Source organism: Acetobacterium sp. K1/6 (genome assembly GCF_034438075.1).
Taxonomy (GTDB): Bacteria; Bacillota; Clostridia; order Eubacteriales; family Eubacteriaceae; genus Acetobacterium; species Acetobacterium carbinolicum.
The window spans coordinates 57,672-173,014 of record NZ_JAXQGA010000003.1; the positions used below are offsets into that span (position 1 = coordinate 57,672).

The window sequence follows — 115,343 nt, forward strand, 5'->3', positions numbered from 1 at the left end:
TGTAGCTGTTTTTTCCGGCGAGCTGTTAAGAGGACTGGAATTTCTGGATCGGAGTGGCGCGGATAAAAATACGGTGGTGGGTTTATATTGTGATTATGAGAATCAGTCGGCCGTTTTAAGTTTTACCAAAGAAATAAAAAAGCGCTATGGTGCCATTGTTTTTATCGGCGGGCCCCAGACGGTGGGTTTGGGTGAAGACTTTTTGCGCGCCAGCCAGGCCGATGCGATTATGCGGGGAGAAGGTGAGTATTCCCTTTACGAAGCGATCCACGCCATTCAAAATGAAGCAAGAGAACGATGGGAAAATATCTCCGGTATGTGTTCATTTCGGAATGATGGCAGCTATTATGATAATGACATTTATCCAGCCATTGAAAATTTAGACGAATTGCCAATCATCACCGGTACAATTAAATCTGCCCAGCATCAGGGCATTAATCATATGGCAGTCATGTCAGGACGAGGGTGTCCTTTCCACTGCTCTTTTTGTTATGAGGGGGGAAACAGCAAGAACGTCCGGCGCCGCAGTGTTGAAAATGTGATGAAAGAAATCCGCTGTCGGCTTAAACAAAACCCCAATGTGAAGTACATCTTTTTCGGCGATGATACCTTCACCCTGGACAAGGAACGGGTGCGGACTTTTTGTGACCAACTCAAAGAGTTGCGCAAAGAACACGATTTTGTCTGGTTCGCCGATGCCCACGTCAATATTGTCATCAAGTATCCGGAAATTGTAAAAATGATGGTGGATGCTGGTCTGGTGCGGATGCAGATCGGCATTGAGAGCTGTAACCAGCATATCATTGATATTTATAACAAAAAAATAAAGCGGGAAGGACTTTTTGACGTCATCGAGATCTGTCACGCCGCCGGATTGCCTCAATTGGTGGGGAACATCATCATCGGCGGGGCACTGGAAACCCGGGAAACCCTGGATTTTACCTTTGATACGGTTAATGAAATGATTAAAGCTGGTCGGGGGATGGTAGAAGTCGTCAGCACCTTTTATATGCCCTTCCCGGAAACCGCGATGTCAAAAGATCCCGCAGCCTTCGGGATTATTGTAAAGGATGAAAAAGCCCTTACATCGGTGGGTGATTTTCCGGTGATTGAAACTAAAACTCTGAGCATCGAAGAAATCTGTGCGGCTCGAAATGCGTTTTTCGAAGAAAATATCAGACTGATGCGAAAAATGCTAAACGATGGCGAAATTCCTGATGCGGTCATTTTACAAAGCTATGCGCTCAGTGAAAAATACGGTCTCAGTGGGATGTGGCAGGGACTGGCCTATTCCCGGTACCCCTATTTTGATGCCCAGTATAAAGCCCGCGTTCGTGGGGATAAGCTGACGAAAGATTATCCCGGAGAGACGGTGTTTGCGACGCACCCGCAACGGATCGCTCTGCTTTCTCTGACCCCCGAGCTGGCGGCAGAAATTCCGGCGTTAAACGGATTTGTTTATTCTCCCTTTGAATTTGAAGTTTTAAAATATAGCTCCGGAAAACTGGCGATGTTTGAGATGGCCAAAATACTTTTTCCGGAATACCAGAAGAGCTTTGAGAATTTTGACGCGTTTAAGTTGCATCTGCTAGATACTATCAAAAAACTCGAAGCTGTCGGTATGTGTGTATTGTCAGGTTCACTGAGTGCGAAAGTGGCAGATAAAGAATGGGAGAATCGGGGAGAAACAGTGAAAAAAACAGTTGAGGATGTTGTGAAAAATAAGTTTATGCTGTTTAAGTTATCAACCATTGGGATGGAAATTGCCGGCTTTAGCCGAAACGGTGCCTTTCTGGGTATCTATGGTCTGGCAAGCTATCTGGATTCGAAGGGTTATGACACCATTGTTTGTGAATGCCGACCAGATCAGGCGATCGATTATTTGAAACGATACCCCTTCAACGAAATTTGCGGTATTGGCTTTTCGGTAGACTTTGAAAATAAGCATGTGGTTAAAAAAGTCAGTGCGGCAATTACACAAATGCATAATATTCCAGTGCTGATTGGCGGACCCGAAGCCATTTCTCTGGATGAAGACGATCTGCGTCAGTCTCAAGCGGTAGCCATTGTCAGAGGCGAAGGTGAACTGGCAATGGTGGCGGTTCTCAATGCCTTAAAAGAAAACAGAAGCCTGGATGGGATTGCCGGAATCTGTTATCTCAACGAAAAAGGTGAGTATATCGATATGGGCGAAGGTCCAGTGGTAGAGAATCTGGATGAACTACCGTTTCCGGCCTATCATAAAAGCATTACTCCGATTGATTATGCCAGCCTTTATCTCATGAGCAGCCGGGGCTGCCCCTATCATTGTGTTTTCTGCCATGAAGGAGCCTTGAAGCGGCCAATGCGGCAGCGGAGTGTAGCAAACGTTATTGCCGAAATGAAACATTTTCTCCTTAAATACCCGGAGCTCAGTTATTTTAAATTCTGTGACGACACCCTGGTCACCGACCCTAAATGGCTGGATACCTTTTGCCGTGAGGCTAAAGCGCTTCAGGCCGTGAAACCCTTTCAGTTCTATTGTGAGGCTGATGTGGTGTCCTTAAGCAGGCGACCGGAAGTCCTTAAGTTGATGGTGGATGCCGGCCTTAACCGGCTTCAAATTGGTATTGAAACCGTGGATAAGGCGATGCTCAAGATTTATCGTAAAAATATTTCACCGGAAATGGTGGAAACTGTTGTTAAAGCGGCCTACGATGCCGGGGTGCAGCAGGTCTTCGGAGCGTTGTTAGTGGGTGGTCCCTTTGAAAATCGTGAGCACATTGAAAAAAACAAGGCCTTCGGCGCCAAACTGTTGCGATTGGGCCCGGGGATGATGGAAATTGCGCCCAGTATTGTGATGCCCTACCCGATGACCGATATTGGGCTGCACCCCGATAAATACGGGCTGACAATTTACGATAAACAGGGACTGGGCTGTATTTCTGATTACCCGATTATGGATAGCGAAACCATGGATCGTCGGGAGATCATGGCGGCCTATCAAGAATACCTTCAGAGCTTTGTCGATGAGATCAAGATCATGCTTAGCGATGGCGAACTGGGTCATGAGGATATTTTAAGGTGCTATCAAACATCGATGGCTTCAAATGGGCCCAAATATTGGATTAATATTATTTCTCATCATAAGCCGACCTTAACCGCTTATTACACGATGCTGGCCCGGGAATCCGCCAGCCGGGTTATCGATGTCGATCCGGCTGAGCTGCCGAATTGGCGACCTCAGCGAATGATTGAGATGTGGCGGGATGTCGATTTTTCCCAGGGCTATCCACTGTTATGGGGTGAGGCATTGTCACCCTTTGAATACGAAATTATGAAATACTGTACCGGCAAAAGTACCATCTTTAGCATTGCTGAGATCCTTTATGAGCGATTCGGAAAACCATTTAATGAGGGTGTGGATGAATTAATGGAGCGGATCATTGAAACTCTGAAAGTTTTTGATAAAAAATATTGGTTGCTTGTTGTTCCGTACTAGAAAATGGGTAATAAAATGAAAATACTACTTAGCAATGTGTCAAAAAAATACGAAACAAGCGCTCATGATTATTTGGGACTCTTTTATCTGGCCGGAGCGCTGGAAGAAGCTGGGTTTGAACCCCTTGTTTTTCATGGCAAACCGGAACACCTGCTGGAACAGGTAAAAAAGAACCAGCCGGATGCCGTGGGCTTTTCCTGTGATTTTGATAATGTTCAAATTATTGAGGATTTATCTAAAAAAATAAAAGCAATCGATAATATTCCCATTGTGGTTGGTGGCCCTCAAAGCATTGGTCTGGGGCAAAAGTTTTTAGAAGACAGTCAGACCGATTTTATCTTAAGAGGCGAGGGCGAAGTGTCATTGCCGCTGCTTCTTAAGGCTGTTTTAAAAGAAGAGGGGGACTTAAGTGCGATCAACGGATTGGCAATGATCAAAGACGGGATTTTCAGAGAAACCCCGCCGGAAATTATCTCCGATCTGGATGCCCTGCCGCTGCCGGCCTATCACGCCTCACTACATATTGATCACGCTTATGGCAAGTTGATTTTTACTGGTCGGGGCTGTCCTTATCAATGTGCCTATTGTGCGCCCAGTCCTGGCAAGCACAAGGTTCGGTTGCGCAGCATGCCGTTAGTGCTGGAAGAAATCAGACTAAACCTAAAAAACAATCCGGATTTAAATTATATTATTATCATGGACGATACCTTTACCCTCAATCGGGAGCGGATTGAAGCATTTTGTCAAGGGATGAAAGAAATTAGAAAAGACCGCGATCTGGTCTGGTATTGCGAATGTCATGTGGGCCGAATCAAAGACTGGATGGATATTCTGCCGACGATGATTGAGGCCGGGCTGATCCGCTTGCAGATTGGTATTGAGTCTGGTGATCAGAAGGTTGTTAACCAATACAACAAGCATGTACAGATTGATGACATCATTGAATTTGTGACTTACGCTGCCGACTGTGGACTGACCCAAATTGCTACTAACTTTATTGTCGGCGGTCCTGAGGAAGAAGAGGGGGCAACCGCGACGCTGATAAAAACCCTGATTAATCAGGCTCCCGGGGTTATTGATATTATTACTGGCTTTTTAAGAGCTTATCCCGGTACCCCGATCTTTGAGAATCCTGAAAAATTTAATTTACAACTGCATGATCAGTCAGGTCGCTTATCTGGCGATGACTATCCTTTTGTTACGCCATTGGGATATAGCCAGGATCAGGTGATGAAAAACCGTCAAGAACTCAATAAGGTCATTCGGCAAAGCATGCAACATAAAATCAAAAATCATGAATTAAAACAAAATGCGGTAATGAAACAGTTTAAAGCCGCCCTGAATTATGGTATTAGGAGCCGCTGGTTTGAGGAAATTTCTGCCAATCCAAGAGCCTATGAATATTATTATGTCTTGTATTTGAATGAAGGACAGGCTTTTGAGCCCGCTCTGGATTTCACCCGGGACTACCCACAGCGTACCTTTGAATTGTGGCGCACCATGACCTTTACCGAAGGTTTTCCCAAACTTGACGGTATGGCGCTTTCGCCGCTGGAATATGAGCTACTGCTGCGTTGTGCCGGAAAAAGAAGCCTGGCCGAGTTAGAAACTGAATTGTTTTTAAGGTTCGGTGGTCCCTATCAAAACCAGGCCGAATTCCATGAAAAATTAGTTGATATTTTATATCAATTTAATTTTAAATATTGGTTAACCCATTTTATGATTTAGCCAAAAAATTTAAGGAGGAAGAACATGAGTATTGATGGAGCAAGAGCGTTGGCCGCAAAAGTATTAACCGATGAGGCATTGGCAAAACAACTGGATGAAGCAAAAACTGGGGCAGAATTTGACGCAGTGGTTGCAAAATTAGGTTACAGCTGTACTGCTGATGAATTTCATGCTGCTTTTAAAGAAGCACAAGCCAAACAACCAATCACAGATGATCAATTGGATCAGGCTGCTGGCGGTTTAAGTATTGTTGGCGTGGATTATGCCTTTACAGCAACACAAACAGCGAGAGCTTAATAAGCGAAGAAGGGGTTCTGCCCCTTCGAAGGCTGTCGGTGCTAGGTTATTTTGACAGCCTTCGAAGGGGGAGAAAGAGACGATGGAACTATTATTGATTAAATCACATCGCTATGTCAGCGGTTATATTCCCGGCAGTAATCTGGGAATGAATATATTGATCCAACTCTTAAGACAAAAAGGCTATCAGGTTGAGATGTTTCAGGGTTATGCCAAAGAAGCATTGAATTATGTTGTCGATTTGATGAAACAAGAAGACATACCCAAAATCATCGGTTTCTACTGTGATTTTAACAATGTTCACTGGGTGAAAACATTTGCTCAGGAAGTAAAAAAACGCTATCCCGAGGTGATCCTGCTGGCCGGAGGGCCGCAAACCGCTGGGATGGATGCCAAATTTTTAAAAGAAACCGCCATTGCGGCGGCCTGTATCGGCGAGGGTGAAGAAACCATTCTGGAGTTGATGGATTATTTTATCAAAAACAAAGGTTCTCTCAATGAAATTCAAGGAATTATTTATCTCGATAAAACAGGAACCCTGGTGGAAACCGAACCACGAAAGCCTCCGGAAGAACTGGATGATATTCCCTGGCCGGATATTACGCTGACCAACGATTATAAGTATTATCAGTTGCTACCGATCTTGACTGGTCGGGGTTGTCCCTTTGGTTGTACCTTCTGTTATGAAGGGGCTAATGCCAAAAGGGTTCGGCGTCATTCGGTGCCATCCCTGATGACTGAAATCCGGGAGAATTTCAGGCGCGATCCGGCCATCAATTATATCAACTTTCTGGATGATACCTTTACGCTGGACCATAAGCGGGTTAACCAGATTTGTGAAGAAATAAAAGAGATCCGCAAAGACTATGATTTTGTCTGGTTTGCCAGTGCTCACATCTCAACGATTGATAAGCATCGGGAGATGGCAAAAAATATGGCGGTGGCAGGGCTAAAAAAAATATTCTTTGGTTTGGAATCCGGCAGTGATAGGGTTTTAAAGAGTTACAATAAAAAAATAAACAAAAAAATGGTGGTGGATGTCATTGACCATTGTGTTGAATCGGGGATTCATGGCATTTCTGGCAACATTATTATTGGCGGTCCCCACGAAACGGCGGGAACCATTAAAGAATCTGAAGATTTGATTATGGAATTGCTTTACCGGGCTCCGGGACAGTTTGAAACGGCTTATTTTTCATTTCTGCCCTATCCCAAGACGCCCATTACGCTTAATCCGAAGAAATTTGGGATGGAAATCTATGAGGAACTGATTGATTGTTGCAATGAGGATATTCCCCTTTCCCGCACCAAAGAACTGGATTTTACGGATCTGATCAATATTCGCTTGCAGGCCAACAAACGACTCCAGAATGAAATGCGCAAAATCTATTTTGATGGAAAAATCCCCGAAGCGGTGATTCTGGATTCCTACCGACTGGGTCGACAATACGGGGTTTTTACCCGTTGGAATGACTATGTCTATAAAAATATTCCGATTGATGATGCGTATTGGAAAATGCGCGCCTCGGATGAGTATGTTTTGAGTGTTGAGTTGGGAAAAAATAATGAAGCGGCGATTGTCCACCGAACCTTTGAACTGTGGCTTTACACCGATGTCAGTGGTAAAAAACCACAGATATTTGATCAGGAACTGGATGAAATTGACGATACCCTGCTAAAATTATGCAATGGCAAGCTGTCAAAAAAAGAAGTTCTGCAACAGGGGAAAATGAAACTCGATCCGCAGGGAAAAAATGCCAATTTCTATCGCCAGGCACAGCAAGCCCTTGATAAATTGGAGGGGAATAAGTGGATTTTATACCGGAAGCCTTAAACAAGAAGCCCGAAGTTCTGCTAATCTACACGCAACGGATGATCCGCGGACGGACCTTTGAAATGATTGAAAATCTGGGCATTCTAACGCTGGCGGCTCAACTCAATGCCAATGGCTTTGAGGCAAAGGCTTATACGGGCATTACCACCGATGCGGTGAAAACCATTAAAAATATGAAAGACCGCCTGTTTGCGGTCTGTTTTTGTTTGCGAGGCATGTTGCCGAGCTAATGGTCTGAAAGAAGACCTGTCACCTGGCTAATTGGGAAGACAAGCTGTAAGCAAGGGCGTTTCCGGCGACGGAAGGGTCTGAAGGAAGCTGATGGCGGTTGTTGGAACGGAACGCAAGTGAACCAGTGTTGGTATATATGATGGATAACCTTTCAAAAAGTGGGAACGTCCGAAAATTAGCTGAGTCATATATATTTGGATGGTCGTTTTAACAGCAAGCGGAGTAACTTAACCTCGGAAGTACTGTATCTGAAGCTGTAGGTTTGTTCACAAGGGAAACCAAGGGACAAAAGGAAGGTGCAGTATGCAGATGAAGCCATAGTAGTGATGAACATCACGCCAATGAAAGCCAGTAATGGACTGGAGGAGAAAACGTGAAGGATGCTGTTTTTATAACGGTGACGGATCGGGGTCAAAAGTCCCGATCTGATGCGAAGGGCGGAAGAAATCTCAAAGATTACTTTGAAACATGGGAAGTAAGAGCGAAGGTGTTAAACGAAGGCTGAAAGGCCGGAAGGTCCGAAAGAATTGGCATAAAATACCATGCGAGTCCTTTTGACGACACAGATTTGAAGTAATTCGTGGAATAAAGATAAGATTGCCAGAGTGCTAGAAACGTCAAAGGAAACGAATGAAGAACAGATAGCTTAAACGGAGAGTGCCGGAAAAGTAAAGCAGGAATGGAGGTGGAACATGAAGAAATGGTACAGCCTGATCGATAAGATCTATCGAAAAGAAAATTTGGAGCTGGCCTTCAGAAAGGTCAAACGGAACCATGGAGCTCCCGGAATTGATGGAGAAACGGTTTTGGACTTTAATGAAGCACTGGAAACGAATATTGAGTTTCTTCATGAGAAGCTGAAAACCAACACCTATGAACCAGACCCGGTCAGACGGGTAGAAATTGAAAAGCCGGATGGCGGCATACGATTGTTGGGGGTACCGACCGTCAAAGACAGGGTCGTCCAACAAGCCATTGTGAATATCATTGAACCAATCTATGAACCAACCTTCCATCCATCCAGTTATGGATACCGCCCCAACCATTCCCCACAGCAAGCTGTTGCCAAGGCCGAACGCTTTATGAATCGGTACGAACTGACAGAAGTTGTGGATATGGATCTGAGCAAATGCTTTGACACCCTTGATCATGAGATTTTAATGCGGGCGGTGGCCGAACGCATCAGTGACGGAAAAGTTTTAGGGTTGCTCAGGAAGTTTCTGAAATCCGGGGTGATGCAGAGCGACCGATTCATCGAAACAGAAATCGGCAGTTGCCAGGGAGGCGTCATTTCACCGTTGCTCAGCAACATCTACCTCAATCAGTTTGACCAGAAAATGAAGGGCAAAGGCCTGCGGATCGTTCGATACGCAGATGATATCCTCATCTTTGCAAAAGACAAACAGACAGCCGGCAATTACAAAGCCTACGCAACTAAAGTTCTGGAAGAAGAATTGAAACTGAAGGTAAATGAGACGAAAACCAGGCTGACCAGTGTGAGAGAAGGCGTGACATTCCTGGGGTTCGTGATTTATGCGAAATATCTGGTGATCAATCCCAAACGGATCAAACGTTTTAAGGGCAAAATCAGAAACATAACCAGAAGAAATGCCGGAAGGCCACTTGAAAAAGTGATTAAAGAGCTTAATCCAGTGCTCCGGGGATGGTTGAATTATTATCGGATCGCCAACATAAAATCATTGATTACAGAGATGATGTCATGGATTCGGCGCAGGTTGCGAATGATAAAGATGAAGCAATGGAAAACATATAAAGCCATGCATAAGGAAATGAGAAAACAGGGGATCAAAGGTAGTGGTGAAAAGATGGCGGTGACGAAATGGAAGAATTCAAATGTCCATATCATCCACATGCTACTCCCGAATCAGTACTTTGAAGACTTGGGACTCATCGATTTAGGTCAATATAAAGTTGGATTACTGTCGAATTATTATTAATTCGATGAGAGATTTCAGGAGCCGTGTACGGCAAACGTAAGCACGGTTCTGTGAGAGCAAAGAAATCCGGACTAATTATCCGGATTTCTAGCTACTCGATACTGTGATTTTGATAATCAGTCAGCGGTGGCTGCCATCATCAGCTATTTAAAAAAACATTATCATTTTTACGTTGTGTTAGGAGGCCCTCAAACCCTCCATATGACTGAAAAGGATCTGGGCAGCTTTCAAGCCGACGGTATTTTAAAAGGAGAAGGCGAAGAAACCCTCTTAACCTGGTTAAATGCAAAAATCAGGGGCGAAGCGGTCCTTGTTCCCGGAGAAATCCAGCCAGCTCAGAATGCTGATTACATCTATCTGGAAGACTTTTCAAAGTATGCCTTGCCCCGAAATGAAGATGTGCTTGATTATCATGAACGTCCACTGTTGTCAGTAATTACGGCCAGAGGCTGTCCCTATCGTTGTGCTTTCTGCTTTGAGGGGGGAAATTCTAAAAATTTGAGAATGCGAACAGCGAAAGATGTGCTGGATGAAATAGAAGCCCGCTTAAAAAGAAGTCAACGACCCCGGTACCTGTTTTTTTGCGATGATACCTTTACCACCAATCCGGTCAGGCTGCGGAAAATCTTATCTGGAGTAAAACGGCTAAGGGAAAAATATGATTTTGTCTGGTTTTGTGAAGGTCATCCCGGATTTCTGGTGAAACATCTGGAATTCATTAGAGAAATGATTGACAGCGGCATGGTGCGAATGCAAATCGGCATGGAGTCCGGGGTCGACGATGTGCTCAAAGCTTATGGTAAACAGGCCAGCCCCGAGGACATCAAAAAAGTGGTTGAGATCTGCTATGCTGCCGGATTACCGCAACTAACCGGGAATTACATTATCGGCGGGGCCTTTGAAACAGCCGAAACATTGGCTACAACCACTAGAAAAGCGTTAGAATTACTGGATCTGGCCCCCGGAATGCTGGACTTATCGACAACGTTTATTATGCCCTTGCCCGGTACCCAGATTTATAATCAACCTGAAAAATTTGGGATCGTTCTGGAAGACCGGGAATGCCTTACCAACCTGGAGGATTTTCCGGTTAATCATACCAAAGAATTATCGCTGCCGGAAGTCTGCATGGGTCGCTCCCGATTTATTACCGCAGTTTCTAATAAAATGAAAGAACAATATGAACACGGTCTGATTACCAAAGAACGGATTCAAGCCGATTTCAAGCTGGCTTTTAACTATGGGATTGCCGCGGGATATCTTAAATTTATTTATGGTAAAAATAATCTGATGGTGGAGTATTATAAAAAACTGATCGACTATCAGGGTCTTCTTAAAGAATGGCATGAACTCAGTGAGCAAGAAAAAAACACCTGGGTCATCCAGAGGATTCCTGATTTTTCGCTGTTTGATATCAATACGCTAAGTCAGTTAGAAATCGATATTCTGGCCGGCGCGGGTAGCGATACGATTGGAGAAACAGCAGAAAAACTGAGTTTATCCGCTGAGAAGATCGGCGTGTTGCTAAAAGGCCTGAGTGACCGGTATTTTGTTTTGTTCTCGCCATTTATTTAGTCTGTGGTGAGCTAAAACCGACCGCACTGTCGATAAGTACGGGAAAGCTCAGAGCATTTTATTGCCTCAATTATAAAATCAAAGGAGTGGGACATGAAAAAAAATTGGATAATATTATCCACCCTGGGCGTTCTGGTTATTGGCGGGTTGCTTTGTTTTGGCTGTACCAGCACGGTCAAAGAAACCGGTAAGTTATCAGTGGATGTGGTTTATCCGTTCTCCCAGGAATACAGTGCCTCCTTCAAAAATGGCATTGAACTGGCCGCCAGGGAAATCAATGATCAGGGCGGAATCCTTAACCAACCGATCGAAATCAACTACAATGATGACGGCAACAACACCAATACGGCGGTCGAAGTGGCTACCCGGATTGCCGAAAAAGCAGGTTTTCCAATTGTTATCGGACATCGAAGCACCGATGATGTGCTAAAGGTCGGGAATATCTATAAGCAGAATAACAAGCTGCTTTTTGCGCCCATTATTGCCAGTTCAAAATTGAATCGCCCTGAAAATGAAGGCGCCTATCTCTGCGCGCCATCGGATGACGCCATGGCCGATGAAATGGTAAGAAGTATGGCCACCCAGGGAATCCAAAGAATCGCGGTTGTTCATAGCGCCGGCAATACCTATGGCAAAGATTTTATTCAAAAAGTTGAAGAACATGGTGCTGAAGTGGGCATTGAAATTGTCGATGCGGTTTCTTATCTGCCCAATCTTGATTATTTTCGTTATTATCTAAAAAAATGGGACAGTTTGGGGGTCCAGGCGATTGTTACCGCCTGTGTCGGAAATGACATTACGGTGCTTTATGAGTATCTGGAAAAAACCGGTAACACCCGGCCAATTTTTGCCAGCTATGACATTGAGATTCAGCCCTATATTATTCCTACGAACATGAAAAATCTGACCCAGGTTACCAGTTATTTTAACAATACCGCCGCGGCTGGCCCGGAATCGGCATTTATTAAGGCTTATCAGAAAGCTTATGGGAAGAACCCGGATGTGCCAGCCGCCCAAGCCTATATGTCGCTGCATCTGGCCGCAGATGCGGCGAGTGCGGCCCAGAGTCTGGAAGTAGAAACGATAATAAAAGTGCTGGGAGAAAACAGTTTTGAGACGGTCTATGGCAGTTTAGACTTTGATAAACGGTTGATTGATGGGATTCCGGTATTTCAAAAGATTTATATCAATGATCAATTGGTGCCCAGGGAAAATTTGACGGGGGGAGGACAAAGCGGTGAGTAAATCCATTTTTCAGAACAAAGAGGATAAAAACACCAAAAAAAGTGAACACGCCGCTTTGATGACCGTTATCGGTCCGGGGAACCTGCTGATTCTACTGGGAATTATCATTTTTTTAGTCTGCGTGGTTATTTATTCGATGACTGTTCCGATTAATATCACCACCACCCTCGACGCCGTTGTATCTTATGGTGAGGGAACGGCCCAAGTAGTGGTTGAAAATGAAGGGATTCTGACCCAGCTGAGTGTTTCCGATGGCGATTATGTGAAAAGAGGAGATTTGCTGGGGGTTGTGACTGTCGAGAACACAGCAGCTCAGATCACGAGTGGAGCAGTGCTGACAGAGGAAGAAAAGAGCAGATTTAAGCGACAAACGATGATTGTAGCGATGGAAAGCGGGATGATAGCGGGACTAAATTTTGGAGATGGGGCATTTTTACCGAAAAACTCGACCCTGTGTCAAATTGTCAAACGGGAAAATGAAGACACCACCGTGGTGGTGCTGGCTTATTCCAGCTATGAAGACGCCATTAATGTTAAGCAAGGCGATCCGGTCTTTGTTGCGGTTGAATCGGCATCCACCGATGACTATGGCTATTTAAGAGGGATTGTACGAAGTGTTAAGCGAAGCGGTTTGACTCAGGATCAAGAAAATCCGCTGGAAATGCAAATTATTATTGATCCCAAGGTGGATGATCAGGGAAATTATATCTGGACCAAAAAAAACAACGGTTTTAGTGGTGAAATCACGACGGGAACCTCTGCCAGTGCAATCATTTTTACGGATCGCTTATATCTCATTGATATGATTATCTCCTAGAAAGGCGGCCAGACGCATGACGAAATCAGAAGCAGAGAAAAGTCGGGATGAGAAAGAAAAACGGCCTAAAATAGCCAGGGTACCCGTGGTTTTGCAAATGGAAGCGGTCGAATGCGGGGTCGCCTCGCTCTCGATGATTTTGGCCTATTATGGGCGCTATGAAACCCTCGAGACGCTTCGGATTGATTGCGGAGTATCCCGCGACGGGGTAAAGGCCGGAAATATTGCCAGGACTGCCCGACTTTATGGTCTTAATTCCCAGGGTTTTGTCTGTACGGTGGATAAGTTAAAAGAAATGCAAATGCCAGTGATTATTCACTGGGATTTTAGTCACTTTGTTGTTCTGGAAGGGTTTAAGAACGACAAGGTTTATTTGTGCGACCCGGCTTCAGGAAAACGGGTAATCACTCCAGAAGAACTGGGACAGATGTTTACTGGGGTAGTGATTGAGTCCCGGCCGGGACCGGAATTTAAAAAGGCCGGAGAAAAGCCCGATGTCTGGAAGGCACTGTTTAAACGCCTTTCTCAAACCGGTATTTCACCCTTGCTTTATGCCCTGGTGTTGGGGGTATTGTTAGTTATTCCCGGTCTGATTATTGCCAATTATGCAAAAATATTTGTCGATTATTACCTCGATAATACCGAAAAATTTGATATCCTGATTTTTATTTTTATCCTCTTAAACACGGTGGTGCTCCAGGCCATTCTCAACTGGTTAAAGGAGAACGCGCTGGTGCGGATGGAGAACTATATCGCCATTGACAGTGCGGGTACTTATCTTCGTCACGTCCTCCGCTTGCCGGTAGAGTTTTTTAATCAGCGCCAATCCGGGGATATCAATAGCCGGATGCAAAGCATCAATACCGTGGCAACGGCGTTATCAAGCAATCTGGCTCGTATTCTGGTCAATCTGGTTACTGCATTTTTGTATTTAATCCTGCTTTTTCAGTACAATGTTGTGTTAACCTTAATCGGCATTGTGATCACCGGGATCAATATTTTCTTGCTGCAATATACAGCTAAAAAGAATGCCGATAACAACCGGGTGTTACTCCAGTATCAGGGCAAATCGATTGGCTGGATCATGGTTAATCTAAAATCGATCGAAACCATAAAATCGATTGGAGAAGAAGATAACTTCTTTACCCGCATCGCCGGACTCAGTGCCGAAACCCTGGCGGTGGAGCAGCGTATGGGTCGGATGGAAGCCGTGATCTCCGTTTTACCCACCCTGATGACTTCGATTTTAACAGCCCTGATCTTTACCATCGGTAGCGAGTACGTGTTAATGGGAGCGATGACCATTGGTACTTTTGTGGCCTTTAACACGCTGATGACGGGCTTTACTCAGCCAATGAGCGAGCTGGTCAGTACCAGTGCCGCCTTGCAGGGGATGATCGCCGATATTGCGCGCTTGGATGATGTGGAAAAATATCCCGAAGATATCGCCCTGGAATCAGAAAAGCTTTCACTCGATGGCTTTGATTGTGATCAATTAGAAGGTGAGATTGAGATCCGGGATTTAACCTTTGGCTATAACCGACTCTCAGATCCGATTATAGAGGGCTTGAACCTGAAACTTCGGGCTGGCGGTTCGATTGCCCTGGTCGGTTCATCGGGAAGCGGTAAATCGACGATTGCTAAAATGATTACCACCCTTTATCAGCCCTGGAGCGGCGAAATACGCATTGATGGTATTGATATTAAAGCGATTCCAGCCGAACTACGGGTCAATACGATGAGCTCAGTGGATCAGGAAATTGTGATGTATTCAGCCTCGGTGCTGGATAACATTACCATGTGGGATGAAACCATTGCCGTTGAGGATGTGATAAAGGCCACCAAAGACGCCTGTATTTATGAGGATATTCTGGCGCTGCCCAATGCCTTTGACCACATCTTAAGCGAAGGCGGAAAAAACTTAAGTGGGGGCCAACGGCAGCGACTGGAAATCGCCCGGGCCTTATGCAAAAATCCCCGGATTCTGGTCATGGATGAGGCCACCAGTGCCTTAGATACCGCCACCGAAGCAGAAGTCAGTGAAAATATCAAAAAGCGCGGCATCAGTACCATTCTGGTAGCCCATCGGTTATCGACGATTCGGGATTGCGATGAGATTATCGTGCTAAGCGGTGGGGTTGTCAAAGAGCGGGGAACCCATGAAGAATTGATGGTTTTAGGCGGCGAGTACGCAAGTTTGATCAGAACTGAGGGATAAAAGATGGCAAAAAAATTAGAAGAAATCAGACAGATCAACAAAAAGTATGATAACAGTGCCAAAAAAGCATTTGATCGTGTTTTGACCCCTAAAAAGGCGGCGACTACCCTGGATGATAGTCCCTTGATTGCAGCGGTAAGCAAGGTCGCCGAAGCGATGGGCATCGCCGTAAAAATCCCACCGCTCCGGAAGCTAAGTGGCGGGGATCCGTTTAAGTTGATTGCTGATGAGTCCGGTTTTCGTTTTCGCCTGGTGGAGTTAAAAGCGGATTGGTATAAAAACGACAATGGCCCGATGCTGGCCTTTACCGCAGCAGGAGAGCCGGTCGCTCTGATCCCCCAATCCCCTAACCGCTATCGGTGTTGGAGCGTTGATAAAAAGCCACAAGAAGTGGATGCCGAGTCGGAATTTCCCCGAGCCTACGTCTTTTATCCGCCCTTACCCAAGGAACCCGTTTCTTTTTTTGACATGGTAAAATTGGGCATAAAACTGTTCTCACGGCGAGATCTAATCTGGACCCTGGTGTTGGCGGTGGTGACCGCGCTGTTATCGCTGCTACCGGCAATGGCAATGCAGGAGACCTTTAACGTTTGGATTCCCCAAAACCAGTCAGTGACGATTTGGGTGGTGGGGTTTATCCTGGTGGCAGTCGCCATCAGCCGCGGTTTGTTTACGATGGTTCAAAACATCAGTGTCCTTCGAATCCAAGGTAAGTTATCGATTTTGCAGAATTCACTGTTGGACAAACTCTTATCGCTGCCGGCGTCCTTTTTTAAACAGTATTCATCCGGAGCTCTGGCGATGCGGGCCACCGGCTTTGCGATGATTCAAAAAATCCTTTCAGTTAATGTGATTACCATGATCATTACCAGCTCGTTTTCGATTATCAATGGATTATATATCTTTACGATTAGTCCGACCATTGGTTTGCTTGCGATGGGGTTAACTGCCATCAGTGTAGCAATCACCCTGGTCATCGGAAAAATGCAAATGAAATGCCAGCGGGCTTCTCTGGAGATGTCCAATGATATTTCAGGAATGGTGTTTGAGTTGATCACCTCGGTTTCCCGGTTACGGGTGGCTGGGGCGGAAAGCCGGTCTTACTTGAAATGGGTGAGGGCGTATGCCAAACAGCGCAAGGTGGAGTATAAAAGAGGGCAGCTGATGGCACTACTTAGGCTTACAACGATTGCCTTACCAACCCTTTCGATGTGCGTGATTTATTACTACGTGAGTGTGAACGGCATTTCTTCGGGGGGGTTTGTGGCCATCAATTCGGCCTTTATGATTTTTATATCCTCCCTGCTGGGATTGGTTCAAACCTTGATTTCGATCAATAGTGTAGTACCACAATATGAAAATACCAAGCCGATCATTAATGGCGTTCCGGAAGTGGACAGCTTTAAAACCACGCCGGGAATAATTCAGGGTGATATCGAAATAAATCATCTGTACTTTTCTTATTATGAGGGCGGCGCAACGATTCTTGATAATATTTGTTTCAACATCAAACATGGCGAATACGTGGCCATTGTTGGGGCCTCCGGTAGTGGCAAATCAACGCTGTTACGTTTGCTGCTGGGGTTTGAAAAACCGACGAGCGGCAGTATTTACTGCGGCGGATTTGATCTGGAAAGTGTTGATATTCGAGAAATCAGAAAGCAAATGGGGGTGGTGCTCCAGGACAGCCAGCTAATCCCCGGGGATATCTTATCGAATATTGCCGGCTCAAAAAAGGAATTAACCGAAGATGATGTTTGGGAATTGCTTAAAAAAGTAGGCATGGATGAAGAAATCCGGCAAATGCCCATGGGTCTTAAAACGATGGTGGCCGAAGGAGCGGGAACCCTATCAGGGGGACAGCGGCAGAAGTTGCTGATCGCCAGAGCCATTGCAGCCAGTCCGGCGATTATCTTTTTTGACGAAGCCACCAGCGCCCTGGATAACCGATCCCAGCAGATTGTCTCAGCAAGCATGAAAAATCTCGATGCCACGCGGATTGTTATTGCTCATCGGCTTAGTACGATTATGAATTGCGACCGGATTCTGGTTCTGGAAAAAGGCAATATCGTCGAAGAAGGCACCTATAATGAACTGATGAAAAAAGAAGCGTATTTTTATAAATATGCCAAAAGACAACTGGTCTGATAAACGCAACAAAAAAACCAGAAGAATTCGGCCGATCAGCCGGTGAGATTCTTCTGGTCTTCTTCAAGTTAGGAAATGCATTAGATTTAGTATTTTTAGTACTTAATAAAGCTGGTTCCGGGAACGCCGCAGATGACGCATTTATCGGGAACTGCTTTTTCAATATTGCCGCACAGTGGACAGAGGTAGTAAAAGACTTCTTCGGTTTGATCCAAATTTTCAAGGGCTTCCTGATACAGTCGGGCATGAACAGCTTCTGCTTTCATAGCAAAGGTAAAGGTCTTGATCGCCTCTTTATTTCCTTCAGCTTCGGCTTCTTTTAAAAAGTCAGGATACATCTCGGTATACTCATGGGTTTCTCCGGCGACGGCATCTTTAAGGTTTTCTGCCGTTGTATGAATCTTTCCGGCAACTTCAAAATGCTTCAGGGCATGCAAGGTTTCGGCATCAGATGCGGCTTTAAATAATTTAGCAGCATTGATATTTCCATCTGCTTCCGCTTTCTTTGCATAAGCTGTGTACTTTCTATTTGCCTGAGATTCTCCGGCAAAGGCCTCCATAAGATTGTTTAATGTTTTTGACATTTGTTTTCCTCCATATTAATTTTTAAATTAGGCAGTTTGAGTAGTCAAGGGTCAGAAAAGGAATCGTTCCAGCCTTGATAATCAAACGTCATTTTTGAGTAATGATTTCTAAACAGTAATCATTATAAATAAGATACCATAGATAAATTGAGATGTCAATAAAATTTAAAAAATGTATAAATAAAAAACCGAAGCAATCGCTTCGGCTTTTATTATTTTTGATCGCAGTCGTCGATGGTGATTTCTTCATAAATCATCTGCATTTCCTCATCAAGTCGGGTAATCGACTCGGCACAGTATTTAAGCCGTTCCCGGAGACCTTCAGACATATCGCTATGCGCTTTATATTTGAGGTGATGCTCAAGACTGGCCCAGAAGTCCATCGCAATGGTTCTAATTTGGATTTCAACGGGCACAGATTCAGTTCGTTCAGCCAGGAAAATCGGCACCAGAACAATCAGGTGGAGGCTGCGATAGCCATTTTTCTTCGGCTCAGCAATATAGTCGTTTTTTCGGACCAGGGTAATATCATCTTGACGGACTAACAGGTTAGCAATATGGTTAATATCATTTAGATAGTTACAGATGACCCGAACCCCGGCAATATCAGTCAAGTTTTTACGGATATTCTCTGGCGTGATCTCCAGCCCTTTTTTTTGCATTTTTTCGGCGATGCTCTGAGGTGCTTTTAGTCGATACTCCATGTGATGAATCGGATTATGATCATATCTGGCCTGAAATTCTTCATCCAGGATCTCAAGCTTGGTTTTAATTTCTTTAATGGCAGCCCGATAAATCTGTTGTTGCAGGAGAAACTCTTTCAAATTTCCGTTAATATCCAGGTCTTCAGAAAAGGGTGCTTCGGTTGAATTAATTTGCATTGTTTTTTATCACTTAAGAGTAAAAGTGCCTTTCTATAGTTAGTCGTGTCAATAAGTAAATGGTAAACAAGGAATAGGGAAACGTCGCAATATCAATGAAGGCTGGTGAGCTAACAAGTATCTCAACAATGATGAACGCATTTAATAGATGCGGTTAGTATTAAATAAAGTCTACAGTTTGTGATTATACATCTGAAACCTTAGGTGCATTTTAAAAAACAGGTGAAAGTGAAAAAATACTTAAGATAAGTAATGAGGAAGAAACTCTATTTTTGAAGTTGAAGAGGTTTACTGTGACACCCAACGAGTTGCATGATTTATTCTAAAATAAGTGGGTATAATAGTACATAGAAGTAAGAAAGGAAGTGAACTTATGGGAATTTTAACTTGGATAATACTTGGCGGTTTAGCCGGCTGGCTGGCCAGCATGCTGACTAAAAACAATGAAAAGATGGGACTTATTAAAAATATTGTGGTCGGAATTTTGGGAGCAATGATCGGTGGTTTTGTATTTAGCTTTTTCGGAGCAACAGGCGTAACCGGATTTAATTTATGGAGTATTTTCGTTGCTTGCGTGGGAGCGGTAATCCTGCTGGTAATTATTAATTTGTTTACGAAATAATTAACTTGATTATGTATAAGGTTCAATTGGTGGGGAAAGAGATAATCTCTTCCCCACTTTTTTGAGCATTAAAAAAGAGGTTAATCATATGAACGGTTAGCCTGATTATTTTTGAGATTTTCTTTTATTTCGTAGAGCTTTTTATCGGCTTCGATGATAACCTTCTCAAGGATTTCCTCATCATGCATCTGGTATAAACCAAAACTGGCACTGACGTGGATAAGGGCGTCATTATAAGTAATGGCGATGGTGTCCAAACTATCTTGTAATCGGGAAATGATGCTGGCGGCTTTGGCATAATTCGTATTTGGCATCAGCAATACAAATTCATCCCCACCATAGCGACCAAAAAGGTCAAAAGTCCGGATGCTGTCGTTAATGGTTTGGGCGACAGTTTTTAGCACCAGATCCCCGGCATGATGGCCATAGGTATCGTTGATACACTTAAATTTATCGATGTCGATCATGGCAATACAAAGATCGGATTGAAAGCGTTTGGCTTTGGAAAATTCAATATTGGCCAACTGTTCAAAATATTGACGACTGTAGATCCGGGTCAGACCGTCCCGTTGGGCAAGATCCCGCATCTTTTGACCTTCCACCTTGTCGGTTACATCCATGCAACTGCCAATGTATCCGGCAAACTCATGATCATTAAGATAATAGGGAACACCCCGGTCATTAATCCAGCGATAGACGCCATCGCTGCGTTTAAGTCGGTATTCCATTTCAAAAGATTCCTGCTTGGCAAAGGCGTCTAAATATATTTTTAGGCACATATCAAAGTCTTCCGGGTGAACGCCCTCGGCCCAGCCAGTTCCGACTTCTTCTGCCATGGTTTTGCCTGAAAAGTTCAGCCAGGTGGTGTTAAAGTAATTGCACAAGGTATCGGTACCAGCGCGCCAGATCATATTGGGGGATGACTCGACAATGATCCGGTATTGTTCGTTATCCAGCTTCATGGAAGTACCTCCAGAGAATTTAAAGATTTATGCGTCTAACTAATACTTATTATAGCCTGAGATTGGTATTTTTGCAGTAAATTTTTAACCCATCAATTTATTTATTCGTGCCTTAGGAAAAGTGATTATAAAGGGAACAACCTAAATGATCAAGAGAAGCTTAAAGTCAGATCGGGAAATAGATTTTCGTTTAGGTTAAGCTCAATCATCGACACAAAGCGATTGGCTCCTTTTTAATTACGTATTGCAAATAAAAAATTAACAAGACGGTTAAAATTTCAGTGCTTTTTCGCTTAGTTTTTATGATAGAATAATTGATAAATCAATTGAATCAGGGTAAAAAAAGAAATAGTGAAAAACGCTATATGATTTTTGAAAGGATGAAGAAAATGTTAAAAAAACGATTAGCAGGTGTTCTCCTCAGTTTATTGTTATTTCTTGTTTTTGTGTCGGGATGCACCACAACCTCTTCACAAAGCCAGAACCAGAGCTATGAAAAAACAATTGCCACGGCCCGGACTGAAATTTGGAAGGAAGTTATTGGAAGAGGGGCATCCAGTGCGACCATTGCGATCATGGATAATGGCAAAATTGTCTATGAAGAGGGGTTTGCCATGGCTAATCGGGTGGAGGCGCTGGCTGTAGATACCAGTACCCAATATAATATCGGTTCAGTCAGCAAGGTGTTCACCGGAGCGGCCATTATGCAGCTGGTCGAAGAAGGGGTGCTTGAGCTGGACAAACCAGTGGTGGACTACCTCCCGGACTTTACCATGCAAGACAGCCGATATCAGGATATCACGGTGCGAATGCTACTCAATCATTCGTCAGGGCTACCAGGGACGTTTATGCCGAATGGCTTTGCAACAGCCGAAGATCCGGATTTTCTGGCAAACTTTATGGATTATCTGGCTAACAGTGCATTAAAGGAGAATCCCGGGGTGGTCAGTGTTTATTGCAACGATGGTTTTACCCTGGCTGAGGTGCTGATTGAAAAAATGTCCGGCCAGAGTTATTCGGCGTACATGGATAAAAATATTTTTGCAAAAGCCGGTATGCGTAATAGTAGCTGTTCGTTTGCGAAAGGAAATGCAAACATCGCCTGGCAGTATAGCAATGACGATGGGTTGGCCCTCCCGTCAGAAATTATCAATTTGATGGGAACCGGTGGAATTTCCGCAACGACGGCAGATTTATGCCGTTTTAGCAACGCGTTGTTAAGTGACAAACTAATGACCGCTGAGTCTTTTACCGAATATACCAGCCCCCAATATGCAAAAGAAACAGTACCGTCGGGAACACCCATAACTAACTACGGATTGGGTTGGGATATGGTTTCAGTGGCCGCCTTTGCCGAAGAGGGTGTTCACGTGGTCAGTAAAAACGGTGGAACCCTCCAGTTTAATTCCCAGCTTTACGTGATTCCTGAAGAAAATCTTTCGGTTGCATTAATTTTTGCTGGAGTAGCGGATGTAACCGGCGTTGCCAATAGCATTACGCAGACGTTATTAGAAGAAAAAGGTATTATTCCGGAAAAAGCCGCAGAGGACACAAAAACCATTGCAGCGACACCCATTCCCAATGAAATTCTCGATTTTGCCGGATATTATGGAACCAGTGGCAGTATCATAAAAATTGAGTTTGATCAGCAAAAAAATACCCTTGAGTATAAGCGCTTTGATGGTAAAGCTTTTGTTACGGCTGGAAGCTATCCTTATACTGGCGACGGATATTTTGATATGCAAAATGATCATCGGATGTCATTATCAGAAAGCTTCGGAAAAAAACTGGTGCTCCAGTCTCTGAGTAATGCGGACTATTCAATTGTTACCGCCGAAGATATTACCGCCAATAATCCCGTTGATACCAGCCGTTTTGAAGGTAAAGCCTGGATTCCAGTGAGTCTCAGTGCCATCGATCTTTATGCGTTTTCCGCAACGACCGGGAGCTTACCGGAGTTTCCCGGGTATATTTATTTCGGCAGTGATGGTGGTTATACACCTTATCCGTTAAAGGATGAAAATACCGCGTTCATGAATCTGGCTTATGCCCGGGATTTGGTCGAACCTATGATTAAAGAAGAAAACGGAAAAACAACGATGACAGCCATGGGTTATACCTTACTGGATGTCGCCGTGGTCCCAAGTCTTCAGAATGGCGAAAAAATCGCTATTGGGGATACCGGCGAAAATATCGTCAAAAGGCTGGATGCCGATGGTAGCTTTGGAGTAACCCTGCCTGAGGGTAGTCGGGTCGTGATTTATGATCCCGCTGTGGCAGTAGCTTATGATACGATGTATGCGGCGATTGAAGATGTCCCGGTCGCTGCCGGCTCCTATGTGATGTTTATCGCGAACGACGGTGATCAATTTGAGTACCAGTATCGCTTTTAAAGAAAGGGAATTGTCATGAAGAAAACCACAAAGTTACTCTGTCTGCCCCAGGAGACGGTGCTTGATGGGACCTGGCAACCGCCGACAATTAAAAAGACGGAATAAAATAGCGGGTAGTTGGTGGTGCTTTGGATAACGTCAGTTTTAGACATCGTTTGAATGGAATGGGAGAATAGATGAATGTAGCACTCAGTACGTTATTGATAATTTCATCTCTGGTTCAGGTAATTCTGGGGATAATCGGATTTCGTCATCGGGATATTGCCGGGGTCAAGGCGATTTCACTGTTGATGTTTGCCTTGGCGATTCATAGTTATGCTTATGGAATGGAGTTGCTAAGTTCAGATTTGGCTAGCATCTACAATTGGATTCGGGTCGAGTATATTGGGGCGGCCTTCTATCCGATCCTTATTTTATGGTTTACCAGAACCTATGCTGGCGAGCGGCGATTTGCCAATACCTATGTAATGGCAGTTGTTTTAGGCATTTGTATAATCACCTTTTTTATGGTTCAATCCAATACCACACATTATTTATACTATGCTAATCTGGAGGTGGATACGGAACTTGGATTTAGTGTTTTGGTAACCCAAAAGGGTTTATGGTATAAGATTCAGGTTGCCGCCCTTTATTTTGCAATGGGATACGCAATGGTGGTTCTGATCAATCGGTTACTCAAAACCCGGGGGGTATCGCGAAGGCGAGTTGGTCTGGTTTTGGCAGGAATGGCGATACCAGTGATTACGAGTACGATTTATTTGATGGGATGGGGAATTGGCGAAATTGATCTGCTTCCTTTTTCATTTGTTTTTTTAAGTGTGTTGATTGCCAGTGGCATCTATCGTTACGATATTCTTTTTTTTAGTGAAGTAACCCATGAAATGATTTTGGATACCATTGATGAAGCTGTGATTGTAGTGGATTGTGAGGGCTATATTTTAAAAATGAACCAGGCCACCCGTAGTTTGTTTGGAACCTTGGGACAAATTAAGCTGGGAGACCCAGTTGGACATTTTACAGTGTTGGCGCAGCTTCTTAAAATAAACCAACCGCAGTCGCTATCGATGGGTGATAAGCATTATCAGGTTCGTCTGATTCCGATTGGCAAACGTCATGGGACCATTGTGGTTTTTACCGATGTGACCGAAATAATCGAGGCAAAAAAACAGGTTGAGCTTTTGGCCATTACCGATCAACTCACTAAACTCTATAATCGTCGGCATTTTGTGGATTGTTTTGATCTGCTTAAGCAGGAGGGGATCGTCATGTTATTGGATATTGATCATTTTAAGAATGTCAATGATCAATATGGGCACCCTGCCGGGGATCAGGTTCTTCGTGAAATGGCTCAGTGCTTAAATGAACATTTTTCCGACGGTGTGGTTTGTCGCTATGGCGGCGAAGAGTTTGCTGTCATTATTGAAGGGGAAACCCTTGAAAATGCCAAAAGACGGGGCAATAAATTCAAAGAGGCTTTTCAATTCCGGCAAACCCAAGTTCCTTGTACGGTCTCCATTGGCGTATGCGCTTACGAAAAGGGAAATTATAGCAGTACCATGAATCTGGTTGATAAGCTTTTGTACCAGGCCAAAAATGCCGGGCGAAATGCTCTGGTTTCTGAGGATGCAGCAGTGAAAAATTAGTTATAAAAAATTGGCGAATACCACTAGGGGTATTCGCCAATTTTTAGATAAAAGAAGAATAGTGTGCGATTTAAGTGCTAAACTAAATGATAAGCGGCAACAAAACCGGTTTTTACGGCGTTGGCAATGCGGCCGACTTGGGCGGTATCACCAATCTTTTCGACACGGTCAAAGTTCTTGAGGATTTCATCCGCCAGCGTCTGATCTGCTTTGACACCGAGGGATAGAACCACATGATCAACAGCGAGGTCAATATGTTGGCCATCTGGTTGCTCTAATTTAATGGACTGATCTTCAATTTCAACTAGTTTGTGAGCTGGCATAAAAACAGTGCCGAAGCGCATCAGTCGGGCTTGGACATCGCTGAAACTCTGCCAGCTGGCATCGGGTCCGATGCGATCCGCCATTTCCACCACAAAGACCTCGTTGTCCTGGGTTTCTAAAAGTTCAGCCGTTTCCACCCCAGTCATGCCAGAGCCGATGACAGCTACTTTTTTACCGGTTAAGGTTACCTTCCCGGAAAGAATATCAGAACTGGTACAGACATGGGCTTTTTTAACACCCTTGATCGATTGGGGAACAATGGCTTCGGCACCGGTTCCCACAAAGACGGCATAAGGATCGAGGGCGCTTATGGCATTATGGGTTGCTGGGGTATTGAGGCGGACATCCACACCGAGCTTTGTGAGTTGCGTTTTATAATAATCAATCAGCCAGTTGATTTTATCTTTGTGGGGCGGTTTGTTGCCTAAGCAGAGCTGCCCGCCCAGTTCACTATTTTTCTCAAATAAGACGACCTTGAATTGGCGCTGCGCTAGTTTTCTAGCGGCTTCCATTCCCGCTGGCCCGCCGCCGATTACAACCACTAAACGGCCATCACCATCGCGGCGGTCATCGTTGTAGAACCATTCCCGGGCAGCCCGGGCATTGATGGCACAGGCAAAGGGTTCGCCCTTCATCCCATTTTCAATCATCGAGTCCATACAATTCAGACAGGAAATACAGCGGCGGATCTCATCGACTTGCCCAGCGGCAGCCTTATTGACCCAATCGGGATCGGCCAATAAGCCCCGGGCAATGGTAACCCCGTCGACCCGGCCTTCGGCAATGATTTTTTCGGCAAACTCAGGGTTTCTGATTACACCAACGCCAAAGACCGGTACATCCACCGCTTTTTTAACGGCTTCGGCCAGGTAGATCTTCCAGCCTTCAGCAAAAGAAATCGGCTCCCAGGCCTGATTCATAGTTTCATAAATACCAGCGGAGACATTGATCGCATCCAGACCAAAGGGGACCAGATATTTACAGATTTCTATCGCTTCATCAAGCAGCAGGCCATCTTCGGAAAAGGGGAACATTGATTCCCGCAGAAATTCATCCGCTGAGATCCGCAGCATCACCGGGTAGTCCCGCCCCAGTCGCTTGCGAATACCTTCAATAATTTCTTTAATAACGCGAGCACGGTTTTCGGTGCTGCCACCGTATTCGTCGGTTCGTTTATTCGTCAGCGGTGAAATAAACTGATTGAGCAAGTAACCATGGGCACTGTGGAGTTCAACTCCGTCGATCCCGGCTTTGTAGCAGCGTTCGGCGGCATTGATATAATCCTGAACAAAGCTTTTGATTTCGGCATTGGTCATTTCCCGGCATTCCGACTGTAACATCATGCTTTTGATGCCGCTGGGGGAAATGGTCGCTCGTCCGCCGATCGCCATATTATCGGTTTGGCGGCCGGGATGGTGCAGCTGGATAAAGATGGCACCATCGTAAAAATGAACGGCTCGGGCCAGTTTTGTCAGCCCGGGGATGCAGTCATCGGTGGCTGCCGAGGTTTGCCGCGGCATCATTACACCGGTTTCGTTATTAACCCGGGTGACTTCGGTAATGATCAGGCCAGCGCCGCCTTTGGCGCGCTCGGCATAATAGGCGCATTCGCATTCAGAAACAGTGGCGTTATCATGGGCTGTTCCTGAGCCCATGGCACCCATGACCACCCGGTTTCTAAGTTTTAGGGTGCCAATATTAATTGGTGATAAAAGATTTTCAAATGACATCGTGTTCTCCTTTTTTAATCTTAAAGTGACAGAAAGTTATTGATAAGAATCATAAAGCTTGCCCAGGGATTCGGTGATTACCGCTTCGGTAACCGGAACTGGGCAGAGGAAGCGTAGTCCCTCATTGGCGACATAACTCATGCAGCCAAGAATCTGCTCTCGGGTGAGATCAAGTTCTTTGAAGGTTGGCAGGCCCAGTTCTTTTTGAAAAGCCCGCAGGTGGTTGGCAACTGCCAGACCGATTTCCTGAGGCTCTTTTGATGACACGGTTAGGCCCATACAGGCACCGATTTTTTTAATCTTGTCAGGGTAAACCGGGGCCGTCAGCTCAATAATGACTGGCGTTACCAAGGCACAGGCCACACCGTGGGGAATGTGGTAGGTTGCACCCAGGGAGTGGGCAATAGCATGACCAAGATGGACCATCGCATCATTAAAGGCAATGCCGGCATGGTTGCTGGCCAGGGCCAGGTTTTCCCGGGCTTCCAGATTCATGGGCTCATCGGCGGCCACCGGCAACCACTTATAAATACGCTCAATGGTGTCATAGCAAAGTACATCAGAATGGGGATTGGGTTGAATACTGGTCAGGGCTTCACATACATGAGACAAGGCATCCATACCAGTATAAAGGGTGATTGCTTTCGGCATACCCAGGGTTAATTCCGGATCGACAATGGCAAAGCTGGGTGGTGAAGGGACGCCGATTTTTTCATGGGTTGTTGTGTCACTGATGACGGCAACAAAGGTGCTTTCTGATCCGGTACCGGAAGTGGTAGGGATTAAAATCAGTTTCATCGATGGATTTGCAAGCGGCATCATTTTTCGGGTGTAATCGAGCATTTCGGCGACGTTTATATCATTTGCGGCGAGGGCACTGATGCCCTTGGCGGTATCCAGAACGCTGCCACCACCGATACCTATGATACCATCGACGGCTTCGCCTTTGGCAAGAGCGGCCCCGGCTTGAACAGAGTAATCCGGTGCGTCCATTTCACTGCGGTTAAATAAAACCATCTCAATACCAGCGGCCACTAAACTGTCGACTACTTTTTGAATATGACCCAATTTTTCAACGTTTTCATCGGTTACAACTAAAACCTTACAGAATCCCAGTTCTTTTGCCACATCTCCAGTTGTGCTCACGGCACCTGCTCCGAAAGCGACCGGACATAATTGCGTGTATCGTTGTACCATCTCAAATCCTCCTTGATTTTGTTAAAGACATGTCAGTCCTATTTTGTTATCAGTATATCAGTTGCAAGCGTTTTCGTCTTTGTGAGCGTTTGAGATTTTAGTGATCGGAAAGAAGTCTGACGACAAAGGAAACTTGTAAAAACTGACAAGAAGCAGATGGTGAAATTGTAAAAGATTACAAAGAGGTGGTTGGGATCAATGGATACGACCAGGGTTAAAGGTTTTTATTTAAGACCTTAATGTACAGGGATTTGACCTCGTGATATAATGGGTTAAATTCGAAAAGATAGTAAGGTGGTTCTGATGGCAGTAACTCTTAAAAAAATTATTTCGGTCTTGAATGGGCGTTCCCTTAAAATGATCAGTAGTGGCGACGGCGAAAACATTGAGATTAAAGGCGTTGACTATTTTACGGAGCAGCTCACAGATTTATCGCCTGACGAGGTCTATGTTCTAAAAGGGTCAGAAATTTACCGACGGCCACTGGGGAATAAGAATTACTTTATCATCATTGAGAATGAGCCGCTGGACGAAAAACAACTCCGCGAAAACAATGCCATTCTGGTCGATAAAGAGTGGGAACCGGAACGTGTGGTCAGACAGATAAGACAATTATTTGAGGATCAGTATCGGGTTGGTGACAGCTCAATAAAAATTCTAAAGGCTTGCCAGAAAGGCGCAACCATCCAGCAACTACTCGATCTGGGCTACCAGATGCTTTGTAATCCGTTACTTCTGGTGGACGTTTCACTTTGTTTTATTGCCCATTCCGGAGGTAATAACATTGAAAATGAACCGCTCTGGGAATGGACCCTTTCTAAGGGATATGTCAATAAAGAGTACGCCCGCTCAGTGATGACCGACGACTCTCAAACGGACATGCTTGAGGGGGATACGGTGCTGGTCATCTGGGAAACCGGTCTGTTAAACCATCGCCAATTGGTTGGCCGGGTTTTAGACAATAATCGCCCGCTGGCATATCTCAAACTGTTGGAATATCATCATCCGATTAGCGAAAGTGATGAGGAAATTTTAATTATGCTGTGTCATGCGGTGGCCATGACGATGGCGCACATAAGTGGTAGCAGTCATGTCGCAAGTTCACTTAGTGATACCTTCTTGATTGCCCTTTTGAATCAGAAAATGTATGATCACAGGGCCATTGAGGAACGGGAAAGAATCTATGGGTTGAAGCTCTATAAAAATCTCTTCGCTCTGGTCATTCGCATTGATAATCGCCAGAATACCAACGATCGCCTGTATTATTTAAAACGGATCTATCAGAATTTCTTTAATCGTCAAACGGTGATCATTTACAATGGACAATTGGTGATTTTGCTTGACACGATGACCGAAGAAATCCAGAATGAACGGGAAATGGCTTCTTTTGAGAGTTTACTGGAAGAAAATGACTGTACTGCCGGGATCAGCAAAATATTTTATCATCTTTATGATTTTTGTGAACACTATAAACAGGCGCACAACGCGCTGAATTTAGGGGATCAGCTAAAGAAGCCGGGTCGAATCAGAAGTTATGACGAACTGATTATTCCCCATATGATCCTCAGCTTCAGAGGTGAGACAAACATTAAGAATTTAATCCATCCGGTGGTAAGAGCACTAAAAGAATTGGATGAGAAAAAAGGCAGCAGTTTTTTAAAAACCCTGGTTGCCTATATAAATCATAATCAGGACACCACCCTGACGGCTAAAAGTCTGCATATTCACTATAATACCCTGAAATATCGGATTAATCGGATCATTGAAATAACCGATCTTGATTTATCTGACAGTGAAACCTTGTTTAAGATTCAACTTTCCGTGAAAGTGGATGATATACTCGATTGTATATAGTAAAAAAGTGGAGAAAGAAGCGCGATGAAAATAATCAATGAAACCCACAGTTTAAATTTAAAAGAAGATTTTTCAATCGAACGATTACGGCTACAGGCAGATCATCAGTTGATCGGTGAAAAAATGACTGATCTGGTGATTGTAGAACATCATCTAAACGCCTATATCAACGATCAATTGGCCTTTAAGCTGGTTTGCACGCCAGAAAAACTGGATGCCCTGGTGATGGGGTTTCTCCTCAGTGAGGGCTACATTGAAAACTTTGCTGAAATTGAATTTATTTATGTCTGCGAAAGTGGGGAGCGCGTTAAGGTCCAGCTAAACAAACCGCTGGTATTACCAGAAATTAGCCATGACACTGGCAGCAACTCGATTTCTTGTGGCAATAACCAAAAAATCCGTCAGGCTGCTTATAAAAAAAGCCTACTTCCCTTGCCGGTCCATGACTGGTCCCACGAAACAGTGTTGATGCTGGCTAATGCCTGTAACCAAAATGCCGGACTATTTGCCGAAACCGGCGGAACCCACTGCTGTGCCATGAGCATAGCCGGTGAGATTGCTTTTATCTGTGAAGATATTGGCCGCCACAATGCGGTGGATAAAGCCATCGGCCAGGCCGTAATGGCAGAACAAAACCTTGGTGAGGCGATCCTCTTTACCACCGGTCGGATTCCCTCGGATATGGTCATAAAAGCGATCAGAAGCCGAATTCCGGTGATTGCTTCTCATTCAGCCCCCACCGATGAAGCTGTTTTACTGGCCCGCCAGTTTAATCTCACCCTGATTGGCTTTGTCAGAGGCAAAAGAATGAACCTTTACGCAGGAAAGTAATTTCCTGTTTTTTTTCGTAACTGCAATATCATCCAAGAGATTAAATCAGATCAATGTTACACTGGGATAGAAACGGAGGTAGCGTGATGAAACACCATGAAGAACGGATCGTGCGTTATGATCACACCCTGAAAATAGAAGCCTTTCGACTAAAAGGCATTATTCAAAAATTCCCCAATCACTTTCATGAGCATTATGTGATTGGCTTTATTGAAAGTGGACAGCGAAAACTGTCCTGTAAGAACAAAGAATACCGGGTCGGTCCGGGAGATTTATTACTTTTTAATCCCTACGACAACCATTTTTGCGAACAAATTGATGAAACCCCCCTGGACTACCGGTGTATCAACATCAAACCGGAAATAATGAGGGACGTGGTCTTAGAAATTACCGGGAAGCAGGATACGCTTTATTTTAAACAGCCGGTGGTATGTCGGTGCGAGCAGGTAAAGGCACTAGCGGAACTGCATCAAATGTTGATGCTGGAAGAAAAAGAATTTAACAAGGACGAAGCCTTTCTATTTTTGATTGAACAACTGGTGGAAGAATATGGAAACTGGGAATCAGATCGTGATCGGGTGGAAATCAATGAAGACATTGAAACGATCTGTGATTACCTGGAAGAACATTTTAAGGAGCGGATCTCATTAGATGATTTATGTGCCTTAATCGGATGCGGCAAATATTATCTGGTACGGGCGTTTACAAAAACAAAGGGAATCACACCCTATCGATATCTGGAGACAGTACGCATCAATCAGGCTAAGCACTTGCTGGAAAATGGGGTGGAACCGATTGAAATAGCCCACCAGACGGGCTTTTCGGATCAGAGTCACTTCTCCAATTTTTTCAAAGAATTTATCGGAATTACCCCCAAACAATATCAGAAAATTTTTATCCCGAATACTTTACAAACCCTAATTCAAAAATCTGGAAAGGTAAAGATGGGGACGAAGGGAGTAAAAATTGATGCGTGAACACCGACTGAGTGGCCATCTGGCTGCGGCGTTTACCATTTTTATCTGGGGGATAACCTTTGTTTCGACAAAGATTTTACTCGATGTCTTTACGCCCATCGAGATTCTGGTTTTTCGATTCGCCATTGGGTATATCGCCCTGACCCTTGTCTATCCGCAACGAATGGGCATTCGCAGCAGGTCTGAGGAAGTTCTTTTGATGGGCGCCGGTCTGTGTGGGGTAACGCTTTATTTTCTGCTTGAAAACATTGCCCTCACCTATACCTATGCATCCAACGTCGGGGTGATTATTTCGATTGCGCCCTTTTTCACGGCTATTTTGGCCCATTTGTTTTTGGCTGGCGAAAAACTGAGCCTGAATTTTTTCATCGGCTTTATTGCTGCCATCATGGGAATTTTTCTGATCAGCTTTAATGGGATCATGGTGCTGCAACTCAATCCCATTGGTGATTTGCTGGCGGTACTGGCGGCCGGGGTGTGGGCAGTTTATTCGGTGCTCACCAGGAAGATAAGTGGTTTTGGTTATCACCCCATTCAAACCACCCGGCGGATCTTTTTTTACGGGATATTATTTATGATGCCAGCCCTGCCTTTTTTTAATTTCAATTGGAGTTTTAAACCATTTGCCCAGCCGGTTTATCTTATTAATATGTTATTTTTGGGATTACTGGCGTCAGCACTTTGCTTTGTCACCTGGAGTCTCGCAGTCAAGCGGCTGGGTGCCACGAAGACCGCAGTTTATATTTATCTGGTGCCGGTAATCACCGTGGCAACATCGGTGATTGTCTTGCAGGAAAGACTTACCGGAATGGCTGTTCTGGGCATTACACTGACACTATTGGGATTGTTCATTTCAGAAAAGCAGAGCGCCCCGGGTAAAAGCACGAGCGAACAACCCGAAAAGAGCAGCTAAAAAGTCCAGCAGACATGATTCAAGTAAAAAACAAATTATCTGACCATTCTCATGATTTATGATAGAATAAATTATGAGAATGTTTTTTTATGAGATGACATGTGATCGATAAAAGAAAGGTTGAATGAAATGTTAAAATTAAGGTCAATTAGAATCGTATGGATTGGTTTATTCTGTCTGGCTTTATTAATGGGGATGACGCCGCTGTTAAGTAGCGTTAAAGCGGAGGATCGTACGGCGCATGATGAAAACGCTATCAATTCGGATTCGCAGGGTCAGGCGACGACTTCGGAGCCCGCGGCAAGTGCTACGATAGGCTGTTCCTATCGCACCCATGTCCAGAATGTCGGATGGCAGAGTTTTGTCAGCAATGGCGTGATGAGTGGAACAGAAGGTCAGGGACTTCGTTTAGAGGGGATTGAAGTGAAGCTGGAAAATGTCACCGCGGATGTGGGGGTGGAATATACCACCCATGTGGAGAATATCGGTTGGCAGAATTATGTAAAAAATGGGTCCATGAGCGGGACCTCCGGTCAGGCCCTTCGCCTGGAAGCCATCAAAATTCGACTGACCGGGGTTGATGCTGCGAATTACGATCTTTACTATCAGGTTCACGCCCAGAATTTTGGTTGGCTGGATTGGGCCAAAAATGGTAGCAGTGCCGGAACCGAAGGATTTGGCTTTCGGCTGGAGGGGATTAAAATCATGGTTGTTCCGAAAGGTGATCCGGCACCGGGTGCAACAGACCGTCCGTTTGTCACCACAAATCTTCAAATGACCTATCAGACCCATATCCAGAACATTGGTTGGGAGGGCTTTAAACAAAATGGTGAATTAAGCGGAACCACCGGCCAGAATCTTCGCCTGGAAGCGATTGAAATTAAAAATGATAATTCTGAAAGTAATGTCGGGATAAAATATCAAACCCATGTCCAGAATGTCGGCTGGCAGGGCTTCAAACAGGACGGCGAAATGAGTGGGACTTCGAATCAGGGTCTCCGTCTGGAGGGCATTCAAATCCAGTTGACCGGTGCCAATGTCGATCTTTTTGAAGTTTATTACGCCGCCTATGTGGAAGGTTTTGGATGGATGCCCTGGGTGATGAATGGCGAAAGTGCGGGAACCGAAGGTCTGGGCCTGAGATTGGAGGGGATTCGGATTCTGGTCCAACTAAAAGGATCAGGTGGCCCCAAAAATTTAGAAAATGCCTTGGGTTCGATGACCCAGTTGGTTAATAAAAATCACAGTCTCTCCCAGGATTATGTTCCGGATGATCTGGTCTGGGTTAGTTTGCCATCCACCCGGGATACCCAGCTCCGGGCTGAGGCCGCCCAGCATTTAATAAAGCTCTTTAATGGCGCCAGTGCTCAAGGATTAACCCTCTACTGTTCTTCCGGGTATCGCTCCTATGCGACCCAGGCATCCCTTTATCAATGGCATCTGGAGACGTATGGGGTGGCCGGGGCGGAACTGCTCAGTGCCCGGCCGGGAATGAGTGAGCATCAATTGGGACTCGCCATGGATGTCACATCGGCAACCGTTTCCTTTGATCTGGTGGAAGGCTTTGGTGCCACAGCAGAAGGTCAGTTTGTCAGAGACCACGCCCATGAATATGGGTTTATTGTTCGCTATCCCCAGGGAAAAACCCATATTACCGGGTATGCTTACGAACCTTGGCATCTCCGCTACCTGGGTGTTCCGGTGGCAACCACCATTTACAACAGTGGCAAAACGATGGAAGAGTTTTATGGGATTTATTAAAAAAAACGAGCCGGTCATTTTCGGTTAAATAATAAGGGAGGTGAGGTAGTCAACGCTTGACTACCTCACCTCCCGTTTTTTACAGCTGTTGTTTTACATGCGTTGGGTTGCATCAAATGCTAGTGCCGAACGTAAACACTCATCAGTATGCATGGTCAATTGGAAACACAGGGGACTGCCCTTCATTCGGTCAGAAGCATAGCTTAAACCATTGGTTTTTTCATCCAGTAAAGGGTGGTCGATCTGTTGTGGGTCACCGAGTAAAATCACTTTGGTACCCTTGCCGACACGGGTTATAATTCCTTTAACTTGTTTGGGGGTGAGGTTCTGGGCTTCATCGATAATCAGGTAGGTGTGAGTAATGGAGCGGCCCCGGATGAAATTCATCGCTTCGGCGGTAATAATGCCGCGTTCAAAAAGCTCTTCAATTTTTTTTCGCATTTCGATTTCATTCTGGAACCGGGATTTGTCACTGCGATCCATCAGAACTTCCAGATTATCAATAATGGGGCGGAGAAGCGGAGCAATTTTCTCCTGCTCATTGCCGGGAAGAAAGCCAATTTCATCATCAAATTGAACATTGGGTCGGGTTACTAATATCTTGCGATAGCCCGTAAAATCCGGGTCTAAGGTTTGATGGAGACCGACAGCCAGAGAATAGAAGGTTTTCGCCGTTCCAGCAGTGCCCTTCACAATGACCAGTGGTGCGGTTTCGGCGTCCTGCATCAGGGCTTCCTGTAAAAAACGCTGGCCGACATTTTTAGGTTTTACCCCAAAAGGTTCCTGATTCTGGCTTTTTAAACCAACAATCTTTTTGCCGTTATATCGGCCAAGAAGGGTTTTTCTTTCATTGATATCAGAATGGATAATAAAAAACTGATTATATTCAGGGACAACAGCCGTTTTATTTTTATGGGCATCCAGATAATATAAATTTTCAATGGCGATTCCTTTTTTCTTTAAATCTTCCATTTTTTCGTCTGGGACATACACTTCCATGCGTCCGGTGTATTGGTCCTGCAAAAGAGGGGATTGTTCGGCGGTGAAATCCTCGGTGGGGATCGAAAGCATCTGGGACTTTAAGCGGAGGAGAATATCTTTTGTGATTAGAGTTACCGGCTCGTCCTGATTAATGAGACCCTTGCAGACTTTTAAAATCCGGTTATCATTGGAGTTGCTTTGAAAACCATAAGGAAGATCAATTGAAGCGAAATTTGCTTCGATCTTAACTGTTCCGCCATTGTCCAGACTGACGCCTTCAAACAAATTACCTCTTTGTCGCAATTGCTCCAAAAAGCGGATGGACTGTCGGGAGTTGGCGCCCCGCTCACCGTCCTCGTTTTTAAGTTTGTCCAAATCTTCCAGCACGGCAATGGGCAGCACAATTCGGTTATCCTCGAAGGCGAACAGCGCATGGGGGGATTGAATCAATACATTGGTATCAAGTACATACGTTTTTGGCATAAAAAACCTCCATAAAATCTATTTTATGTTTTGCAGTTTCAAGTTGAGTGTACACCAAAAAATCACGAAGAAGGTTTGGAACATGTTAAATATTTAAGACCAAGTCAGATGAGCAGATATTTGAAAGATTAGAAAATTTATGGGTATGAATCAAAAATACAGCGACATCTTAATTCTTGTGATCAAAATCTTGTCATAGGAAAGGAGCAATTGTGGAAGCATTACCATTACTGATTTCGTTTATATTTTTCATGCTTGGTTGCAGCTATGGTTTTTTTGGCAGCTATGTTGTTTTGAATAATTCAAAAGAAAAAAGTTATCGACTTTTTTTTGTATTGTGTACTTTTATGAGTGTCTGGGCTATTGGTTTTGCTCTGGCTGTTTCGGCTCCGGATCATGAGACCTGTTTATTCTGGCGGCGGGTTTCGGCATTGGGCTGGGGAACCTTTCCGGGAATTCTCCTGCATTATTTGTTAATTCTGACCCACCGGAATAAGTTGTTAAAACAGGGGTGGCTTTATTTTCTGATCTATATACCGGCGGCAGTGATAATTTACGTTTTTGCGCTGTCCCGGAACTTAGCCATTATTCAGTATAACTTAGTAAGTACGTCCTTTGGCTGGATCAATCATTTGGGAAATAATGTCTGGGATCAGTTTTATAACCTATACTACTTTGGCTGCATCCTGGTGGGGCTGGTGCTATTAGCTGACTGGACAAAAAACACCCAAAATCAGCACAATAAAAAACAGGGACGATTTATCTTGCTGTGTTTTTTCGTTTCGCTTGGAGTAGGCATTATTTTAGAGGTGTTTAGTCAACTATTTTTGACCATCGCTGTTTTTCAGTTGATTCCAAATATCATGTACATCGTGACGCCTGGTATTTTTTATTCAATAAAAAAATACGGATGGGTGAAAATGAAGGCATTTAGCAAGGACGAAATAATTTTAAATACAGCTTCACGTAAAAAAATCTATGATTATCTGACCGGGGCCTTTATTGCGGGCAGCTTTTTAAATATCATTTCTCAGTATTTTTTGGAAAAACGCGGCGATCTCACGGTAATTTTGCAATTCAGCAGCCTGCTTTTGATTATCGGACTGGCCGTTCAGATCATTCAACGGATGGCGATAGTGAAGAAATATCAGAATAAGATTATTCTGGCGATTCTGGTAGCTGTCATTCCGGTGATTACGCTCCGGTTTATCAGTTCAGCCAGTATGACGATCTGGGCATTTCCATTTATCCTGATTTTGATTGCCCTTGTATTTAACAATCGTATTGCCATCGTCGGGATTACCGTATCAATATTTTTAACTCAGATTCTGGTTTTTATCATCAATCCCCAGGTGATTGTGAATATTGATAGCAAGGATCATATCGTTAGAATCGGTCTGTTTGGCATCGGGATTTGGGTCGCCTTTTTTGTCAACGATTTATACGTTAAGCGTTTGAAGGAGAATACTGAACAAATTAAGATTCAAAAAATGGTCGCCCAGGTATCTACCGATTTTTTGAATGTTAATAAAGAAAATTTTGATGTGATAACCGATAAATGGTTGGCTAAAAGCGGGGATATTTTTGACGTAGATCGGGCCTGCCGATGCTTTTTTAGTGAGGATAAAAAAAGGTTCAACTGCAAGAGTGAGTGGCGAAGAGAAGGGCTTGGGTCTCACAAAAAAAAACATCAGGATATGGCCGTAGCGGATGCTCCGGACTGGATTAGTGAAATATTAGCCAATAAAGTCGCTTATCGTTTTGATAAAGAAAGTAAGCCGGGAGAAAAAAATGACGATGATCAGGATTTACACTATTGCAGCAATGTGACCATAGCCATCCCCATTGCCTACAAGGGCGATGTCCGGGGGTTTTTGGCCTTTAGTATCGATAAAGAAGAGAAAACGATTAGCGACAAGCATAAGGATCTACTGGAAATTATCGCCAATCTTTTAGCTGACGCGATGTTAAAGATTGAGTCAGAAAAAGAGATTGCCTATCTCGCCTACTATGATCAGCTAACGGGAAGGCCTAACCGGTTACTCTTTGGGGAACGTGTTGCAGAGCAAATTGAAATAGCCCAAAAAACAGAAAAAATGATCGGAATCATCTATTTGGATATTGATAGCTTTAAAACCGTCAATGATATCATGGGCCATGAGGGCAGCAGTGAGCTTTTGGTTCAGGTTAGTCAGAAGTTGGTCCGATCAATAAAGCAAACCGATACGGTTTGTCGTTTTGAGGGAGACGGATTTTTAATCATGCTAAGTAATATTTCCCGCGAAAAGGAGGTCGTAAAGGTAACCAGCCGGATGACCGGTTTATTTAAGCATGCCTTTATCGTCAATGGCCAGGAATTCTATATCTCTGCTAATGCCGGTGTTGCGATTTATCCGAAGGATGGAGAAACGACGGAAGAATTGATAAAAAATGCCGATATTGCCATGTATAAGGCGAAAGAAAAGGGAAAAAACAATTATGTATTATGTTCATTACTGATTAAAGAAGAAGTGAAGTTAAGAAATAAGCTCACCAGCAATTTGTATTATGCCTTGGAAAATAAGGAATTGCAGGTTTACTATCAACCACAGGTTTGTTTGCAAACCGGAAAGATCGTCGCCGTCGAGGCATTGCTGAGATGGAATCATCCTGAATTGGGGATAATTCTACCCAAGGTGATCATTCCTCTGGCCGAACAAACGGGGCTAATTAATCCCATTGGCGAATGGGTGTTAAAAACAGGATGCAGTCAAAATAAAGCTTGGCAGGACAGTGGTCTGCCTCAGGTACGGATCGCTGTTAACATCTCAGCTAGCCAATTTGGAAATCCGATGCTGATTGGCATGATTAAAAAGATTCTAAAAAAAGCCGATTTAAAACCGAAGCATCTGGAATTGGAGCTGACCGAAAACATTGCCATCAACAAATCTAGCTATGTTATTTGTATATTAAGCGAGCTAAAAAAGCTGGGGGTATATCTTTCCATTGATGATTTCGGCACCGAATACTCATCTTTGAGCCGATTAAAAGGACTTCCCGTTGACCAGCTGAAAATTGATAAGCAGTTTATTGATGGCGTCGTCGGAAATGAAAAAGATCAGGCGATCGTCAATACAATTATCCAGCTGGCTAAAAATCTGGGAATAAATGTAATTGCCGAAGGAGCTGAAACCGAAGAACAGGTTAATTTTCTAAAAGAAAATCAGTGTGACACGATACAGGGCTTCTATTACTATCATCCATTGCCGGCAGATGAGATGGCAGCGGTGCTGCGACAAAATGGGTCGACATCCTGATTAAGGCATCAGGATGTCGGTTTATTCAGTTTAACTGATTTTCTTCCAAGGCCAGTTTGGCGGCCGGGAAGGGCTCCAGAGCTCGGCTTAAGATGCCCTGTACATAGGCAATCAGCATCCCGTAGTTGGTGATGTGAACCCCTTTATTTCTGGCGGTGTGAACCCGGTACTGCATTTCCCGGCGGTTGAGCATACAGCCGCCGCAGTGGACAATAACCGCATATTCGCCAATATCCTTGGGATAATGAGCGCCCGAAGCCCAGTGAAATTCAATATCACAGCCGGTAATCTGGCGGATCCAGCGAGGGATTTTGACCTTGCCAATATCATCGGCCTGGCGGTGATGGGTACAGCCTTCGACGATCAGCACCTTATCCCCGGGGGCTAATTGTTCAATCCGTTTGATCCCCTTAACCATTTCGGCCAGATCCGTTTTTTGGCGGGCAAACAGGATCGAAAAGGAGGTCAGCGGTATATCGGCTGGGGTGTCGGCCGAGACCTTCAGAAAGGCCTGGGAATCAGTGATGACAAGAGCTGGAGGCTTAGCCAGGTTTTCCAGGGTGTGTTTTAGCTCGTGTTCCTTGGTGATCATGGCCACCGCATCTTTTTCAAGGATGTCCCGGATGGTTTGCTGCTGGGGCAGAATCAGTCGGCCTTTGGGAGCGGATTTGTCGATCGGGGTAACCAGTACCACCATATCACCGGATTCGATCAGATCCCCAACCAGCGCTGGTTCGACATCTTCATAGTTGGCGTGGTCGATGATCATTTGCTTAACGGCTTTAATCCCGCTACCATTATAAACACTGGTAAAGGATAAGGGGATTTTAAGTGTTTTTTTCAAAGCTTCAATTTCTTCAGGAGCAGGACAACCCTTATCGGCTTTATTAAGCACAAAAACGCTGGGGATTTTTCGCTTAATTAACTGGTCAATAAATTCTTCTTCAAATTCAGTAATGCCGGTTTCAATATCAGCGACCACAATGGCAAAATGACATTTCCTGAGCACCTCGTAGGTTTTTTCAATTCGCAACATCCCCAGTTCTCCGGTGTCGTCCAGACCGGCGGTGTCAATAAAGACGACCGGGCCAATCGGCAGCAGTTCCATGGTTTTGTAAACCGGGTCAGTGGTGGTTCCGGCCACATCCGAAATAACCGCCACCGATTGGTCGGTGAGGGCATTGATCAGCGAAGACTTTCCAGCATTTCGTTTGCCAAAAAGACCAATCGCCATCCGGCTGGACATGGGGGTTTCATTCATGCTATTCACATTCATAACTTTTTATTTCCTTTCGATCAGTGCTTTTTATCTGTACTGGGTGAGGTCAGTCGTTCCGGTTTTAAAAGGGCCTCGAGTTCAGCCGCGGTCATCCAATTTTTTTCAAGGATAATATCGCGAATGGATTGTCCCGTTTCTTTTAATATCAGGGCCGCTTCGGTGCCCTTGTCATACCCGAGAATGGGCGTGAGGGCAGTGAGCATCACGGTACTGTTTTCCAGATGTTCCCGACAGGTTTGCGTGTTGGCGGTGATTCCCTCAATGCAGCGTTTAATAAAGATCGGCAGGGTGTGATCGAGCAGATTAAGTTCTTCAAACAGATTTTTGGCAATCACTGGCAGGAAGGCATTGAGTTCTAATTGCCCCGACATGGCGGCCAGAGTAATCGCGGTGTCATTGGCGATAATCTGAAAGGCCACCTGATTGACAGCCTCAGGAATGACCGGATTGACCTTTCCCGGCATAATTGAAGACCCGGCCTGCGCTGCGGGTAAGGTGATTTCACCAATGCCGGTGTAAGGGCCCGAGGAAAGCAGTCGCAGATCATTGGCAATTTTGGACAGGTTGACGGCGGCGGTTTTTAACAGGCCGGAAACTTCCACAAAGACATCGCAGTTCTGGGTCGGATCCATCATGTAATCGGTCCGGGCCAGGCTGATGCCGGTGAGATCCCGGAGTTTTTCAATCATCGTAAAGATGTAAGAACGGGGCGCATTTAATCCGGTGCCTACGGCAGTACCACCGATGTTTACCTGCCTGAGTCGTTCTTCGGCTTTGTAAAGTCGCCAGCGATCCCGGGAAATAGCCTGAGCCCAGGCGCCAAACTCCTGGCCCAGGGTTACCGGTACCGCATCCTGAAGCTGAGTCCGTCCGGCTTTGATGACCCGGGAGAATTCTTCTTCTTTTTCCTGGAGCGCTGATTGCAGGTTGGCAAAGGATTCAGCCACCGGCTTTAACAGTCGGATGGCGGCAATCCGTACCGCCGTTGGAAAGACATCATTGGTGGATTGGTGAAGATTGACATGATCCAGGGGATGAATCAAATGATAATCCCCTTTTTGTCCGCCCAGGCGCTCAATGGCCCGGTTGGCAATCACCTCGTTGACATTCATATTGGCAGAGGTGCCGGCGCCCCCCTGCATACAATCCACGACAAACTGGCTTCGCAGCGCGCCGGCTAGGATCTCGTCACAGGCTGCCGTGATGGCTTCGCCCTTTTTTGCATCCAGGGCACCAATGCTAATATTGGTAAGGGCTGCCGCTTTCTTGATCACCACCAGGGCTTCCACTAACTCTTTATGAATGGGAATGCCGGTGATAGAAAAATTTTCCCGGGCCCGAACGGTATGGATGCCGTAGTAAGCATCAACGGGCACGTCCCGTTGGCCCAATAAATCGTGTTCTGTTCGCATTTTTTTCCTCATTTCAACAAAATCAAAGATAAAAAAACTCTCTTTCCGAAAAAAGGACGGAAAGAGAGCGTAATAGCATTAGGATGTTTATTAAAATAAAATATAAAAAATATTAAATCAAATAAACTTGCCAATTTCGCACCTTTCCGGTCAGAAAAATCTTTTCGGTCAGGATAATAGCAACAATATAACGTTTTCAGTTTAATAAGGCAATCTTAGCATTGTTTGGTGGGTTTGTCAAAGTCGGGTTAGGGTATTATTTTGCAATAGCGACAGCGGTGTTTTTTTCTTAAAATTAACAATCTTTTTTCTTGACTATTTAAGCAGGTTTAACTAACATAGAGTTTAACGAGTTTGTAATAAACATTTAATCAACACAATATAAATCGGGAGGCCTGCAATGAGTGAATTAGAGACAACAACATACCCATGGGCGCTTTTTAATCTGGAACAGAGTGTCTATGGTGTGTCCAGTCAGTACATTCAATCCATTTTTATTATCGAAAATTTAATTCGGATGCCAGGTATGTCCGACTACATGAAGGGAGCAGTTAATTTACGGGGGAGAATTGTACCAATTATTGATACCCGGAAATTTTACGGTCTGCCGACAGTAGAAGAGGAAATTGCAAAATTAAAAATGCTAATGAAAACCCGAAAGGAAGATCATATCAACTGGCTTAATGAACTGGAAAACTCCGTTTTGGAAAAGCGTGAGTTTAAGCTAACCACAGATCCGCATGCCTGTGCCTTTGGCAAATGGTATGATCACTTCGAAACGAATGACCTGACCTTAAATCATTTGTTGAAAAAATTTGACGCGCCACATAAACAAATACATGCCGTGGGGGTTGAGGTTCGAAACCTTGTTGATAAGGGCGAATATGACAAAGCTTCGGAAACCATTAACAAAGCCAAAAACCGCGAATTAAAAAAAATGATTAACCTTTTTAATTCGTTATGTAGGGAATATTCAGATACCAAACGGGAAGTTGTCATTGTTCTTGAAGATTCCACAGGTAGCAAAGAAATCGGACTGACTGTAGATGAGGTATTTGCTATCGAACCGATTGAAGAAGATCGGGAAACCACCTTGGATTCGGTGACCCATCAATCTCACGAAAGTTTATTTTTAGGGAAGCGTTCCAAGGACGGCTCGCCAGTATTTATTTTAGATGAGCAATATTTCCTGAACTTATAAAAGTTCAGCTAAAAACCGTAATCTTAGAGTTAATGCTTAAAAAAAGACGTGCTAAAATATAATTACAAAAAAAAGAAGGTGAGGAAAACGCGCCTTCTTTTTTTTGTGTTTAATAAATCGAGAAAGGATAACAGTCTTTAAAATTAAGAAGGTTTAAGAGACGTATAATCACTTGGAAGGGCCGTGCTTATTTAGCAGCGAAGAAAAAAAGTGTGATTTAGTAAAAAAAACGGGTAAATACTTTATAAATCAGAGAGGAGGATTTGTAGATGAACTATCAAATCATTAGAGAATTTCCCCATCCTATGATGGAAAAAGGAAAGAGGCCGGTTATTTCCATCTATGTGGAAACAAACATAAAGAAACCGGATCGTCTGGAAAATCCCATCCGTTTTAAAAATCTCGTCAAAGAAGTCCAGGCTTCGTTAAAAGACAAGGAATTCAAAGGATTTAAAGAGTTGTTTTTGCTGTTTAAAGAAATGGAGGAGGATGCATTGTTCTGGGAAGGTGCCACTGAAAGTTTGGCAATTCTGGGTGATGAAGAAGAATGCATTGTCTATAAGCTGCCAGTAAAAACAAAAAGCCTGGCAATAGTGTCAGACAGCTATTATATAAAACCGATCTTAAGGAGTTTTCAATCTTATGGTCATTATCACGTGTTAGGACTCAATCGGGATAATTTTATCCTCTATGAAGCTGATCGCTATGGAATCCATGAAATACCGGTGGCAGAACAAGACTCAACCATGGAAGGGGTTTTGGGAACTGAAAAAACCGCTCCTCATCTTTCCGTGGCCAGTATTGGTGGAGACCAAGCGATGTATCATGGCCATGGCGGTGCCAAAGATGAGCGGAAGGTTGATCAGGAAAAATTTTTCCGTTATGTTGATGCCTTTATTCTAGAACAGTATTCCCATACATATAAGATACCACTGATCCTGGTGGGGTTAGATGAACATCAGGGTGAATTCAGAAAGCTGTCAAAGAATAATTATCTGATTGATCACGGGATAAAAATTGATGGCGTGTCACTGGATAAAAAGAGTTTTCAAGAAAAAATCCAAAGCGTGATGAAGGAACTGTTTAAAAAGGAATTAAAAGAACGAATGGACATTTTTACCGAAGCTCACGCCAAGGACTTGGGGTCCGATGATTTGGTCCAAATTGGTAGAGCCATTGCCGAAGGTCGGGTCGCGACCCTATACCTGGAGGAAAACACCGTTCATCCGGGACTTTTTGATCCCAATCAGGGCACTATCGTCCAGGGCAAAATTGAGAACCCCCGAGTCGGGGATGTCTACGATGACATGGCTGAGGTGGTTCTGAGCCGGGGCGGTGAGGTGTTGATTTTAGAAAAGGAAGAGATGCCAACCCAAAGCGATCTTGCTGCGGTATATAGGTACTAACTACCAGGTAAGGAATAAAACCGAGGATTAACCCCTAGAATTTAAAGGGGTTAATCCTTGTTGTTTTTCCAGACTTAGATGGATTTTGTAGTATAATAAAGATAAATTTTTAAGGAAACTTAATTTGGTTTAATGATCGATTCAAAAGAACAAAAATAAGAGAAAAGAGAAGGTAACGTCATGAGTAACGAATATAAAACAAAAATAGGCGCCCTGGTAGACAGTATTTCAGAGAGTTATAAAAAGGAATGTTATATAGCGCCCCATGATTTAGGCTTTTTACCCAACCGAAGTGTGATTATCGATACAACAAAAGCGTTGCGGCAGCTTGTTTTCCCCAGTTATTTTGGCAGAACTAATTTTCGCAGAGAAATACAGGATTATCACATTGGAGAGTTATTGGTCTGTATTATTGAAAGTCTGACCAAACAGTTTGCCCTGGCACTTAAGCATCAGGCCGGGGGAGCAGAAAATCGGGATGAAGAACATTATCGACTGGAAGCGGAAAGAATCTGCTACGAATTTATGAGCAAAATCCCTCAGATCCGGGAGTTTCTGGCAACCGATGTGATTGCCGCCTTTGATGGAGATCCTGCTGCAAAGAGTAAAGATGAAATTGTGTTTTGTTATCCGGGCGTTTTTGCTATCAGCATTCACCGCCTCGCTCATGAACTTTACAAACTCTCGGTGCCACTGATCCCCAGAATTATGAGTGAATACGCTCATAATATTACTGGTATTGACATCCATCCCGGGGCCACCATCGGTAAGTATTTTTTCATTGATCATGGCACTGGCGTGGTTATTGGGGAAACCGCCATTATTGGTGAGCATGTAAAAATTTATCAGGGTGTGACCCTGGGGGCACTCTCAACCCGAGGTGGACAAAAATTAAGAGGGGTGCGACGCCATCCCTGTCTGGAAGATGAGGTGACCGTTTACTCAGGGGCCTCCATTTTGGGGGGCGAGACGGTTGTTGGAAAAGGGGTTGTCATTGGCAGTAATGTATTTATTACAAAATCAGTGCTGGAAGGGACAAAGGTTAGCATAAAAACACCAGAACTCCATTTTTCTGGACATGAAACAAAGGAACAGTCCATGGCAGCCTTTGATTGGGTAATTTAAATCATCACAGGCATAACTAAAAAGTGGTACTGTTGGCGTGTTTTAATCCACTTACCTTAGAATAAAAGCACATTAAAAAAGTTTCAAAATCTAATTGGATTTTGAAACTTTTTTAAGTCACCGTTTAAGCGTGGGGAGACGGGGTAAATTAAGAATATTAGTTTGAACTGAAAAAAACAAGCATCATTATGATAAAATGAAATAAATAGTTATCAAGGAATCAATCAAAAAAAGTTTAGGGGGGAACAATGAGCACAAAGATATTGATTGTGGATGATTCAACCACGGATCGGCTGATTATCAGCACCATGTTAGCGGATTATCATACGCTGACCGCCTGTGATGGCTTGGATGCCATGGCGTTGATTGAAAAAAACCCGGATATCGATCTGGTGATTCTTGATTTAAACATGCCCAGAATGAATGGTTTTGAGGTGCTAGAAGCAATGCAGGAAAATCCGGAGTTTCGAAAGATCCGCACCATTATTCTGACAAACTATGACGAGATTGACAATGAGGTCAAAGGTCTGGAATTAGGGGCGGTTGACTATATCAGAAAACCACTCAATATTCAGTCGCTGCTGATTCGGATTAATATTCATATCAAATTAAAACAGGTTCAAAAAATGATTGAGCAGGATAATGAGCGGCTGGATGCCATGGTTTTAAAGAAAACCAGAGAGGTGGCAGCGACTCGGGATATTACCATCCAGGCCCTGGTTGGGCTACTGGAAGTTCGCAATGTTGAATCATCCAGACATACGATAAGAACCCAATTGATTATGAAAATTCTTTGTGACCATTTAAAAACGAAGGATAAATACAAAGACATCCTTACCGAAGCCTATGTCAAGGAGCTGGTAACCACCACGCCTCTCCATGATATCGGCAAGGTAGGTATTCCCGATAATATTTTATTAAAACCCGGAAGGCTCACGGATGATGAGTTTACGATCATGAAAAAACATGTGAACTATGGAGTCAACGCGCTGCAAAACGAAATCTATTGTGATGAAGACGTTCCCAGCTTTATCAAAACGGCGATGGAAATTGTCGGTGCGCATCATGAAAAATATGACGGAACTGGTTATCCCAATGGGTTATTGGGGGGTGCGATTCCTCTGCCGGGACGTCTGATGGCTATTATTGATGTTTATGATGCCCTGACCAGCAAACGAATTTATAAACCGGCTTATGATTTTGACTACAGCATTGATTTGATCATAAGCGAAAGTGGCAAGCATTTTGATCCTGATATCGTGGTGGGATTTTTGGAAATTAAAGAGCAGGTAGCTGAGATTTCCCGTAAATTTATACAGGAGATCCATGAAGTGGAGACATTGTGATGAAAAGATTGGGTCGCTTAATCATGTTACTTATCTTGATTATCGGTTTCCCTTCTTTTTGTTATGCCCGTGATGATAGCATCGATTGGACAGCAGAAGAGCTGGCCTTTATGGAGGAGCATCCGGTGATCCGCCTGGGCGTTGATCCGATGTTTGTGCCCTTTGAATTTTTTGATAACGATGGCACCTATCAGGGTATTACCTCAGATTATCTTGAAATAATCAGCGAAAAAACAGGCTTAGAGATGCAAGTGATTAAAGGGCTGACCTGGACCGAAGCTTATGAAAAAGCCCTTCATGGTGAGGTCGATATGCTTCCGGCGATTTCTAAAACGTCGGCCAGAGAACAGTATTTTTTATTTTCAGAACCGTATTATTATTTTAAACGGGTTATTGTTATCAGAGAGTCGACCGAAAATATCAGTAGTATTGAAGATTTATATCGGCAAACGGTGGCAGTTCAAAAGAATAGCTCCCATCACAGCTATCTGGCCGAGTACCCGCAGATTAATCTAAGCCTGTACGATTCCGTTGAAGCGGCCCTAACCGCCGTTGCCAACGGCACAGAAACGGCTTTTATGGGGAATCTGGCGACCACCAACTACCTTATTAATTCAACCGGTTTGACCAATTTGAAATACGTTGCTTTTGAAGCCGAGCAACAGCAGGGGTTATATTTTAGCGTGCGTAATGACTGGCCGGTGCTGATTGGTATTATTGATAAAACCCTGGCAACCATTACGCCGGAAGAGCGGATTGCCATTAACAGTAAGTGGGTTGGGGCCACGGTGGAACCAGATTACGGACCCATTTATCAGGCGATCCTGATAACCAGCGGGGTGATTATACTAATCTGGCTGGTCTCAATTTACTGGATTTTGAGACTGCGAAGAGAAATTGAAAAGCGTAAAAAAATTCAGACGGATCTGGAACAGGCCAAACAGGAAGCCGAGGCCGCCAATAATATCAAATCCAGTTTTTTGGCACGGATGTCCCATGAAATCAGAACCCCTCTTAATGCGATTACCGGTATGGCATATCTGGTAAAGAAAACGCAGGTAACCCTGACCCAGAAGATGTATTTAGATCGCATTACCCAATCGGCCAATACAATGCTCAGTATTATTAATGACATTCTTGATTTTTCAAAAATTGAAGCTGGGAAAATCGAATTGGAGCGTGTTGCGTTTAATCTGGATCTGGTGATTCAGGATGTGATTAACATCGTTTCTTATAAAATTGAAGAGCAACAACTTGGCTTTAAATTGAGTAAGGATCCTAAAATACCAAACTGTTATTTTGGCGATGCTAAACGGATTGAACAGATTTTACTAAACCTGATCAACAATGCCACCAAGTTTACGATGACTGGGGAAGTCGCGGTTGATGTCCGATTGGTAGCGCGAGAATCCAATTTTTACCATCTCGCCTTTACGGTTAGTGATACCGGCATTGGCATGTCTGATGAACAGATAAAAAACCTTTTCGAACCCTTTGCCCAGGGTGATGCCAGCATTAATCGTCGTTTTGGTGGTACTGGGCTGGGCCTTTCGATTGTCAAAAGTCTGGTGGAAATGATGAATGGGGAGATCGCGGTTTACAGTACAGAGGGCGAAGGTTCAACGTTTATCGTTGAATTATCATTGGAAAAAGATCAGAAAAAAGAGCAGGAATATGAACAACAGGTCTCATCCTTGTATTTCAATGACATTAAAACGCTGGTACTGGAAAAGACCGGCGCAAATATGAATATAATTGACAGTTACTTAGGCGCCTTTGGGATGCATTGTGAACTGACAACTTCTCCGGCCAGTGTCGTCAATATGCTGGAGTTGGAAAATGGTAAGTTTTCAGAGCCCTTTGATCTGCTGATTCTGGATTATAATACCCCTGCCGGCGGTGGGTTCAAGTTTGTGGAAATGATTCAGGACAACAGGAAAATCTTGAAAAAGCCCAGGGTTATTATGCTGTTGCCAATGATGCGGGAAGACTTGTTTGATAAACTGGATAGCCAGGGGGTGGATATCGGTATCGGAAAGCCGATTATCCCATCAGTTTTATACAATGGTATTCTGGAAATTTTCAGAACCAAAGCCATTGTCGCCAATCAGGTATTTAAACAGGAAGATAAGGATAGCCTTGAAAATAATTATGGTATTCTGGTAGTAGAAGACAATAAAACCAATCAGCTTATTGCAAAATCATTACTGGAGCCGGCGGGATTCCGGGTCTGGTTGGGTAATGACGGGCAAGAAGGGATTGATCTGTTTAAGGTACATCGCACAGAGATTGATTTAATTCTAATGGATCTGCATATGCCAGTACTTAACGGTTATGAAGCAGCCCAGCAAATCAGGGAACTTTCGGTTGAGATTCCGATTGTGGCCATGACGGCTGATGTGATTGAGGGGGTTAAGGAAAAATGCGAATCTTATGGTATTCATCACTATATCAGTAAACCCTTTAATCCTGAAAAATTTGTGGAAACCATCCGAAAAATTGCAAGCGCTGAAACAAAGGGCAAAGAAAACAGAATTAAAGAAGCTAACAGCCAGAGCATCGAACAAAACAGCCGAAAAGTGGCGGATGCCCCGGTGCTTGACCGGGAAGAAGGACTCCGATACATGGGAGATAACGCGGTACTTTATGAGCGTGTTTTAAAAGCCTATTTCAATGAAAATCAGGAAGTGATAGAAAATCTGGATTTTGCCATCAAAGCTGAAAGCTTTCAGGAGGCAGCCCAGATCGTTCATAAGGTTAAAAGCAGTTCTGGAAGCATTGGTGCCAAACAACTGTTTGAAATCGCCAAAGACTTCCAGAAAGCACTTGAAAGCGGGGCAGAAAAAGAAATCATCAATTTCTATCCTCAGTTTGTTGCGGCTATGAAGCTACTGCTGGATACAATCGAGCCAGCTGAAGATAGTGGCGGTCAGGAATGAGTATTGATCGTATTTGCCATCCGAAGAATGCTTTCGGGCAACGGCTTCATCGGAGACGTGTTATCCTTTTGGCCAGACTTCTCGACCATGTTTGACACGAACTTATGAAAAAACTTCATTTTATCCGGTCTCATTTCGCCACCAAAATTATCGAGAGTAAGGGCTTTTTCGAGCAGAATGTCGGGAAAAGAGTCTTTAAAATAAGTATCAATTGTTTCAGCCGAACCACAGGAGATAAAAAAGCCCAGATTTTTGTTTTTCAGTTCATCTAAATGTGAAAGACAGTATTTTTTTATTTTCTTGTCAATCTGTCCAATGTAAATAGAACCGCCGATTAAGACTGTATCGTAGTCGTCCAGAGCGGGAATTTTATCGGAATTGATATTGACGAGTCGGGTTTCTCCGTTTAAGTTCTTTTTTAGTTCTGCGACGCAGTCCGCGGTAAAGCCATATTTACTGGCATAAAGTATCATGGTTTTCATGGGCATTTCCTTTCTTTGCATCTTATTGAGTTAAGGCATTTTCAATGGATTTGAGATAGGCTTTGCTGGTAACCGTGGCACCGCTGACTGTATCGACAGTGGTATTTTGTATTTTAATGACTTGGTTGATAATCGTACTGGTCACATCTGGAGATTCCATGGTGACGGCTTTGACCACATCAATTGATGTAATCTGATGATTGGCCACACTGACGGCAACCTCATTGGTCCAACGTCCAGATTCGTAAACACCGGCATAGGTGCCATCTTCAATTTTTTGTAGATCCACCGGATTGATTGCCAGGTTTTCCCCGGATTCCAGGCCGCTGGTGAGATAAAAAAATCCGCCGGCACCTACTAGTACCAATACGCCCAGAATACTGAGAATAATAATCATTGCTTTTTTCACGTATTTTCCTCCTGTTATCTTGATTCTTGATCCATCTTTTCCAGGTTTGTCAGTATCTTTGCAAGGGTTGACCGAGTCATGGCCAGCTCCTCTGCCGAGATGCCGTTAAATAATTTTTCAGTAAAAATCACTGCTTTCGCCTGACTTTCGTTACCGAAAGAATCGACGGCGTCGGTTAGTTTGATCCGGGTGATTCGGGCATCTTGAGGGTCTTTTTCCATAACAATGAAGCCTTTTTGTTCTAACTTCAGAGCTACCTGCTTGACGTTCTGATGAGAACTGCCCATTCCTTTGGCGACTTCTTTGATGGTGGGGTTATGATCAAAGGTATTCGCAACGACAATCGTGAGCAGCCACTGCTTGGTTGTTAGATTGTATTCTCTTAGTTCCCGCTCCAGTTGGGTGGTCATCTGGTTGGCAACGACTTGAACACTGCCAAAGATAAATTTTTGATCGGTCATTGAGTCGATATGGTCCAAAATATAACCTCCTCGCTTCTATTAAGGTAAGACCTTACCTTAATAGATAATACCTTACCTATTTTTGTCTGTCAATACTTATCAGCCGAATATATATATTTCTGAAGAAAGTTAAGACTAGCAAAATTTGAAAGGGTTTGCAAAAAATTTAACGGTAGAAATTTTTAAATTTATGTTATCATAAACAAGCGAAAAAGTTCACGATAGGGATGATGTTACTTGATTGAAATAGTGATTAACGTTTGCATTATAAATCAGTTTGACACTACATCTTGTATGTGATAAAATACAAACAACAAAATAAGGAGATAATGGTGCTGTGCCAACAGGTGCAGTTTGGGGGAAGCAGGTGTGAATCCTGCACGGTCCCGCCGCTGTAATGGTGAGATGTTAAAAGAAAATAAACAGGTTAAGCTGTTTGTTTCTGAACGTTCAAACCGGAGTCAGATTACCCGCCGTTATTAAATGCACCAGACTCTACGCGTGATAGAGGGTGTTCAATGTATCATTATGCCTCTTGACCACGCCGTTGAGGGGTTTTTGCATGCCTAAAACACCTAAAAGACTAGCAGGAAAGAAGGAAACGACCAGAATGATTACAAAAATTAGAAAAAGAGACGGACGAGAAGCCCCGTTTAACATTGAAAAAATTGCCAACGCTATTTTCAAGGCAGCCAGTGAAATCGGCGGCCAGAATTATCAGACGGCCATGGATCTGGCCGAGCGGGTTACCATTTATATTGAGCAGGAAATGAATACGAATGCGCCAACAGTGGAAGAAATTCAGGATGCGGTGGAAAAAATCCTGATTGAAACCGGACACGCCAAAACGGCCAAGGAGTATATTCTATACCGGGCTGAACGAACCCGAATTCGGGAGATGGATACCCGGCTGATGAAAATATATGAAGACCTGACCTTCAAGGACGCTAAGGATAATGATGTAAAACGAGAAAATGCCAATATTGACGGGGACACCGCTATGGGCACGATGCTGAAGTACGGGTCAGAGGGCGCCAAGCAGTTTTATGAAATGTTTGTCTTGAATCCAGAGCATTCAGCCGCTCATAAAGCCGGTGAAATCCACATTCATGATATGGACTTTCTAACCCTGACGACGACCTGCACTCAGATTGATTTGGAAAAGCTGTTTAAAAATGGCTTTTCTACTGGCCATGGACATCTGCGCGAACCCAATGATATTCAAAGCTATTCGGCTCTGGCCTGCATTGCCATCCAGTCGAACCAGAATGATCAGCATGGCGGACAGAGCATTCCCAATTTTGACTATGCCATGGTTCCGGGGGTAAAAAAAACCTTTGTCCGGCTTTATCAGGAGAACCTTGCCAAGGCCTTAACCTTATTAACGGAGACAAAGAATGCCTTAGCAAAGGTTAAAGCCATCGGCGCGGACATCGAAAAGAAACTGGGGTTAAGACCCGAATTAAATCAACCCAAAGGTTATCAAGAAGCAGAAGCCCGGAGCCTGGCCCAATGGATTGTTGACGCCAATGTCATTAACCGGGTGCAGGGCTTTGCAATGGAAAATGCCGAGCGGGAAATCGACCGTAGTGTCTATCAGTCAATGGAAGCGTTTGTCCATAACCTGAACACGATGCACAGCCGAGCCGGTGCCCAAATCCCCTTTAGTTCCATTAATTATGGTATGGATAGTTCTACCGAAGGGCGGTTGGTGGTAAAAAACCTGTTGCTGGCTACTGAGGCTGGTCTGGGCAATGGGGAGACGCCGATCTTTCCAATTCATATTTTTAAGGTCAAAGAAGGGGTGAACTATAATCCCTGGGACCCCAATTATGATTTGTTCAAATTGGCCTGCCGGGTTAGTGCCAAGCGATTGTTTCCCAATTTCTCCTTTCTGGATGCACCCTACAACCTGAAGTATTACAAAGAAGGTCAACCGGAAACAGAAATAGCCTATATGGGCTGCCGCACCCGGGTGATTGGAAATGTCCATGATACCAATCGGGAAATCACCTATGGCCGCGGGAACCTGAGCTTCACCACCATTAATCTGCCCCGTATTGCCTTAAATAGTCAAGGAGACAAAGAACTGTTTTTTATTGAGCTGGATAAAAAAATTGATTTGGTTATTGATCAATTACTGGAACGATTTGAAATTCAGGCCCATAAAAAGGTCAAAAATTTTCCCTTTTTGATGGGACAGGGGGTTTGGATTGATTCCGATGATCTTACTGAAGAGATGGAAATCCGGGAAGTGCTCAAACATGGGACCCTGAGTATGGGCTTTATTGGCCTGGCGGAATGCCTTGTCGTTTTAACCGGAAAGCACCATGGGCAAGCGCAAGAAGTCCAGGAACTGGGGCTGGCAATTGTGGGCCACATGCGAAAGCGAATGGATGAAACCAGCCAGCACTATCAGATGAACTTTACCCTGCTGGGCACGCCGGCAGAAGGTACCGCCGGACGATTTGTCAAGCTGGATAAAACTATTTTTGGCGATATCCCGGGTGTAACCGACCGGGAATACTACACCAACTCTTTCCACATCCCGGTTTACTATGGAACCAGTGCTTACGACAAAATCAGACTGGAAGCACCTTATCATGAGCTTACCAATGCTGGGCACATTACCTATGTGGAAATGGATGGCGACCCGATGGACAATCTGGAGGCCTTTGAAAAGGTGGTCCGAGCGATGAAGGAAGCCGGTATTGGCTATGGTTCCATTAACCATCCGGTGGACCGGGATCCGGTTTGCGGCTATACTGGAATTATCGGGGATGTTTGCCCGAGTTGCGGTCGGTCAGAAGGAGAGCAGAAATTTGAACGCATTCGCCGAATCACCGGTTATCTGGTGGGCACTCTGGACCGTTTTAACGATGCTAAAAAAGCGGAAGTTAGAGATCGGATCAAACATTTTAATGCTGCTGAGCAGATTGCTACTGGTGAAGCAATGGAGCAATTGCAATGAGTAAAAAAGTAAGAATCGCCGGAGTGGTCAAAGAATCCATTGTCGATGGGCCAGGCATCCGCTTTGTGGTTTTTGCTCAGGGATGTCCGCACCAGTGTGAGGGTTGTCATAACCCGGCGACCCATGATTCTAACGGGGGTAACCTGGTGGACGTAGACGCCATCATCGATGAAATGAGAAAGAACCCGCTACTTGATGGCATTACCCTAAGTGGTGGCGAACCCTTTGAACAACCAGAGGCCTTTTGTGAATTGGCCAAACGATCAAAAGAACTGGGGTATCATGTGATGACTTATACCGGGTACACCTATGAAACCCTACTAGAGAAAAAAGATGCCAGACGGCTCCGCTTACTGGAAAACACCGATCTGCTGGTTGATGGAAAGTTTGAAGTAAAAAAGAAGAGCCTGATGCTTAAATTCAGAGGATCGAAAAACCAGCGGATCATTGATGTGAATAGGTCCCGTCGGGACAATAGACTGACGCTTAGTGAGATCAGCTAGAGATAAAGAATAATCAAAAACAATAATAAAAGCAATCGCATTTTCAGCGGTTGCTTTTTGTTTAGTGGGCAATCACAAAAGCGGCAAAGAGAGCAGATATGAATACCCAAGACAGTTAAAGCGTATCCACGTTAGTGGTCATTTTTAACAAAATAGGCTCAAAGTCATAAACAGCATTTGTTCAATAAAAAAAATAGTAGTGGAAAAAAATATTAAAACGGTTAAAATAGTAAAGGTGCGGATTAATTTGGAATCGATTGTAAAACGATTGAGGAAAAATTTGGATGAAATAAATTAAAACAGAAACAAGTGGAGGAAATGGTGTGAATAAACGCAGTGAGTTTTCAAGTAAAATCGGGTTTGTATTGGCAGCGGCCGGATCGGCAGTGGGGCTGGGAAATATCTGGCGATTTCCCTATTTAGCGGCTAAATATGGTGGAGGACTCTTTCTGGTAATTTACCTGATTTTTGTGGTAACTCTGGGGTTTGCAATTATGACAGCAGAATTGGCGATTGGTCGAAAAACTCAGCTTAGCCCCATGGGAGCCTATCGAGCACTCGATAAACGGTTTAGTTTCGTGGGGATTATTGCCTCATTGGTAGCGTTTCTGATTTTTCCCTATTACAGTGTAATCGGGGGATGGGTAATCAAATATTTTGCCGTTTTTGTAACCGGGGGTGGCATGGCAACAACCGGTGCCGATTATTTTTCGAACTATATCGCAAAACCCTTTGAACCGATTATCTGGCAATCAATTTTTGTTCTGGCGACCACCTTCGTGGTGATCAGAGGAGTTAAGGATGGTATTGAGAAAGCCAGTAAGATACTGATGCCGATACTGATTGTAATGTCAGTTTTTTTGTCGGTCTATTCGATTATGCAGCCTGGGGCCATGGACGGGGTATGGTACTTTCTTTACCCGGATTTGGCAAACTTCAGCTTTCAGGCCGTTTTAGCGGCCATGGGACAGATGTTTTACTCATTATCGCTGGCGATGGGGATTATGGTCACCTATGGTTCATACCTCAGTAAAAAAGAAGACCTGGAAGTTTCGGTTAAGCAAATCGAAATGTTTGATGCAGGTATTGCCATATTGGCCGGATTTATGATCATCCCAGCAGTTTTTGCTTTTTCAGGAGGAGATCCCGCAGCCCTTAGTAAGGGACCAGGCTTGATGTTTGTCACGCTGCCCAAGGTGTTTGAAACCATGGGTTTTGGAAATGTTATGGGTGGTGTCTTCTTTTTATTGGTGTTGTTTGCCGCGCTGACATCTTCCATTTCGCTGATGGAAGCGGTAGTAGCAAGTGCCTGTGATCAGTTTAAGTGGGAACGTAAGAAGGGCGTGCTTATCGTTGCGGTGCTGGCAGTTCTGATTGGGATACCATCTTCATTGGGACAAGGGGTATGGAGTGAGGTGCTTATTTTTGGGTTCAACTTTCTGGATTTCTTTGATTTTATCACGAACTCTATTCTCATGCCGATTGGTGCCTTTTTCACCTGCATCCTTGTTGGGCATGTTCTGGAAACAAAGATCATCACCGATGAAGTCAAGTTGTCTTCACCTTTTAAACGCGAAAAGCTCTTTATCATCATGGTCAAATACATTGCACCGCTATGTATTATTGGTATTTTGATCAGCTCAATCTTAGAGGCGATGGGTGTGATTAAATATTGATGTGGTAAATGAACAGCATAAACAAAACGTCCCCGTGTCATGTGCAAATGTCAACCGCCTTTATCGTGGCGTGATTAAACGAAGTTGTTAAGTATCTATTTTTAAGGCGAAAATTATTTGTCATGGATTTGCTATGTTGAGCGTTTAAACATTTACTATTGTTGCAAAAGCAGATATAATAATTAAAAAGTAGAAAGAAGGTAATTCTTAATGTGTACGAGCCTCACCTTAATGACCACAAATCAGATTAATACGCTTGCCAGAACCATGGATTTCGCTTTTTTATTAGACCCTGAGCTGATTTTCCTGCCAAGGAAGTTTTCGTTAGTGTCTGAGGTGGATCAAACAGTAAGATCAGTCAAATATGCGATGATGGGAATCGGTCGAAATTTAGGCACCTATCTTTTTGCCGATGGCCTTAATGAAGCGGGTCTATCCTGTGCCAGTTTATACTTTCCAGGCTATGCGGAGTACAACGATTCTGTCATCCCTAAGAAAACCAACCTTGCTCCTCATGAAATCGTTGGATGGTTGTTAACCAATTTTTCGACACTTGAAGAAGTGAAAGCGGCAATTCCCCAGTTAAATATCGTTAGTACGCCGCTTAAGCTTATGAATGTAATTACCCCACTGCACTGGATAATTACTGATAAGAAAGGGAATACGTTGGTGATTGAACCAACGAAGGATGGTATCATCATCTATGAAAATCCTCTGGGGGTGATGACGAACAGTCCTGACTTCAATTGGCACTTAACGAACATTCGCAATTATATTGGCGTTTCGCCAAATAAAACAGGACCAATTCAGTTAAATGGTATGACATTCAATCCCTTTGGCGGGGGTTCGGGAACCTTTGGCTTGCCCGGAGATTACACACCGCCTTCCCGATTTTTGCGGGCATTGTTTGGAAGAGAAGCCATTAATCCTATTGAAACGGAAGAAGAGTGCATTAACGCCGCCTTTCATATTTTGGCATCAGTTGATATACCCAAAGGAAGTGTTATCACCGATGAGGGAATCGATTTTACCCAATACACCGCTTGTATGGTTTGCAATACGGGTTCCTATTACTTTAAAACTTACGATAACAACCAGATCGCCCGGGCTTGCCTTTTTAATGAAGATTTTGAAGCCGCGCAACCAAGGGTCTGGGGTATTACAAAGAAACAGCAATACCATCAATTGAACTAAAAAACAAACGGTTATGACAAGGATAAACAATGGTGACACGGATAGGATGCTGTTCGTTAGTGTTTTAAGCATGTTGAGATAGAAAAGGAAGAAAAAATGGAAAAGGGCTTTTGTTATCAAACCCCATTGGGGAAAATTGTTCTGATTGAGAATGGTAGTGCCGTTACTCGGCTAATTTTTAGCGAGGTATTGCCAGAAGGCGTTAATTGCACGGAAACACCCTTGCTCAAAAAAGCGGTTTTGGAACTCCAGGAATATTTCGCCGGGACGCGTAAGCGTTTCGATCTGCCCCTTTCTCCTCAAGGCACCGACTTTCAGCAAAAGGTCTGGAAAGCCCTCCAGGATATTCCCTATGGGGCGGTCGTCAGCTACAAAGACATCGCCTTGGCCATCGGTAACGAGAAAGCCTGCCGGGCAGTGGGCGGCGCCAATAACAAAAACCCCATCTCCATTATTATTCCCTGTCACCGAGTAATTGGTGCCGATGGAAGTCTGGTGGGGTATGGCGGTGGGCTGGAAATAAAAAGGCGGTTGCTGGCATTGGAAAAACAAAAATAACGCAATTTTAAAGTGCTTTTAACAGAGTTATTCTTGTAGTTTATTGCAATTTGATATAAATTCACGTCTAAGCAGATTTATTTGCAGATGATTTATAGCAATAAAACAACGGAGGATGATCATTTTGAAATTAAGCAAAGAAGAATTTTCGTGGATTTTGGTCGATTGTGGGAACTCCGCCTATTCAATGGCGGTAACGACGGCTTTACTTCCAATTGTATTTGGAATGTTTGAAAATGTTCAAAGCAGTATGGACCTGGGGTATTTTAATTCGATTGCCAGTATCTTAGTTGCGGTACTTAGCCCAATTTTGGGTACCATTGCCGATTATAAGGACAAGAAGAAGCGTTTTTTTGTATTCTTTACGTTGCTGGGGATTTTTGCAACGGCCGCTCTTGCCTTTGTGCCACCTTCAAGTGGACAGTGGCAGGTGCTGATTTTTTTCTTTGTTTTGTCGGCTATTGGTTTTTCCGGTGCGAATATCTTTTATGATGCCTTTATCGTGGACGTTACCAGCAATGAACGGATGGATCGGGTTTCTTCAGTAGGTTTTGCTTTTGGCTATATCGCCAGTGTGATTCCGTTTGGCATCAGCCTGGCACTAATCCTTCTGCTGGGCATGGACCAGGCGATTGGCTATCAGATCGGGTTTATCGTCACGGCACTTTGGTGGGGACTGTTTACTATCCCGATGATTAGAGATGTAAAGCAACGGCATTATATTGAACCTGAACCCCGGCCAATCGTCAATAGTTTTAAGCGGCTAGCGAATACTTTTAAGAATATCCGAAATCATAAAACGGTTTTTATCTTTTTGGCAGCATATTTTTTTTATATCGATGGGGTCGATACGATCATCAAAATGGTAGTGCCTTATGCTACTGCAATCCTCGGGAAGGATTCACTAGATACCGTCACGTTACTGGGAATCCTGCTGATTATCCAGATTATTGCCTTCCCCTGTGCGATTCTTTATGGTAACCTGGCCAAACGATTTTCAACCAGCACCATGATCATTGTTGGTATTATGACCTATATTGTGGCCTGTATCGCGGCCATTTTTATCACTTCGATCGGACATGTCTTTATTCTCGGGGCGATGATTGGTTCCGCTCAGGGCGGCATTCAGGCCTTGAGCCGGTCTTATTATGCCAAGATTGTTCCCAAGGAAAAATCCAATGAATTTTTCGGCTTCTATAATATTTTTGGTAAATTTTCAGCCATTGTGGGACCGGCGATCATGGCACTGACAACAACGCTGACCGGCAACGCCCGACTGAGTATACTGGGAATTATCCCTTTGTTTGTGATCGGATTTATTATTTTTATAACCTTGCCAAGAGACCCACAGCAAGGTTATAACGTCATGGAGTGAATTTAAAGATGGGCCCAGGAAAATCAAACTATTTAATGGTCATCTCTTACGATGCCTTTTCACAGGATAACTGGGAACAAGCAAGCAGGCTTCCCAATTTATCAAAACTGATCAAAGACGGTGCTTATAGTACTCAATTAAAAAGTGTTTATCCGACCCTGACCTATGTCGTTCATACGACCATGGTAACCGGAGTCTATCCCGACAAACACGGAATCTATCATAATAATCCTTTTCAGCCATTTGAAAAGGAAGCGGAGCAGCGCTGGTTTTGGTATAAAAATGAAATCAAGGTGCCGGCGATTTATGATTGCTTAAAAAAGCATCATCTTAAATCAGCCGGAATCCTTTGGCCGGTGACGGGTAGAACGGCCATTGATTATAACTTGCCCGAGATCCGGGCCATTAAAAAGGAAAACCAGGTGCTGAAAATTTTAAGAAACGGCAGTCCACTTTATTGCCTCGACCTGGAAAAGAAATTTGGACGCTTTAGAAAAGGCTTCAAACAACCATATCTGGATGATTTTACAACCCTGTGCGCGGTGGATACGATTAAAAAAAAGAAACCCAATTTACTGCTAATGCACCTCATTGACCTGGATGACGCAAAGCATCAGCATGGTACCGACAGTCCGGAAGTAAAAGAAGCCATCATCCGGATGGATAAAAGGTTGGGCGATCTCATTCAGGCAGTCGAAGAAGCGGGGATCAAAGAGAATACGACCTTTCTTGTGCTGGGGGATCATGGACAGATTAATGTCCACTATAAGATAAAGCTCAATGCCTTATTAAAAGAAAAAGGCCTTATTTTTGAAGAAAACAAAAAAATGCAATGGCGGGCCTATATCCAGGGGGCTGGGGGCGCAGCTTATCTGCATTTGCGCAAAAATGACAGCGAAGCCGAGAAAATGGCAGTCGCGATTCTAAATCAGGCCATCTGCGAGGACTGTTTTGGAATTGAAAAACTATATAACCGAAAGGAACTGGGTCAGTATCATGCCGAGGACTCCGTTTCTTATATGCTGGAAGCGAAAATCGGCTACTGTTTTGAGGACGATCTGGAAGGCCCGGTTATTGAGGCGATGGACGCATCAAAAGACGAGCAGGCAACCCATGGTTATTTACCAGATAAGCCCGATCAACAGGGTTACCGGTGCGTTTTCGTGGCCTCCGGCGCACGGATAAAAAGTAACTTTCAGTTAGGTGAAATTCAAATGGTCGATATCGCACCAACAATGGCAAGGAGTCTGGGGATTGATTTTTTTAAGGGTGATGGCCGACCATTAAATGAGATTTTTCAGGATCAAGAATCCGGGTTCTGAAGCGTTCCGATATCACATCGGTATCATAAAAAAGCAACCGCCGAATCATGGGGTTGCTTTTTTGTTTGTCGAATGCAAAAAATCAGATGAATTTTCTTAAAAAAAAGCTTACAATAATAAAAGTGTAGCAAATAAGCAAAAAAATAGAGGGGAGGTAGAACATGAAACGAATCATTACAGAATATTTAAAACCCTATTATGGCCGGATGGCCTTTGGGGTATTCTTTAAATTTACCGGTTCGATCATGGATTTGATTATTCCCTCAATTCTGGCCACGATTATTGATCAGGTGATCCCGTTAAATGAATGGTTGCCGATATTTTATTGGGGCGTTGTGATGGTGGTCTGTGCGATCATCGGGCTGGTCTTTAACATTATTGCCAATCGTATGGCGGCCAGGGTGGCCAGTGATGCCACCGAGGTGATTCGGCATGATCTATTTGCCAAGGTAATGTATTTTTCCAATCACCAAATGGATACGCTAACCAAGCCGTCGGTAATTTCGCGGTTAACATCCGACACCTACATCATTCACCAGATGATTATCCGCATCCAAAGGCTGGGGGTTCGGGCACCGATTATGCTGGTTGGTGGTATCATTATCACGATGACCCTGGACCCGGTTTTGGCGACGGTACTAATTGGCATTATGCCCATTATGGCGGTATTGATTACCCTGGTTTCGAGAAAAAGCATGCCGCTTTTTGCTGGACTGCAAAAGGCGTTTGACGGCTTTGTCAGAGTGGTCAGAGAAGATATCAATGGCATCCGGGTGATTAAGGCCCTGTCTAAAACAGACTATGAGAAAAAACGGTTTGATGCCATTAATACCGATGTCGTAAACCGGGAGAAAAAAGCCCGGATGACGGTAGCGGTGATTTCGCCAGCCATGAATATCTGTCTGAATATGGGCTTGGTTGGGGTCGTGGTAATGGGGGCTTATGGTGTCAATAATGGTACCTCAGAAGTGGGGATCATTCTGGCTTTTATGACCTATTTTACGATTATTCTTCATGCCGTTGTAGCCATTTCCAGAATGTTTGAAATGTGGCCAAAGGCCACAGCTTCGGCAGATCGGATTATCCAGGCGTTAGATAGTGTGGATGCACTAAAAGTTCAGGAAGTAGCCGAAGTGATTAAAACGAACAAAACGGACGTTTTTGTGGAATTTAAAGAGGTCTCCTTTTCGTATAATAAAGAGGAACCTAATCTGAGCAATATTTCTTTTGCACTGGCCAAAGGGGAAACTTTGGGAATTATCGGTGAAACTGGTGCTGGCAAAACGACCCTGCTGAACCTGTTGATGCGGCTTTATGATGTGGACGAGGGGATGATTCTCATCGATGGTCGTGACGTTAGAACGATGGATCCCCGGGAATTGCATCAAAAGTTCGGGGTGGCCTTTCAGAATGATATGATCTTTGAAGCCACCATTGAGGAAAACATCGATCTGGGCAGAAATCTCTCTAAAGACGCCGTTACAGCAGCGATTGATTGTGCCGGTGCCAAAGAATTTGTGGATGAAAAATCAGGTAAGTCCTGCGAACAGCTGACTATCAAAGGTGCCAACCTCAGTGGCGGTCAAAAGCAACGGATTCTGATCGCCCGAGCACTGGCTTCGCGGCCGGAAATACTGGTGTTAGATGATTCATCGAGTGCCTTGGACTATCAAACAGATGCGGCTTTTCGCAAATCCATCAAGGAAAATTTTGATGATACCACGATTATTATTGTGGCTCAGCGGGTTAGTTCGATCCGCCATGCCGATCATATTCTGGTGCTTGAAAACGGTGCGATCATCGGCTATGGCAAGCATAAGCATCTGATGAAAAGCTGTGACGTTTATCGGGAAATCAGTCATTCCCAGATGGGGGTGTCCTGAGATGAGACGATCACAAAAATTTGAGAAACCGCAAAACCGCAAAGGTACCCTGATCCAGTTGGGCGGCTATCTGATGCGCTATAAATGGCGGTTGTTTGCGGCCATTGTCTTAACCATTGGAAGTAACCTCCTGGCACTGGTGGGGCCATTGCTTTCGGGTTACGCCATTGATGCCATCGAACTTGGAACCGGTCAGGTCAATTTTTCGCAGGTGTTTTATTACGCCTTCTGGATGGTCATTTTTTATATCGGCTCAGCCGGACTGACCTATATTCTGGAAGTGCTGATGATCCGGGTCAGCCGTCAGGTTACCTATGCGATGCGCAAGGATGTCTTTAATAAGCTGATGGATCTGCCGGTGGGGTATTTTGATCTGCATCAGACGGGCGACGTTATCAGCCGGATTACTTATGACATTGATACGGTCAATAGTTCGATTTCCAGCGACCTGATTCAGGTAGCCTCAGCAGTTATCACCGTCCTGGGTTCATTTTTGATGATGCTGGCGATTTCGCCTAAATTGGTGCTTGTTTTTGCTTTTACCGTACCGGCATCGATCTTTATGTCCCGTTACCTGGTTAAAAAAACCCGGCCCCTTTTTAGTCGGCGATCCCGAAAATTGGGGGAGCTCAATGGCTTTGTGGAGGAAATGGTGTCGGGCCAAAAGACCTTGAAAATATACGACCAGGAAGAGCATACCATTGAGAAATTCAATATTAAGAATAAAGAAGCGGTAGCGGCTTATTATCAGGCCGAATACTACGGCAGTATGATTTTTCCCACCATTAATTTTATTAACAACCTGTCTTTGGCCTGCATCAGTGTCTTTGGTGCACTATTATATCTGGCCGGAGCGATGTCGATTGGGCAGATTTCCTCCTTTGTGTTGTACTCCCGAAAGTTTTCCGGACCCATTAATGAGATGGCCAATATCATGAACGATCTGCAGTCGTCCCTGGCAGCGGCTGAACGGGTCTTTGCCTTGCTAAATGAACGGTCAGAGGCCAGAGATACAAAAAAAATGACAGCACTGACCAATGTAAATGGTGATATTGTTCTTAAAGATGTTCGGTTTAGCTATGATGCCAATCATGTAATTATTAAAAACCTCAGCTTGCAGGTAGAGGCGGGCAAGCTGATTGCCATCGTCGGCCCGACCGGGGCCGGGAAAACCACCATTATTAATCTGTTGATGCGCTTTTATGATACTGACGCCGGGAATATTTATGTCGATGGTAATGAGGTCCAGGAACTGACCCGGGACAGTCTGAGAAAATCCTTTGCTATGGTGCTTCAAGATACCTGGATTTTTCATGGTACGATTTATGAAAATCTGACTTATGGTAAAGAGAATGCCACAATGGCCGAGGTGGTGCAGGCGGCCAAAGCTGCCCGCATTCATTCGTTTATTGAGCATCTGCCCCATGGCTATGAAACTATTTTGAGTGATGAAGGAACCAATATTTCCAAGGGCCAGAAGCAGCTCTTGACGATTGCTCGGGCGATGTTGTTAAATGCCAAAATGCTGATCCTCGATGAGGCCACTTCCAACGTCGATACTCGCACCGAGAAAAAGATCCAGGAGGCCATGCGTCATCTGATGAAAGATAAAACCTGTTTTGTCATTGCTCATCGGTTGTCAACGATCCAGAATGCCGACTTGATTCTGGTAGTAGATCAGGGTGATGTGGTGGAACAGGGAACCCACGAAGAACTGATGGCGAAGGGCGACAGTTATTGGCAGATGTATCAGGCGCAGTTTGAGTAAGGTAATGGGAAATTAAAATAATTGTTGACATATGTTTGATAAACCTTATAATAAAAGTATAAATAACATATGTCAACAATAAAAGGAGGCATTAAAATGCCAGGAAGAGATCAAACAGGACCACATGGTCGGGGTTCCGGCAGTGGAAAAGGACTAGGTCGATGCTCGGGAATAAACGCATATGGGCTTGGAAAAGGCTGTGGCTGCGGACGAAGGTTGAATAAAGTTATTAAAAGAAACGCACCAGTGATGGACCAGGCAGATTTAGAAAAAACGAAGGGCCAGACAGAAAAAAGTGAAAACTAAAAGGCTGAGGGTGGCTAAATGAAAATTGTAACATTAGCTGAAAACACATCGGTGTCTGAAGAATTCAAAAATGAACATGGATTGAGTTTATACATTGAAACCGAAACCCATAAATTGCTATTTGATGTGGGTGCCAGCGGTCTGTTTGCAGAAAATGCAAAAAAACTGGGGGTTGACCTTTGCGAAGTGGATACCCTGGTCATTAGTCATGGTCATTATGATCATGGTGGTGGTTTAGAAACATTTCTTAAGATCAATGATAAGGCCGCAATCTATATCAATGGTCAAGCCTTTGAAAATCATTATTCTAAAAGAGCAGACGGGGAGGCCTATATCGGTCTGGATCAGGAACTGTTTTCTAATCCGCGCTTTATCTTTTTGGCAGCGGATTTCGTCATCGATGATGCTTTGTGCATTTTTTCAAATGTTCAGGGAGAACGCTGTTGCTCTACGGCCAACGCTGACCTGCTGATGGAAAAAGATGGGCTACGGATGGCAGATGATTTTTGTCATGAACAGAACCTGATCATCCGGGAAAGAAATCAGGTCGTGCTGGTGGCAGGTTGTGCTCATAAGGGAGTCGTTAACATTCTTGATCATATGGCATCAAACTATGATATGCAGCCGACTGTTGTCATTGGGGGATTTCATCTTTATAATCGCACCCGAAAAAAACCGGAGGCAAAAGAATTGATTGAGGAAATTGGTAACGAACTCAAAAAAACTGCGACAATTTATTACACCTGCCATTGTACTGGGAAAGAGCCTTATCAAATCCTAAAAATGATGCTGGGAGAACAGGTTAATTATCTGGCAACCGGTAGCCGGGTTATTATTTAAAAATAAAAAAGAACAAGGAGAAAATGATGAACAAAGTAAAAGGAAATATGAAGTCGTGTTTAAATCCAGTGGCTAAGGTGTTGGTATCTTGTCGGGGATTAAATGGCGAAAACAATGCCCTGGCGGTGGGCTATTGCGGAAACTGCAGTTATGATCCGCCGATGGTCATGGTCGGGATTGTACCCTCACGGTATTCGTATCATCTGATTAAAGAGTCCGGCTGTTTTGTGGTGAATCTGGTTGATCAAGCCTATGAAGAAACCTTTAAATATTTGGGTAGCCACAGCAAACGCGATGAAGATAAGCTGGCGGTGATGAAGGTCAATTTAGAAGAAGCTAAATTTGTCAATGCTCCGATTCTTGCCGATTGCCCAGTTAATATTGAATGTAGCATTGTAGACTCAATTGTCACCGGTTCTCACGAAATGTTTGTCGGAAAAATTGAGTATGTCCACGCCGATTCAAAAATGGTCAGTGACGATGGCTGTATTGATTTTTCACAGATAAAATTCTTATAAACAGATCAGAATATAGAGTTTTGTGGTTGACATAAAAAAATTATAATGGTATTATGTCAAAAACGTGTTAGTGGTTTGTAACATAAAAACACAGACAACTTATTGAAAACGTTAGCCTAAAAAATTTTGGGCGTTGATTTTATCAAATGAGTTTAATTTAATAACTTATCATTCAAGGTGCCGATCATGAAGATCGGAGAATAGGGAAGCTTAGAAAGCACGGACCCACCACTGTGAACAGGGACGAATTCTTAAAAAACCACTGGGCTAAAGCCTGGGAAGGTGAGAATAGGATGAACTGTTAGTCAGGAGACCTGCCTTGATTTAAAAAATATGCCAGGGGATGATTGGCCGCATGATTTAGAATACCTTGAGATGGGAAGGGTTTCTTTTATTAATAAAAGAAGCTCTTTTTTTATTTGCCCAGGGTAAGCGATTAAAGAAATTAAAAGCGTTTAAAATAATGAAAAAAGAAAAGAGGAGAAGCGATGACTTTTGAGGAAAAATGGGTTGACAACAAAAAAAAGACGGATCTAAATGAAACCCAGCAGTTTTGGGATGATCGGGCTTCGGAGTTTAATGAGATGGGAAAGAGGGAAATGGCTGATGATCCGGTACTGTCGCTTTTAAAAAGCAAGGATGCTATTTTCCCGGGAGCGAGAGTACTGGATATCGGATGTGGTGCTGGGCGCTATTCCAAAGAATTCTTAAAAATGGGCTGTGAAGTAGTGGGGATTGATATTTCCCCTAATATGATTGATTTTACAAAGGAAAATGCTGCCAGTGTAAAGGCTGATTTTTTTACGTTTAAGGTTATGCCCTGGGAAAAGGCGGATTTGGCCGCAGAAGGGTGGGAAGGCTATTTTGATCTCGTTTTTGCTTCTATGAGCCCAGCTATTAGCGGCCCCGAGGAATTAAAAAAAATGAATCAGGCCTCCAAAGGCTATTGTTTTATGAGTGGACACCTGATCAAAGAAGATAAAATTGGAAATGAACTACGAGTGGCACTGAATAAAGAAAACCGCACCGCTGACTACCGGAATACCTTATATTACGCCTTTAATATATTATGGGATATGGGCTTTTTTTCGGAGTTTCAACATAGTGAGAATCAACGGACAAAGATTTGGGAGCTGGAAAAAGCAACCAATTATTATGCCCATATGTTAAGGGCTACCGATGAAGAGACAAAACAGACGATTCGGGATTATCTTAAGAATAAAAGCAAAGACGGACAGATTGAAGATATAAACTATTCCAAAAACGGTCAATTGCTGTGGTCTGTTCTGTCTGCTCAAATAGACGGGAGATAAAGATGCTAAAAAAACCAAGTGCCGTGATTGAGGTGGAGGGCGACAGCCTGGAATTATACCAGAAATTCACGGGCAAAAAAACCGTGTTGATTCTCATTCTTTGCGCTTTGTTGCTGGTGGTAGCCATTTTTGCCATGAATAGTGGGGCCATGGAATTGGACCCCACCGACATTGTCAAAACCCTGATGAGCATTGGTACCGAAATCTCTAGTGTAGTGGTATGGCGGATTCGTCTGCCCCGAGTTTTGGCCGCGGTTATTGCCGGTGCAGGTTTGGCAGTGGCCGGATGTGTGATGCAAAATAATTTAAGAAATCCGTTAGCATCGCCTTCTACCTTGGGGATTTCCAGTGCAGCTGCCTTTGGTGCCAATATCGCTATTATTGTATTGGGTGCTGGGACGGTGCAAAGCTCGGCAGCGCAGCCGATTATTGTCAACAATCCTTATCTGGTAACGATTTTTGCCTTTGCTTTTTCCATGGGAGCGACCATGATAATTTTGCTGCTGTCCCGAATGCGCAGTTTTTCGCCGGAGTCTATTGTTCTGGCAGGGGTGGCACTGAGCTCTCTTTTTGGAGCAGGCACTACCTTGATTCAGTATTTTGCTGAATCAGTGCAGATTGCTGCCGCTATCTTCTGGACCTTTGGGGACCTGGGTCGGGCTGGCTGGACAGAGGTTTATATTTTGGCTGCGGTGGTGGGTCTTGCGATGATCTACTTTATGATGAAGCGTTGGGATTATAATGCACTGGACAATGGTGCCGATGCCGCTAAGAGTTTGGGGGTTAATGTCGAGCAAACCCGATTTGGCGGCATGCTGGTATCATCGATGATTACCGCAGTGACGGTATCATTTCTTGGTGTGATTGGGTTTATCGGTTTGGTGGCACCACAGATGGTCAGGCGGATCATCGGCGGGGATCATCGCTTTTTGATTCCCATTTCTGCCTTAATGGGGGCGCTTTTGTTGCTGGTCTCGGATACCTTTGCCCGAACGATTATTTCCCCCATTATATTGCCGGTGGGAGCAGTGACATCATTTTTAGGGGCACCCCTGTTTTTGTATCTCTTACTTAAAGGAGGTAAACGTCGTTGAATTTACAAGTTGAAGGATTGGCTTTTGATTATCCTTGCCAAAACGTCTTAAAAGGGATCTCTTTTTCCATGAAGCGCGGGGAATGTTTGGCGATACTGGGAACAAATGGCGCCGGGAAATCGACTTTGCTTAAGTGTATTAACAAAATCTTGAAGCCCCAGGGCGGGAGTGTCTTAATTGATCAGGAAAATATTAAAGCGTTTAAGCAGAGTGAGCTGGCCCAGAGAGTGGCTTATGTTTCTCAGAGTAATCAAAGTACAACCACGACAGTTTTTGATTCGATTCTGATTGGTAGAAAACCTTATATCAAATGGGATGTGGGGAAGAATGATTTAAATATTGTCAATGAGACCATCAAGATGTTAAATTTGGAAAAATTTGCATTAAAAAATGTCGATGAGTTAAGCGGCGGCGAATATCAGAAGGTGTTAATTGGTCGGGCATTAGCCCAGGAAACTGATGTGCTAATGCTGGATGAGCCAACGAGCAGCCTGGATCTAAAAAATCAATTGGAGGTGCTTCAATTGATCAAAGAAATTGCCTACCTTAAAAATATCACGGCGGTGGTAACTATTCATGATCTGAATCTGGCATTACGCTTTGCCGATCAGTATATTTTACTAAAAGACGGTGTTATCCATGCTGCCGGTGGGAAGGAGGTTATTACCGAAGCAAATATAAAAGAAGTATATGGGGTAGACGTAACGGTTGAGCAAGTCAACAATCGTTCGGTTGTGGTTCCAATATAAAAGAAGCGAGGAGAAGCGATGAAAAGAAAACGAATATTAGCTCTGGTGTTGTCGGCGGTGTTGATTTTAATGATGGCGGGCTGTTCTACCGAAGGGGGGACAACGGCAGATGAAATGATCACGGTTACCGATACCTTGGGTCGGACTGTCGAATTAGCAGGACCAGCGGAAAAAATTGTGGCAACCGGAGTTGGGGCCTTACGTTTATATACCTATGTTGGTGATGTAAAAAAAATTGTCGGAATTGAAGGCATTGATCAAAAGTCGTCAGTGGGCAAACCTTATGTTATTGCCAACCCCAGTTTTACCAGCCTGACCACAATTGGGGCTGGTGGTCCGAATAGTACTCTCGATCCGGAACAGATTCTTAAGGTTGAGCCGGATGTTATCTTTACAACCCTGGCCACCGATACTGCGGCAGCAGATGAACTTCAAAACAAAACGGGTATTCCGGTAATTGCTTTGAGCAGTGGTTCTTCGGGATTGTTTGATGATACTCTTTATCAGTCGTTGGCAGTTATTGGCCAGGTTATGGGGACCGACGAAAGAGCAACAGAAGTGGTTGATTTTGTAAAAGGTTATGAAGCTGATTTAAAAAAGCGAACAGAAGGGATCGATGATGGTGCAAAGGTAACCTCCTATGTTGGGGCATTGGGATCTAAAGGCGCCCAGGGAATTGAAAGTACCCGAGCTTTGTATCCGCCTTTTGTGGCTGTTGGTGCAATAAACGTTGTGGATCAGACGGGAAAAACCGGTAGTATGATGATTGATAAAGAACAATTGCTGCAATGGAATCCCAACAAGATATTCATCGATTTTGACGGGATTGAAAAAGTGAAAGCGGATATGTCGACAAATCCGGAATATTATCAAAGTCTCAGCGCTTTTAAAAACAATGATGTTGAGATGATTCTACCTTATATTTTATATGGAACAAATGTTGAAGTCGCCATTGCTGATGCTTATTCAATTGGAAAGGTGCTCTATCCAGATCAGTTCAAGGATGTCGAGCCTGGTGATATTATGGATGAAGTGTCAATGGAATTATTAGGTGCCAAGGTTTATGACCAGATGGTTAAAGATTATGGTGCTTATGGAAAATTGCCAAAGTAAATGATTGTCAAAAATGGCCGGAATGATCAAGTTATGCACTTGATCATTCCGGCCATCGTGTTATAATAACATCATAAGATAAAAACACAGTTCTGGTTGGTAGTCCAGACGCGGTTGATACCGTCAGTAACCTGCCTCCTAAGGTTGTCCGTTCTTTGTCACACATTCTAGGAGGAACTCGATATGGACAAAGTAACAGTTAAATTGACGGTTTTTTTTGACGACCCCTTTTGGGTTGGCGTCTTTGAAAGCACAGATGGTGATAGGCTAAAAGTTGCCAAGGTAACCTTCGGCTCAGAACCCAAAGATGGGGAAATCTATGATTTTCTGCTTAAAAATTACGACCAGCTTCAATTTAGCCAGCCGATTACGGATGAAAAGACGCTGGAAAAACGGATCAATCCCAAACGGATGAGGCGGAATATCAATCGGCAAATGGCAACAAAAAGCATTGGTACCAAGGCTCAACAGGCTTTAAAAGAAGAACAGGAAAACAAAAAGATGGCCCGGAAAGCGTTTAATCGGCAGAAAACAGAAGCAGAACGAAAACAACAATTTGAACTACGGCAGGAAAAGAAAAAGAAGAAACATCGGGGACATTAATCAGGAGGTGGTGCCATGAAGAAAGATAACCTCATTAAGTTGTTTAAAGATCTGTATGTCAGATTTTTAAACGATGATTTAATCTCGGTGGGCGCACAAATAACTTATTTCTTGCTCTTATCGATTGCTCCGTTTTTAATCTTTTTAATTACCCTGATTACGTTTATTCCACTGGGGGATTTTCAAAGCCAGTTTGAGCCTCTTTATGCGATCATGCCCGCAGAGGTGTACGAGATTCTCAGTTCGATCTTTGATCAGACCGTTAAAAACAGAAGCAGTGGTTTACTGGCCTTTGGGATTTTATTCGGATTATGGTCAGCCAGCACTGGCGTCAGCTATCTCATGCGTGGTGTCAACAAAGCCTATGACCAGGAAGAAACAAGGCCTTTCTGGAAAAAAAGTGTGGTTTCGTTAGTGATTACGCTTGAACTGAGCACTGTTATCATCGCTTCGATGATCCTGATTGTATTAGGCGGCATTCTCGGTTCAAAGGTTTTTGGCTTTTTTGGCGTTACGGAGACATTTGTAATGATTTGGGGTTATCTGAGATTCGTTATCGCCATATTTGCAATTATGATTGTTTTTGTATCCCTTTACTATAATGCCCCAAGCTGTCGATTAACGCTTAAAGAGGTGCTTCCTGGTACGATTACGGCCTCTGCCTGCTGGATTATCGTATCGATGGCATTTTCATTTTATGCTGATAATCTGGGCAACTACTCAGCGATTTATGGTAGCCTTGGTAGCGTAATTGCCTTACTTACCTGGATCTATTTGAGCAGTATTATATTTTTGCTGGGTGCTGAAATCAATGCGTCGCTAAAGTTCAGAAAAGAAGGCACTGAAAAAACAGTGTCTAAAATTTTTTAGAGAAGATAAGGAACGATCAAAGTTGCTTAGAAACAGCTTTGATCGTAAAGATTTTTTAGTATGAATAAAGAAACTTACTTTTACAGAATATTCATTCCAAACCATTTATTGCTGATTTTTTCATAGGTTCCATCCTCAATAATTGATTTTAATTCTTCCAGCAATTTTGGATCATCTTTACTAACAGTTATAGCTAGTTCTTCAGCATAAGCAATTCCCTAATCGGTCATAATGGGTTTGGTAACAACGCCCATTTTTTGCGATATCGATGTCAAATCCTGTCACTACGCCACCTTCACCGATATAATTAAATAGTGGGTAGGCACCAGTCATCGCGTATGTCATTCCCCCACTTGACTTAACCTTCCGATGACTTTGAGTGGCACCAGTTCTTCGGGAATCAGTTTGGTTGGATCCAAATGGTCAAAGGGGAATTTTTAAGCTTCCTCGGCGGTGAAAAGTTGAACGGCAAATCCCCACTCGGGGAAATTGCTGGCTTCAACCGCTTCAAACATATCTCTACGATGATAGTCCTGATCGGCTCGGGAAATTTTAACGGTTTCATCCCAAATGGTGGATTGTAATCCGAGTTTTTGATGCTAGTGAAATTTAACAAAGGTTGACTCTCCGGCCTGGTTACTCAGTTGGAAGCTATGGATTCCAAAGCCTTCAATCATCCGCAATGAACGGAGTTCTGATTATCAGAAATGGTAACGCCCTGATTTGTGGTCAGCTCAGGGTGCATGCCTCCGGCGCTCTGGTGAAGTTCGCCGCCAGCAGCCGGGGCCGCTTGTTTTGATGGGGCTGCTTTTTTGGGTTCGTTCGTACTACTTTTTTTACTCATTGCACTTTTAGTATAATCAAGAACAATATACGTTGAATTAAAGAATTTTGCAAATTGAACTGGCAATCGTGCTGTGTGCGGGCGATTAATAATCGCCCCTACTAGTTAACTCAACTTGTAGAGATCTTAATCATACTTTTCCTTTCTTTGTATTAAAATAGATGATATCTTATATAGTTAGGTATAATCAAAATGTCTCTTAAGTAAAGAATGATGATGAGTTTTATGGGTATAAAATAAGTATCGTCAAGATAGAAAGATAATAATCAACGTTTGAAACGGGGGATTATTTTAAGAGGACATACGATGAAGAAAGATAATCTTATAAAACTGCTTAAAGATTTGTACGTCCGATTTTCAAATGATGATTTACCCTCGGTTGGGGCACAGATCACTTATTTTTTGCTCCTGTCGATTGCACCGTTTCTTATTTTTTTAATTACCCTTATTAGTTTTATTCCGCTAGTGGATTTTCAGAGCCAGATTGAGCCGCTTTATGCCCTAATGCCAACAGCTGCGTCTGAAATTCTCAATGCCATCATTGAGCAGACCATGAAAAACAGAAGCGGTGCCTTGCTGACCTTTGGGGTATTATTCGCCTTATGGTCTGCCAGCACTGGGGTTAAATATCTAATAAGTGGTGTCAACAGAGCCTATGATCAGGAAGAAACGAGGCCTTTCTGGAAAAAAAGCTTGGTTTCACTCGCGATTACACTTGAGCTGAGCATGGTTATCATCGTTACGATGATCCTGATTATTTTTGGTGGTATTCTGGGTTCAGAGGTTTTTGGCTTTTTAGGCTTTTCCAAGACATTTTCAATGATTTGGAATTATCTGAGATTTGTTATTGCCATATTTGCCGTTATGATTGCTTTTGTATCGATTTACTTTAGTGCCCCAAGCTGTCGCTTAACGTTTAAAGAGGTGCTTCCTGGTGCCGTTGTTGCCACCTTCAGTTGGATCATCGTATCCATGGCCTTCTCGTTTTATGCCGATAACCTGGGCAACTACACAGCGGTTTATGGTAGCCTTGGTGGCGTAATTGCCTTACTTACCTGGATCTATATAAGTAGTATCATATTTTTGCTGGGAGCTGAAATTAATGCGTCGCTAAAGTTTAGAAGAGAAGGTATAAAAAAAACAGTGCTTAAAAATTTTTAGAACGGAAGTAGAAATGAAACGGCAATTTAAACTATGGTAGGAAAAAGAAGCTCCGGGAACATTGAATAGGCCCTCGCATAGCAAATAATAGAAAATATATGTAAATTTGTGATTAAGTTACGGATTATTAATCGAAAATGGTTATAATAAAGATATACACATTAACGATTAAGGAGATAAAGATATGAGTGCAGTAACAATTACAAAAGACAATTTTCAGCAAGAGGTAATTAATTCAGATAAACCGGTATTACTCGACTTTTGGGCACCCTGGTGTGGTCCCTGTAAAATGGTGACTCCCATTATTGATGAAATTGCTGATGAGGTGTTCACTTTAAAGGTCGGAAAAATAAATGTCGATGAACAACAGGAACTGGCCGCTGAATTTAAGGTCATGAGCATCCCCACCTTGGCAGTTATCAAAGGCGGTGTGGTGGTGAAAAAATCCGTGGGCGCAAAATCCAAAGCCGATATTTTAGATTTAGTAGCAGAGTAGCTACAAAAAGAGCAACCGAAAAATCGGTTGCTCTTTTAATTTTTTGGATGGCGTTTGGGGTGGCATTTTTGAGCTGCTAAATAATTCGCTTCAATTGAACCTTATCAATCACTTCAATTTTACCCCGGGACAGGTTTACATAGCCTTCGTTCTCAAAGTATTTAAGCATTCGGGAAACCACTTCCCGGGCGGAACCCACATACTTGGCAATTTGCTCATGGGTCATATTAACCGTGTTCGAACCGGTTCGGGTCACCTCATCGAGTAGGAAGATGGTCAGACGTTTATCAAAACTCATAAAAAGAATTTGCTGCATCGCCCACATCACATCCGAAAAGCGATCGATCATCGATTTATATGAAAAATTTTCGGCATAAATATTTTCGTTGCAAATCTGAGAAAAGACAGAGGACTTTAGCAAGAGCACGTCACAATCTGCTTCGACATCAATATGAACATCAAAGGTAATATTATCCAGGATACAAGAAGCAGATAAGATACAGACCTCATCAGTGCCCAGTCGATAAAGGGTGATATCCCGGCCATCTTCTGATAGAATATAGGTACGTAATTCGCCGCTTTTGATCAGCAGTATTCCGACGCAGTCATTTTCGCCACGATGAATATTATCACCCCGTTTATAGCTTACCGGCATGGCATTTTCCAAAAACATGGTTTTCTGATTTGGATTTAAATGATCCCAAAAGGTCAGCACCGTTTGGATAAAGGGTAGATCAAATTCTTTTAACATTTTTATACCTCGTCTACTGTTTAGGTATTAGTATAGCATAATTATTTTGATTCTACTTTAAAAATTAGGGTATTAAGTGGTACTATAAAGTATCAAAGCAAGGAGCGTTCTATGAATAAAGAGATAAGAAAAGATCTGGAACTAAGGCGGCTGGAAGCCAAGGACTTAACCCAGTTTAATGATATTTTGAGGTATGCCTTTCAGGTGACTGATGAACAGCTGTTAAAAGTGGGATGGAAACACGATGAGATTAAGCGGTCAAAATTTCCGATTCTGGAAAAAGCCGAGGTTATCGGCTGGTTTGAGGATGAGCGGCTGGCGGCCCAGATCGCTGTTTACCCGCTGCAGGTCAATATCAGCGGTAGTATCTATGAGATGGGGTATATTACCGGGGTGGCCACCTATCCGGAATACATGGGCCTGGGTTTGATGTCGGGGCTGATGAAAAAAAGCCTGGAAACGATGTACGGACGAAACCAGTGTGTTTCATTTTTATTTCCCTATTCACACCCGCTCTATCGTCACAAGGGCTGGGAGGTTGTCTCGGATAAGATGACCTTCCATATCCGCGACAATCAGCTGCCCCGGGACATTGACGTACCGGGACGGGTAAAACGGGTCAAGGAAAACAGTCCTGATCTGATCGCCCTGCACGACACCTTTGCCAGACAAACCCATGGCTGTCTGGTTCGCAATGAGCTGGTCTGGGAGGAATACTGGCGCTGGGATGTGGAGGATGTCACGACCGCCATTTATTATGGCGAAGATGATCAGCCCCGGGGCTATCTGGTTTATCTAATCGAAAATGATGTCTTTCATGTCAAAGAGATGGTTTATCTGAACCAGGAAGCCCGAAAAGGGCTCTGGGGTTATATTGCCGCCCATGAATCGATGATCAATGAAGTGGTGGGCAATAATTACAATAATCATACCGTCTCGTTTTTGTTCGGCGACAGTGATATGAAAGAAACCATCCGTCCCTATATTATGGCGCGGATTGTGGATTTTGAAGGGTTTTTCAAGCAGTATCATTTTTCTAACACCGAAATTAATGAGTCGGTGACTTTTGACATTGTCGACACCGTGCTGGAGTGGAATAATCGCAGCTTCACGGTTAAGTTCAGTCCCGGTCAGGCCCCGGCTTTAGTTAACGAACCCTCAGAAAACCGGGCCAAACTGGAAATCGGTATTTTGACCTGTATGCTGCTGGGTTATAAGCGGCCCACCTACCTCCAGCAAATTGAACGGCTGGAGGCCAGCAAAAAAACGGTGGCCATTCTGGAGAGTGTCATCGCCAATGAGAAAATTTATTTCTCGGATTATATTTAAGCACAAAAAAACGGTTGATGTGATCATCAATCGTTTTTTTTGTTTGTCTTAAAATGAAGAACTGATCATAAAACCGAGAATGGCTCCGTAAATGGCAGTTCGATGGGGTTTGGCGGTAATCGGGCAGCTGCCGTTGGGGCAGCCCACCAGTTTGTAATAGAGCAGCCCCAAAGCGGCACCGATAATTGTTCCAACGATTGTTTTTAATATCATAGTCGTCTCCTAATTTTTGATTGCTTCGATGCCGGACCGCAGGGTGGCTTCATCAATGGCGCCACGATAGCCGCTGACAATTTCACCCGCGGGGTTAATAAACAGGGTGGTGGGAATCGATGAAATGCCATAGGCGGTGCTGGCTTCAAATTCGGTATCAAAATAAATAGGGAAGTCGAAGCCCTGATTGGCGATGTATTGAAGGCCCTTGGCTTTTGTTTCCCGCTGCCCGTCAGTCTGATTGATCATCAGAAAGACGACCTCATCTTTTTGATCCTGATAGACGGTGTTGAAGTGGGGCATTTCGCTTTTACAGGGCGGGCACCAGGAGGCCCAGAAGTTAAGCACCACCGGTTTCCCGGCAAAATCAGAGAGCTTCACCGGCTTGCCGGCCTGATCAAAGACCGTGAAATCCGGGGCTGCCTGGAGCTCATCGGTCGGCGCTGAGTCGGTGCTGTTTGAGCCCGGAGCTTGGGGGTTAAAGGTTTGGGACAAGGCGCTGTAGCCCCAATAAACGATGGCCAGAAAGGCCGCAAAGACGACGATGGTGATAATGGTTTTGGTTTGTTTAGTCATAATATGCTCCTTAAAAAGTTAAAAGTGACAGAAAATATCCCAACATACCGGTGGCCATCAGCAGCCCGATGATAATTAACAGTCCGCCGGAAATACGATTGATGATCAGATAATTCCGCTTAATAAAATCAAAGGTCGATTTCATCCGATCAATCAAAATGGCCGAAACCACAAAGGGAATTCCCAGACCGAGGGAAAATGATAACAGCATCAAAATACCCTTGAGTGTATCACCGCTGGAGGCCGCCATCATCAGGGCTGAGCCCAGAAAAGCGCCGACACAGGGAGTCCAGCCGAGGGAAAAGACGATCCCAAAAAGGATGGCCGAAAAGAAACCGGGAGGGGAATGATCGAGGTCTATTTGGCGGTTGGTATTCAGAAATGGGATCTTCAGCAGATCCAAAAAATTCAAGCCAAACAGGATGATAATGATGCCGCCGACGACATTGACAATGGTGCTGTATTCAATCAAAACACTACCAATCGTGCCGGCAAAAGCACCAAGCAAAACGAAGACCACCGTAAAGCCGAGAACAAAACCTAAGGCATTGATGACCGCGGTGTACTTATTGTCGTCATGGGATTGGCCGGCAAAATAGGAGATATAAATGGGCAGCATTGGCAAAAGACAAGGTGATATAAAGGTGATAATTCCTTCCAAAAATGCAATAAAATAATCCATACAGCCTCCTTTTTTGGATCAGGATCCGAGTAACCTTAATGAAATAAAACAATTAAGGTTTTTTTTATTGTATCAAAAGCTCATTTTTAAATCCGTGATCAGATCACATTAGCTATATTATGACAATTGAATCTTAAAAATGAAAGAAAGCTTTAATAAAAAAGGGGCGAATTATTTAATAAAACATAAACTTTGTTAAATAAATAGCGAAGTTTAATTAAAAAGGCCGGAAAGATGTGTGATTTTTCTTCTATTCAATTAACCTGGTTAAACTTTGAGGGTAAAAATTCGCTAAGTTGCAACGATAAGGGGTTGTCGAGATTATCGATTGTTAATATTTATACTATCTCAGAAATAAGACGAAAAATCTGAGCTAACAAAATCTGGTTCGGTTTTTAACTTTAAGTAAACGTTTTAATGGATTTTCGTAAAGTCGTCAAGAAAGGGTGAATTATTACTCTGGTATAGCGGTGTTAAAGGGTGTAACACAACCTCGGATAAATTCCATATTTCCTCTTGTAATTCAATTTTTTGAAGGTATAATTAAGTTCGATTTGAGGCCCCCAAAAAGACAAAATAAGAACGCCTTATTTAATAAGAAGAAAGTTGACAAAAAAGGCCGATACCCTGACTGGAACAATAATATAAAGTTTAATTAAGTTGTTGCATGATAGAAGCAAATACAATGAACTGGCGAGGATACATAATAAATCGAGTAGAATGTTGGAGTGAAACGAAATGCGTAGAGAAGAGACCGGAATTGTCATCGAAACCAGTGAAAATAAGGCAAAAGTTAAAGCCAGTCGTCACGGCGATTGCGAAAACTGTGGGGTCTGTCCAGGTGATAACGCCATGGTTGTCGATGTTCAAAACCCCATTGACGCCAAAATTGGTCAGCGGGTGGCTTTTGAAATACAGGAAGTGAACATGCTGTTGGCAGCTTTTGTGGTTTACATTATGCCGCTGCTGGCCATTTTCGCGGGAGCCATCAGCGGCGGAATGCTTGGGAATAATCTGGGACAAAATGTCCTGGCCTGTCAAATCGGCGGCGGAATATTTTTCTTTGCCATCGCAGTGGTCTACATGAAACGCTACGATCGGGCTGTGAAGAAAAATGATAAGCTGCTGCCGGTGATCACAAAAATCGTGAATTAATCGAGCTGGGCCAAACAAATCAAATAGATTGATGGAAATAGAACAATTAAATTAACAAAGGAAAAAAAGAGGTATGAAAGATGATTAAATCATTTCGCGGCGGGGTTCATCCCAAAGACAGCAAATCCTATACTTCGGGAAAACCCATTGAAACGGTCCCGTTGCCAGAGGTTGCGGTTATTCCCATGAGACAGCATATCGGCGCAGCCAGTGTACCGATCGTAAAAAAGGGGGATCTGGTCAAAAAAGGTCAGGTGATTGGCGAAGCGGATGGATTTGTCTCCAGCAATGTCCATGCTTCCATATCCGGACAGGTTATCGATGTGGGTAGTCATCCTCATCCCATCTTTGGCAAATGCGAGGCGGTTGTCATCAGCAATGATGGAAAAGACGAATGGCTAGAAGGACTTCCGCTGATACGCAATTGGGAACAACTGGAAGTCGCACAATTATTGAAAATCATTAGCGAGGCTGGAATCGTCGGAATGGGGGGCGCCACTTTTCCAACCCATGTAAAATCAACCCTGCAAAAAGACAAGCATGTGGACCTCATGGTTTTGAACGCCGCCGAATGCGAACCCTATTTAACCGCCGATCATCGGATGATGCTGGAAGAAGGTCCCCGCATTGTTACCGGGGTAAGAATCGCCATGAAAGTCCTGGGAGTAGAGAAATGTCTGGTAGGAATTGAGGATAATAAAAAAGATGCGATTGAAAAGATGACCGCAGCTTTTGCCGGGTTGCCGGTGGAAGTCGTGGCACTGCCCACAAAATATCCCCAGGGAGCTGAAAAAATGCTCATCAATGCCGTGTCGGGAAGAATTATTCCTTCCGGCGGACTGCCCATGGATGTGGGCGTGGTGGTCCAGAATGTTGGAACCGTGGCGGCCATCTGTGATGCCGTAACCCAGGGTATTCCGCTGATCGAGCGGGTAACGACGGTCAGCGGCGGCAGTATCAAATCCCCGAAAAATATCAGGGTGCGAATCGGCACACCTTTTAGGGAAGCGATTGAGTTTTGTGACGGATTTTCAACCCGTCCGGAGAAAATAATTATGGGCGGACCGATGATGGGGATGGCCGAACCGAATATTGATATTCCCATTATTAAGGGTGTATCCGGCATTCTAGCCATTGCCAAGGGGGAAGCTAATACCGGCAAAGAGGCCTCATGCATTCGCTGTGGCCGATGTGTTAATGCCTGTCCGATGGGTTTAAATCCCAGTATGCTCAGTATTTTAAGTGAACGCGGTCTTTATGAAGAGGCTCGGGAAGATTACGGACTTTTTGATTGTGCCGAATGCGGCAGCTGCGTTTTTGCCTGTCCGGCCAAACGCAATATTGTCCAGTATGTTAAATACAGCAAAGCCCAGAATACGGCTGCAAAATTGAAAGAAAAACGAGGTTGAACATCATGGTTGATACAACAATCAATGATAAAATGTTTAATGTTTCGATGTCACCCCATATTCGTGATAATGAATCTATTTCAAAAATTATGTGGACGGTGATGATCGCCCTGACGCCGGCAGCCCTATTTGGCGCCTTCAATTTTGGCTATCGGGTTCTGATTGTGCTGTTAATTGGGATGGGTTCAGCGGTTCTATTTGAATATCTGACTCAGAAAATCAGAAGAAAAACCATCACCATTCGTGACGGCAGTGCCTGTTTAACGGGACTGCTGCTGGCGATGTGCCTGCCGCCGACGATTCCCTTTTATATGCCGGTAGTGGGTTCATTTATTGCTATTGTCATCGCCAAACACGCCATGGGCGGCTTGGGCTTTAATATCTTTAATCCGGCCCATATCGGGCGGGCGGCATTAATGATTTCCTGGCCGGTGGCGATGACAACGTGGAGTAAGATGACCACCGGGGTGGATGTGGTGTCAACGGCGACGCCCCTTAATATTTTAAAACAGCAGGGCTATCAAAAACTGATCGAGACTTTTGGTTCCGCCCCGGATATGTATCAGGCCCTTTTCCTGGGCACCAGAAACGGGAGCATCGGCGAAACATCGACGGTATTGCTGCTACTGGGCGGGTGTTTTTTAATCTATAAAAAATACATTAACTGGCAGTTGCCGGTGGTGATGGTTGGCACGGTGGGGATCCTGACCTGGGTCTTTGGTCCGGCGGGACTCTTTACCGGCGATCCGCTTTTTCATATGATGGCCGGGGGACTGATCATCGGCGCCTTTTTTATGGCCACCGATATGGTGACCATTCCGATTACTATTAAGGGTCAGGTGATTTTTGCCTTAGGGGCGGGGATTCTTACCGTTCTGATTCGTTTAAAGGGCGGCTATCCGGAAGGGGTTTGCTATTCGATTTTATTGATGAACAGCATCACACCACTGATTGACCGATTTGTTCAGCCAGTCCGATTTGGTCTGAGGGGGGAAGTAAAATGACAGAACAACACGGAACTAAGCACTATTCCATTTTTCAGATCGCCATCAATCTGGCCATTGCCTGTTTTATTTCGGGTGCGATTATAGCCGTGACTTATTATTTCACCGCCCCGATCACCCGGCAAAATACCGAAAATACCAAAACTGAAATGATGCAGGAGCTGGTCGCTGAATCGGATCAGTTTGTCCCGGTGCCGGGAAAAACCGACTGGTTTATTGCCAACAAAAACGGCGCGGCGATCGCCTATGTCATCCCGGAAGACACCAAGGGTTATGGCGGCACCATCAAAATGCTGGTGGCGATATCGCCGGAAGGCAAGGAGATTGACTATCAGATCTTGTCGGCCAACGAAACCCCAGGACTGGGCGACAGCGTGGCTAAAGATGAATTCAAAAAACAATTCCAGGGTAAAACGGCGGCGGCCATGGTCGTGACCAAAGATCCGGCCAATACGGAGAATATCCAGGCCATTACTGGGGCCACCATTTCGTCGCGAGCCGTTACGGCCGGGGTGAAGGCCGCTGAAACAGCGGTTATGGAATATTTGGAGGCACAGAACTAAGATGAAAAATTTATGGGATATCTTTAAAAAAGGCGTGATTGTGGAAAACCCTATTTTTGTACTGGCACTCAGTCTGTGTCCGGCGCTGGCAGTCACCGCCTCGGCGATTACCGCCTTAACGATGGGGCTTTCAGTGATGTTTGTGATTACCGCCAATAATGTGGTGGTCTCACTGACCCGGAAACTGGTCAACCCCAAAGTCCGGGTACCAGTTTATATTACCTCGATTGCCACCATCGTCACCCTGGTGCAGCTGTTGCTCCAGGCTTTTGCGCCGGAGCTTTACAAGGCCCTGGGCATTTATCTGGCGTTAATTGTCGTGTTCGCCATTATACTGGCCCGGGCTGAGGTGTTTGCATCAAAGAACTCGGTAATCCCCTCATTTTTTGATGGTCTGGGAATGGGCACCGGCTTTACCCTGGCGTTGTTGCTGATTGGCTGTATTCGGGAACTGCTGGGGGCCGGGTCGATTTTTGGGGTCCCGGTCATTGGTGACTGGTATGATCCGGCGTTAATTATGATCCTACCAGCCGGTGGTTTTATCTTAATCGGCTATCTGGTTGGCGGCTTTAAAATGCTGACCGAATATATGGAAAAAGCAGAAGCAAAAAAGGGTGATGCATAATGGAATATTTTACTTTATTTATCAGTGCGGTGATTGTTAACAATTTCGTCTTAACAAAATTTCTGGGATTATGTATTTTTTTTGGGGTGTCAAAAAACCTCAATGCGTCAATTGGCATGGGGATGGCGGTTACTTCGGTGATGACCTTGAGTTCAATGCTGGCCTGGGTGGTTTACAATTTTGTACTGGTCCCGTTGAATCTGACCTTTATGACAACGGCGGTATTTGTCTTGCTGATTGCCAGCTTTGTTCAGTTGCTGGAAATGATTATCAAAAAACAGGCCCCGGCCCTTTATAACATGTGGGGCATTTATCTGCTGCTGATTGCCACCAACTGTGTTGTTCTGGCAGTGCCGCTGCTAAATGCGGAATCCAGCTTTTCGTTCTTAAAAAGTGTGGTTTATGCGGTGGGTTCCGGTCTGGGTTTTGCCCTGGCGATTGTTTTAATGGCCAGCCTGAGAGAAAAACTGCGCCTGGCCGATGTCCCTAAACCGCTGGAAGGACTGGGCATCGCCTTTATCCTGGCAGGGATGCTGGCCCTGGCCTTCACTGGTTTTTCAGGCATGATAACATTGTAGAGGAGTGACAGAGATGGAAACAGCAATAATGGTTGTCATTGTGATGACCGCGATCGGGTTGGTATTTGGTCTGATTCTGGCATTTGCCGACAAAAAATTCTCAATTGAAGTGAATCCGCTGATTCACATTGTCGATGATATTCTGCCCAAGGGGCAGTGTGGCAGCTGTGGTTATGCCGGCTGTCTGGCCTATGCCGAGGCGGTGGTCTTAAACCCGGAGGTGGCCCCAAATTTATGTATCCCCGGGAAAAAACCGGTGGCCGATCTGGTGGCCGAATTAACTGGCAAATCAGCGCCGGAAATTGAACCGCGGATTGCCCAGGTGCGCTGTAAAAATACCATTACCCATGCGATTAAGAAATATAATTATGCCGGCGTGGAAGATTGTATTGCTGCCAGCCTGATTCAGGGCGGGCCCAAGGGCTGTGAATACGGCTGTGTTGGTTTTGGTACCTGTGTCCATAGCTGTCCCTTTGGGGCGATGGTCATGGGCGAGGATCATCTGCCGTTGGTGGATGAAAAGAAGTGTACCGGCTGTGGCAAGTGCGCCACCGTTTGCCCCAAGGCGATTATTCATATGACCCCCATTGGGGCCCCGGTGGCGGTGCTCTGTAATTCCCGGGACAAGGGCGTCGTTGCCCGTAAACTGTGTTCGGTGGATTGTCTGGGCTGCGGATTGTGCGGTAAGAGCTGTTTGTTTGAGGCGATCACAGTTGAAAATAATCTGGCGGTGGTTGATCCGAAAATATGCATGGAAAAATGCGCCAAGCCAACCTGTCTGGAAAAGTGTCCGACTGGAGCGATCTATGATTTGAGAACGGTGTGAAATTTTAATCGTTAAACTAACGCAAGCATAAAAAAAACAGCCGGTCCGGATGACCGCGCTGTTTTTTTATATTAGGAATGAAAAGAAAAAGAGGAGATGTTTATCTCTTGTCTTTATCTTAGGCCCTGAACCTTTAGCGAAACTTTGAAAGAGGTTAAGTTTAAGTTAAATTAAGATTGCACCGGGGCCAATTCAATAAGGCATTTCAGTCCATAACACCGTTGACAAAAATCAGACGGTATGATAATCTTTATCACAATTAAAGAGTTGGGGAGCTTATGCATATAGGCTGAGAGGAAGTAAATCGCTGCTTCGACCCATGCACCTGATACGGATAATGCCGGCGTAGGAAACCCATGTCAATCTACTGTGCATTCGTGCACAGTTTTTTTGTATAAAAAATTGGCATAATGCAGAAATATGCAGTATACGGATTTATTCCTCAAACGTTTTAATGTAATCGGTGCAGTCTTAAAACGAAAGGAATATACTATGCAAAATGAAAACAAACTGTCAAACCGGAGTCTGAGTCTGTTATGGTTTGGAGCGGCTATTTCCATTGCCGAAGTCATGACAGGAACACTGATTGCACCATTGGGTCTGAAGGATGGGATGATGGCCATTATCATTGGCCACATCATTGGAACCCTGATTCTTTTTCTAGCCGGGGTCATTGGGTCACAAAGTAAACTGGCGTCGATTGAGTCGTCCCGTATTTCCTTTGGGAAATACGGATCTTACTTTTTTTCGGTCATGAATATCCTCCAGCTGATTGGGTGGACGGCAGTGATGGTGATTACCGCGGCAAAAGCCATCGACGGGGTTACCCTCAATGTCTTTAACTACCAAAACACAATGCTCTGGTGCCTTATCATTGGCGTTGTCATCACTGGGTGGGTCCTGGCCGGATTTAAAAATATCGAAAAACTCAATTTTGTCGCAGTGGGGCTGCTTTTCGTTGGTTCCATTATCTTGAGTTTTCAGATTTTCGGTGGGGCGGCCAGCAGCTCGACAGTTGAAGGAACGATGACATTTGGGGGCGCGGTCGAGCTTAGTGCGATCATGCCGATATCATGGTTGCCGCTGATTGCTGATTATACCCGGTTTTCAGAGCGGAAAAAGTCAGGTGTCATGGTTAGTTCGGTTAGCTACTTTATCGGCAGCTGCTGGATGTATATCATCGGTTTGGGTGCCGCCCTTTATGTGGGTACCACAGATATTTTTGTCTTATTGACGGCCATGGGGCTTGGGGTAGTGGCTCTGATTATCATTCTTTTTTCCACCGTCACAACGGCCTTTCTGGATGTTTATTCGGCCGGAATCAGCTTTATCAACATAACCTCAAAGGTCAAAGAAAAAACCGTGGTTCTGGCAACCTGTGCGATCGGCGTTATCCTAGCGATGATCACCCCGATTGAGCAATATCAGGATTTTTTATATTTGATTGGGTCGGTGTTTGTGCCGCTGTTTGCGATTCTATTGACGGAATATTTTATCTTTAAGCAGGTCAGTCCCGATGAAAATAAGTTAATTGATCTAAAAAATGCCATAATCTGGATCGCCGGCGTATTGATTTATCGATACCTGATGGGATTTGACTTTCCCATTGGAGTCACCCTGCCGGCAATGGTTCTGATTGCCATCTTGTGCATATTAGTAGAAAAAGGGAGAGTATTATGTTCGAAAAAATCTTAACAACTATCAGTAACCAGCCGCCGCTGGTCCATTCCATCACCAACTATGTAACCGTGAACGACTGCGCCAACATCGTGCTGGCCTGTGGTGGGGCACCGATTATGGCTGACGATATCAATGAGGTGGAAGAAATTATTGCCATCTGCAACGCCCTGGTGATTAATATCGGCACCCTTAACGAGCGGACGGTGGCAGCGATGATTAAGGCCGGGAAAAAAGCCAACAGTCTCGGCCGGCCGGTGATTCTCGATCCGGTCGGCGCTGGTGCCTCGACGCTACGGACGAACACGGTCTTTAAGCTGTTAAAGGAAGTTCAGTTCAGCGTGATCCGCGGCAATGTCTCGGAAATTAAAACCATCGATCAGGGCAGCGGTACCACCAAAGGGGTCGATGCTGATATCAGCGATGCAGTGAACGAAGAAAATCTCGATCAGATGGTTGTCTTTGCCAAAGCCCTCAGCGCCAAAACCGGGGCTGTCATTGCCATCACCGGCGCCATCGACATTGTCGCCGATCGCCACAAAGCCCTGGTGATTCGTAACGGTCATCCAATGATGTCCCGGATTACCGGCACCGGCTGCATGCTGACCACGGTCATTGGTAGTTATTGCGGGGCCAATCCCGATGAATTGCTGCTGGCGACCGCTGCCGCAGTTAGTTGTCTGGGTTTGTGCGGGGAGCTGGCCTTTGCCAAGGTTCAGGCTCATGAGGCCGGCACAGCATCTTTTCGCACCTATCTCATCGATGCCATGAGTCGGATGAATAGCCAAACATTGGAAGGAGGGATGAAGGTTGAAACTCGATAAAAATACGATGCTGCTCTATGCGGTGACTGATCGAACCTGGCTGGGCGACCGGAGCCTGGCCGATCAGGTTGAAGACACCTTAAAAGGGGGCGCGACCTTTATCCAGCTGCGGGAAAAGGAGTTTGATTTTGATGACTTTGTCAAGGAAGCCCAGGCGATCAAAAAATTAACCGATGCCTACAAAATCCCCTTTGTCATTAATGATGACGTCGAAGTGGCCCTGGCGGTGGACGCCGATGGGGTTCATGTCGGTCAGGACGATATCGATGCGGGGGAATTGCGAAAGCGGATTGGCGATAAAATTATCGGCGTTTCGGCGGATACGGTGGAACTGGCCTTAAAAGCTGAAGCCGATGGCGCCGACTATATCGGGGTGGGGGCCATCTATTCCACCGCCACCAAAATGGATGCCGAGGTAGTGGCGTTTGAAACGATTGCGGCCATCTGTCAGGCGGTATCAATTCCGGTGGTGGCCATCGGCGGGCTTAATGAAACCAATATTCACACCTTAACAGGAACCGGGGTGGATGGGGTGGCCCTGGTATCGGCCATCTTTGCGAAAGCGGATATCATCAGTGCGACCCAGGAACTGAGATCTTTATCCGAGGCGATGACACGATCATGAACCAGGCAATTACGAATGTGGAAGGGATGATCTTTGATCTGGACGGGACCTTGATTGATTCGATGCCGGCCTGGGAAAATATCGGCAGTGATTTTTTAAAAAAACACGGGATTGCTCCTCCGGATGATTTAAATGAGACCATTAAAACCATGAGTTTTGCCGAATCGGCCCGCTATTTTATTGAGTTTTACGGGGTCGCCATGACCGAAGAGCAGGTCGGCGATGAAATCAACGGCATGATTCGGGAAAACTACGCCAGACATATTGCCCTAAAACCCTTTGTCAAGGAAGCCCTGGATCAATATTTGAAGCAGGGCATAAAAATGGGGATCTTAACCGCTACCCACAAGACCCTGACCGAATTGGTACTGCGCCGTTTTGGCCTGCAGAACCATTTTGAATTCATTCTTACTTCCGGGATGACCGGTCTGCCTAAAAGTCAGCCGGAGATTTATCATCAGGCGGTGGCACAGCTGCAATTGCCGGCCCAGCGGATTACCATTTTTGAAGATTCCCTGTATTGCATCAAGGCGGCTAGAGAAACGGGCTGTCATATTATCGGTGTTTTTGATGAAGCTTCAAAAGAAGATTGGGAAGCGATCAAAAGAAGTTCGGATTCCGTCATTATGAGTTTTAAGGAGTTGCTACGATGAAAAAGGTCTTATCAATCGCCGGGTCGGATTGCAGCGGCGGAGCCGGTATCCAGGCCGATATAAAAACGATTATGGCCCATGGCAGTTATGCAATGACGGTGATCACTGTGTTAACGGCGCAAAATACCACTGGAGTTTACGGAATTTCTGAAGTTATGCCTGACTTTGTGAAAAATCAGCTGGATTGCGTCTTTACCGATATTTTTCCCGACGCCGTTAAAATCGGCATGGTTTACAACGCTGCGATTATTGCAAGTATTGCCAATCAACTAAAACAGCACCAGGCCAGCAACATTGTCCTGGATCCAGTGATGGTAGCCACCAGCGGCGGCCGACTGTTGAGTGATGATAGCATCGAAAGTTTAAAAACAGAGTTGATGCCCCTGGCCGACCTGATTACCCCCAATATTCCCGAGGCCGAATGTCTGTGTGGATTTGGCATTCATTCCCGGTTGGATATGGTCAGAGCCGCTAAAAAAATCGCGGCAACCTATGCTGGCAGTATTCTGATCAAGGGCGGCCATCTGTTTGAAAGTGCCGATGATTTTCTGCTGATTCAAAATCACACAGGCAGCGAAGAAGTCTGGTTTCCCGGTGTGAAAATTGATAATCCCAACACCCATGGCACCGGCTGTACCCTGTCCGCGGCGATTGCCTGCAATCTGGCCGCCGGTGCTGAAATGAAAGCGGCGGTGAAAAAGGCCAAGGATTACGTGTCCGGAGCATTGGCCGCCAATTTGGATCTGGGCCATGGCAGCGGGCCCCTGGATCATGGTTTTCAGGTGACCCGGAGATAAGCAAAACCGAAAGTAAGAAAAGGCGAGGTGCAAGCCAAGTCGTCAGTCAGATCAGAAAAGCCAATTGATTCCCAACCAGGTGTTTTAACCATTGGGTAATCAATTGGCTTTTAAGATGGTGGCCATTCTTGCTGCAGCACTTTCTCGACAAAGAGGCGGGCCAGATTTTCATCAAATTGAAGGCCGGCGCATTTTTTGATTTCTTTAATCGCTTCGGCTTCGGTCAGAGCCCGACAATAGGGGCGCTCGGTGGTCATCGTACAATAGGCATCGGCAATGGCAATAATCCGACCCTGCAGGGATATTTCATCAGCTTTGAGCCCTTTAGGATAGCCTTGCCCGTCCCAGCGCTCATGGTGTTCAAGGACAAATTTGGCAATTTCAGCCAGTTCATTGACGGAGCGGAGAATATGGTAGCCGATTTCGGGATGACGTTTGATCTCTGCCCATTCGCTTTCGCTGAGTTTTTCAGACTTGGTTAAAATCGCTTCATCAATGGCAATTTCGCCAATATCATGGCGCAAACCGGCCAGACCAAGCTGGTTGATGGCTTCAGTGTCAAAGTCGAGAGTCCGGGCCAGGGCCTGACAGTATTCACTGACCGCTTGGGAATGAATGACCTCCTGGTGGTTACGTTCGTAAATGGAATTGACAATCAAGTCAATGGTGGCCCGTTTGATGCTGGGGCTGATGATCAATTTATGCTGATACATGGCATCTTCGGCTCGTTTAAAAACATCGTTCAGATCGTCATGAGGATCTTCTTTGAGGGCAAAACCCATCGAAACCGATAAAATAGTGTGGTCAATTTGAACCTGGGAAACGGCAACATTGAGTCGCTTTACAATACTCTCGACACTTTGCTGATCCGTGTGCGAGAACAAAACCACAAACTCATCGCCACCAACCCGGGAAGCGATTTCATCATGACGGCACTCTTTTTTCAAAATTTCAGCAAACTCCTTTAAGACTTTGTCGCCCATTTGGTGGCCGTAGGCATCATTGATCAGCTTAAGTCCATTAACATCAGCCATAATCAAAGCAATCGGCAGGTTTCGCGGGGCATCGAGACGAAGTAGTTCTTCTTCGTAGAAACGGCGGTTGTAAAGCCCCGTTAATTGATCGTGGTAGCTTAGGTAAAGAACCGCTTCTTCGGCCTGTTTTCTTTTGTCAATGTTACGGCTGACGCCAACCAGTTCAATATCACCGCTGACATGATAGCGGTATTTGGTGGAAACCTCAACCCAGATAAGCCGTCCATCTTGGCAGGGTTGCTGTATTTCAATCAGATAGGTATTAGGGGCATCAGGGTTGGCGATAAAGGCGTTGACATTTTTTTTCAGCTCCGCCCGGACCCGTTGAAGTGATTCGCCTGTCATCGAGACCTCCAGATTTTCGGCGATAGCTTCCTCGGGGGTAAGGCCTCTCAACTGAAAAATAGCGGGACTCATGTAGGTGAATTTATTCTGGCTAAGATTAAAAAGCCAAATCACATCAGAGGCGAATTCAGTCAGAAAGCGGTACTTTTCTTCACTTTTGATCAGGGCGGCCTCGGCGTTTTTCCGGTCGGTAATGTCATTGATAATACTGATGATATGGGGCGTATTATTCATTTGGATGATTTTGGCAGACATGGCACAAATTCGGATTTCCTTATCTTTATTTCTGAAATTCAATTCAAAATCATCAATCGACTGGTTGGCAGTGATCTCCTCGAGAAGTTTTTCCCGATCGGCGGGGTTTTCATAAAGATTAAGGTCCAATACGCTCTTATTCTGAACGTCTTCCTGGCTGAAGCCGGTAAAATTCAGAAAGCCGAGGTTGAAATTCACGATTTTGCCGTCCGGTAAGGTTGTGATCAGGCTGGCATCGGGACTGAGATTAAAGATTTGTTCAAATTGTTCTTTGGCTGAGCGGATCTCCGAACTGACCCGTTCATTGACCATTATAATAAAGGTAAAGGTGACAATAATATTGGCGATAAAGGCTCCGGTAAAAGAAATAATCTGAAAAAGTGATGGCGACAGGGCATTGTCGAGCGGTGGCGAAAATAATCCGTGGACAGCTCTCACAACAGCAAAAACTCCGGTTGTGGCGAATAATAAGAAAAGCAACTGGATTTGTCGTGGTATCAGGGCGTTTTTATGGTTATTCAGGGTTTGGGCACTCAACAGAGAAATCAGACCAATCGACAGATTAATCGCGAAAATTCGTGCCGAAATCGAGTCGAAAATAAACTGAAAATAGATCAGAGCGAAGAGGCAAAATCCGAAAATAATCGGCGGAAACCATCTGTTTTCGGGCAGCTCTAAAAAACGAACCAGGCCCATATACTGAAAAATCAGCGCCAGTAGCAAGAGTGCATTACCGATAACAACGGTGAACAGATCATTGAAATTGTTACCTTGAAGCATAACAAAAAGAAACCCCAGGGCATAAAAGGAGCAGCTGACTCCAAAGTGATCAACACCGGGATATTTAGACGAAAGCAGGAGTATAAAAATAGCCTGAAAAATACTGGAAAGGACTAATATCAGGGCTATCGTAGCGAGATCGATATTCATGGGTGCCTCTCATAAGGTGACAATTAATAACCTGAAAAAAATTGCGGTCCACATTTTAAGAAACGATAAACTATGGTTATTATATCCCGATTTGCAAGAAAAAAACATAAATAAAAAAAAAGAGCAATATGAAAATGATTTTCAAATTACTTTGACAGATCAGTGTTTTTGAGGTAATATGAAAATGATTTTCAAATTCATTTAAGCGGGGGATAAAATGGGAAAACCGTCTTACTATAAAACAAAGCAACAGGATACGATCCTGAAATATTTAATAGCAAAAAAAAATCAGCATATTACCGTCAATATGATTGCTGAATTTTTAGAAAAGCAGGGCACGCCAGTGGGAGTAACCACCATTTATCGACATCTTGATAAGCTGGTGGAGCAGGGTGAGCTGCAAAAGTACATCATCGATGGGGTAACCAGCGCCTGTTTTCAGTATATTGGCGAAGAAGCCCATTGCCATGAGCATTTTCATCTGAAATGCGAGCATTGCGGAACCCTGATTCATCTGGACTGTGGTTATATGAAGGATCTTTACACCCATGTATTGAACCACCACGCCTTTGACATCAATACATTCAAAACAGTTTTTTATGGATTATGTAAAAGTTGTTCAGCTCATGAAAAAAACGATCAGGAGGCCTTGTGATGAAAAAGATAGGTGTTGTTTTAGTGGCGCTGCTGATTTTGGCAGTGGGCGTAACCGGTTGTACCAAAAATACGGCGGCCAAAAACGCCGATAGCTCCGGAAAAATTAGTATTGTTACGACTATTTTTCCGGTTTTTGATTTTGCCAGAGCCATTGCCGGGGATCAGGCCGATTTGACGATGCTGGTAAAACCAGCCGCGGAAGTTCATTCCTATGATCCCTCCCCGGCTGATATTATCAAAATTCAGGATGCCGATGTGTTTATCTACATTGGCGGCGAAAACGATGCCTGGGTCAGCACGATTCTGGAGTCCATGGATACCAGTGATAAGAAAATTATTCGTCTGATGGATGCGGTTAAGCCGGTGGCAGAGGAAATCGTAGAAGGGATGGAGGCTGAAGAAGAGGAAGGGGACACAGAAACGATTCAAAAAGAAGCCAAACCAGCCGAGGCCGAAATTGAGTATGACGAACATATCTGGACAGCACCTAAAAATGCCATCTTGATGGTCAATGAAATCGCCGCCGCATTGGCCGAAGTGGATACCAAAAACGCCGTTACCTATACCAAAAATGCCGCCGCTTATACAGCGCAGATCCAGGCTGTGGATGATGAAATTGCCGGGATTGTGGCAGCCTCCACCAATAAGTTGCTGGTCTTTGGCGATCGCTTTCCGTTCCGATATTTTGTCGATGAATTCGGTCTGGAATATCAAGCGGCATTTCCTGGTTGTAGTACCGATACCGAGGCCAGTGCGGGAACTTTGGCCTATCTGATGAATACCATCAAGGAGCAGAACATTAAATATGTCTACTATATCGAGCTCAGCAATCACAATATTGCCAGGGCCATCAGTGAACAAACCGGAGCCCAGCAGCTGCAACTTCATTCGGCTCATAATGTCACAAAAGACGATTTTGAGGCTGGGGCAACCTACGTTTCAATTATGCAGCAAAATGCCGAAAATCTGCGAAAGGGGCTGACTAACCAATGAAATTAATTTCCTGTGAAGGGGTCACCATCGGATATGATGGGCAACGGGCCGTAAACAACGTCAGCTTTGATCTGGAGCAGGGCGACTATCTGTGTGTGGTGGGCGAAAACGGTTCGGGGAAAAGTACCCTGGTCAAAGGTCTATTGGGACTGATTAAACCTCAGGAGGGCAGCATTACCTTTGACGGTCTCGCCCCAAATGAAATTGGTTATCTACCGCAACAGACGGTGATTCAACGGGACTTTCCAGCCAGCGTTAGCGAGGTGGTGATCTCCGGCTGCCTCAATCGCCGGGGACTGTTGCCCTTCTACTCGCGCTTGGAAAAGGAACGGGCCGCGGCTAAGATGGAGCAGTTGAATATCACCGATATCAGAAAAAAATCCTATCGTGATTTATCGGGCGGCCAGCAGCAGCGGGTGCTGTTGGCCCGGGCACTTTGTGCCACCGAAAAATTGCTGCTGCTGGATGAGCCGGTGGCCGGATTGGATCCAATGATGACGGCTGATTTGTACCAGCTGGTCGCGGAACTCAATCAGAGCCAGGGAATCACCGTATTGATGGTCTCCCATGATTTGGATAGCGCCATCCGATACGGCAACAAAATTCTTCATATGAGAACCGCAACGGCCTTCTTCGGGTCAACCGCAGACTACCTGAAAACGGAAATGTGTCAGCAGATGATGGGGGCGCGTAAAAATGATTGAATTGCTGACTGAGCTATTATCTTACGCCTTTGTGGTCAGGGCCCTCATCGTTGGGGTTCTGGTGTCGCTGTGTGCGGCCCTTTTGGGGGTGAGTCTGGTGTTAAAACGCTACTCGATGATCGGCGACGGCTTGTCCCATGTCGGCTTTGGGGCCCTGGCCCTGGCCATGGCATTAAACCTGTCACCGCTGGAAGTGGCCATTCCGGTGGTGGCGGTGGCCGCTTTTGTGTTGTTGCGGATCAGCGAAAATAGCCGGATTAAAGGTGATGCCGCCATTGCTCTGATTTCCAGCAGTTCGCTGGCCATCGGGGTGATTATCATTTCCTACACATCGGGAATGAATGCCGATACCAGTAATTATATGTTTGGTAGCATTCTGGCGATGAGTGAAAGCGACGTGTTGCTCAGTGTCGGGGTTTCCGTAGTGGTTATCCTGTTGTATGTGTTGTTTTACAACAAGATTTTTGCCGTTACCTTCGACGAAAGTTTTACCCGGGCAACCGGTACCAATGCTGGCCGCTACAATACCCTGATTGCCCTGTTAACGGCGCTGACCATTGTGGTGGGGATGCGGATGATGGGCGCGTTGCTGATTTCCAGTCTGATTATCTTTCCGGCCCTGACGTCAATGCGTTTGTTTAAAACCTTTAAACAGGTGGTGATCAGTTCGGCTATTTTGTCGGTATGCTGCTTTGTAGTCGGTATTATCCTGTCCTTTATTTTCTCTTTTCCCACCGGTGCCAGCGTGGTGGTGATCAATTTATTGATGTTTGTCATCTTTTCGGCGATCGGACTGGTTAAGAAAGCGATAGCTTAGCTAGCTTGTCGTAAAATAACAACAGAAAACTCAGAAGCGGAGGTTCAATCATTTATGAAGAAAAATGCTGCGGTCGTGTATGCAGTCTTGGCAGCCCTGCTATTTGGGATTAATGCCCCCTTTTCTAAGCTGTTGCTCAACAAAATCCACCCCTTATTTCTGGCGGCACTATTATATCTGGGCGCAGGGCTGGGCATGACGGTGCTGACGGTTCTAAACAAAACCCGGCGGACCGCGACTACAGAAGCCAGACTCACCCAAAAAGAAATGCCCTCAGTTATTATGATGATTTTACTGGATATCGCGGCACCGATTTTTCTATTGCTGGGGATCAGTCTGACTAACTCCAGTACCGCGGCCTTATTAGGAAATTTTGAAATTGCGGCGACCGCAGTGATTGCCATGATTTTTTTTAAAGAAGCGATTGGCAAACGGATGTGGATGGCCATTATATTGATCTCTCTGGCCAGTATCATTCTGACGGTTAGCGATGTTGCGGCGATTAACTTATCGATGGGGGCGGTTTTCGTGATGCTGTCCTGTGTTTGCTGGGGTTTGGAGAATAACTGCACCCGGAATCTATCGATTAAAGATCCGGTGCAGGTGGTTATCCTGAAAGGCTTTGGATCGGGACTAGGGGCTTTGCTGATTGCCATGATCTGGGGCGACCTGTCCGGCTCGTTACTTTATATTAGCCTGGCTATGTCCTTAGGTTTTGTGGCCTATGGCCTGAGCATTTTTTTCTATGTCAAAGCCCAACGGGGACTGGGAGCCGCCCGAACCAGTGCCTATTATGCGGCAGCCCCTTTTATGGGAGTGCTGATATCCTGGCTGGTACTTAAGGAACCCATTACTTTTTCGTTTTTAATAGCCTTGGCCATCATGGTTCTGGGGACCTGGCTGGCGCTATCGGAAAATCACGAACATGATCACATCCATCTTGAGGAGACCCACGATCATAGTCATAACCACGATGATGCACACCATCTTCATGCGGATCATCCGCCGGTTACCGGTGAGCATTGTCATGAACATACCCACAAAAATACGGTTCACAGTCACTGCCATCTGCCGGACGTTCACCATCGGCATATGCATTGACATATACATTGAGATGAACGATTATTGCTATATACGAAAAAAGAACTTAGTCCGCGCTGATCATAACAGTGCGACTAAGTTCTTTTTTGTAATCAGCTAATATAAATAACGAGATTAGATAACCTGAAAATAAGGCTTGATTTCAAAAGGGATCAATTGTAAAACCCGTTTGCTTTCGTCAATGATTTCATCAATTCGGCTTTCATCAATATGCATCAGGACAAAATGAAGGCTGGTCAGGTAATCCAGACATTCTTCCTGAGAACAGTCAAACTCGCCATTGGCATAGGCTAATTTTACCGATAATGAGGAAGCCATGGCAGATCGGGCAATCATCGATATTTCATCAGGACATCGTTTCAGTTTTAATTTGTATCGGCGGTCATGGATTTTATAAAGATGAACAACGCTTTGGGAAAAGGTATCTTCATGCTTTTCATCAGCATGTTCTTTAATAAAACGCATGACATTGGGATCACATAGATGCAGCATGTCATATAAACGGATTTCCACTGCGGTACTCACCTGCAAGTCGGCCGGCTGACCTTTGAAATATTCTAAATAGAGTCTAAAAGCAACCCTGTTCTTATGTTCGACCAGAAATTTTTCGGTCACTTCCCGGGCTAAATTAGATTTTGATTTAAAATAATAGGTGATTAAAGGCTTGGTAATCTCACAATCAGTGGCAATTTGATCTAAGTAGGTATTTTTATAACCTTGTTCGTAAAAAAGTTTTGTGGCAACCTGGATAATATTTTCTTTCTGATTTTTCATATCTGTCTCTCTTTGTTTTCGATGCTGTTATTGTATCGTTTAATCTTCTCGATATCAAGGCAAAACATCTGTGCTGAATAAAAATATTTTACCGGTAAAATTTATGTTGACAATTCGTAAAAATAGGACTATACTGCAATTACTTTACCGGTAAAATAAATAACGGTTCAGGGAACCTGGTGCGGGTAAGAATGCTGGCGATTAATCAGGCCAGCCGGAAAATGATGACAGCGTTGTCAGTTAATGACTGTAAACGATAATCATATCGGGTGATTGAGAATCAGAGAAAAGTGGCATTTAAACGAAGAATCGTTTCAAATATAAACAAGATCGAAAAGGAGAAAGAAAATGATAATTATTGGCGAAAAAATTAACGGTGCTATTCCCTCAACCGCGAAAGCGATAGCGGCAAAGGATGTCGAATTTATCCGGAACCTGGCGATTAAGCAGGCCGAAGCTGGGGCTAATTTCATCGACGTCTGTGCCTCAGTGGACGATGACATCGAACTGGAAACGATGAAATGGTTGATTGACACCGTTCAGGATGCTACTGACGTGCCGATTGCAGTGGACAGCCCCAATGTTTATACCTGCATTGAATCGATGAAATACTGCAACAAACCAGGACTGTTTAACTCCGTGTCATTAGAAGGGGACAAGGTCGATGTGGCCTTTAAGGTACTGGCCGATACCAAGTGGGAATGTGTGGCTTTGCTAAACAGTGACAAGGGCATCCCTAAAACCGCCAAGGATCGTCTGGAAGTGTTCACTGACTTAATGGCAAAATGCCAGGAATATAAGATTGACCCCTCCCGCATGCACATCGATCCCTTGATTGAAATGCTGTGCACCTCGGAAGATGGGATTACCATGGTCACCGAAGTCATTCGGGAAATCAAAAAGCAATATCCAACCATTCATGTCACCGGTGCCGTCAGCAACATTTCTTTCAATTTACCAGCCCGCCGGATTGCCAACCAGGCCTTTGCCGTTCTGGCCATGAGCGCCGGCATGGACAGCTTTATTCTCGATCCCCTGAACAAGGATATGATGGGAATGCTGTTTGCCACCGAAGCGATGATGGGTGAAGATGAATACTGCATGGAATATATCGGTGCTTTCCGGGAAGGCATTTTCGTAAAATAAGTTACAACCAAACCCGGCACTCACACAGGTTCCGGGTGATTAAAATAAAAATTAGTATAAAAATCAAAGGAGAAATTGAAAATGTCAAAAATTGAAGATGTAAAAGTATTGGTCGAAACCGGTAAATCAAAGAAGGTTGCCGCAGCCGTTCAGGAAGCTCTGGATGCCGGTGATAAAGCGCAGGATATTCTGGATGCAATGGTTGCCTCCATGGGCGTGGTCGGGGATAAATTCTCATCTGGAGAAATCTTTGTTCCAGAAATGTTAATTGCCGCCAAAGCGATGTCCAAAGGGGTAGAAGTGTTAAAACCAGTGATGGCCGGCGATGGCGCCAATTCACTGGGAACCTGTATCATGGGAACTGTAGCCGGCGATCTGCACGATATCGGTAAAAACCTGGTTGTGATGATGCTTGAAAGCGCTGGCTTTGATATGGTTGACCTGGGCGTTGACGTACCGGCAGACAAGTTTGTAGAAGCGGTAAAAGAAAATAATAATGTTGTATTAGTTGCTTGTTCTGGTCTGTTAACCACTACCATGCCAGCGTTAAAAGAAGCCGTTCAAACGATTAAAGCAGCTTATCCGGATATGAAGGTCATTGTTGGTGGGGCTCCGGTTACACCAGAGTACGCTACAGAAATCGGCGCCGATGGTTATGCACCGGATGCCGGTAGTGCTGCTGCTAAAGCCAAAGAACTGATTGGCGCTTAAGCCGCTACAAGAACAGTAACAATTATCCCAAATAAAGCATAAGAAGGAGAAGTTATGTTAACAATCAGAGAAAATTTGCTGGAAACAATGAAGGGTGGCAATCCGGATCGTTTTGTCAAACAATATGAATTTATTGATCTGATCATGGAAGTACCAACTGGTACAGAATTTAAATATGGTCAAACATGGAAAGATCATTGGGGTATTACCTGGCAATGGCCAGAAGGCCAGTTAGGCATGTTCCCGGTTCATCACGATGGCTTGGCGGTGATTCAGGATATTACCGAGTGGAAAAAAACCGTCAAAAAACCAGCCATTGCCACCTCAGACGAAGCCTGGGCGCCAGCGATTGCTCACGCCAATGCCGTTGACCGTAAAGAAAAGTTTGCGACGGCCTTTTTCGCACCAGGTCTCTTCGAAATGACCCATCACCTGATGGGCATGGAAAACGCCCTGATGGCCCTTTACGAAGAGCCAGAAGCAATGCAGGAACTGATTGACTATCTGACTGAATATGAATTGGAATTTGCCGCCGTGATGATGGAAAAATTGAAGCCGGAAGCCATTTTACATCATGATGACTGGGGCAGCCAGATTTCATCGTTCATCTCACCAGATATGTTTGAAGAATTCTTTGTGCCATCATACAAAAAAATCTACCAGTTCTATAAAGACAATGGCGTGGAATTGATTATCCACCATAGTGACTCCTATGCGGCTAATTTAGTGCCTTACATGATCGAAGTGGGCATTGATATCTGGCAGGGGGTTATGAACACCAATAATATTCCTGAACTGATCAAAGAGTACGGCGACAAGATCACCTTCATGGGCGGTCTCCACAGCGGTACCGTAGATTATCCCGGCTGGGAAAAAGAAGTGGTTAAAAAACAAGTTGAAGAAACCTGTAAAGCCAATGGCCACAAATATTTCATTCCTTGCCAGACATCTGGTCTGCCAATTGAGAATTTCGAAGGCGTCATCGCTTATATCGATGAGTGCATTGATGAAATGAGCAAAGAACTGTTTTAATCGTTAAAGTTATTACCGCAAAACCCTGTATCGCCATCAAGCGACACAGGGTTTTGCTTTTTGTTGAACTAAATTTAAAAAATACTGATGCACCGTCAGATCCGCGGTCAGCTCCGGGTGAAAGGAAGTCACTACCATGTTTCCCTGTCGGGCGGCCACAATATGATTGTCAACCCGAGCCAGAATGTTCACATCGACGCCGACGCTTTCGATATAGGGCGCCCGGATAAAAACCATCGGGATTTTTCCGCCGGCATCAAATTCAGCCTCCGTCTGAAAGCTGCCAAGCTGGCGGCCATAGGCGTTTCTGCGGGCTACCATATTCATTGTGTCAAAATGGATGGTGTCATCTTCGGCAATCTGGCCCGCCAGCAGAATCAGTCCGGCGCAGGTGCCCAGCACCGGCAGGTCAGCTTCAATGAGGTCTTTCAGGGGTTCAAAGAGCGCCAGCTCCTGCAACAGCTTGCCGATAACGGTGCTCTCGCCCCCGGGGAGAACCAGGCCATCCAGAGGATGGCTGGTCAGATCTGCGGGTTTTCTAATTTCAATGCAGTGAACACCCAATTGCTTCAAAGCGGTGATATGTTCGGAAAAAGCGCCCTGGACTGCTAATACACCAATGGTTATCGCCATTAGATGCCTCGTTGGGCCATCAATAAGTCAATTTCCTGCTCGTTGATACCAACCATCGCTTCGCCCAAATCTTCTGAGAGTTCAGCCAGCAGTTTGGCATCATTGTAATTAGTCACCGCTTTAACAATGGCTTGAGCCCGTTTGGCCGGATTGCCGGATTTGAAGATGCCGGAGCCGACAAAGACCCCTTCAGCCCCCAACTGCATCATCAGAGCCGCATCAGCCGGAGTGGCGATGCCGCCGGCAGCAAAGTTCACCACTGGTAGTTTGCCGGTTTCATTGACCAGCTGAACCAGCTCGTAAGGTACCTGCAGATCCTTGGCCACCTGGTAGAGTTCATCTGCTCTGGTGTTTTGAATCACACGGATCTGCTGGTTGATCAGGCGCATATGGCGAACCGCCTGAACCACGTCGCCGGTACCCGGTTCACCCTTGGTGCGAATCATCGCAGCACCTTCACTGATTCGTCGCAGGGCTTCACCCAGATCTTTGGCGCCGCAGACAAAGGGTACCGAAAAACCGGTTTTGTCGATATGGTAGGTATCATCGGCTGGCGACAGCACCTCGCTCTCATCAATATAATCTATTTCGATGGCTTCCAGGATCTGGGCTTCGGCAAAATGACCGATCCGCACCTTGGCCATCACTGGGATGGAAACCGCGGCCTGAATACTCTTGATCATCTTGGGATCACTCATCCGCGAAACCCCGCCGGCCGAGCGGATATCAGCGGGAATCCGTTCTAATGCCATCACGGCGCAGGCACCGGCTTCCTGGGCAATGCGGGCCTGCTCGGCCGTGGTAACATCCATAATTACCCCGCCTTTTAACATTTGGGCCAGGTTTTTGTTTAGTTCATAGCGATTATTCATTTAAGTATCTCCTCAATTTGATTTTCAGTTCTTCAATGTGGTTTGCATTCTTATTGTAATACAATTCTGATATCATTATAAGTATCAAAAAATACAAAAATGGCAGGATCAGAATGGAAAAATAAAAAATTGATTGGTAAGACAAAATAGTGGGTATACTGAAATAGAACGAAGTTTTGCTTTGGGCAAATTGCGAAAAAATTTAATTGTGCAAAAATGAAAAAAAGAGGGTGATTGATGATGCAGCAGACAGATGTTGAAGCGCTGGGAATAGGCTTAGAAAAACCCATCGAAAATTTATCGGTTGCTGATGTTTATAACGAGCTGAAAACAAGTGCCGAAGGTCTGACGTCTGAAGAAGCGACAGCACGCTTGGCACACTTTGGTGAGAACAGTATTCAAAAAAAGAAGGGCAAACCGCTGGTCTGGAAATTCCTGGCCAATTTTACCCACCTGATGGCGATCCTGTTATGGATTGGCGGTGTGGTGGCCCTGATTGCCCAGTTGCCTCAACTGGCGATTGCCATTTGGCTGGTTAATGTGATTAATGGACTATTCAGTTTTTGGCAGGAGTTTCAGGCCGAAAAAGCGGTTGAAGCGCTGGGACAACTGCTGCCGACCTATGCCCGGGTGGTCCGGGATGGTAAAGAAGTCAAAATTCTGGCCGAGGAACTGGTGCCCGGCGATCTGATTATTCTGGCCGAGGGCGACCGCATTTCGGCCGATAGCCGTCTGGTTGAGGACAATGATTTCAGAGCTGATCAGTCGATTCTGACCGGGGAATCCCATCCGGCCCATAAAACCAAAGATGTTGGTCAGCGTACCGACCTGGGCCGTTCGGAACAGCCCAACCTGATTTTTGCCGGAACCAATGCGGCTTCCGGCGCCTGTAAGGCGGTGGTATTTGCCACGGGCATGAATACCGAGTTCGGCAAAATTGCCGATCTGACCCAGAATATGGTGGAAGCACCCAGTCCGCTGCAGCTGGAAATGGGACGGATTACCCGGCTGGTTTCAGCCATGGCGATCAGCATGGGAGTGCTCTTTTTTGTGCTGGCAGTACTGCTTGCCCATGTCAACATTACCGAAAGTTTTATTTTTGCGATGGGGATGATTGTAGCCTTTATCCCGGAGGGCTTATTGCCAACCGTGACCTTATCCCTGGCCATGGGGGTCAAGCGGATGGCCAAACGCAATGCCTTAATCAAACGCTTATCGGCAGTTGAAACCCTGGGCTGCACCACGGTTATCTGTACCGATAAAACCGGAACCCTAACCCAGAATGAAATGACCGTTAGCGACTGTTGGATGGTCAATCAGCAGATTACGATAACCGGGGTTGGTTATGCCCCGGAAGGGGAACTGACATCGGACGAGACAGCGATTTCACTGGCCGAAAACCGCGATATGCGGACATTATTACGTGCTGCCAGTCTTTGCAATAATTCCCGGTTATTACCACCGTCCCCGGAAATAAACCATTGGAATATTCTCGGGGATCCTACCGAAGCCGCCCTGGTGGTGGCCGCCCGGAAGGGGAAAATTGATCTGGATGCGGAGCTTTCTCACAGCCCGCGGCTGCGGGAGCTGCCCTTTGAGTCCCATCGCAAGCGGATGAGTACCATACATCAGGTGTCCCGTGACATCTCGGATCTGGAAAAGCTGGCCTATATCAAAGGGGCGCCCAAAGAGGTGCTGGATTTGTGTACCCATTATCTCAAAGATGGTGAAGATGTGGTGATGGATGAGGATACCCGGAAAAAGGTGATGGCGGCCAATGATGACTATGCCCGCAAAGGACTTCGGGTTTTGGCGGTAGCGATGCGAATTCTCACTAAAGAGATGGGTTTGCCCGAGCGCCTCAGCGACTATACGCCTGATCATATTGAAAACAATATGACCTTTTTAGGGCTTACGGTGATGGCGGATCCGCCCCGGGTGGAAGTGGCAGCAGCGGTTAAAAAATGCCATCAAGCCGGGATAAAGATTATTATGATCACCGGTGATTATGGCTTAACAGCCGAAAGCATTGCCCGGCGGATCGGCATTATCGATAGTCCGCAGCCCCGGATTGTCACTGGCGTAGAGCTGGACGAAATCAATGACGAGGATCTTAAAAAAGCCCTAACCGGAGAGATTGTTTTTGCCCGGGTGGCACCGGAACAAAAACTGCGGGTGGTTACCGCCCTTCAGGAAATGGGCAATGTGGTGGCGGTCACCGGTGATGGCGTCAATGATTCGCCGGCTCTTAAAAAGGCCGACATCGGCATTGCCATGGGGATTTCCGGTACCGATGTGGCCAAGGAAGCCGCCGATATGATTCTCACCGACGATAATTTCGCCTCGATTGTCAATGCGGTGGAAGAAGGCCGGGGCGTATACAATAATATCCGTAAGTTTGCCACCTATATTTTAAACAGCAATGTTCCCGAGGCGGTGCCTTTTATTGTGTTTTTATTCGCCAAAGGCCAGATCCCGTTGCCGCTGACGGTGATGCAGATTCTGGCGGTGGATCTGGGCACCGATATGATCCCGGCCATCGCTTTGGGGGTTGAACTGCCAGAAGAAGGGGTAATGCAGCGTCCGCCAAGATCGCAGCAGGAACATTTGCTCAATCGGCCGCTGCTGATTCGCGCCTTTCTGTTCTATGGGATCATGGAGTCGGCCATTGCGATGTCAGCCTTTTTCTTCCTTTACTGGCAGAATGGCTGGCCGGGGATACCGATGGCAGACTCAGGCGTGATTTACCGGATGGCCACCACCATGACGTTGGGGGCGATTGTGGTTACCCAAATCGGGATTGTCTTCAATTGTCGAACCGAACGGGCCTCGGTATTCAAGGTAGGGCTGTTCAGCAACCATATGATCTTAATCGGAATCGTCTGTGAACTCACCGTTTTCAGCATTCTGATCTACACCCCGTTTTTACACGAGATCTTTAATACCGCCCCAATCGGCTTGATTGAATGGGCCTATCTGTTTATGTGGGTGCCGGTGGTGATTATTATTGACGAACTACGGAAGGCCTTCCTGCGAAACTGGGATAAACGACGTTTGGATACAAACAAATAAAACAGAGATTGAGAAAGGGGATAGCTAAATGAAAACCATTATAATCGGCTGTGGGCGAATCGGATCCGGTTTAGCTCTTAAACTGAATCAGAGTGCTCACGACATCACTGTCATTGATCAGGATCCACTGACCTTTAAACATTTGGGCGCCGGCTTTAAGGGAAAAACCATCGCCGGGGTAGGATTTGACCGGGATGTGCTGCTGGCCGCCGGTATTGAGCGGGCAGACTCGCTGGCCGCGGTGACCTCCAACGACGAGGCCAATGCCCTGACCGCCCGGATTGCCAGTCAGATTTTTGGGGTTCCCCGGGTCGTGTCAGCCCTTCATGAACCCCGTAAAGCAGAAATTTATCGGCGATTGGGACTGCAGGTTTTTGATCCGATGTCCTGGGGCGTAAACCGGGTGGCCGATCTGCTGAGTTTTGCACCGGTTAATGTGGCCATGAGTATTGGAAATGGTGATGTGGATATTATGGAAATTGAGATACCGGCCCTCTTGGTGGGCCGACGGGTCGGGGAACTGACGATTCCCGGTGAAGTCAGTGTGGTATCGATCAGTCGCGGGAACCGCTCGATTATACCGGTGCTTAATACGGTGTTTGAAAACCGCGATCTGGTCCATCTGGCTGTGGCCACGGCATCAGGCGAACGTCTTAAATCGCTGTTGGGATTAGGATAGAAAGGGGATATCAGACCATGAAAGTAATAATCGTAGGTGGCGGCAAGGTGGGCTGTTATCTGACATCGCTGCTGCAAAGCGGCGGCCATCAGGTTAAGCTCATAGAAATCCGAACCCATCAATTAGAACGGCTGGCATGTGATCTGCCCAAAGAGGTGCTGGTATTGGGGAGCGGCACCGACCCCAGTGTTCTGGAAGCGGCCGGGATCCGTTCGGCCGATGTGCTGGCGGTGGTGACTGGGGCTGATGAAACAAATCTGGTGGCAGCGACTATTGCCCGTCTGGAATATCAGGTGCCGCGAATTCTGGCGCGGATTAAAAATCCCAAAAATGCCTGGTTGTTTACCCCGGAAATGGGGGTCGATGTGGCATTGAACCAGGCCGAGCTGATGGCAACGCTGGTGGCTGAAGAAATGTCAGTAGGCGATATGATGACTCTGCTGAAGCTGAATCAGGGCCAGTTTTCATTGGTGGAAGAAAAGGTTCACCCGGAATCGCTGGCAGTAGGTAAGATGGTGAGAGCGCTGGGGTTGCCCACCGAATCTGTTTTAGTGGCAATTATCAGAAATGGCCAACTGCTTATTCCCCATGGTGATACCGAATTATTACCGGCCGATGAGGTACTGGCGATCATTCATGCCGCCGATCTTGAGGATCTGGCCCGGATATTGGGGCCAGCCCGCTGAGCCGGGCAATCTCATCTGGGCAGGCCCTGCAGGTATAGTAGGGAGAATTTTTATGGGGCCTTTTTTGTCATCCGCATGGGATTAAAAAATTATGTTTTATTCCCAAAATCAGGGGTAAAAACATATGAAAACTCGTTATTTAGTTATAAACTTAATATAATTTTGATACTTACGGAGAGGGAAGCATGAAAAAGCATGAAATTTCAATTGTCGACGACGAACCCATCAATCTGATGATCTTAAAAAAATTACTGAGTCCCTCTTTTTTGATTCGGGCCTATAAATCCGGAGCGGAGCTGCTTCAGGCGGTTGAAAAGGGAATCAAGCCGGATCTGATTCTGATGGATATTATGATGCCGGGGATGGACGGCTATCAAACCTTGTCGGAATTACGGAAAGACCCGGACAACCTAGCAATCCCGGTTATCTACATTTCGGCCCTGGATAGTCTGATTGATGAGGAAAAGGGCTTTCATCTGGGGGCAGTTGATTATATTATTAAACCATTTCGACCGGGGATTGTGTTGGCCAGAGTCAATGCCCACCTGGAACTGAAACAAGCCCGAGACCGGCTTAAAAATCAGAACGAATGGCTGGAAGCCGAGGTTCAACGACGAATGGTGGAAAATCAGATGATTCAGGATACAACGCTGAATGTTTTTGCCGAATTGGTTGAAACCCGGGATAATGATACCGCCAATCATGTTATGCGGACCCAGAACTATGTGCGGATTATCGCTGAGCGATTGCAAAAAAATGAGAAATTTAAAAACCATCTAGGCGATGAGGCCATTGAACGGATTGTTAAAGCGGCACCGCTTCATGATATTGGCAAGATTGGGATACCCGATGCGATCTTATTAAAGCCGGGAAAGCTCGACTATGAAGAATATGAGGTAATGAAAACCCATTGTAAAATCGGCGGAAATGCCATTCGTCTGGCCATTAATAAAACCTTGTCCGTGAACAAAACAGGTAATCAACAGGGCGAAATCACGGCACTGCACTTTTTGGAAGAGGCCGAGAAAATCATGAATTATCATCATGAACGATGGGATGGTAAAGGGTATCCAGAAGAATTGTATGGCGATGAAATTCCCATCTCAGCCAGAATTATGGCACTGGCTGATGTTTTTGATGCTCTCACCACGGTACGGCCTTACAAGAAAGCCTGGAGTATCGATGCGGTGATAGACTACATTTTAGAGCAGCGAGGCTTGCAGTTTGATCCGGATGTGGTGGAAGCCTTTGAAACCGAAATTATGGCCTTCAGACGGGTCATGAGTCAGGGGCAGGCCACGGACTAGTAATTAACGCCGGAAGAGAAGGGATGGTGAGACAGATGGCGGATCAGATCAAATCCGGGTTGGAAAAACAGAGTAAATTATTGGAGGCTTTTTTTGAAATAGTGCCGGATCTGCTGTTTTTAACAGATGTTCAGGGAATTATTCTGGAATACCGGGCCAAAAAAACATCGGATCTTTATCTTCCGCCGGCGGCATTTCTCAATCAAAAAATCGATACCGTATTGCCGCCGGAGATCAACAAATTGTTCACAAATGCGATGGTACTGGCCAAAAGAACGGGTCATATACAAACCTTTGAGTATGATTTGCCCAATCCAAAGGGGAACCAACATTTTGAATGTCGAATGAGTTGGCTGGCTGAAAGCGAAAACTTTGTTGAGGTAATCCGGGATATATCGGAACGATATCAGATGGAAGAAGCCTTGAAAACAGAACGTAAGTTGCTGAAGGAAAGACTCAAGGAAAGAGTCTGCAGTCAGAGTGTTTTTCAAATCACATCAGATTCCGATCTTTCTCTGGAAGAAATGCTGGCACAGGCGGTAAAGGTCGTTGGTTCCGGTTGGCAATATCCGGAGCTTACTCAGGTTCGGATTCGCTGGAATAAGAAACTGTTTCAAACCGCGGATTTTAAGGAAACGGCATGGAGCCAAACAGAAGAAGGCGTTCTGGATGCGGGAGACAGAATTGAGATCAGTGTTTTTTATACCCAGAGATGTTTAGTGGAAGATGAAGGTCCGTTTCTCAAAGAAGAACGCTACCTGATAAAAAATATTTGCAGTCGTTTAGTTGATGTCATCAATCATCGCAGGACATTAGAAGAAAACCGGGAAAATCAGGAACTGGTAAATGCGATGTTTGCCATGACCACAGATGCCATCGCCCTGGTGGATCCGTTAACGGCCGAGATGATTGTATATAATGAAGTGGCTTACAAAAGTCTTGGCTATGAAAAAGATGAATTCAAGGGGATGACTTTGTTTGATATCAAACCAGGGATACCCAAAGAAGCATTGCTGAATACCCTGGAGGCGGTTGTTAATGGTGCAACAAGGGAATTTGAAACCATTGGTGTATGTAAAAAAGGGTCATTCCAGGACGTATCGGTTCTACTAAAACCCGTAAACCATAAGGGGCGAACCCTGGTATGTGATGTTTGGTGGGATATTACAGAAACGAAGAGACGAGAAAATCAGCAGAAGTCTCTTACAGAACAACTTCGTCTGCATATGCAATTGATTCGGGAAATCAGTCAGATAGAATCGGGAATAAGTGGAGATGTCAATCGGTTTGCCGAAGAAATAACTGAATTGCTGGGACATCGGTATGGAAATGAACGGGTGTCGATTTGGAAATATAACGAGGATCAAACCATTCTTGAGTGCATTGATCTTTATCAAACAGCGAATAACGATCATACAAAAAATCTGGTGATAAAAAAATCGAAGAATCCGATCATGTTCGATTATTTGATCAGTAATCGCTATTTGGAAATTAGTTATGGATCCGACGATTCGGAAAAAAAGGAATTCGCCAGATCCTATATGAAACCATTGAAGATAACGTCCCTCCTTTCCTGCAGCATTGTATTCAAAGGTCGCCCAATTGGCATCATTGCATTCGCCAATATCATAAAAAAACGCAAATGGGAGAATGAGGACATTACCTTCGGTTGTCAAGTTGCCGATCAAATCGGAATGGCTTTTCTAAATCGGGAGCGAAGCGAGATAACTCAGGCACTGCGTCAAAATGAAGCATTTTTAAATCGGGCTCAGGAGGTTTCCAAAACGGGACACTGGCACTTTGATATAAAAGCGAACAAATTGACTTGGTCCAATGAAACCTATCGTATTTTTGGCGTAAAAATAGGAATGCCGCAAACCTTTGAAAGCTATATGGATTTTGTCTATCCGGATGACCGCGAAAAAATCATGGTGAACTGGATCGAAAAATCGGAGCAAGGCCAGTCGTTTTCAGTTCTTCATCGTATTCTTTCCGGTGATGAAGTCCGCTGGGTGGAAGAACGATCCGAATTCGAGCAGGATCAGGACGGCAATCCGATCGCCAGCTGGGGAACGGTTCAGGATGTAACCGAAAAGATGAATTATCTGGAAGAACTGGAGACGTATCAGAAGCATCTTGAGGAAATGGTATTTTCCAGAACCACTGAATTGGAGATGGCCAAGCTTGAAGCGGAAGCCGCCAGTCAGGCAAAAAGTTCCTTTTTGTCAAATATGAGTCATGAGATTCGGACGCCGATGAACGCCATCATTGGTCTTGCCCATTTGATCAAGCGGGATCCCCTGACCATGCGTCAGGAGGAACAAATCGACAAGCTGGCTGCAGCGGCCAATCACTTACTGCAGATCATTAATGATGTGCTGGATCTTTCGAAAATTGAAGCGGGAAAAATGCAAATGGATGCCCATGATTTTGAGCCAGCCCGGGAAATCGATAGGGTATGCAATATTTTGGGCAGTGAGGCGGCTCGAAAAAATCTCAACTTACTGGTGGATGTGGATCATATTCCAACGGTTTTGCGGGGAGATTCGGTTCGCTTTGGCCAGATTTTGCTAAATTTAATGAGCAATGCGGTGAAGTTTACCGAAACAGGGAGCATCAAGATCGTGGCCCGGATCATCAAGCAGGATCAAAAACAGATCCGCCTGCGCTTTGAAGTTTGGGATACCGGGATTGGCATGTCAAAAGAGCAGATGAAAAAACTGTTCCAGGATTTTGTCCAGGCTGATGAATCAATGACCCGGCTTTATGGCGGAACCGGTTTGGGGCTGGCGATCAGCTCGCGGCTGGCAAAATTTTTAGGTGGCGAAATTGGGGTTGACAGTGTGCTGGGTCAGGGAAGTCGGTTCTGGTTTGAGCTGCCGTTTGAAATTTCAACGGTACTGCCCAAAAATAGAATCAGTATTAAGTCTTCCCAACAAGTGCGGGTATTAGTAATCGATGATATGCAAGAAGCCCGGGAACTGATGATGAGTATGCTGGCTGATTTTGGAATCCAGTGTGATGCGGTCAATTCGGGAAAAGAAGGACTGGCGGCAGTTGCCCAAGCTGACCAGCTGATGAACCCTTTTCGGCTGGTATTGATGGATTTAAAAATGCCAGATATGGATGGCATTGACACAGCCCTGATGCTGCAAGCGCTGGAACTGAAAACCCGGCCGACGGTTTATCTGATTACCGGATATGGCAATCAGATATCCTACCAAGAAGCCCAGCGAGCTGGGATCAGCCGGATTCTGGTCAAACCGATGACACCGTCAACCCTTAATGATGCATTAATGGAGCTGTTGGAAAATGACATGGAATCAAAAATACCGTCATCGCTGAAAGCGCTGGAAGAGCGGTTAAAGCAGTATCAATCGGTGCGAATACTGATTGTTGAGGACAATCAGATCAATCAGGAAATCGTTGGCCAGCTTTTGGAGCCCTTTAAATTTGAGATCGAGCTGGCCGAAAATGGTCAGGAAGCCCTCAGTAAAATCGCCCAGGCCAAATTTGACCTGATCTTAATGGATGTTCAGATGCCGGTAATGGATGGGTTGGCGGCAACCACACTGATTAGAGGCTTGCCGGGTTGGGAAGCGGTCCCCATTCTAGCGATGACCGCCAATGCCTTTGAAGAAGATCGGCGTAAATGCATTGAAGCTGGGATGAATGATCATCTGGTCAAGCCGGTGGAACCGGAGCTTTTATACAGATGCTTAATCAAGTGGCTGCCGATTAAAAAAAACGAACCGGAAAACAAAGGAGCTCCCACAATTGCGGCAGGCCAATACCAGGCAAGGTATTCAACTGCAGTGCCAGAAGAACAGCACCGCTTAAAAGTCCTCCGGCAGGTGGCGGGCTTGAATGTCGAAAACGGCCTGAGAATGCTGGGTGGCGATATCGCTGTTTATTTGCGATTGATCCGACAGTTTGGCCAAAAATGCCAAACCGATGCGGTTGATATTTTAACGCAGACGGCGGCAGAAAATTACCACAGCATCATCCAAACGGTCCATTCAATCAAGGGCATAGCCGGAAATCTGGGCGCGATCAGAATACAGGAGCTGGCGGCGGAACTGGAACAGGCGGCCAGGATCGGCTCGGGAAAAGATCAACTTGAAAAACTGGCAAATAATTTTGTTGTCGAAATAAGCCGTTTCGCAGATGCTTTACCGAAAGAAAGGATTACCCCTGAAAATCCCCAAAAAGAGGAAAAGGACAGGGTCCAAGTCGAGGCAATTCTGAACCGCTTGGCCGTTTTGCTGGCAAATAACGACACGGAGGCCTATGATTTATTTGAGGAGCACCAAGACCTGCTCATATTGACGCTGGAAGACACGGGAGTTGAGCTGGAAAGACAGATCCATGAATTTGATTACGGGGATGCTTTAAATACGTTGAGATCAACTTTTCCAAAAGGTTCTGACGATTTCTGAAAAGCCCTTAAAGAGTCTTAGGATTATGTTAGAAACTGGTTAAATTTGCAAATATTTCTTGATTTTGACAATCTTTTATAGTACAATTCGAAACGAATGATAGAAATAGATTTATGTCTATTTGGCGTATTCATAAGCAATGTTTATGAATGTAGCAAAGAATTCTTTTGACCATTTCTTTAGCAGATTAAACTCGGTGATAAAGAAATTGAATGCCATACGGACAGCTAGGTCAAATGCCGATTGGCAACTTTCGTTGCCTTATTGATTGAGCATCAGCTCAAATTTTATAAGTTGGTTACTTAAAACCGTGTGCGTTTTTGCACATCACACTTGTGAAACAATCAATAAGAGTAGTAAAAGTAAGTTCTTGCTATATAGACTCTAATTTCTACGTTTGGGATCATAAATAGACGGCGCGGTTATGCGCTCGTGTAAATAAACAAATCAGTAGAAATAAACTCAAGTGGATGAACAGCAGATGCTGATGGATCACTTGAGTTTTTTGTTTTATTAAATCATTACAGCACAATTACAATGCGAAAAAATGGAAACGGGGTGGATTAATGGATAATAAATTAAAGTTGAATGGTTTTAACAACCTGACCAAGTCTTTAAGCTTTAATATTTATGATGTGTGTTATGCCAAAAGCGAACGGGAGCAACGGGACTATATCGCCTATATTGATGAGCAGTATAACTCAGATCGCTTAACCAATATTTTATATCATGTCACGGAGATGATTGGCGCCCGGGTACTCAATGTATCCAAGCAGGATTACGATCCGCAAGGAGCCAGTGTCACCTTTTTGATTGCCGAAGAAACTTTTTTGAGAGAGTATCGGGAAGACTCAGTTGAAAAGAACGATTTGCAGGGTGATACGGTGGTGGCCCACCTGGATAAAAGCCATGTTACGGTTCATACCTATCCGGAGTATCATCCCGATACTTCCATTGCCACCTTTCGGGTGGATATTGATGTGGCCACCTGCGGTGAAATTACGCCACTAAGCACCCTGGATTTTTTGATCGGCAGCTTTGATTCGGATATTATTACCATGGATTATCGGGTTCGGGGGTTTACCCGGGACGTCAGCGGCAAGAAACTGTTTATGGATCATAAAATCACCTCGATCCAGGATTATATTGATGACAAGACCTTAAAAGAATATGATGCCATTGATATTAATGTTTATCAATCCAATCTCTTTCACACCAAGATGATGTTAAAGGAAATCTGTCTTCAGGATTATTTGTTCAACACTGATGCTTATGAGCTGCCACCGCGAACGCGGCTGCAGATTACCGAAAACCTGCGCCGGGAAATGATCGAAATTTTCAGCGGCAGTAATGTCTATTAATTGGGAAGGGAAAAAAACGTGCCAAAATTAAATCAACAACGAATGCCGATTATGGAGGCACTCAATGAGTTTAAGCGGAATCGGCTGGTGCCCTTTGATGTGCCCGGCCATAAACGGGGCAAGGGGAATCCGGAATTAACGGAATTTTTAGGGGAACGTTGTATGACCCTGGATGTGAATTCGATGAAGCCGCTGGATAATCTCTGCCATCCGGTTTCGGTGATCAAAGAAGCCGAAGAGCTGGCGGCGGATGCCTTTGGCGCCAAACAGGCGTTTTTTATGGTCAACGGCACGACTTCGGCGGTTCAGACGATGGTGCTGTCGGCCTGTAAAAAAGGGGAGAAGATTATTCTGCCCCGGAATGTCCACCGTAGCGTCATCAATGCGATGATCCTGGGCGGTGCCATCCCAGTTTATGTGAATCCCGAAACCAACCATGAAATCGGCATTTCATTGGGGATGACCCTTTCCGCAGTGGCCAAAGCGATTCAGGAAAACCCCGACGCCAAAGCGATTTTAGTCAACAATCCCACCTATTACGGGGTTTGTTCCAACCTGAAAGCAATCACTGAACTGGCGCACGCTGCGGGGATGCTGGTGCTGGCGGATGAGGCCCATGGCACTCATTTCTATTTTGGCGAAAACATGCCGATTAGTGGGATGGCCGCCGGCGCGGATATGGCCTCGGTCAGTATGCATAAATCTGGCGGCTCGCTGACGCAAAGCTCTTTTTTATTGGTGGGGGCCGGGATGAACGCCGGTTATGTTCGTCAGATCATCAATCTGACCCAGACCACCAGCGGTTCCTATCTGCTGCTTTCCAGCCTCGATATTTCGCGCAAAAATCTGGCGGTGAATGGCAAACAAATCTTTGCCAAGGTAACCGAAATGGCCCAATATGCCCGGGATGAAATTAATCAGATCGGTGATTACTACGCTTACTCGAGTGAGTTGATTAACGGCGATACTGTTTATGACTTTGATGCCACCAAACTGTCGATTAATACCCTTCATGTCGGTCTGGCTGGAATTGAAGTGTATAGTATTCTTCGTGATGAATACGACATTCAGGTGGAATTTGGCGATGTCGGCAATATTCTGGCCTATATTTCAGTGGGAGACAGTCGGCGGAATCTGGAACGTCTGGTTTCAGCTCTGGCCGAAATTCGTCGGATCTATAAAAAAGATAAGGCTGGGATGCTGCAATATGAATACATTAACCCCGCGGTGGCTGTCGCCCCTCAGGAAGCCTTTTATGCCGATAAGGAAGCCTTACCGCTGGAAAAAAGCGGCGGTCGGATCTGTAGTGAATTTGTAATGGCTTATCCGCCGGGGATTCCGATTCTGGCACCCGGGGAAAGAATTACGACAGAAATTCTTGACGCCATTGAATACCTAAAAGATAAGGGCTGTTTTTTAACCGGTCCCGAAGATATGGAAATAAAAAATCTCAATGTGCTAAAGGAGGATTAAATGGAACTATGGTTTTCAGAAAAACATACCCCCAGCGTCAAATTTTCCATTCAGGTGGATCGTCAGCTTTACTGTGGACAAAGTGAATTTCAGCGGATTGATGTCTTTGACTCCAAAGAATTTGGCCGTTTTTTAACCCTGGACGGGTTTATGATGCTGACCGAAAAAGATGAATTTATCTATCATGAAATGATGGTGCACATTCCCATGGCGGTTCATCCCGCTCCGAAAAAGGTGTTGATTATCGGCGGCGGTGATGGTGGTGCCATCCGCGAGCTGGTGCGTTACCCTTCGGTTTTACACATTGATCTGGTCGAAATTGACGAGCTGGTGGTGGAAGTCTGCAAAACGCATCTGCCCCAAACCGCCTGCTGCTTTGCCGATGAGCGGTTAACGGTCCATTATCAGGATGGTCTGAAATTTATTCGCCGTTGTGAAAATGAATATGACCTGATCATTGTCGATTCGACCGATCCCTTTGGTCCTGGCGAAGGCCTGTTTACCAAAGAGTTTTATGGTAATTGCTATAAGGCACTAAAAGAAGACGGGATCATGGTCAATCAGCACGAAAGTGCATTTTATCTGGATGATGCCGTGGCGATGCAGCGGGCCCATAAGCGCATTGTCGAGTCCTTTCCGATCAGCCGGGTCTATCAGGCTCACATCCCCACCTATCCCTCAGGACACTGGCTGTTTGGCTTTGCCTCAAAAAAATACCATCCAATTGAGGACTTAAAGGCCGTGAAATGGAATGCCCTGGGTTTTAAAACCCGCTATTATAACACCCGGTTGCATGTGGGGGCCTTTGCTTTGCCAAACTATGTGGAGGAACTGTTAAAAGATGTTGAATAAAAATATTGAGACTTTTTTAGGTTGTGACAACGACTATGGAGAATCGGGCATTGTCGTTTTTGGCGCCCCCTTTGATTCCACCACATCCTTTCGTCCCGGTACCCGTTTTGCCAGCAAAACGATGCGGGGGGAATCCTACGGATTAGAAACCTACAGCCCCTATCAGGATAAGGATCTGGAAGATTTAGCCATTTTTGACGGCGGTGATCTGGAGCTCTGTTTTGGTGATACCCAAAAGGCGCTGGCAGTGATTGAAAGTTATACCACCCGGGTATTAAGAGATGAAAAGACCCCAGTGATGATTGGCGGTGAGCATCTGGTGACCCTGGGAGCAGTTCGGGCAGTGGCCCGGAAATATCCGGATCTCCATGTGATCCATTTTGATGCCCATGCTGATCTGCGCGATGATTATCTGGGGGTGACCCTGTCCCATGCGACGGTGCTGCACCGGGTCTGGGATCTCATTGGCGATAACCGGATCTATCAATTCGGGATTCGCTCTGGCGAACGCAGTGAGTTCCAGTGGGGCAAAGATCACGTCATCACCCAGAAATTTAATTTTAATGGTCTGGCTGAAGTGGTCAAAAAACTACAGGGCAAGCCAGTCTATTTCACCCTCGATCTGGATATATTAGATCCGTCCGTTTTTCCAGGCACCGGTACCCCGGAGCCTGGCGGTGTCGGTTTTTTAGAGCTGCTTGAAGCGATCCAAAAAATCGGAGAACTGAATATTGTCGGTTGTGATATTGACGAGTTATCGCCGGTCTATGACCAGAGCGGTGCTTCCACTGCGGTGGCCTGCAAGGTGTTGCGGGAACTGTTGTTGGCGATGGCCTAAACAGTTGGAATGATCACCAATGACCAAAGCTCAGACGATTTCAGCACCATTAGGCTGTGTAATTAAAGAGTAGTAGGGGCGAGCATTGCTCGCCCCTACTCTGATAGTATTTATATAATAGTTAAATAACAGGAGGAACAAATTATGGGAAAAGCATTAATTAT

Annotated in this window: 97 protein-coding genes, 1 pseudogene and 3 riboswitches (2 of these 101 cut by a window edge); of the genes and pseudogenes, 77 read left to right on the forward strand and 21 right to left on the reverse strand. The window is 44.9% G+C overall.

Features of this window, described 5'->3' with window-relative positions; genetic code table 11:
• From U2P91_RS03390 to U2P91_RS03445, 12 genes are all read left to right on the forward strand, one after another.
• Positions 1–3,481 carry the 3' portion of a B12-binding domain-containing radical SAM protein gene (locus tag U2P91_RS03390; protein WP_111888747.1) on the forward strand. It extends 122 nt beyond the left edge of the window, so 3,481 of the gene's 3,603 nt are visible here — the last part of the coding sequence; its start codon lies beyond the left edge, outside the window; it ends in the stop codon at positions 3,479–3,481.
• Positions 3,482–3,496: 15 nt separating this feature from the next.
• On the forward strand, positions 3,497–5,209 hold the full coding sequence (locus U2P91_RS03395; protein WP_162624521.1) for a B12-binding domain-containing radical SAM protein: 1,713 nt from the start codon (positions 3,497–3,499) through the stop codon (positions 5,207–5,209).
• A 24-nt stretch (positions 5,210–5,233) separates the two neighbouring features.
• Positions 5,234–5,506: a Nif11-like leader peptide family natural product precursor gene (locus U2P91_RS03400; RefSeq protein ID WP_111888749.1), complete on the forward strand. Its 273-nt coding sequence runs from the start codon at positions 5,234–5,236 to the stop codon at positions 5,504–5,506.
• An 82-nt stretch (positions 5,507–5,588) separates the two neighbouring features.
• Positions 5,589–7,340, forward strand: coding sequence for a B12-binding domain-containing radical SAM protein (locus U2P91_RS03405; RefSeq protein ID WP_111888750.1), 1,752 nt, complete (start codon positions 5,589–5,591; stop codon positions 7,338–7,340).
• On the forward strand, positions 7,316–7,570 hold the full coding sequence (locus U2P91_RS03410; RefSeq protein ID WP_322519000.1) for a hypothetical protein: 255 nt from the start codon (positions 7,316–7,318) through the stop codon (positions 7,568–7,570). Before U2P91_RS03405 ends, U2P91_RS03410 begins: the two co-directional genes overlap by 25 nt.
• A gap of 374 nt (positions 7,571–7,944) precedes the next feature.
• Complete coding sequence (locus U2P91_RS03415) at positions 7,945–8,076, forward strand: hypothetical protein (RefSeq protein WP_322519001.1); 132 nt, start codon at positions 7,945–7,947, stop codon at positions 8,074–8,076.
• A gap of 187 nt (positions 8,077–8,263) precedes the next feature.
• Positions 8,264–9,529: a group II intron reverse transcriptase/maturase gene (ltrA, locus tag U2P91_RS03420; protein WP_322519002.1), complete on the forward strand. Its 1,266-nt coding sequence runs from the start codon at positions 8,264–8,266 to the stop codon at positions 9,527–9,529.
• Between the two features lie 126 nt (positions 9,530–9,655).
• Positions 9,656–11,104 carry a B12-binding domain-containing radical SAM protein gene (locus tag U2P91_RS03425; RefSeq protein WP_322519003.1) on the forward strand — a complete coding sequence of 483 codons (1,449 nt, stop codon included), beginning with the start codon at positions 9,656–9,658 and terminating at the stop codon, positions 11,102–11,104.
• 93 nt (positions 11,105–11,197) lie between these two features.
• A complete protein-coding gene (locus U2P91_RS03430; protein WP_111888752.1) occupies positions 11,198–12,349 on the forward strand; it encodes an ABC transporter substrate-binding protein in 1,152 nt (383 codons plus the stop codon).
• A complete protein-coding gene (locus U2P91_RS03435) occupies positions 12,342–13,166 on the forward strand; it encodes a biotin/lipoyl-binding protein (protein ID WP_111888753.1) in 825 nt (274 codons plus the stop codon). Before U2P91_RS03430 ends, U2P91_RS03435 begins: the two co-directional genes overlap by 8 nt.
• Positions 13,167–13,182: 16 nt before the next feature.
• Entirely contained in the window at positions 13,183–15,384 is a 2,202-nt protein-coding gene (locus U2P91_RS03440; protein ID WP_111888754.1) for an NHLP family bacteriocin export ABC transporter peptidase/permease/ATPase subunit, read from the forward strand.
• Between the two features lie 3 nt (positions 15,385–15,387).
• Positions 15,388–17,532, forward strand: a complete 2,145-nt coding sequence (locus U2P91_RS03445; protein ID WP_111888755.1) for an NHLP bacteriocin export ABC transporter permease/ATPase subunit — start codon at positions 15,388–15,390, stop codon at positions 17,530–17,532.
• A 95-nt stretch (positions 17,533–17,627) separates the two neighbouring features.
• Here the strand turns inward: U2P91_RS03445 and U2P91_RS03450 are convergent, their stop codons facing one another.
• Both U2P91_RS03450 and U2P91_RS03455 read right to left on the reverse strand, forming a co-directional pair.
• On the reverse strand, positions 17,628–18,116 hold the full coding sequence (locus U2P91_RS03450) for a rubrerythrin family protein (RefSeq protein WP_111888756.1): 489 nt from the start codon (positions 18,114–18,116) through the stop codon (positions 17,628–17,630).
• A 212-nt stretch (positions 18,117–18,328) separates the two neighbouring features.
• Positions 18,329–18,997 carry a GTP pyrophosphokinase family protein gene (locus U2P91_RS03455; protein ID WP_322519004.1) on the reverse strand — a complete coding sequence of 223 codons (669 nt, stop codon included), beginning with the start codon at positions 18,995–18,997 and terminating at the stop codon, positions 18,329–18,331.
• Between the two features lie 373 nt (positions 18,998–19,370).
• Between U2P91_RS03455 and U2P91_RS03460 the strand changes: the two genes are divergently transcribed.
• On the forward strand, positions 19,371–19,619 hold the full coding sequence (locus U2P91_RS03460; protein ID WP_322519005.1) for a GlsB/YeaQ/YmgE family stress response membrane protein: 249 nt from the start codon (positions 19,371–19,373) through the stop codon (positions 19,617–19,619).
• Positions 19,620–19,699: 80 nt separating this feature from the next.
• On the opposite strand, the gene U2P91_RS03465 is transcribed toward U2P91_RS03460, so the two are convergent.
• Positions 19,700–20,581: a diguanylate cyclase gene (locus U2P91_RS03465; RefSeq protein ID WP_322519006.1), complete on the reverse strand. Its 882-nt coding sequence runs from the start codon at positions 20,579–20,581 to the stop codon at positions 19,700–19,702.
• A gap of 389 nt (positions 20,582–20,970) precedes the next feature.
• On the opposite strand from U2P91_RS03465, the gene U2P91_RS03470 reads away from it, so the two are divergent.
• Entirely contained in the window at positions 20,971–22,974 is a 2,004-nt protein-coding gene (locus U2P91_RS03470; RefSeq protein WP_322519007.1) for a serine hydrolase domain-containing protein, read from the forward strand.
• Positions 22,975–23,150: 176 nt separating this feature from the next.
• A complete protein-coding gene (locus U2P91_RS03475; RefSeq protein WP_322519008.1) occupies positions 23,151–24,617 on the forward strand; it encodes a histidine kinase N-terminal 7TM domain-containing protein in 1,467 nt (488 codons plus the stop codon).
• A gap of 77 nt (positions 24,618–24,694) precedes the next feature.
• Here the strand turns inward: U2P91_RS03475 and U2P91_RS03480 are convergent, their stop codons facing one another.
• The gene (locus tag U2P91_RS03480; RefSeq protein ID WP_322519009.1) at positions 24,695–26,671 is read right to left on the reverse strand and encodes an FAD-dependent oxidoreductase; all 1,977 of its coding nucleotides are present in this window, start codon (positions 26,669–26,671) and stop codon (positions 24,695–24,697) included.
• Between the two features lie 36 nt (positions 26,672–26,707).
• Positions 26,708–27,868: an iron-containing alcohol dehydrogenase gene (locus U2P91_RS03485; RefSeq protein ID WP_322519010.1), complete on the reverse strand. Its 1,161-nt coding sequence runs from the start codon at positions 27,866–27,868 to the stop codon at positions 26,708–26,710.
• Positions 27,869–28,171: 303 nt separating this feature from the next.
• Here U2P91_RS03485 and U2P91_RS03490 point away from each other — a divergent pair, with 303 nt between their 5' ends.
• The 5 genes from U2P91_RS03490 (at position 28,172) to U2P91_RS03510 (ending at position 34,204) form a co-directional block, all read left to right on the forward strand.
• The gene (locus U2P91_RS03490; protein WP_322519011.1) at positions 28,172–29,722 is read left to right on the forward strand and encodes a PucR family transcriptional regulator; all 1,551 of its coding nucleotides are present in this window, start codon (positions 28,172–28,174) and stop codon (positions 29,720–29,722) included.
• A 24-nt stretch (positions 29,723–29,746) separates the two neighbouring features.
• On the forward strand, positions 29,747–30,553 hold the full coding sequence (gene fdhD / locus U2P91_RS03495; RefSeq protein WP_322519012.1) for a formate dehydrogenase accessory sulfurtransferase FdhD: 807 nt from the start codon (positions 29,747–29,749) through the stop codon (positions 30,551–30,553).
• Between the two features lie 86 nt (positions 30,554–30,639).
• A complete protein-coding gene (locus U2P91_RS03500; protein WP_322519013.1) occupies positions 30,640–31,530 on the forward strand; it encodes an AraC family transcriptional regulator in 891 nt (296 codons plus the stop codon).
• Positions 31,523–32,443 carry a DMT family transporter gene (locus U2P91_RS03505; protein WP_322519014.1) on the forward strand — a complete coding sequence of 307 codons (921 nt, stop codon included), beginning with the start codon at positions 31,523–31,525 and terminating at the stop codon, positions 32,441–32,443. Before U2P91_RS03500 ends, U2P91_RS03505 begins: the two co-directional genes overlap by 8 nt.
• 129 nt (positions 32,444–32,572) lie before the next feature.
• Entirely contained in the window at positions 32,573–34,204 is a 1,632-nt protein-coding gene (locus tag U2P91_RS03510; protein ID WP_322519015.1) for a D-alanyl-D-alanine carboxypeptidase family protein, read from the forward strand.
• 93 nt (positions 34,205–34,297) lie between these two features.
• Here U2P91_RS03510 and U2P91_RS03515 read toward each other — a convergent pair whose 3' ends face one another.
• Positions 34,298–35,668 (reverse strand): PhoH family protein, encoded by a 1,371-nt coding sequence (locus U2P91_RS03515; protein WP_322519016.1) that lies wholly within the window; start codon positions 35,666–35,668, stop codon positions 34,298–34,300.
• A 212-nt stretch (positions 35,669–35,880) separates the two neighbouring features.
• Here U2P91_RS03515 and U2P91_RS03520 point away from each other — a divergent pair, with 212 nt between their 5' ends.
• Positions 35,881–38,964, forward strand: coding sequence for an EAL domain-containing protein (locus U2P91_RS03520; RefSeq protein WP_322519017.1), 3,084 nt, complete (start codon positions 35,881–35,883; stop codon positions 38,962–38,964).
• Between the two features lie 25 nt (positions 38,965–38,989).
• On the opposite strand, the gene hydF is transcribed toward U2P91_RS03520, so the two are convergent.
• Entirely contained in the window at positions 38,990–40,240 is a 1,251-nt protein-coding gene (gene hydF / locus U2P91_RS03525) for a [FeFe] hydrogenase H-cluster maturation GTPase HydF (protein ID WP_204355408.1), read from the reverse strand.
• A 20-nt stretch (positions 40,241–40,260) separates the two neighbouring features.
• Positions 40,261–41,655 carry an aspartate ammonia-lyase gene (locus tag U2P91_RS03530; protein ID WP_322519018.1) on the reverse strand — a complete coding sequence of 465 codons (1,395 nt, stop codon included), beginning with the start codon at positions 41,653–41,655 and terminating at the stop codon, positions 40,261–40,263.
• Between the two features lie 400 nt (positions 41,656–42,055).
• Here U2P91_RS03530 and U2P91_RS03535 point away from each other — a divergent pair, with 400 nt between their 5' ends.
• The 5 genes from U2P91_RS03535 (at position 42,056) to U2P91_RS03555 (ending at position 49,672) form a co-directional block, all read left to right on the forward strand.
• Positions 42,056–42,856 carry a chemotaxis protein CheW gene (locus tag U2P91_RS03535; protein ID WP_111888772.1) on the forward strand — a complete coding sequence of 267 codons (801 nt, stop codon included), beginning with the start codon at positions 42,056–42,058 and terminating at the stop codon, positions 42,854–42,856.
• A 269-nt stretch (positions 42,857–43,125) separates the two neighbouring features.
• Positions 43,126–44,262 carry a hypothetical protein gene (locus tag U2P91_RS03540; RefSeq protein WP_111888773.1) on the forward strand — a complete coding sequence of 379 codons (1,137 nt, stop codon included), beginning with the start codon at positions 43,126–43,128 and terminating at the stop codon, positions 44,260–44,262.
• 180 nt (positions 44,263–44,442) lie between these two features.
• A complete protein-coding gene (locus U2P91_RS03545) occupies positions 44,443–45,387 on the forward strand; it encodes a serine acetyltransferase (RefSeq protein ID WP_322519019.1) in 945 nt (314 codons plus the stop codon).
• Positions 45,388–45,635: 248 nt separating this feature from the next.
• Complete coding sequence (locus U2P91_RS03550) at positions 45,636–46,733, forward strand: HD domain-containing phosphohydrolase (RefSeq protein ID WP_111888775.1); 1,098 nt, start codon at positions 45,636–45,638, stop codon at positions 46,731–46,733.
• The gene (locus U2P91_RS03555) at positions 46,733–49,672 is read left to right on the forward strand and encodes a response regulator (RefSeq protein WP_322519020.1); all 2,940 of its coding nucleotides are present in this window, start codon (positions 46,733–46,735) and stop codon (positions 49,670–49,672) included. The genes U2P91_RS03550 and U2P91_RS03555 overlap by 1 nt, the downstream gene beginning before the upstream one ends.
• On the opposite strand, the gene U2P91_RS03560 is transcribed toward U2P91_RS03555, so the two are convergent.
• Genes U2P91_RS03560 through U2P91_RS03570 form a run of 3 tightly spaced genes read right to left on the reverse strand, consistent with a single transcriptional unit; the run spans position 49,663 to position 51,042 of the window.
• A complete protein-coding gene (locus tag U2P91_RS03560) occupies positions 49,663–50,154 on the reverse strand; it encodes a flavodoxin domain-containing protein (RefSeq protein WP_322519021.1) in 492 nt (163 codons plus the stop codon). The genes U2P91_RS03555 and U2P91_RS03560 overlap by 10 nt on opposite strands.
• A 22-nt stretch (positions 50,155–50,176) precedes the next feature.
• On the reverse strand, positions 50,177–50,563 hold the full coding sequence (locus tag U2P91_RS03565; RefSeq protein WP_322519022.1) for an FMN-binding protein: 387 nt from the start codon (positions 50,561–50,563) through the stop codon (positions 50,177–50,179).
• Positions 50,564–50,577: 14 nt separating this feature from the next.
• Positions 50,578–51,042: a MarR family winged helix-turn-helix transcriptional regulator gene (locus tag U2P91_RS03570; RefSeq protein WP_111888779.1), complete on the reverse strand. Its 465-nt coding sequence runs from the start codon at positions 51,040–51,042 to the stop codon at positions 50,578–50,580.
• A 295-nt stretch (positions 51,043–51,337) separates the two neighbouring features.
• Positions 51,338–51,517: riboswitch (cobalamin riboswitch) on the forward strand.
• A gap of 117 nt (positions 51,518–51,634) precedes the next feature.
• On the opposite strand from U2P91_RS03570, the gene U2P91_RS03575 reads away from it, so the two are divergent.
• The 18 genes from U2P91_RS03575 to U2P91_RS03660 all read left to right on the forward strand — a co-directional run bounded on the left by U2P91_RS03575 (position 51,635) and on the right by U2P91_RS03660 (position 71,680).
• Positions 51,635–53,995 (forward strand): anaerobic ribonucleoside triphosphate reductase, encoded by a 2,361-nt coding sequence (locus U2P91_RS03575; protein WP_322519023.1) that lies wholly within the window; start codon positions 51,635–51,637, stop codon positions 53,993–53,995.
• Entirely contained in the window at positions 53,992–54,498 is a 507-nt protein-coding gene (nrdG, locus tag U2P91_RS03580) for an anaerobic ribonucleoside-triphosphate reductase activating protein (RefSeq protein WP_111888780.1), read from the forward strand. The genes U2P91_RS03575 and nrdG overlap by 4 nt, the downstream gene beginning before the upstream one ends.
• A gap of 323 nt (positions 54,499–54,821) precedes the next feature.
• Complete coding sequence (locus U2P91_RS03585) at positions 54,822–56,174, forward strand: sodium-dependent transporter (protein WP_111888781.1); 1,353 nt, start codon at positions 54,822–54,824, stop codon at positions 56,172–56,174.
• 210 nt (positions 56,175–56,384) lie between these two features.
• Positions 56,385–57,368, forward strand: a complete 984-nt coding sequence (locus U2P91_RS03590) for a linear amide C-N hydrolase (RefSeq protein ID WP_111888782.1) — start codon at positions 56,385–56,387, stop codon at positions 57,366–57,368.
• A gap of 96 nt (positions 57,369–57,464) precedes the next feature.
• Positions 57,465–57,926 carry a methylated-DNA--[protein]-cysteine S-methyltransferase gene (locus U2P91_RS03595; RefSeq protein WP_111888783.1) on the forward strand — a complete coding sequence of 154 codons (462 nt, stop codon included), beginning with the start codon at positions 57,465–57,467 and terminating at the stop codon, positions 57,924–57,926.
• A 124-nt stretch (positions 57,927–58,050) separates the two neighbouring features.
• Positions 58,051–59,301: an MFS transporter gene (locus U2P91_RS03600; RefSeq protein ID WP_111889776.1), complete on the forward strand. Its 1,251-nt coding sequence runs from the start codon at positions 58,051–58,053 to the stop codon at positions 59,299–59,301.
• Between the two features lie 8 nt (positions 59,302–59,309).
• Positions 59,310–60,623 carry an alkaline phosphatase family protein gene (locus U2P91_RS03605; RefSeq protein WP_111888784.1) on the forward strand — a complete coding sequence of 438 codons (1,314 nt, stop codon included), beginning with the start codon at positions 59,310–59,312 and terminating at the stop codon, positions 60,621–60,623.
• 161 nt (positions 60,624–60,784) lie between these two features.
• Complete coding sequence (locus U2P91_RS03610) at positions 60,785–62,506, forward strand: ABC transporter ATP-binding protein (protein WP_322519024.1); 1,722 nt, start codon at positions 60,785–60,787, stop codon at positions 62,504–62,506.
• A 1-nt stretch (position 62,507) separates the two neighbouring features.
• Positions 62,508–64,274, forward strand: a complete 1,767-nt coding sequence (locus tag U2P91_RS03615; RefSeq protein WP_322519025.1) for an ABC transporter ATP-binding protein — start codon at positions 62,508–62,510, stop codon at positions 64,272–64,274.
• 96 nt (positions 64,275–64,370) lie between these two features.
• Positions 64,371–64,580 carry a DUF5320 domain-containing protein gene (locus U2P91_RS03620; RefSeq protein WP_322519026.1) on the forward strand — a complete coding sequence of 70 codons (210 nt, stop codon included), beginning with the start codon at positions 64,371–64,373 and terminating at the stop codon, positions 64,578–64,580.
• 18 nt (positions 64,581–64,598) lie between these two features.
• Positions 64,599–65,420 (forward strand): MBL fold metallo-hydrolase, encoded by an 822-nt coding sequence (locus U2P91_RS03625; RefSeq protein ID WP_322519027.1) that lies wholly within the window; start codon positions 64,599–64,601, stop codon positions 65,418–65,420.
• A gap of 26 nt (positions 65,421–65,446) precedes the next feature.
• Positions 65,447–65,938, forward strand: a complete 492-nt coding sequence (locus tag U2P91_RS03630; RefSeq protein WP_111888799.1) for a flavin reductase family protein — start codon at positions 65,447–65,449, stop codon at positions 65,936–65,938.
• A gap of 158 nt (positions 65,939–66,096) precedes the next feature.
• A riboswitch (cobalamin riboswitch) is annotated at positions 66,097–66,275 on the forward strand.
• A 151-nt stretch (positions 66,276–66,426) separates the two neighbouring features.
• Entirely contained in the window at positions 66,427–67,251 is an 825-nt protein-coding gene (locus U2P91_RS03635; protein ID WP_322519028.1) for a class I SAM-dependent methyltransferase, read from the forward strand.
• Between the two features lie 2 nt (positions 67,252–67,253).
• Complete coding sequence (locus U2P91_RS03640; protein WP_204355411.1) at positions 67,254–68,345, forward strand: FecCD family ABC transporter permease; 1,092 nt, start codon at positions 67,254–67,256, stop codon at positions 68,343–68,345.
• On the forward strand, positions 68,342–69,094 hold the full coding sequence (locus U2P91_RS03645) for an ABC transporter ATP-binding protein (protein ID WP_111888801.1): 753 nt from the start codon (positions 68,342–68,344) through the stop codon (positions 69,092–69,094). The genes U2P91_RS03640 and U2P91_RS03645 overlap by 4 nt, the downstream gene beginning before the upstream one ends.
• An 18-nt stretch (positions 69,095–69,112) precedes the next feature.
• Positions 69,113–70,207, forward strand: coding sequence for an iron ABC transporter substrate-binding protein (locus U2P91_RS03650; protein WP_111888802.1), 1,095 nt, complete (start codon positions 69,113–69,115; stop codon positions 70,205–70,207).
• A 183-nt stretch (positions 70,208–70,390) separates the two neighbouring features.
• Positions 70,391–70,810, forward strand: a complete 420-nt coding sequence (locus U2P91_RS03655) for a YjdF family protein (RefSeq protein WP_322519029.1) — start codon at positions 70,391–70,393, stop codon at positions 70,808–70,810.
• 15 nt (positions 70,811–70,825) lie between these two features.
• Positions 70,826–71,680, forward strand: a complete 855-nt coding sequence (locus tag U2P91_RS03660; protein ID WP_322519030.1) for a YihY/virulence factor BrkB family protein — start codon at positions 70,826–70,828, stop codon at positions 71,678–71,680.
• A 437-nt stretch (positions 71,681–72,117) separates the two neighbouring features.
• On the opposite strand, the pseudogene U2P91_RS17950 reads toward U2P91_RS03660, so the two are convergent.
• Positions 72,118–72,357, reverse strand: a pseudogene (locus tag U2P91_RS17950) (catalase).
• Positions 72,354–72,524, reverse strand: a complete 171-nt coding sequence (locus tag U2P91_RS03675) for a hypothetical protein (RefSeq protein WP_322519032.1) — start codon at positions 72,522–72,524, stop codon at positions 72,354–72,356. Before U2P91_RS03675 ends, U2P91_RS17950 begins: the two are co-directional and overlap by 4 nt.
• Positions 72,525–72,830: 306 nt before the next feature.
• On the opposite strand from U2P91_RS03675, the gene U2P91_RS03680 reads away from it, so the two are divergent.
• Both U2P91_RS03680 and trxA read left to right on the forward strand, forming a co-directional pair.
• Entirely contained in the window at positions 72,831–73,685 is an 855-nt protein-coding gene (locus tag U2P91_RS03680) for a YihY/virulence factor BrkB family protein (protein WP_322519033.1), read from the forward strand.
• A 184-nt stretch (positions 73,686–73,869) separates the two neighbouring features.
• On the forward strand, positions 73,870–74,181 hold the full coding sequence (gene trxA, locus U2P91_RS03685; protein ID WP_111888804.1) for a thioredoxin: 312 nt from the start codon (positions 73,870–73,872) through the stop codon (positions 74,179–74,181).
• A 76-nt stretch (positions 74,182–74,257) separates the two neighbouring features.
• Here the strand turns inward: trxA and U2P91_RS03690 are convergent, their stop codons facing one another.
• Positions 74,258–74,932, reverse strand: a complete 675-nt coding sequence (locus U2P91_RS03690; protein ID WP_322519034.1) for a Crp/Fnr family transcriptional regulator — start codon at positions 74,930–74,932, stop codon at positions 74,258–74,260.
• A gap of 111 nt (positions 74,933–75,043) precedes the next feature.
• Between U2P91_RS03690 and eis the strand changes: the two genes are divergently transcribed.
• A complete protein-coding gene (gene eis, locus U2P91_RS03695) occupies positions 75,044–76,261 on the forward strand; it encodes a GNAT family N-acetyltransferase (protein ID WP_322519035.1) in 1,218 nt (405 codons plus the stop codon).
• Between the two features lie 48 nt (positions 76,262–76,309).
• Here the strand turns inward: eis and U2P91_RS03700 are convergent, their stop codons facing one another.
• From U2P91_RS03700 to U2P91_RS03710, 3 genes are read right to left on the reverse strand one after another with little or no spacing between them, the layout of a single operon-like run.
• Positions 76,310–76,474 (reverse strand): DUF6132 family protein, encoded by a 165-nt coding sequence (locus U2P91_RS03700; protein ID WP_322519036.1) that lies wholly within the window; start codon positions 76,472–76,474, stop codon positions 76,310–76,312.
• Positions 76,475–76,483: 9 nt separating this feature from the next.
• Positions 76,484–77,050: a TlpA disulfide reductase family protein gene (locus tag U2P91_RS03705; RefSeq protein ID WP_322519037.1), complete on the reverse strand. Its 567-nt coding sequence runs from the start codon at positions 77,048–77,050 to the stop codon at positions 76,484–76,486.
• Positions 77,051–77,060: 10 nt separating this feature from the next.
• Positions 77,061–77,732, reverse strand: coding sequence for a cytochrome c biogenesis CcdA family protein (locus U2P91_RS03710; protein ID WP_322519038.1), 672 nt, complete (start codon positions 77,730–77,732; stop codon positions 77,061–77,063).
• 738 nt (positions 77,733–78,470) lie between these two features.
• On the opposite strand from U2P91_RS03710, the gene U2P91_RS03715 reads away from it, so the two are divergent.
• The 12 genes from U2P91_RS03715 (at position 78,471) to thiD (ending at position 88,468) form a co-directional block, all read left to right on the forward strand.
• Complete coding sequence (locus U2P91_RS03715; protein WP_322519039.1) at positions 78,471–78,887, forward strand: SoxR reducing system RseC family protein; 417 nt, start codon at positions 78,471–78,473, stop codon at positions 78,885–78,887.
• 80 nt (positions 78,888–78,967) lie between these two features.
• The gene (gene rsxC / locus U2P91_RS03720) at positions 78,968–80,296 is read left to right on the forward strand and encodes an electron transport complex subunit RsxC (RefSeq protein ID WP_322519040.1); all 1,329 of its coding nucleotides are present in this window, start codon (positions 78,968–78,970) and stop codon (positions 80,294–80,296) included.
• A gap of 5 nt (positions 80,297–80,301) precedes the next feature.
• Entirely contained in the window at positions 80,302–81,300 is a 999-nt protein-coding gene (locus U2P91_RS03725) for an RnfABCDGE type electron transport complex subunit D (protein WP_322519041.1), read from the forward strand.
• Positions 81,297–81,863, forward strand: coding sequence for an FMN-binding protein (locus U2P91_RS03730; protein WP_322519042.1), 567 nt, complete (start codon positions 81,297–81,299; stop codon positions 81,861–81,863). The genes U2P91_RS03725 and U2P91_RS03730 overlap by 4 nt, the downstream gene beginning before the upstream one ends.
• Before the next feature lies 1 nt (position 81,864).
• Complete coding sequence (locus U2P91_RS03735; RefSeq protein WP_322519043.1) at positions 81,865–82,488, forward strand: electron transport complex subunit E; 624 nt, start codon at positions 81,865–81,867, stop codon at positions 82,486–82,488.
• On the forward strand, positions 82,488–83,066 hold the full coding sequence (locus U2P91_RS03740; RefSeq protein WP_373484381.1) for an electron transport complex protein RnfA: 579 nt from the start codon (positions 82,488–82,490) through the stop codon (positions 83,064–83,066). Before U2P91_RS03735 ends, U2P91_RS03740 begins: the two co-directional genes overlap by 1 nt.
• A 13-nt stretch (positions 83,067–83,079) precedes the next feature.
• On the forward strand, positions 83,080–83,892 hold the full coding sequence (gene rnfB, locus U2P91_RS03745; RefSeq protein WP_322519044.1) for an RnfABCDGE type electron transport complex subunit B: 813 nt from the start codon (positions 83,080–83,082) through the stop codon (positions 83,890–83,892).
• A gap of 258 nt (positions 83,893–84,150) precedes the next feature.
• Positions 84,151–84,261: riboswitch (TPP riboswitch) on the forward strand.
• Positions 84,262–84,384: 123 nt separating this feature from the next.
• On the forward strand, positions 84,385–85,587 hold the full coding sequence (gene cytX / locus U2P91_RS03750) for a putative hydroxymethylpyrimidine transporter CytX (RefSeq protein WP_322519045.1): 1,203 nt from the start codon (positions 84,385–84,387) through the stop codon (positions 85,585–85,587).
• Positions 85,569–86,393 (forward strand): hydroxyethylthiazole kinase, encoded by an 825-nt coding sequence (gene thiM, locus U2P91_RS03755; protein ID WP_322519046.1) that lies wholly within the window; start codon positions 85,569–85,571, stop codon positions 86,391–86,393. The genes cytX and thiM overlap by 19 nt, the downstream gene beginning before the upstream one ends.
• Positions 86,380–87,018 carry a thiamine phosphate synthase gene (thiE, locus tag U2P91_RS03760; protein WP_322519047.1) on the forward strand — a complete coding sequence of 213 codons (639 nt, stop codon included), beginning with the start codon at positions 86,380–86,382 and terminating at the stop codon, positions 87,016–87,018. The genes thiM and thiE overlap by 14 nt, the downstream gene beginning before the upstream one ends.
• Positions 87,015–87,671 carry an HAD family phosphatase gene (locus U2P91_RS03765; RefSeq protein WP_322519048.1) on the forward strand — a complete coding sequence of 219 codons (657 nt, stop codon included), beginning with the start codon at positions 87,015–87,017 and terminating at the stop codon, positions 87,669–87,671. The genes thiE and U2P91_RS03765 overlap by 4 nt, the downstream gene beginning before the upstream one ends.
• Entirely contained in the window at positions 87,668–88,468 is an 801-nt protein-coding gene (gene thiD / locus U2P91_RS03770) for a bifunctional hydroxymethylpyrimidine kinase/phosphomethylpyrimidine kinase (protein WP_026394179.1), read from the forward strand. The genes U2P91_RS03765 and thiD overlap by 4 nt, the downstream gene beginning before the upstream one ends.
• A gap of 110 nt (positions 88,469–88,578) precedes the next feature.
• Here thiD and U2P91_RS03775 read toward each other — a convergent pair whose 3' ends face one another.
• Entirely contained in the window at positions 88,579–91,032 is a 2,454-nt protein-coding gene (locus U2P91_RS03775; protein ID WP_322519049.1) for an HD domain-containing phosphohydrolase, read from the reverse strand.
• A 217-nt stretch (positions 91,033–91,249) separates the two neighbouring features.
• Between U2P91_RS03775 and U2P91_RS03780 the strand changes: the two genes are divergently transcribed.
• From U2P91_RS03780 to U2P91_RS03800, 5 genes are read left to right on the forward strand one after another with little or no spacing between them, the layout of a single operon-like run.
• Positions 91,250–91,687: a Fur family transcriptional regulator gene (locus U2P91_RS03780; protein WP_322519050.1), complete on the forward strand. Its 438-nt coding sequence runs from the start codon at positions 91,250–91,252 to the stop codon at positions 91,685–91,687.
• Positions 91,687–92,682 carry a metal ABC transporter substrate-binding protein gene (locus U2P91_RS03785; protein ID WP_322519051.1) on the forward strand — a complete coding sequence of 332 codons (996 nt, stop codon included), beginning with the start codon at positions 91,687–91,689 and terminating at the stop codon, positions 92,680–92,682. Before U2P91_RS03780 ends, U2P91_RS03785 begins: the two co-directional genes overlap by 1 nt.
• A complete protein-coding gene (locus tag U2P91_RS03790; protein ID WP_322519052.1) occupies positions 92,679–93,386 on the forward strand; it encodes a metal ABC transporter ATP-binding protein in 708 nt (235 codons plus the stop codon). Before U2P91_RS03785 ends, U2P91_RS03790 begins: the two co-directional genes overlap by 4 nt.
• Positions 93,379–94,203 (forward strand): metal ABC transporter permease, encoded by an 825-nt coding sequence (locus tag U2P91_RS03795; protein ID WP_322519053.1) that lies wholly within the window; start codon positions 93,379–93,381, stop codon positions 94,201–94,203. The genes U2P91_RS03790 and U2P91_RS03795 overlap by 8 nt, the downstream gene beginning before the upstream one ends.
• Positions 94,204–94,257: 54 nt before the next feature.
• Positions 94,258–95,304 carry a DMT family transporter gene (locus tag U2P91_RS03800; RefSeq protein ID WP_322519054.1) on the forward strand — a complete coding sequence of 349 codons (1,047 nt, stop codon included), beginning with the start codon at positions 94,258–94,260 and terminating at the stop codon, positions 95,302–95,304.
• Between the two features lie 114 nt (positions 95,305–95,418).
• On the opposite strand, the gene U2P91_RS03805 is transcribed toward U2P91_RS03800, so the two are convergent.
• Positions 95,419–96,078 carry a TetR/AcrR family transcriptional regulator gene (locus tag U2P91_RS03805; RefSeq protein ID WP_026394173.1) on the reverse strand — a complete coding sequence of 220 codons (660 nt, stop codon included), beginning with the start codon at positions 96,076–96,078 and terminating at the stop codon, positions 95,419–95,421.
• Between the two features lie 348 nt (positions 96,079–96,426).
• Between U2P91_RS03805 and U2P91_RS03810 the strand changes: the two genes are divergently transcribed.
• The 3 genes from U2P91_RS03810 to U2P91_RS03820 all read left to right on the forward strand — a co-directional run bounded on the left by U2P91_RS03810 (position 96,427) and on the right by U2P91_RS03820 (position 98,967).
• On the forward strand, positions 96,427–97,224 hold the full coding sequence (locus U2P91_RS03810; protein WP_322519055.1) for a methyltetrahydrofolate cobalamin methyltransferase: 798 nt from the start codon (positions 96,427–96,429) through the stop codon (positions 97,222–97,224).
• A gap of 81 nt (positions 97,225–97,305) precedes the next feature.
• The gene (locus U2P91_RS03815) at positions 97,306–97,935 is read left to right on the forward strand and encodes a corrinoid protein (RefSeq protein WP_026394171.1); all 630 of its coding nucleotides are present in this window, start codon (positions 97,306–97,308) and stop codon (positions 97,933–97,935) included.
• A gap of 54 nt (positions 97,936–97,989) precedes the next feature.
• Positions 97,990–98,967 (forward strand): uroporphyrinogen decarboxylase family protein, encoded by a 978-nt coding sequence (locus tag U2P91_RS03820; RefSeq protein WP_322519056.1) that lies wholly within the window; start codon positions 97,990–97,992, stop codon positions 98,965–98,967.
• Between the two features lie 36 nt (positions 98,968–99,003).
• On the opposite strand, the gene pdxT is transcribed toward U2P91_RS03820, so the two are convergent.
• Both pdxT and pdxS read right to left on the reverse strand, forming a co-directional pair.
• On the reverse strand, positions 99,004–99,594 hold the full coding sequence (gene pdxT, locus U2P91_RS03825; RefSeq protein ID WP_322519128.1) for a pyridoxal 5'-phosphate synthase glutaminase subunit PdxT: 591 nt from the start codon (positions 99,592–99,594) through the stop codon (positions 99,004–99,006).
• Between the two features lie 5 nt (positions 99,595–99,599).
• Positions 99,600–100,472 carry a pyridoxal 5'-phosphate synthase lyase subunit PdxS gene (pdxS, locus tag U2P91_RS03830; protein WP_322519057.1) on the reverse strand — a complete coding sequence of 291 codons (873 nt, stop codon included), beginning with the start codon at positions 100,470–100,472 and terminating at the stop codon, positions 99,600–99,602.
• A gap of 237 nt (positions 100,473–100,709) precedes the next feature.
• Between pdxS and U2P91_RS03835 the strand changes: the two genes are divergently transcribed.
• From U2P91_RS03835 to U2P91_RS03880, 10 genes are all read left to right on the forward strand, one after another.
• The gene (locus U2P91_RS03835; protein WP_322519058.1) at positions 100,710–103,544 is read left to right on the forward strand and encodes a cation-transporting P-type ATPase; all 2,835 of its coding nucleotides are present in this window, start codon (positions 100,710–100,712) and stop codon (positions 103,542–103,544) included.
• Positions 103,545–103,572: 28 nt separating this feature from the next.
• The gene (locus U2P91_RS03840; protein ID WP_322519059.1) at positions 103,573–104,223 is read left to right on the forward strand and encodes a TrkA family potassium uptake protein; all 651 of its coding nucleotides are present in this window, start codon (positions 103,573–103,575) and stop codon (positions 104,221–104,223) included.
• A gap of 17 nt (positions 104,224–104,240) precedes the next feature.
• Complete coding sequence (locus tag U2P91_RS03845) at positions 104,241–104,909, forward strand: TrkA family potassium uptake protein (RefSeq protein ID WP_322519060.1); 669 nt, start codon at positions 104,241–104,243, stop codon at positions 104,907–104,909.
• 185 nt (positions 104,910–105,094) lie between these two features.
• Complete coding sequence (locus U2P91_RS03850; RefSeq protein ID WP_322519061.1) at positions 105,095–106,216, forward strand: HD-GYP domain-containing protein; 1,122 nt, start codon at positions 105,095–105,097, stop codon at positions 106,214–106,216.
• 23 nt (positions 106,217–106,239) lie between these two features.
• Positions 106,240–110,655: a response regulator gene (locus U2P91_RS03855; protein WP_322519062.1), complete on the forward strand. Its 4,416-nt coding sequence runs from the start codon at positions 106,240–106,242 to the stop codon at positions 110,653–110,655.
• A gap of 566 nt (positions 110,656–111,221) precedes the next feature.
• Entirely contained in the window at positions 111,222–112,016 is a 795-nt protein-coding gene (gene speD / locus U2P91_RS03860) for an adenosylmethionine decarboxylase (RefSeq protein WP_322519063.1), read from the forward strand.
• 42 nt (positions 112,017–112,058) lie between these two features.
• Positions 112,059–113,489: an aminotransferase class I/II-fold pyridoxal phosphate-dependent enzyme gene (locus tag U2P91_RS03865; protein ID WP_322519129.1), complete on the forward strand. Its 1,431-nt coding sequence runs from the start codon at positions 112,059–112,061 to the stop codon at positions 113,487–113,489.
• Positions 113,490–114,341 (forward strand): polyamine aminopropyltransferase, encoded by an 852-nt coding sequence (speE, locus tag U2P91_RS03870; protein WP_111888826.1) that lies wholly within the window; start codon positions 113,490–113,492, stop codon positions 114,339–114,341. It abuts the gene before it with no gap.
• Complete coding sequence (speB, locus tag U2P91_RS03875) at positions 114,331–115,179, forward strand: agmatinase (RefSeq protein ID WP_322519064.1); 849 nt, start codon at positions 114,331–114,333, stop codon at positions 115,177–115,179. Before speE ends, speB begins: the two co-directional genes overlap by 11 nt.
• Positions 115,180–115,323: 144 nt before the next feature.
• Positions 115,324–115,343: the start of a saccharopine dehydrogenase family protein gene (locus tag U2P91_RS03880; protein ID WP_322519065.1), read on the forward strand. The gene runs 1,180 nt beyond the window's last position; the window shows 20 of its 1,200 coding nt (coding positions 1–20); it begins with the start codon at positions 115,324–115,326; its stop codon lies beyond the right edge, outside the window.

Excerpts from the sequence above, each read along its gene's own strand:
- U2P91_RS03730 (WP_322519042.1), top strand. The coding sequence starts at position 81,297 with ATGACAGAACAACACGGAACTAAGCACTATTCCATTTTTCAGATCGCC.
- U2P91_RS03855 (WP_322519062.1), top strand. The coding sequence starts at position 106,240 with ATGGTGAGACAGATGGCGGATCAGATCAAATCCGGGTTGGAAAAACAG.
- U2P91_RS03485 (WP_322519010.1), bottom strand. The coding sequence starts at position 27,868 with ATGGTACAACGATACACGCAATTATGTCCGGTCGCTTTCGGAGCAGGT.
- U2P91_RS03725 (WP_322519041.1), top strand. The coding sequence starts at position 80,302 with ATGGTTGATACAACAATCAATGATAAAATGTTTAATGTTTCGATGTCA.
- U2P91_RS03795 (WP_322519053.1), top strand. The coding sequence starts at position 93,379 with ATGATTGAATTGCTGACTGAGCTATTATCTTACGCCTTTGTGGTCAGG.
- U2P91_RS03535 (WP_111888772.1), top strand. The coding sequence starts at position 42,056 with ATGAGTGAATTAGAGACAACAACATACCCATGGGCGCTTTTTAATCTG.
- U2P91_RS03400 (WP_111888749.1), top strand. The coding sequence starts at position 5,234 with ATGAGTATTGATGGAGCAAGAGCGTTGGCCGCAAAAGTATTAACCGAT.
- trxA (WP_111888804.1), top strand. The coding sequence starts at position 73,870 with ATGAGTGCAGTAACAATTACAAAAGACAATTTTCAGCAAGAGGTAATT.
- U2P91_RS03780 (WP_322519050.1), top strand. The coding sequence starts at position 91,250 with ATGGGAAAACCGTCTTACTATAAAACAAAGCAACAGGATACGATCCTG.
- hydF (WP_204355408.1), bottom strand. The coding sequence starts at position 40,240 with ATGAATGTGAATAGCATGAATGAAACCCCCATGTCCAGCCGGATGGCG.
- U2P91_RS03500 (WP_322519013.1), top strand. The coding sequence starts at position 30,640 with ATGAAACACCATGAAGAACGGATCGTGCGTTATGATCACACCCTGAAA.
- cytX (WP_322519045.1), top strand. The coding sequence starts at position 84,385 with ATGCAAAATGAAAACAAACTGTCAAACCGGAGTCTGAGTCTGTTATGG.
- U2P91_RS03790 (WP_322519052.1), top strand. The coding sequence starts at position 92,679 with ATGAAATTAATTTCCTGTGAAGGGGTCACCATCGGATATGATGGGCAA.
- U2P91_RS03550 (WP_111888775.1), top strand. The coding sequence starts at position 45,636 with ATGAGCACAAAGATATTGATTGTGGATGATTCAACCACGGATCGGCTG.
- U2P91_RS03785 (WP_322519051.1), top strand. The coding sequence starts at position 91,687 with ATGAAAAAGATAGGTGTTGTTTTAGTGGCGCTGCTGATTTTGGCAGTG.
- U2P91_RS03640 (WP_204355411.1), top strand. The coding sequence starts at position 67,254 with ATGCTAAAAAAACCAAGTGCCGTGATTGAGGTGGAGGGCGACAGCCTG.
- rsxC (WP_322519040.1), top strand. The coding sequence starts at position 78,968 with ATGATTAAATCATTTCGCGGCGGGGTTCATCCCAAAGACAGCAAATCC.
- U2P91_RS03655 (WP_322519029.1), top strand. The coding sequence starts at position 70,391 with ATGGACAAAGTAACAGTTAAATTGACGGTTTTTTTTGACGACCCCTTT.
- U2P91_RS03700 (WP_322519036.1), bottom strand. The coding sequence starts at position 76,474 with ATGATATTAAAAACAATCGTTGGAACAATTATCGGTGCCGCTTTGGGG.
- U2P91_RS03460 (WP_322519005.1), top strand. The coding sequence starts at position 19,371 with ATGGGAATTTTAACTTGGATAATACTTGGCGGTTTAGCCGGCTGGCTG.
- U2P91_RS03805 (WP_026394173.1), bottom strand. The coding sequence starts at position 96,078 with ATGAAAAATCAGAAAGAAAATATTATCCAGGTTGCCACAAAACTTTTT.
- U2P91_RS03680 (WP_322519033.1), top strand. The coding sequence starts at position 72,831 with ATGAAGAAAGATAATCTTATAAAACTGCTTAAAGATTTGTACGTCCGA.
- U2P91_RS03440 (WP_111888754.1), top strand. The coding sequence starts at position 13,183 with ATGACGAAATCAGAAGCAGAGAAAAGTCGGGATGAGAAAGAAAAACGG.
- U2P91_RS03575 (WP_322519023.1), top strand. The coding sequence starts at position 51,635 with ATGATTACAAAAATTAGAAAAAGAGACGGACGAGAAGCCCCGTTTAAC.
- U2P91_RS03465 (WP_322519006.1), bottom strand. The coding sequence starts at position 20,581 with ATGAAGCTGGATAACGAACAATACCGGATCATTGTCGAGTCATCCCCC.
- U2P91_RS03735 (WP_322519043.1), top strand. The coding sequence starts at position 81,865 with ATGAAAAATTTATGGGATATCTTTAAAAAAGGCGTGATTGTGGAAAAC.
- rnfB (WP_322519044.1), top strand. The coding sequence starts at position 83,080 with ATGGAAACAGCAATAATGGTTGTCATTGTGATGACCGCGATCGGGTTG.
- U2P91_RS03530 (WP_322519018.1), bottom strand. The coding sequence starts at position 41,655 with ATGCGAACAGAACACGATTTATTGGGCCAACGGGACGTGCCCGTTGAT.
- U2P91_RS03815 (WP_026394171.1), top strand. The coding sequence starts at position 97,306 with ATGTCAAAAATTGAAGATGTAAAAGTATTGGTCGAAACCGGTAAATCA.
- U2P91_RS03810 (WP_322519055.1), top strand. The coding sequence starts at position 96,427 with ATGATAATTATTGGCGAAAAAATTAACGGTGCTATTCCCTCAACCGCG.
- U2P91_RS03545 (WP_322519019.1), top strand. The coding sequence starts at position 44,443 with ATGAGTAACGAATATAAAACAAAAATAGGCGCCCTGGTAGACAGTATT.
- U2P91_RS03430 (WP_111888752.1), top strand. The coding sequence starts at position 11,198 with ATGAAAAAAAATTGGATAATATTATCCACCCTGGGCGTTCTGGTTATT.
- U2P91_RS03455 (WP_322519004.1), bottom strand. The coding sequence starts at position 18,997 with ATGCAAATTAATTCAACCGAAGCACCCTTTTCTGAAGACCTGGATATT.
- U2P91_RS03540 (WP_111888773.1), top strand. The coding sequence starts at position 43,126 with ATGAACTATCAAATCATTAGAGAATTTCCCCATCCTATGATGGAAAAA.
- U2P91_RS03560 (WP_322519021.1), bottom strand. The coding sequence starts at position 50,154 with ATGAAAACCATGATACTTTATGCCAGTAAATATGGCTTTACCGCGGAC.
- U2P91_RS03635 (WP_322519028.1), top strand. The coding sequence starts at position 66,427 with ATGACTTTTGAGGAAAAATGGGTTGACAACAAAAAAAAGACGGATCTA.
- U2P91_RS03590 (WP_111888782.1), top strand. The coding sequence starts at position 56,385 with ATGTGTACGAGCCTCACCTTAATGACCACAAATCAGATTAATACGCTT.
- fdhD (WP_322519012.1), top strand. The coding sequence starts at position 29,747 with ATGAAAATAATCAATGAAACCCACAGTTTAAATTTAAAAGAAGATTTT.
- U2P91_RS03650 (WP_111888802.1), top strand. The coding sequence starts at position 69,113 with ATGAAAAGAAAACGAATATTAGCTCTGGTGTTGTCGGCGGTGTTGATT.
- ltrA (WP_322519002.1), top strand. The coding sequence starts at position 8,264 with ATGAAGAAATGGTACAGCCTGATCGATAAGATCTATCGAAAAGAAAAT.
- U2P91_RS03505 (WP_322519014.1), top strand. The coding sequence starts at position 31,523 with ATGCGTGAACACCGACTGAGTGGCCATCTGGCTGCGGCGTTTACCATT.
- U2P91_RS03470 (WP_322519007.1), top strand. The coding sequence starts at position 20,971 with ATGTTAAAAAAACGATTAGCAGGTGTTCTCCTCAGTTTATTGTTATTT.
- U2P91_RS03450 (WP_111888756.1), bottom strand. The coding sequence starts at position 18,116 with ATGTCAAAAACATTAAACAATCTTATGGAGGCCTTTGCCGGAGAATCT.
- U2P91_RS03675 (WP_322519032.1), bottom strand. The coding sequence starts at position 72,524 with ATGAGTAAAAAAAGTAGTACGAACGAACCCAAAAAAGCAGCCCCATCA.
- U2P91_RS03405 (WP_111888750.1), top strand. The coding sequence starts at position 5,589 with ATGGAACTATTATTGATTAAATCACATCGCTATGTCAGCGGTTATATT.
- U2P91_RS03845 (WP_322519060.1), top strand. The coding sequence starts at position 104,241 with ATGAAAGTAATAATCGTAGGTGGCGGCAAGGTGGGCTGTTATCTGACA.
- speB (WP_322519064.1), top strand. The coding sequence starts at position 114,331 with ATGTTGAATAAAAATATTGAGACTTTTTTAGGTTGTGACAACGACTAT.
- U2P91_RS03605 (WP_111888784.1), top strand. The coding sequence starts at position 59,310 with ATGGGCCCAGGAAAATCAAACTATTTAATGGTCATCTCTTACGATGCC.
- U2P91_RS03510 (WP_322519015.1), top strand. The coding sequence starts at position 32,573 with ATGTTAAAATTAAGGTCAATTAGAATCGTATGGATTGGTTTATTCTGT.
- U2P91_RS03660 (WP_322519030.1), top strand. The coding sequence starts at position 70,826 with ATGAAGAAAGATAACCTCATTAAGTTGTTTAAAGATCTGTATGTCAGA.
- eis (WP_322519035.1), top strand. The coding sequence starts at position 75,044 with ATGAATAAAGAGATAAGAAAAGATCTGGAACTAAGGCGGCTGGAAGCC.
- U2P91_RS03515 (WP_322519016.1), bottom strand. The coding sequence starts at position 35,668 with ATGCCAAAAACGTATGTACTTGATACCAATGTATTGATTCAATCCCCC.
- U2P91_RS03715 (WP_322519039.1), top strand. The coding sequence starts at position 78,471 with ATGCGTAGAGAAGAGACCGGAATTGTCATCGAAACCAGTGAAAATAAG.
- U2P91_RS03620 (WP_322519026.1), top strand. The coding sequence starts at position 64,371 with ATGCCAGGAAGAGATCAAACAGGACCACATGGTCGGGGTTCCGGCAGT.
- U2P91_RS03490 (WP_322519011.1), top strand. The coding sequence starts at position 28,172 with ATGGCAGTAACTCTTAAAAAAATTATTTCGGTCTTGAATGGGCGTTCC.
- U2P91_RS03865 (WP_322519129.1), top strand. The coding sequence starts at position 112,059 with ATGCCGATTATGGAGGCACTCAATGAGTTTAAGCGGAATCGGCTGGTG.
- U2P91_RS03610 (WP_322519024.1), top strand. The coding sequence starts at position 60,785 with ATGAAACGAATCATTACAGAATATTTAAAACCCTATTATGGCCGGATG.
- U2P91_RS03710 (WP_322519038.1), bottom strand. The coding sequence starts at position 77,732 with ATGGATTATTTTATTGCATTTTTGGAAGGAATTATCACCTTTATATCA.
- U2P91_RS03775 (WP_322519049.1), bottom strand. The coding sequence starts at position 91,032 with ATGAATATCGATCTCGCTACGATAGCCCTGATATTAGTCCTTTCCAGT.
- U2P91_RS03480 (WP_322519009.1), bottom strand. The coding sequence starts at position 26,671 with ATGTCATTTGAAAATCTTTTATCACCAATTAATATTGGCACCCTAAAA.
- U2P91_RS03555 (WP_322519020.1), top strand. The coding sequence starts at position 46,733 with ATGAAAAGATTGGGTCGCTTAATCATGTTACTTATCTTGATTATCGGT.
- U2P91_RS03625 (WP_322519027.1), top strand. The coding sequence starts at position 64,599 with ATGAAAATTGTAACATTAGCTGAAAACACATCGGTGTCTGAAGAATTC.
- speE (WP_111888826.1), top strand. The coding sequence starts at position 113,490 with ATGGAACTATGGTTTTCAGAAAAACATACCCCCAGCGTCAAATTTTCC.
- U2P91_RS03840 (WP_322519059.1), top strand. The coding sequence starts at position 103,573 with ATGAAAACCATTATAATCGGCTGTGGGCGAATCGGATCCGGTTTAGCT.
- U2P91_RS03705 (WP_322519037.1), bottom strand. The coding sequence starts at position 77,050 with ATGACTAAACAAACCAAAACCATTATCACCATCGTCGTCTTTGCGGCC.
- U2P91_RS03475 (WP_322519008.1), top strand. The coding sequence starts at position 23,151 with ATGAATGTAGCACTCAGTACGTTATTGATAATTTCATCTCTGGTTCAG.
- nrdG (WP_111888780.1), top strand. The coding sequence starts at position 53,992 with ATGAGTAAAAAAGTAAGAATCGCCGGAGTGGTCAAAGAATCCATTGTC.
- U2P91_RS03445 (WP_111888755.1), top strand. The coding sequence starts at position 15,388 with ATGGCAAAAAAATTAGAAGAAATCAGACAGATCAACAAAAAGTATGAT.
- U2P91_RS03835 (WP_322519058.1), top strand. The coding sequence starts at position 100,710 with ATGATGCAGCAGACAGATGTTGAAGCGCTGGGAATAGGCTTAGAAAAA.
- U2P91_RS03630 (WP_111888799.1), top strand. The coding sequence starts at position 65,447 with ATGAACAAAGTAAAAGGAAATATGAAGTCGTGTTTAAATCCAGTGGCT.
- U2P91_RS03740 (WP_373484381.1), top strand. The coding sequence starts at position 82,488 with ATGGAATATTTTACTTTATTTATCAGTGCGGTGATTGTTAACAATTTC.
- pdxS (WP_322519057.1), bottom strand. The coding sequence starts at position 100,472 with ATGAATAATCGCTATGAACTAAACAAAAACCTGGCCCAAATGTTAAAA.
- U2P91_RS03395 (WP_162624521.1), top strand. The coding sequence starts at position 3,497 with ATGAAAATACTACTTAGCAATGTGTCAAAAAAATACGAAACAAGCGCT.
- U2P91_RS03765 (WP_322519048.1), top strand. The coding sequence starts at position 87,015 with ATGAACCAGGCAATTACGAATGTGGAAGGGATGATCTTTGATCTGGAC.
- U2P91_RS03690 (WP_322519034.1), bottom strand. The coding sequence starts at position 74,932 with ATGTTAAAAGAATTTGATCTACCCTTTATCCAAACGGTGCTGACCTTT.
- thiD (WP_026394179.1), top strand. The coding sequence starts at position 87,668 with ATGAAAAAGGTCTTATCAATCGCCGGGTCGGATTGCAGCGGCGGAGCC.
- U2P91_RS03820 (WP_322519056.1), top strand. The coding sequence starts at position 97,990 with ATGTTAACAATCAGAGAAAATTTGCTGGAAACAATGAAGGGTGGCAAT.
- thiM (WP_322519046.1), top strand. The coding sequence starts at position 85,569 with ATGTTCGAAAAAATCTTAACAACTATCAGTAACCAGCCGCCGCTGGTC.
- U2P91_RS03615 (WP_322519025.1), top strand. The coding sequence starts at position 62,508 with ATGAGACGATCACAAAAATTTGAGAAACCGCAAAACCGCAAAGGTACC.
- U2P91_RS03850 (WP_322519061.1), top strand. The coding sequence starts at position 105,095 with ATGAAAAAGCATGAAATTTCAATTGTCGACGACGAACCCATCAATCTG.
- U2P91_RS03595 (WP_111888783.1), top strand. The coding sequence starts at position 57,465 with ATGGAAAAGGGCTTTTGTTATCAAACCCCATTGGGGAAAATTGTTCTG.
- U2P91_RS03800 (WP_322519054.1), top strand. The coding sequence starts at position 94,258 with ATGAAGAAAAATGCTGCGGTCGTGTATGCAGTCTTGGCAGCCCTGCTA.
- speD (WP_322519063.1), top strand. The coding sequence starts at position 111,222 with ATGGATAATAAATTAAAGTTGAATGGTTTTAACAACCTGACCAAGTCT.